Raw genomic sequence first — 93,532 nt, forward strand, 5'->3', positions numbered from 1 at the left:
TTTTTTCATCAGCCAGTTGTCGCTCAAGTCTTTTTATGATTTGGGCTGGGGTTTCTTTGTGTGGCATTCTTAGGCTCTTTGGCGGTGTATTCCAGTCTAATGTACCATGTTTCCTAAGCCAAGTTAGGACGGTACTACGTCCTTGTATGCCATAGTGCTTTTGGGCTTGTTTGTAGGTCATGTCGCCTTTTTCTACTTGCTCTACAATAGCTAATTTAAAGCCGAGTGTGTAATCTTTCTGTGTTCGTTTAATCCTTGATCTTTCTGCTTTGTCCATTTATAAGCTTCCTTTTCGTAAACTTATTTTAGGACGGGACAACATCATTAAAAAAGCCCTTAGAGTCAATCTAAGGGCTTTTTATTCAAATCTATATCAGCGGTTTATAGTCCGAGAATTCTAAAATGGTGACAAGGCAACCAAGCGCAATTACCACAAGTGTAGGCTTAGCAAGGTTAACACCGTAACTGTTTAGTAGCTGCTCATTAGTAGCTCACTGACTATACTTACTACTTAGCAAGGCTAAGGTCTCACTCACCATCGTCATGCCCACGACCGAGGTCACCGCTACTGCAGAGCCATAGCCGCCGCAGTGTAGCCCGCCGACCTGACAGCTGCCATCAGCCGATTTATTAACAATCGGCGGCTGAGTAGAATAGACGCATTTAATGCCAAATTTCTCTTTCATCTCTTTATTTATATTGTGTTCATGACGCAGCTTACTACGCAGGCGTGCCAACAATGGATCTTGATAGGTATCTTTTAAATCACTGACCGTAATCTGTAGCGGATCAGTTTTACCGCCGGCGCCGCCCGCACAAATCAGCTTTAATTTATTAAAACGGCAATGCAGTGCAATCGCTAATTTTGCCGACATATCATCGGTACAATCAAGTATTACCATTTGCTCGCCTGCGGCTGCCGCCTGCTTTGCTGCAGCTCTATTTGGCAAAAGCTGTGCCACATTATCTGCAGTCAAAAAGTCGTCCACTAAATTGAGTGTAATCTTAGGGTTAATCTGCGTAGCACGCTCTGCCATTGATGCAATTTTACTGCGTCCAAAAGTACTGTCCATCGCCGGCAGCTGACGATTGACGTTTGATGCTACCAATACATCCATATCAATCAAGGTTAATTTTCCGACACCGGTACGTGCCAATCCCTCAACTACCCAAGTTCCAACGCCGCCAACGCCTATCACTACCACATGCGCCTTCTCAAAATTTAAAAAGCTATTTTGACCATAAAGAGTACGTGTCCCTTGGAAACGGCGGTCATATTGTGTGGTGTCTTGTGGCTGATCAGAATTTGAGTTCGTCATAAGGCGTTCAATCCTAATAGATGGTTAAATTAATCGATATAAATTAAATCAGGCAGCTATTTTAGCCAATAGCCACTGTACAACATATGCGAATTTATCTTGTGTTAGTGAGGTTGATGGCACTTATTCAGGATATGCCCAGTCGACTCTTAACGCATCACAACTGTTTTGCCAAAGCTGTTTGGCCAACTTGGGTTTTTCAATATTAAGCAGCTCACTTAATGCGTCGAGCACAAAGTTTAAATTACCCGGTACATTACGCGTGGGCGTAACGCCATGTTGGCAGCAAACCGGCGTCATATCAGGGCAGTCTGTTTCTAATACTAGATATTCAATGCCGTACTCATTCACCGCTTCAGTAATGGCACGGCGCAGCTTTTTGGCATTGGTATTGGTCACTTGGCCAGTCACGCCCAGTCTAAATCCAAGTTTCACAAAGGCTTTTGCTTCTTGCTCACCGCCGCTGAAGCTGTGTGCAATACCGCCTAATTTGTGTGCATCGTAGTCATGCTCTTTGAGCAGCGCTAAACATTCAGCATGTGCCTTGCGAATGTGTAACAGCACTGGCAATTGATGTTCTACCGCTAAATCAAGCTGTGCTCTAAAAAACTGCTTTTGCTTTTTAACAGACTTCTCTGTCTTTAGCTCATCGGTAAAAGTATCCAAACCAATCTCGCCAATCGCAATGTGATGATGCGCCCTTACAAAATCTGCTAAATCCTCTAAGTCTTGCTCAGTATGATCAGCAATATAAGCAGGGTGCAATCCTGATGTTAGATGCGCTTGGGGCACTTGATAGGTTTGACTCAATTCATCTAATTGGTCTTGGGTGTCTTTTAGGCGCTGAAAGTATTTTGCTAGATAACCGATAAGCAGTAGATGCTGCACGCCTGATTGATAAGCAGACTGAGCAAGCGCTACCCTGTCGTCATCGAACACAAAATCATCAAAGTGAGTGTGCGTATCGATGAGCGGATAGATTACGGATGGTTGGTCATCTAAATTATGAGACATAATAAATTTCACCGTTAAGTATGAGCAGTGAGTTAAATATTGGATAAAAGTGATATATATAGCAAATAATCTAGATAATCATATAGAAAGCAACAGACGTTAACCCTATTGCCCTTGCCCCTCTGTTTGAATTTACAAACTTTCTTCTGGGGCTTTAGCGATTACCGTCTGTATTTCATTCAGAATTAGGATGAATAGAGGTACTATCGGCTAACTTTTTATTTTGATTATTGATGAAATATGACTCACCATCAACCGTATTGTCAGCGCTATCAGTAGGTCTAGGATATCCACTAGCTAATCGGCTACTGCGGCGTGGAATCAATAATAACGCCAACCCAACAGCGCCAAGCTTCATTAATTTTGTATAACGCATGTGCAAGTCCTCTTTTGTATCTAATTGCCTTTAGGATGCTACCTAGTCGGCGATTCTTCAAGAGGGTACGTTTAGCCAATATGTAAGCGTATTTAATTGCTCCTGTGTATCAGCAAGGATGAATTAACGATTTTTAGAGCCAGAGCTTAAATCAATATAGGCATCTTGCTGACCATTATCAGGCTGACTATAGACAGGGAACGTATCCGATTTTGGCAAGCTGATACTGCGGTTCGAGGCAGGTGATACCGGGCTTAATGGCGCTAATTCATAATTGGTACTGCTCTCATCGCCCCAATTGGCTGCCCCTGACATAGGTATCTTTTTGATAGTACCGTTTTGATCGATAACCAGCTGCATGACGCGCATTTGGTCATAACGCTTCTCGGTAACACTGGCGACCGCCCCACCATCTCTTAAGATAGTCGGCTGCAAAAAGATAATCAGGTTGCTTTTTTCAGTATTGCTGCTGTCTGAGCGGAACAAGCGACCCAAAAGTGGAATATCACCCAATACCGGTACCTTTTGAGCGCCATTAGTAGTGTTGTCACGCATTAAGCCACCAAGTGCGATGGTTTGCTGATCGTCTGCCAAAATGGTGGTATTGATTAGGCTTTTGTTGGTAGTCAATCCGCTGGCATTACTGGTACTACCATTCACCACCGAAGACACCTCCTGCGACACTTCCAAACGCACAGTGCCATTATCACCAATATGCGGTATCACATTTAAATTAATACCCACATCTTGACGCTCAATGGTCTGGAATGGGTTAGTCGAGGAGTTACCACTGGTGGTGTAAGAGCCGGTCACAAATGGCACGTTTTGGCCGACCAAGATACTGGCTTTCTCATTATCGAGTGTCAAAATAGACGGCATAGATAACAAGTTAGCACTGGTGGTTGAATCCAGCGCTTGCAAAATAGCACCATAGAATTCACGGTTACCACGGCTATCGGTTTTGCTATCTCCAATACCTAAAAAGGCACCGGCAATGGCACTGGCCGCTTCACTAACGCCTGCTCCAGTTAATGCCGCTGATGCCAATGAGGTTGCTGTAGCGCCCACATTATTAAAGTTCACCACGCCATAACCACTATTAGCATTCCCCAGCGCCCACTGTACGCCCAATTGCTTGGCATCGTTACCCGATACCTCGATAATTGCCGCCTGAATAAGCACCTGCGCACGGCGGGTATCTAATTGATTCACCGCTTCTTCTACTTCAGCAATCAGCTCAGGTTTACCATTAACAATCACTGCATTTTGAGTTTCATCAGCAATAATACTAAAGGCTTCACCACTTGAGCGACTAAGTCCGGCACGAGGCGTGCTACTTGCTGAGGACGTCGACGAACTACTATTATTAGCACTGCTATTTATCGTGCTACTGCTATTAAGGCTTGAGCCTTGCGCCGCACTATCAGTCAATGAGGCCGACTCTAAGGTAGATACCGCACCCGAGCTATTAATCGATTGATTGGACAGTAAACCGCGCAGCATATCAGCCACATGCGGGGCACTGGCGTATTTTAGACGAAAGACTCGCAGGCCACTTAAGCGTTTGGATGAGCTGACATCGAGTTGATTAACCATGGTACGCACTTTGGCAATCATCTCCGGACTGCCCTGCACCAGTAAACGATCGCTGGCAGCATCGGCAATGACTTTAAGCTGTCCACCGGTACCGGCGCCATTAGCCGCAGTACCTGTTAATCCACTGATTAAATCCATCATACGCTCAGGGTCGACGTGTTGTAGTGGAATAACACTTAAGGCATTATGGTTGCTGTCATCTAGATCACGAATCAAGGTAGTAATTTGATTTAGGCTATCGGCACGGTCTGATAATACTAAAGCGTTAATACCAGGAACGGCAGCGGCATGGGCTGACTGCGGCATTAGCGGACGGATAACCGTAAGTATCTCAGCGGCCTGAGTATTCTCTAAATAAACCACCCGCGTTTTAAGCGCCTCGCCTTGTGAGTTGCCCTCTAAATCAACCGCAATACCCGATTGTTTGGCAACGTTATCTGGTACCAGTTTAATCGTGGTGCCGGTATCAATGGCAGCAATACCGTTGACTTGCATGACACTTAAAAACAGCTCGTAAATCTCATCACTCGATAGCGCTCGGTTAGATATGACCGTCACATTACCGTTAATACGAGGATCTAACACAAAGTTTTGATTGGTAATGGTCGCCACTTCATTAATAAATGCCTTGATATTGGCATCTTGCAGATTCACTTTCCAGCTTTCGGCATAAGCCGCTTGAGTAGATAAGCCGATTGCTACAGGCAGCACCAGCCAGCTGATCGACTTAGCAGATAAGCTACCCGAGAGGGCACTCGGTGATATTGGAGAGTGATTCAATCTGACTGATAATATAGCCTGAGATAGCTTTTTGACTAACGGTTTAACGGCTTGAGAGGGTCGCAAATTCAACATGCTATATCGTACCTAAATAATGACGTTCTGTTAATGAATCAAATAACAAGCACCAAAGGGTGACGCTTATTTTAAAGAGTTTAAAACTGCTGACGGACGGTAAATATCTGATCGCCGCGCTGGACTTCTATAGTGGCTTGACCCGACTGCTTGACCTGACTAAGTATATCAGCATCACTGGCAGGGTTATTGCCCACGCTTTGACCATTGACTGACAGCACTCGGTCACCTGCCTCTAATCCAAGCTTACTACGCAGCCCAGATGGCATGGCGTCTGTCACCTGATAACCTTGACCGGTTGCCATAACGCCCATGCTGCTTAGATAATTAGCGGGATTTTGCTTCAGCTCACTGACCGCATTATCAATGGCAGCCATCGGACTTGTACCACTGGGTGCAGGGCTTGCTGGCTGCTGCATATTGTCTTCATCTTGCTGATTGTCAGCATAACCAGAAGGCGTCTGCTGCGCCGGCATGGTAGGTATACTACTACCATTAGCCATACCAGAGTTTAGTGGCAGATTTGGGTTACCCGCCTCATCATACAGCCCGCTTTGATCAAGCGGCATCCGCTCGGGCATATCCACCACTACCTCATTATTGTTACTGTCGGCAATGACGGCCTGGTTCCAGTCTACTTTAACCAACTTATAGTTGGTACCTGCTAGTGTCTCGCCAACGCGATAATTCTCCATCACCCCATTGACACTCAACATAGCCGACGACAAGCTACTAGGAGACGCCAACAGTACCCCTGCTAATATCACATCAGGTGGCGGCTGCGTTGGCTGGCTCTGAACTTGTGGCGACTCAAAAATAGACAAAGCGGCACTGGCATTAATACTAGAAGGCGGTTTGACTTGTAATTGTGCAAGCGGCAAATTAGGCACTTGCGGCGGTGCTAAAAGTAACCAAACAATACGTGCTATACCCCAACACAGCCAAACAATAGCCACCAGTAACAGCCAACCTGATAATTTATTGAGCCAATCTGTTAAGGATTTATTGAGAGTAGCCAGTGAGCCAAAGGATTTCGCCATTACTGAGCCCCTCCACTACCAAGACTACTCAGTAGCGGCTGACGCACGCTAACAACAGCCGTATCAGCCGGCGCGCTGCCTTTATAACTTGGCATATGCTCAAGCATACGCTGAGTTAAGCCCACATCGAGCATACCCTCTGCATCTAAGTAGATATCCCCCAAGCGCTTGCTATTTTTGTCGATCAAGTTGGCATGTATCACTTCGCTGTTATTACGGCTCTCTTGACTTAAATCCGCCTGCATTGAGGGTAATAATAACGTATAAGTCTGACCACCACTCGGATAACCCAGCTCACCGCCAGCCCATGTTAATTGGCCATCGACATCACTAAAGCCTTTGTCTTTATTGAGCGTCGCAGAAACAGCATTAACCTGAATAGGTGCATCCGGTAGGCGCCAACTGACTAAAGAGGCCAAGGTTTGTTTATTAATTCGACCTGATAAATCGGTCACTCGCCAACCACTGAACCCTCGACTTACCTCTCCGGTAAGACGCGTCTGCCCTGATGTCATTTCTACATCCGCACCAAGCCGTCCCAAGAATAGTGATAAGGGTTTTAATTGCCAAGTGATTGTGCCTGATAAAGGTGACGCGCCTATATTCGACGACTGCTGCGGAACTTTAGCCACCACTGAACCTTGCCAGATATTACCAGAGACCTGCTGAATATATGGGGAGCTTGGCAAAAACTGATTGACCAACCACACCGCTGGCATTTGAATCATGACGCACAGCATCAGTATCAAAGCACCGAAGAGCCACCAAAGCTTACTTGGTTGAGCCGCTTTGACATTCTTGTTTTGCCCAGAGGAGGAAAGAGTCGATTGCAAGATATATAAAGCCTAAATATGTTAAATGAATGACGTTAGGGTTAGCATAACTAAAAATCGTTAATTATTATACCTAATGATGACAAGAGGATTACATATTCTTTTTAAGTCAGAATCAAACTAGATTTGCCTTGTAGATTAAGCCCAGACTTTTAAGAAATAAGCCTTTTCATTTATTCTATTAACATTTAATACAGACTGACAACATTAAACAATACACTATAATGCATCTTGTCATATTATATAAATGGTTTTGATCATAAATCACATCATTTTAGTTAAGATAATGGTTAGTTTAACAAAATAATCTACCTTTAATATTTCGAACACCCATTAATTATCTATCCTTATGATATTAACTTCATAATATTAACGTTCATAGCTTTAATACTTACTTTTACAACTTAACTATTTAAACTATTAAGTAATAATTTAAAACGAGTGACTGTTATGATACGAATAGGCAGACCACTCTACTAAATCCTAAAATAAGTATAAATAAAAGGAGAGAATGATGACCCAAGATCAGTCAATTTTATTTCAATGGGAAGAAGCTGAAAAAACTCTGAAAAAATTCATGCCCATCATGGTTGAAGAACAGGCAAATGTTGCCAAAACTGATATCCTCAACCCTTTGCCTAAGGAAAAACAAGAGGCTATCAAAAACATCCCCTTTCTTGAAGAGTCGCGTTCTGCAGAGGATGTTTTACAGGATATGCATGATCTGATTTATAAATATCGCACCAAGCAAAACAACCCAAGATTTTTCTCTTTTATCCCTTTAGCCTTATCTCCCATATCTGTGGTTGGCGATGCGATTAATGCTTTTTATTCGCCTTATGGTGGTAGCCATACGCTGAGTCAGGGCATGGCAATCGCTGAAAAAAGACTGCTTAACTGGATGGGTGAGCAAATTGGTTATCCCGTCAAAGAGCTTGGTGGATTGTTTGTCTCCGGGGGCTCAATGGCAAACTTAACCGCGTCCATTGTGGCTCGAGATGAGAAGCTGAAAGATGAGGAATTCGGTAAAGGCACCGTTTACGTCTCAGACCAAACCCACTCGTCCGTGGCAAAAGGCATCCGTGTCATGGGTATCCCTAAAGCCAATATCCGCAAAGTCAAAACCAATGAGCGCTTTCAAATCATCCCAGATGACTTAAGAGCGCAAATCGAACAAGACAAAAAAGATGGCTTTATTCCCTTCTTAATCGTAGGTACTTGCGGTACCACCAATACGGGCTCTATTGACCCGCTACATGAGTTGGCAGATATCAGTGAAGCATACAATACTTGGCTACACATTGATGGTGCCTATGGTGCGAGCGCACTATTGTCCTCTCATCGTGAGTTATTAGAGGGTATTGAGCGTAGTGACTCAGTGAGCTGGGACGGTCATAAATGGCTGTTTCAATCGTATGGCTGCGCCACTGTCATTTGTAAAGACCGCCAAGCTATGTCACGTACGTTTATGGAGAATCCTGAATATTTAACCGACATTAAATCAGATGATTCTAATATTAACTTCTGGGATATGGGGATTGAGTTAACGGCGCCCGCCCGTGGTATGCGCTTATGGTACACCCTACAAAGAGTGGGCCTTAAAGAGATGAGACGAGCCATTGATAAAGGCTTTGATAATGCTGAATATTTTGAGCAATTGTTCCGCGCTGAAGACTACTTCGACATTGTCTCGCCTGCTCAGTTAGGTATTGTGAATATAAGATATTATGACGACCGCCACACTGAAGATGAGATCAATGAGATTAACCATAAATTGTCGGAAATGGCAGAACAAAGAAATCAATCCATCTATTTCACCACCATGTTAAATAACAAAATTGTTTTAAGATTCTGTGCTATCAACCCATTATTAACCAAACAAGATATTGAAGACGTGGTGAATAATATAAAAAGCGATATTGCTTCGCTTGGTTTAATTGAACAATAAAATCTGTGCACTAGATATTTTTCTATTCGGTATCTATAAAAAAAGAGCCTATCTACATAGGCTCTCTTTGGCTTAATCAACATTATTATACTATGTATTCCTTAGAAGACTTAAGTACACCTGATATTTAATATTTTAATAAATATCCTTTATATTAAAGCTTATCCTAGTAAATTCATAAAATAAGTAAAGAATAATGTCAATTTAAATAAATATATAATCTAAAAATTTACAATTTCTAATAAAGGCCAGTTGAATATTAACTTATATTCAAACTAATGTATTTTATAAATACTAGTTTGCTAATCCTGAATAATCAACGACGTTTGAAAACCCCTTCGTCCAATAGCCATTCAATATCACTCGAGAAAACAGGAGCAAAAATTTCAGTCTGTTTACAAATAGTACAGACTAAATTAGTTAGCTCAGATTCTAAAATACCCCAATTAGCACCGTAACCTGGAACTAATAAATATTTAAAGCTATTTTTTTGTTCTCTTGATATATGGCTAGCATTATTGGCCGCAATATCTAGAATTAGTAATCTTCTTGCTATTTCTATACGATCCGGAGATATGATTAATCTTGAATTATTTTCAGTAATATAACCCTGTTTCTTGCAGACAAATGATATTCGCTCTATTTCTTCAAGTGGATAGCCGTCAATTTCTAAGGCTTCATATACTTCATCTTTAAGACCCTTCTCACTAATTAGAATAGCATGCTCAAATTCAATAGGAGTTAAAAAATTAATGCACTGCAACTCTCTTCTTAGTCGTACTAATATACTTTTGACTTGGAAAAATGAAGCGGTATTTTCATAAGATAGCATATGTTTCAAATCACCTCGTAAAGATGCATAATAACCGGCACCATCGAGGTACTCTACAAAGCGAGCGTTATTGTATTTCTTAAGCGTAAAAGCTCTAGAGCTTTGTGTTTGGTCAACTACTTTATGGGAAACACTTCCAGAATCGCCTGCATAAAATTGTGATTGTATAAATAGTTTTGGCTTTGGGTCCCAACCATCTATATTATATGGGAGTATGAAATCGTAAGCTCTAGTCTTTTTTTTCCTCTTGTTATTTTCAATTATCTCATCTTCACCGATCTTAACGTCAGCAGTATTAAAATCAAAGTCAGGCCTCAAACCCATGTATGATAACTTTTCCCTGAGTAAATCTTCTGGAATATGGCCTCCAGTAGCGGATACACTACCTCGTATTTTAAATATCGTACAAGCATTAATTAAGTATTTACCTAAATTAACCTCTAATTCAATATCATTTAATTGCGTGTAAGCATAACAGACCGCCCAAAGTTGCTTTATCTCTTCTTCATCTTCAAGAATTAGTTTTATATACTCCTTTAAAAGTAAGGTAAGATATACTTTTAAATCGAATATTGGTTCAGTTTTTACTTTAGAATTATAATATCTGTGAGATCCCACAAAGCAAGAGGCTAGCGATTTAGCAATAAATCCAGATTTAGTGGTAGACGGAAGTTCCTTTAGACTAAATTTTATAGTATTTTTGATTCCACTTCTTTTAGGTATAAAAGGTTTAATTTCATCCTCTTTTAACTGTATTAAGAAGTGATTTTTTAAATTATTATCAGTAGCCCCGGAAGCTAAGAATAATAAATTGAAAAATGTATCATAGAACTCTGTTACATTTATCTCATCCTTTACAAAGCTCTTCCCAGTTACAAATAGTTCGCTAGCACTTACTATGGCATTGCATATACTGTCTATATCAAATACTTCATAGCTCGAAAAATCATCAAGATAAGGAGAAATAACTTCAATACATTGAGAAAGAGATTCTATTTCAGAAGTAAATTTTTCATTATCCTTAACACGTTCAAGCCTCGCAGTAAGCCATTGATCAAATTCACCTAGTTGTTCAGTTAAAGTTAAATTCTCAGGGTAAAACTTCATATTAATCCTTCTGTTAAAATTAGATTTAGTCGCTATAATACATTTTTAAAAAGGGGTAAATCATGATCTCTAATATAGATCTAATAATTAAAAAATTGACTTTAAAGTTGGGACTTGATAATGACCTGCAACCCGAAGAGGTTAACTATTCAATTGAAGATAAGGTTCAAACTTGGTCTGAATTTGTTACTACTCTATACGTAGGAGATAATTTATCATACTTAAAAGGACTTTCACATTATTCTAAAGAATCAATAGATCTATGCTATATAGATCCTCCCTACAACACTGGTTCAAATTTTATCTACAATGATACCCGTAAATCTAAGTCAAATGGAATATTTGGTACACATTCTTCTTGGATGAGTTTTATGTTGCCACGTTTAATTTACGCTAAGGAACTATTAAAACAATCAGGGATTATAGCTGTTAGTGTTGATGACTACGAACAAGCGTACTTAAAATTTTTAATGGATAAAATTTTTGGAGAAGACAACTTTATTGGAAGCATAATCGTTTGTCGATCTAAAAATGGAAAAGGAAGTAGAAATAATCTTGCTACTAATCATGAATATCTTCTTATATATGGTAAGTCAAAACAGTCTAAACTTCGTGGTCAAATAGATGAAACAACATATGATAAGCTTGATGAGTTTGGTCAATATCGAGTCGATGGGCTGTTTCGTAAAAAAGGAGCAGCTAGTTCAAGAGTTGATAGACCCAATATGTTCTATCCTCTATTTTATAATCCTAAGAATGGTAAAGTATCCGTAGATCCTATTCCTGGATGGCTTAGCACTACCCCTGTTGATTCTAAAGGTATTGAAAGGCGATGGCTTTGGGGGGTTGACACTGCCAAAGAAAGAGAATGGAGATTATATGCTAGTAAGAATGGCGTAATTTATGTTAAAAACTACGCTGGAGACTCGATAAATATCAAACGCACTAAAGTGAGAACAATTTGGGAAGACACTAGTTTTTATACAGAACAAGCTACTAAAGAAATTAAAGAGTTATTCGGTTCTAAAATATTTGACACACCTAAGCCTATGTCTTATATAAAAAAAATTATTGATATTTGCTCTAACGATGAGGCCGTGATTCTCGACTTCTTTGCTGGATCAGGAACTACAGCACATGCAGTAGCTGAACTCAATCAAATTGATAATGGTAATAGAAGATGTATTTTGATGGAAACGGATTGCGATATACCGCTAAAGCATTCAGCCAGGAAATATGGTTATAAAAAAATATCTGATATTACACTTGAAAGATTGAAAATAATTCAAAATGAACATAAATCTTTCGAATTTCAAGTTATTAACTCAGGTATTTAAAATATTAAAACAATATATAATGATGCATTTAATACCCTTGAACTCATAGTCTTCAAAAATTTAATCATCGAGAATTTAGTATTATTTACAGATTAATAAGTCAAATAATTATGGTGCTTAGTAGTGTGCATAATGCGAGTTTTATAAAGAATAAATCAAAAGCTTAAAATGCTAAATATACTTACTTATTCTTGATAAAACTCTTAATTGACTATTGAACTGTAATATAAATCAACGCAAAGATTCGTCAGATCTTTCTCGATCAATCTTAGGCATATCTGCATTTAAACTCTCTTCGGTCATACCACGCCGATATGCATTATACTGCCATACAACAAACATCTGCTTATACTTCCTGTTTTGTTCTTTTAATTCTGCTACCTCTGCTTCTAAATTGGCTATTCTAGAAGCAGCTGCGTTTAAACTGGCTGGCCTAGGTTTAGCTGGGGCCTTACCCTTAATCGAATCTTTTTTGGATTGATATGCGTCTTTAATAGCCTCCTGTGCGCTTAAAGATTGTCGGGTAGGCCTCTTCCCTACTAAGGACTCTACTTCGTCGCAAATCGCAGCCCACGTAATTTTAGGTTCATCCCAACCACGAATTAAATTTACAATAGCCTCAATATCTTGCCTGTTAAGATGTTTAGCCAAAACCGCCTCCTAGCAAACCAGTTAGGTCCTCTAAAATAAATTTTTCATCTCTCTGACTTTCATTACCTATCACAGCTGAAATTGATTTCTTTTGTGCTACTCGTCGTAATTGTGAGAAATCACTCCCGCGAAGCTTAACCTGCGCACCATCTTCAATGGATGGATTCTCTAATATATCAATAAGCTCTCTAAGTCTTTTTGATGTTTTAAGTTGGTATTCAAGCCACCTATCTGATCCGTAATCCTCTTCTTCATACGATTTCTGCGCTTTTGAGATGAGAGCTTCAATGTGAGCCAGCCTCTCCTTCATTCTTACTAGCTTAATGTCATCTCCTTTGATACAAACCTGTTCAGTGCAATTAATACAGTCTCTAAACTTTTCGCAAGGACTCATAGTATAGTCATGCACACAATAGCCATACTCTGTCACATGTACAGCAGCCTGTTCTAATGTATTAAATTCCTGAGATGTAACAGGTAGGTGCTTTTCAACCTCTCCTAATGGCCCATATAATGACTTTGATGGATCAATGCGTTCAGCCATAGATACTAACTCATACTCTGTCATATGATTATAGGTGCGATTTTGATTAATATTAGCCCTTCCAGACCACTTGGCTATCTCTAGGTTAGATAATCCACCACGTTGAGCAATCGTATTTAATAAATGCCTTGCCTGATGCGATGTAACCTTTAATCTTTCTCCATTTTCACCATAGTATCCATATCTATCAAAAATATTTTTATGTGCTTTTACTGCTGGCCGTGTTCCAATATCATTATTAAAAAAGTTCACATCTGGTGCCATAAGCTCAGTTAACAGTCTGGGGCGATTACCATGGAACTGATTCTTATTTAATACGAAAAGTGCATTCGAGAGCTTAATTCCTTTTTCTTTATCCAACCATGGAAAGCTTTTAGGAAGCCTGTCATTAACATGTACCCATAAGCTCTCTAGAGTATTAGCACCATCATGATGATCCAAGCCTCTAGAGTTTAGACTAGAATAAACTGTATCCTTGTTCTTAAATGACAACCCCAGTGCTTGACAGGCTTGTTCACCAGTCAATGGTTGATTATCCGGAACATTTGGACAGTTTTCATGACGATAAAATTTATTTGGATTCTCTTCTATCCACTTGGCGAGTTTTCGAGCCTCTAATGAAAGCCCTTTTGCTCTTTCCACAGCAGTTTTCGCTGTTTCCACCATAACAGTAGGTATCCACTTAATATCTCCCCCATAGCCTTTACCAGCATAAAAACGCCAACCATATCGCTCTACACCTTTACTGTCTACTTCAGTAACTTCACAATCAACTGGTAGTGCGAGAACTTCAGAAATACGAGAAGGGGCAGACATAAGCATTGCAAACACAGAAGTTGTAAAGATATCACGGCCCTCTGTAGGATTGCTCGCAAATATCTCCGCTAAAGCATCTAGCGCCTTAGAATCAGGTAGTTTTTTCTCCCTATTTTCTTTAGCTTTTTTGCCAGTTTTAACAAAGCTCGAAGGACATGGAATAGGATTTACCCATTCATTAAGGTTTGCATTGATTAGACTGTTTTGAGACACAAATTTAGCCAATCTTTCAATCTCTCGACCACAGTCATAAGCAGATCCCGCACTATAATAATTCCGTGCTAAAAGAGCTGCTTCATCTAAACAAGTTATAGATAGTCCTGAAATCGATGTATTATCATTTACTTGTTCTAGCGCAGACTCTATAGCTCGCAATGCTTTTAACTCATTCTTTGCACCAGTTGGATTATGGCCTTGTTGATAACGAAAATATGCTTTGGCGAAGTCTAAAAAGCTGAGACTCATTACCTGATGAGTTTTTGGCTTTCGAGTCTTTACGCCTAATTTAGAAAACACACCGACGTTAGGCCATACATTAGCATCCCAGTCTAAATTAGAACCAAAAACGATTAATTCATCTCGACACATGTCAATAAATGATTCTAAATTAGCTTCTGCAGATAAGTCTGCTCTAGATTTGAATTGTATGATATTACTCATAGCCAACTCCACGCTCTAATTGAAGCTCAGAACGACGCTTCTCACAACGTGAGATTACCTCAGCTACCGCCAAGATACTTCTATCTAATATTGCAGCTACCTCAATATCACCAGTAATACTTTTTACCCGTTCTCTTTCACTTAAAAGATTTTCATATACCTCTTGATGAGGACCATCTAGCCACGGCTGAAAGTGCATACAGGTATAACAGGGAATGGGAACGTTTGCCCCACAAAAGCCATGTTCACCACATGTCCCTATACCAGATCCTTCTTGCGTACGAATCCTACTGCTCGGATCATTGCCGCGTTCAGCTTCTTTTTCAGAATCCACTAAAAAACCAGCGAATGCTTGAGCATAAGGAGCTAATTGAAACCCAACTGCAGCATCTAGCCTTTCAACATGTTCGGGGATGTTTTTAATATATACACTAGCGTTTTGAGTATCACTATGATCAAGAAGCTCTGCTATCACAAGTTCACCAAAACCCTCTCGAGCAGCCCTAGTACCTGTTGTATATCTAAACCTACGTGCATTAATAGATAGAATCTCACCTGTTCTTTCAGATTTTACTTCAGATGCTTCTACTATAAAATGAAGCGTATCAGTTACTTTACCCGAAGCTATGTGTAACTTATCTGTTCCAGACATGACCCTAAACTCAAACAAAGAATCTACAACTTTTATCCTTGAATAGTCTGGAAATAATGGTATAAGCTGCCTATCAGCTTCATTTAGTTCAAATTTTAGCTGTGATTCAACTTTTTCTATTGCATTTTTCGTCTGAGCTGAAAGTATTGACCACAGCTCTTCAGTGATTGCAAAATGCTTAAATTGAGTTCTAAAGCCTTCTCCATGCTTAGCTCTAGGGGTATTAAGAATAAAATAGGGCTCACCTCTTTTGTTCTTACCGCATAAAACGTCTGCTACCTTTAAATGAGATATTTGAATAGGACGACGCCCTGTATGACTAATAATTAATGACAAGGCAAGCTCATCTAAGGTTATAATACTTCGCTCAAAAGCATGTATTGCACCTTCATTGAAAGCTTGTAGCTCGTTATTTGTCAATGGGCCTTCTATAGGATCTAGACGCCTTACAGCATCACCTTTTCTGTTCCCTTTGATTCGCCAGCTATCTAAAAGATTTATAACCTCTTCATTGATACCTTCATATCCCATCTCGTACCATTTACGTAGAAAACCTATAACTACCCCTAAATAGTATTCCTTATCTTTAGATAACGAACTCCTATAATTTATTAAAACAGTTTCTGATATTTCTTTAGCATCTGTAGTTTTGATCATATGTAAAAAAGTTGCAGCAATGTTAGCTGTATGTGCTGCTGATAAATTACTTGCATAAAAACTCAATACTTTTAAAAAACTATTTAAAACAACTCCAGATAGTAAGCTCTTTATTTTGATTAAGTTTATTGACTTATCTTTATCCAATACCCAAATATCATCATCTAGATGAAAGGAATAGCCTTTACTTTTAGATCTACAGTAAAATTTACTATCTTCATCAGTATTCACAATTGGTGGAATTTCAACAACTTTTATAGCAGTATTACTCGCCATTAAGATTTTCCTCTGGTAGTCTCATTCCAGTATTTGACTGCAGCTGAATAGCTGCTATTTTAGCCTGTTCTTCAATATACCTTCTATTGTAGTGTGCAGCAGTTTTAGAACCAGGCTTCCAGCCCATAAGGAATGATCTCATTTGCTCCTGCCTCTCTTCACTAGGCACTTTGTCTAGAGAATCCATTTTTTCCGAGAACTTTCTATTCCATGTATGTCGCAACTTATGACCAGTCAACCTATACAGTTCCGGTGAAACCGACCTAACGACATTGATCACTTTATAGTAGCCAGATTTCGTGATTGGTAGTCCAACTGTAGGACCTGATTTATGAGTTACGAATAAAAAATCATTCTTTTTAGCATTCTTTATTTTGCGTCTATCAAGGGTTATGTAGTCATGTAGCTCTTTAACTAAGATATCGCCAAGGGGAATTAAACGTTCTAGAGTTTTAGCATTGGGCTCAAATACTCTAGGATCATTTTTTTCATCAGCTCGTCTAATTACCCGTAAGACTTTTTTAGAAAAATCTATATCTTGAATTCTTAAATTAAGAAGCTCACCACCCCTTAGACCGAGATGATATAGCAGCAAAATAATTAGTCTATTTCTACGCTGAACATCTTTACTAAATGGATTAAATTCTGAGTTAATTCTTATTACTTCAAACAATACTTCGAGCTGTGAGTCATCAAGAGACTTGTCCTGTCTATTATTCCTTCCTTTCTTTGTAGGTCGTCTAGATTTAATTTGAGATTGAAGTCTCTTGATTTGCCTTGATTCATTAAGGTCCGGCTGCTGAATTAGATGATTAGCATACCATGCACAATAATCAGAAATAGTGGTCAGCCTCATATAATGAGTTATTGGACTAACAACAGTATCTATATCCTTTTTATTATTAATTTTCTTGCTTGGCAAGCTTGAAACTTTTATTTGTGTATAGTCACGCAGATCATCTATTTCATTTACAGTTAGAAAAATACGACTCATGATCCTGTGTTCAAGATTAATACCACGGTCATTCAAGAACCTCAAAAAAACAACTAAGTTATTTGCGGCAGATATCATCGTGGAGAAAGAGTCAGATTTGTTTCGCAATTGAGTAGTAATAAATAAATTAGGGTGATGTACAGGCAAGCCAGTTAGTTGATTTATAACTAAGCAGTATCGTTCTCCACTATCCAATATGAATGATGTCGTTGAAGGATGAATATTCATTTATTTACCTAAATATTTTACATATTATAAAGGTACACTATATCAACTATAGCATCAATATTTTTTTACATTATTTTTGTTATTTTAATAACAAGAAACCCCGCTAGTGGCGGGGTTTCAGAGTTAGACTTTACAATATTGTCTGAGGTAAACGTCAGAATGGGATGTCGTCATCTTTTGGCGTGTCTGTCATGCCGCCAGCAGGTATCGTGGTTTGGTTGTTAAAACCAGGCGCTTGTGCAGGTGCGCTTGGTGCTTGCGGTGCCGTATTTTGCGGGCTGCTTGGCGCTTGATTAAAGGTATTACCACCTTGAGCGCCGCCTTGCTGACCTTGGAAACCGCCTTGTGGGTCTTGATTACCACCAAAGCCACCTTGGTTATTACCGCCTTGATTGCCATAGCTACCACCTTGCTGAGGTTGTTGCTGGCCACCAAAGTTGCCACCGCCGCCAGAACCGCCGCCTAACATTTGCATTTGGTCAGCACGGATTTCGGTTGTATAACGGTCTTGGCCGTTTTGATCCTGCCATTTACGCGTACGTAGGCTGCCCTCAATATAGACTTGGCTGCCTTTACGTAGATACTGAGCGGCAATTTCACCCAAACGGTTAAATAGAGCAATGCGGTGCCATTCGGTCGCTTCACGCTTCTCGCCGGTTTGTTTGTCTGTCCACTGCTCAGAGGTCGCAACAGAAATGTTGGTTACACTGCCGCCATTACTGAATTGACGGGTCTCAGGGTCATTGCCTAAATGGCCTACGATAATTACTTTGTTAATACCACGCATAATACTTCCTTTAGGGTTTCGTATTGATTTTATTTATCATTCGATAGTCACGTTTATTGAGCATCACTCTACCGAAATTTTGGTTAAATATCTAGCTTAGTTTCGGTTAGTTGCGACAGTAATTGTCGTGAATTATCGGTAAGTTTTTGTTTATCCAGTTTTAAATAAGCCACACCATCTTTTGGCATCACTACCACTTCATCGACTCCGCCAATATTCATCACTTGTTGCGACCATGCACTGATATTGGTCTGCTTAGGAATCGCCAAAGTGGTACTGGTCAGATACGGCGGCTGCGAAATCGGAATAATCAATAATAGCGCTACCGCCATCACCACACCCAATATGCCCCATGAGAGCAGTGGGCTGTGTGTTAATAGTAGCCCGCCCAACGCACCACCAAAGAAGGCGCCCAAAAACTGACTGGATGAATTAATGCCCATCGCCGTCGCTTTATTCGCCACTGGTGCTTTTTTGGAAATCCAGGAGGGAATGGTCGCTTCTAATAAATTAAAGCCAATAAAATACAGACCCAGACCGACAATCAGACCAACGCTTAAACCACTGCCCAATGCCAAACAAACAAACGCCAATACAATCGTGGTTAATGCAGTCAAAAATACCTGACGCATTTTATGCTTCTTTTCGGCGATGATAATAAACGGAATGGCAATCGCAAAACCAATAAATAGTAGCGGTAAATAGACCAAACCTTGCTGACGCACGCTTAGTCCAAGCACATCTGACAACTGCTGCGGAACAATCACAAAAATAGCGGTCATGGTCAAATGCAGTGCAAAGATACCGATATGTAAGCGATTTAAATCGCCAATCTTTAGCACGTCTTTTAATTGCTCGCCAATCGATTTGTTGGCCAAGTTGTGCCTGAGCACCCGCAGCGGTGTCGGCACTACCAGCAGCAAAATCATCGCCAATACCGCAAAGACGGTGGTTAACCAAAACAACCCTGAGATCCCCACACTTGCTACCATCATCGGCCCAATGGCGAAGGACAACATAATAGAGGTCGCAATCGTCAGGCCCATGGTCGCCATGGCTTTGGTACGCACCTGCTCACGGGTCACATCGGCCAATAGCGCCATCAATATCGCAGATACTGCCCCACTACCTGCCAGCGCACGGCCAATAATCACTTGATAGATATCGGTGGCCGTCGCTGCAACAATACCGCCAATGGCAAATAAAGCCAGACCCAACAGAATCATCGGCTTACGCGGAAACTTATCGGCAGCAAGGCTCATTGGTATCTGAAATATCGCCTGCCCAAGACCGTAAATACCCACTGCCAAGCCGATTAATAGCGGTGTGGCATGCGCATAATCATGACCATAGACTGAAAACACTGGCACGATCATAAATAGCCCGATCATTCGCAAAGCAAATATACCACCTATCCCTGCAATGGCTCGTTTCTCAATGCTATTCATGCTATTGCCTCGCTTTGTCGCTGCCACAATGTCATCTATGACCCTCTATTTTAGGACGAATCATAGACAATGGATTTGTTAGGGGTACATTATGATTTGTTAGGGGTACATTATAAAGTATCTATGCAAAATATGGTGTGAACCTACGATTATGCGCTCAATGTTGTGCAAAAGGGCTGGTATTTAAAGCGTCTTTTATTGAACTGACCAGTAACGGTATTTGGCAACGATTCGTTAATCGCCCTTGAATTTCGGCTAAATTATAACCATTAAAGACATATCTTATTACATTATACAGTCACATTTATTGTCATAACTTTATTATAAAATAACAGACAATTTATGCGTTTGTTTCTACCCTTTTACTATTTGATTAACCTTAACAACCTCATGTTGACCTTATTTAAATTAGTCAGCATGTCTCTCATATTATTCATTACTTTATTATTTATCTAGTTATCTATTTAACACATTCAATAACAAAGGCTTTATATGGCACACGAACACATTAAAATTCGCGGCGCACGTACGCATAACTTAAAAAATATCAATATCGACATTCCCCGTGATAAATTTGTGGTTATCACTGGGCTTTCTGGTTCCGGTAAGTCATCTCTGGCCTTTGACACCTTGTATGCTGAAGGTCAGCGCCGTTACGTCGAGAGCTTGTCAGCGTATGCGCGCCAGTTTTTATCGCAAATGGATAAGCCGGAAGTCGATAGTATCGAAGGCTTATCGCCGGCCATTGCTATTGAACAGAAATCTACCAACCATAACCCGCGCTCTACGGTCGGTACCATTACCGAGATTTACGATTATCTTCGTTTATTATACGCCCGTGTTGGCACGCCTTATTGCCCAGTGCATGACCTACCGATGGTGGCACAAACCATCACCGAAATGGTCGATGACATTATGGCATTGCCTGAAAATACTAAGCTGATGATATTAGCGCCTGTGGTGCGTGACCGTAAGGGTGAGCATGTGGTGCTACTCGAGCAGCTTGTGGGACAAGGTTTTGTGCGCGTGCGGGTCGATGGTAACGTCTATGATATGGATGAGTTGCCTGCCCTTGAAAAGAATAAAAAACACACGATTGAGGTGGTGGTTGACCGCTTCAAAGTACGGGATGACTTAGGCAACCGTGTTGCCGAGAGCTTAGAGACCGCACTGCGCTTAGGTGGTGATTTAGCTATTTTGCATTATATGGATGGCAACCCAAACCCAGACGCGTCCAATCAAGATAGCGACGACCAAGTATTATCTGCCAAGCACTCTTGCCCAATTTGTGACCGTGCGGTATCAGAGCTTGAGCCTCGCCTATTTAGTTTTAACAATCCTTACGGCGCTTGCCCTGCCTGTGACGGCCTTGGCAAACGTCAATATTTTTCTGCTGAAAAGCTGGTGACCAATCCTGAGAAAACCTTAAACCAAGGCGCGATTAACGGTTGGGACAGACGTCATGCCTATTACTTTGGCCTATTGACCACAGTCGCTAAGCACTTTGACATTGATATGGATACACCGTGGCAGGAGCTGGATAAAGAGCACCGCGATATTATCCTAAATGGCTCAGGTAAAGAGAAGATCCAATTTAACTTTACCGATGAGCGTGGTCGTAAAACCAAAAAAACCACCCCTTTTGAAGGGGTATTGCCCTACCTTGAGCGCCGCTATGCCAAGACGCAAAGTAACTTTGTGCGTGATGAATTGGCAAAATATTTAGCCGATACCACCTGTAACGTCTGTGATGGCGCCCGTCTCAATGAGATAGCCCGTAACGTGCGTGTGGACGGTCGAGGCATTGCTGACATTGTGCAGCTGTCTATTGGCGATGCGGCAAACTATTATAGCGATTTGCACATGGGCGGTGCCAAAGGGGAGGTCAGCGACAAGATTTTCAAAGAGATTAACGAGCGTCTGAATTTCTTAGTCAGTGTCGGGCTTGATTACCTAAACCTTGCGCGCTCAGCTGAAACCTTGTCAGGCGGTGAAGCTCAGCGTATCCGTCTTGCTAGCCAAATCGGGGCAGGTTTGATGGGCGTGATGTATGTACTTGATGAGCCCTCTATCGGTCTGCATCAACGGGATAACGACCGTCTGCTACAGACCCTTGTGCGTCTACGTGATCTTGGCAATACCGTGTTGGTCGTTGAGCACGATGAAGATGCCATTCGCCAAGCCGATCATGTGATTGATATCGGTGTCGGTGCTGGCGTGCATGGTGGTCATGTCATTGCTGAGGGTACGATGCAAGACATTATGGATGTCGAAGAGTCATTAACCGGTCAATACTTGTCAGGTAAAAAGAAAATCGAAATCCCTAAAACCCGTCATAAAGCCAAAACCATTGATCTCAATAATCCGCCTGAAAAAGCACGTATTATGCCAATGGGTAAAGCCAAAGCGGCGGCGGCTAAAAAAGCAGCTAAAAATGCAAAACCCAAGCCCAAAAAGATAGTGCCAATGCAGATTGAGCTAAAAGGCGCCTCAGGTAACAACTTACAGGATGTCGATCTCACCATTCCTATCGGCACCTTTACCTGTATTACTGGAGTCTCAGGCTCAGGTAAATCGACCTTGATTAACCGTACCTTGATGCCGTTGGCCGCCACCCAATTAAACAACGCATCGACTTTAGTGCCTGATAAATACAACAGTATCACTGGGCTTGAATATCTCGATAAAATGGTCGATATTGACCAAAGCCCAATTGGGCGTACCCCTCGCTCTAACCCAGCGACCTATACTGGCGTGTTCACCCCTATTCGTGACTTGTTCTCGCAAACTCAAGAGGCCAAAGCTCGAGGCTATAAAGCTGGTCGCTTTAGCTTCAACGTCAAAGGCGGTCGCTGTGAGACCTGTCAGGGTGATGGCCTTATTAAAGTTGAAATGCACTTCTTACCCGATATGTACGTGCCCTGTGACAGCTGTCATGGCAAGCGTTATAACCGTGAGACGCTTGAGATTCATTACAAAGGTAAGAGCATCGCCGAAGTATTGGACATGACAGTAGAAGATGCGACTGAATTCTTCTCAGCCATTCCGCCGATTCATCGCCGGCTACAAGCGCTTATGGATGTGGGCTTGAGCTATATTCGATTGGGTCAGTCTGCCCCGACATTATCGGGTGGTGAGGCGCAACGTGTTAAGCTGGCGCGTGAGCTTGCCAAACGCGATACCGGTCAGACGCTCTATATATTGGATGAGCCAACCACTGGCTTGCATTTCCACGATATTTATAAGCTACTTAATATTCTGCATGCACTGCGCGACAAGGGTAATACCATTATTGTCATTGAGCATAACCTAGACGTCATTAAGACTGCCGACTGGATTGTCGACTTAGGTCCTGAAGGCGGCAAGAATGGTGGCATGATTATCGCGGAAGGCACGCCTGAGGAAGTTGCTGAAAATAAAGCCTCATTTACGGGCGCGTTTTTGAAGCCGATGCTGGCGGGTTGATAAATTTTTATTGATAATTGATTTAAGAAAAGCTACTCTATATAGAGTAGCTTTTTTGTTTAAGTGGGATTTAAAGTATTAGTGTTTTTTTATAATTTAAAAGAGTATACAAATCTTAATAAGTTAAAAAGCTACCCTTGTTTACAATAATTTATAGGATAATCAAATGTCATTTTCTTCAAACTTTTTTTAAGAATTGATAGTGGTGTAGACTCTATACTTTTTTTTATTATTTGATCATGCTGTTCAATGTTGCGGTGATATTTGTGAACGATAAACAAAGGAAAACACTAGAAGAATGGAAGGTTCGACTAAAGAAAGCTCAAGTTGGTCACTTTAATCAGTCTGAACGATATTCACAAATTGATAAGTTTATCGGAATACCTTTAGTTATTTTATCTTCATTTAATAGTGGTCTTTTATTCTTGAAGTCTACTGACGAAAAGACACAGTTTATTATTGTGCTTATGAGTATTGTCATATCATTATTAGCTGGCCTTCAAGTTTTACTAAGACCGTCTGAGAAGTCTCTAATTCATAATCAGTGTGGCTCAAGTTATGGCATATTGAGACGAGATGTAGAACAATATCTAGTTAGAGAAAATAATGATTCAAAAAATGTAGAAGAGTTCTGTAAAGATCTTCAGGTACGATGGGCAGTTGTTGCAGCATATGCACCCTTAACACCCAAGAGCTCGAGACTACGTGCTCGTATTATTTTGAATGAAGATAATGAAGACACAGAGATTTTTAAATAAATTTAAAATACTATTCTCCAATTGCACTCGTAATATATTAAAATTTTTAAGGCTTACTTGGAATAATTTAAATGGTAATCTCTGAATCCGGAATACTTAATCTGATTGTAAAGTCTTTTAAAAATAATGCAGGGATTTTTTTAGGAGCTGGTTTTGATTTTAATTCAGGCATACCTTTAGTTAAAGGTGAGTTTGGCATTATGAATTTAATTCTAGACTGCTTACCAATGACGGCGTCAGAGAAAGAGTTAATTATTAAGTCTTCAAAAATGCCATTTGAGGCGTTTTTTAGTATTTTAAACAAACATAGCGACACAAGCTTACTGTTAAATATTTTTGAATTAGGAGAACCATGTGAGAATCATGACCTAATAGCAAAAGCTATAAAAAAAGGCTTAATTACTCATATTGTAACTACAAACTTTACAAATCTATTAGAGGTAGCTCTTAATAATAATGGGCTTATTGAATCTGAAGATTATCATGTACTCAGAAATGAAGTTGAGTTTTTAAGTTTCGACTTTGCCTCAAGCAAGCCAGTAATTACTAAAATTCATGGATGTATTACAGACAAAGAGAATCTGGTTATAACTATTGAGAAAGTTGCTAAATCTATATCATTTGAAGCTAGAAAAAGGGTTATAAATAATCTAACATCTTCTACAGCCTTTTCAGATTTTATAGTTATGGGATATAGCTGCTCTGATATATTTGATTTAACTCCCATTTTTAAAAATAATGTAATTAGAAATAATATTATTCATATTGATCATATCAAACTTCCTTTTAATAGAATAGTTTTCAAGTGCACAGATATAAATACAGCAGATAGTATTTATCATAAAGATAGTAAGGGGCATTGGATAAAGGGAGATACAAATAATTTAATTAATTATTTATCAAGTGAATTAGGTTTTAGTCTATCAGTATATGAATCAAATTTGAAACAACATCAATCTATGACGATGTCCATCATAAGAAAATGGGCTCAACAAGATAATTTCTTTGTATTAAAATATTTTATTGCTGGTGAGTTGTTAAATAATTCACATGGAAAAAAGCATGTTTTCAAATTTTATAATACTATACTTCCTACATTAGTTGAAAAAAAATTGCTTAAGGAAGAGTGTCAAGTTAGAGGTCACTTAGCTTATCTATACTCTTCTAACCATCCCGAGGAAGCTTACTCGCACGCTATAAAAGGGCTGAAAATTGCTAAAAGTTTAAATGATCGCGAACTAATTGGCATTCATTATAGACATATTGGGGTTATTCAACGCCAGAGAGAAGACTTTGAGACATCTATTAAAACTTTTACAGAAGCTCTATATTGGTATCCTAATAATGATACCTTCGAAGGAAAAATTCATATGGAGTTAGGAAAAACTCTTTACAAACTTAAAGATTTTAATGGAGCAATGTTACATTTTTATAAAGCCCTTAAAATATTTGACTATTTAGGAAGCATAATTGACAAAGGATGGAGTTTGGGTAATTTAGGCAATATTTATTTGTATTATTATAAGGATTTTGATAAAGCTGAAATTTTTTATAGAGAGGCTTTAAGTATCGCAATAGATGTTGGACATAAGTTCAATATCGCAGTTTGGACTGGAAATTTGGGAGTTATGTATTTGGAAAAAAATGATTTAAACTCTGCTATTGATTACTTAAATACTGGACTTAATCTGTCTATTGAAACATGTAATTTAATTCAACAGATTAAGATTTTAGATAATTTATCTATATATTATTCTAAATTGGGCGAAAATGAAATTTCAAGTAATTATTTAATGGAATGTAACAACCTAAAAGAAAGACTACTATAGAAAGTAGCACTTAGCTGAATGCAACAACAACCAAAATATGCAAATTAATCTGAATCAATATTAGTTTGATCTAATACTACAAAGCCGGTGTTTGTCAACATAGTTGTCACCTTTTTACGAACTAGGCGACTCTCATTTCATCAATCGATTTAGGCGCTTTTAACGGATTTAAAGTCGTTGGCTTAACTAGCGTACAATTTCTTACGGCTCGGCTCCCCCAACGAGTAGGGTTAAGACTTTTAGCGTGTTCTATCGTCTGTTTCCGTTTAGCAAGTATCTCTTTATCTTTACCTGTATGACGCTCATTAGGGGTTACAAAGCGAAGCCAAGCTTGCCACCATCATTGAGACCAGCGGTCTCCCAGAGCGCATCCAGCTTTTTTCTGAGCACCAGTAAAGCCGCTGTTTCTGCTAAAGCTTTCTCTTTGCGATTAAGCTCACGCTCTAGTTTTTTAATCTTTTTGCGGTCAGCTTGTTGTTGTCGTCTGCTTGCTAAGCTTTGTTTCTGTGTTTGGTTAAAGCCTGATAAGGCACCTGCTCGCCATGCTTTGATTTGTTCGACGTATAGGCCTTTACTGCGGCAGTATTCGCTAAGTTCGGTCTCTGTCAGTCTGCTGGTTTCTATTATGGTGGCAAGCTTGGCTTCGCTTGACCAGTTGTCGGGGGTGTTTTTATTGCCGGGCATGGGCTGTCCTTGCTTTTGGGCTTGATTGCGCCAATTATACAGGGTCTGTAATCCTATGCCTTCACTCCTTGCAGCTTGGGCTACACTTAAGTTATGTGGTGGCGATAGTTTGCTTAGTATCGCTTGCTTTCTCTCTTCACTATATCTTGGCATCATTATTCCTTGTTGCCCCCATTTAGTTTATTCTTAGGGGGTGACAACTATCCTGACATAGGGGGTTGGCGTGGTGCTTTTCATACTCAGGAAACCGTCCTAGCTAGCTAACCAAAACACTACCGGCCTATTCTTAATGTATGAAACCACCCTTTAAGTTTTATTAATCTATATTTAAAAAGATATTCAAAGTGTCACGAAAAATGTGTACACTACTATTATTTAGTATAAGAGAATATCTCATGAAAAACTTACATGCACTAACATCAGGTTTATTGATTGCAACCCTTAGCTTAGCCGGCTGCGGTGGTGATGATTCATCAGGCACTCAAAAAATAACCAGTAGCAAAGACACCTCAAACCTTACCGTTAGTGGCATGGTTAGTGATAAATCAGGCAACCCTATCCAAGGCGTGACCATTCAAGCCGCTGACAAGACAGTGACTACTGACGCCACTGGAAAATATACGCTAGAGTTAGCAGATATCGATGCAGACGACTCAAGCATAATCATCTTAATTAAAAAAGATGGCTATATGACTACTGCTAAAGAAATTAATGCAGTGACAAGTGGTATCTATACTGTCGATGTCATCTTGTCTGCTGACCAAGTTACTACTGAGTTTTTCAGCAGTAATGGTATCAATCAGCTTCAAGTATCAGGCGCCACTGTTACTATTCCAAGTAATAGTATTGTGACCGCTGATGGTAAAGACTACATCGGCAAAGTTAATATTGCCAGCAACTACTACAATCCTGACTCAGTTGAAGGTGCTCAATCTTTTGCACAGCCCTTTGCTGGTCAAGACAAAGACGGCCGAAATGAGACAGGTCTGGTCACCGTTGGTGTGATTGATGTGAAATTGACTGACCCTAATACAGGTGCCAAGCTCAATTTAAAAGAAGATACTAGAGCAACACTAACCTTTCCAGAAGCCACCACCGATCAAGATTTAGCACAAATACCATTATGGTATTACGATGAAGAGCAGATGATTTGGATCAAAGATGGTGTCGCAATACGTCAGTCTGACGGCACCTATCAAGGACAGGTCACTCACTTTACTTTATGGAACCTCGACATTGCTGTGCTTGAATATTCAGCACTGGTGCAAGGCTGTTTTGTTGAAGAAAATACTCAAAAGCCAATCGCTGGTGGCATCGATGCCATGATAAAAGGGCGCGGCTTTGTTAATTACGGCAGTATTGATGATGAAGGCAAATTTAGCGCACGTGTGCCTATCAATACACCGTTGACGTTAGCACCTCATTACAATAAAAACAGCTTCAACGCCGTTGATATTCCTGCGTTAAAACAAAACACCATTTACAAGATCAATAACGGTGATTGTATTACTGCCAAAGACCCTAGCTCAGATGATGTCTTTACCTATGTCGATGTGTTCCAGACGCTACCACTGGTACCTGTACCAGTAACGCCAAACCCGCAACCTAAGCCGCCTTTAACGACTATCGATCCGAAGCCTGTTGATACTCAAGCCGGTATCATTGGTCATTTTTTCTACTTTGATGAGCGCTATAATGGGACTAACACTGAGCAATTAAATGACGTCCATTTAGAAAGCTTCCGTGCGACAAACAGCAATACCATGGAATTCATTGAGCAATCCCTGTACAACAAAAGCGACTATATCAATGATAATGTAGAGGACACGATTGAATACGCCCTAACAGTAAATGGGCTTGAAGCGAGATCAAAATCTACACTTATCGCTGATAATAACTTCCGAAAAGTTGAGTGGTATAAGACCACATATAACAATAATATTCTCACTCAGCGATTAAGTAACGGTGCAACTTATACTTTCAAAATGAAAGACGTATCAATTGCTAATCAGAAAATTGGAGATGTGTTTGCACTTGAGAATATCGACGACGAGTATATTTCAGCTGAAACTCTTGAACGTCTAAATAACTTACCGAATCAGCTAAGTGTGTTTAATAACAACGCCACTTGTAAAAAGCTCGTTTCAATATCGCATGGTGATATACCTTATATCGATTTTGAAACTGACAGTATTAGCGATAATGGCTTTGATGGTAGTTATAATACTGACCTACTTGAAGGGACATGGGCAGGTATTCCATGGAAGGCATCATCTAATAAAGATGAGTATGAAGATAATACATCTAGCGCCTATGTAAAATATGACAATAAAACTTATTACGGCATCTATTACTGGCCAGGCAGTGAAACACTGACAGAAGCTGATAAAAATGAGTGCGCTCTTTATAATGATGCAGCAAAAGAACAAATTATTGCGGCATTAAAAGAAGCCTACCCTGCGCTATAAGTTGCACTAAAGTCAAACTCAAAGATAGATTATTATAAAACCGCTCATAGCCAACGCTATAGGCGGTTTTTATTTTAAGGAGATAGTTATATCTTTGATATCAGTCATATATTAGACGTATCTTTTAATGGTAAAGAGATTTGTAATATAACCTATGATGGATAATTACTTTTATATATTCAGCCAAGGTTGGGTGGAGGTAAGCACGATAAAAATTAATGCGTGAACTCTATGCAAACCAGACTTAAATTTAGACGTCGATAACTGTTTAATATAGTAATTATCTGATCGTTGTTTAAGTCTGATAGATAGATAGCTAACTGTCTGTATTAATATAGCGGAATCATTGTTAAAATAGCCTTGACTATTTATTAAAGCCTATTTCAAAAGGATGTGTCAGATGTCATCATTGCCTCGGATAAAACTGCTGACCTCTTTTATGGCAAGCTTGCTAAATATGGTAAGCTTGCCTGTATTAGCGCATCCCTCTTATAATTCACCTGTTATGAATGATCGTACAATCTCTATCACCAACCTTGATATAAACCCGTTTGCAAATTTCAATCCTAAGCAAAAGCGTAGTTATGACCTGCTCATGCGCCACTTTACACAGTGCTATCAATACACTATTGGGCCTTACGACAATGAGATATTAAATAGCAATGTCGAGGTGACTATATACGAAAAGCACAATAGCGCCTGTGGCGGTGACCCCCACACCTCTCCTCGTTTTGCCTCTTACGTCATCGACAAGTATGGTCGTATCTTTGAATATAGAACCACGGATGACACCTATAACCTAAGGTATCAGTATATTGAAAAACCAGTTTGGATTAATGATGTCACTCGTTTTAATCATCCCACTAAAACGGTGCTGGATAAATATGGTATTGACTTACAACGGCTTGAAAAGCGTGCGGACAATACCTTTGTCATCTTTTATGTGTCCGACACCCCGCTATTATTAAAGTCTGGCAAAGATACTTTAGATGCCTATGCAGGCCTACGCCAGCAACTATTTAACGAGCTATTAGCCGCCAATGGAGATTGGGACTTTATGATACGCCTAGAACACGGAGGTGAGTATTATATTGAGGGTAGAAAACGCAAGATTATTGATGAGGACAGTTATCTATACCCGTTCCCTGCTAATTAAACCGAGAACCCTTCGTAAAAGCATCATAAGCTCAGTGCTATGGATTTTATCAGGATTTGTTTAGAAGTCGATATGAGCTATTAACAAGTCGCTATACCTATCTTGCAAAACAATCGTAAAAAAGTAAGTCGCACCTTGTTGATAGTGTCGACGATAATGCATAACGTCATTAGAGTGTAGAATGTGTGCTAACCATAGCAAATATTACGTTATAGATATTAAATGTTGAGTCTCGTACCTCGGTAATCACCCAAAAAAAGAATAACATGTAGAAATAGAAACTAGCTGCTAAAATACCAATTACACCTAAAGTTACATAACGTTTTTCATGAGCTATTTCACCAGTTTCTCTAACTCATCAACCGCCTCCGCAAAGTCTGAATATTCCGACTCAATAAGACTATAAAGGTTTGCGGTTTTTCCCTCTGTCGTATTATTGACATATCATCCCGCCCTTTTGGATAAATAACGATTGAAAAACCTCCATTGCTATGTTGAGCAATAGGGGTTTCATTGTTAACTAATGGCTTAATGAATATCAAACTTAAAATTAAGTCTAACCTGCTGCTGCACAAGAGTGCCAAAAGAGGTTTAGCCCTGATTGCAGCGGATATACTGCTAGAGTTGGCATACTGCGTTGCTTAGCTTTGTCGTGGCGACGTGAAGCAAGCGACACGACAAACTATAGCAAACGCATTGCCAACACTGGCAGATAGTAGCGTAAAGCAGGAGTAGCTGCCATTGCTTTAACTACTTTAACTACCGCTCTTCCTTTAATTGTTTGTCTTAAAAGCCCTTTTTTTGATCTCATAACCCTCTGTTTTGGCCTCATCGTATATCACGAGGAGTTTGTTCTTAGAACTGATAGGTTAATGCGGCTTTAAAGTTACGACCTGGTTCATAGTCAGTTTGATAGCGCACGCCATTAGCTGACATATTCGTACCTAAGTTACGTGAGGCATGATCTGCATAGGTTTCATCAAATAGATTATAAACCCCGAAAGTTGCTTTTAAGCCTTTGACCTGTTTTGGTGTGTAGCTCATAAATACATCATGAACATCATAGCTTGGTTTTTTCGGATCATTGCCGGCTGTTTTTGGTGTGAGAGAGCTAACAAAAGTACTGCGCCATCCAATTTCCATTTCATCACTTGGTTGAGTCGCCAAGTTTAGCATGACTTTATCACCCGTATCTCGGTATAAGTTATAGCCGGTTTCTTTACCGTTACTGCGGGCACGAGCATAGCTTAGACCAATATTATAATTGTCAGCGCTATAGGTGGCAGAAACTTCTCCCCCTTTGATTCTGACTTCTTCATCTTTATTTAAGGCGCCATTACAACGACCTCCAGGTAGCCCTGTTTCACAGTCTATACCCCCTCTGCCACCCGGTAGCACTCGTACAAAGTCAATATAGTTCTCTAAATCTGTCACAAAGTATTTTGCACTGAGCTGCAAAGTATCATTTGCTGTATTGAGACCGCGCAATGTTGTTGTAAAACCATCTTCTGAGTTATCCCCTTCTTCTGGCTTTAAATTACGACTTACAAAAGTATCTTCCCCATTACGGTTATATAATACTTGACCTAAGTTAGGACCATTAAATAACTCGGTATAACTTACAAACACAGTTGTATGCGGCGCAATATCATAGCTGGCAGCTAAAGCACCGACAACATTATTATATTTTTTACCATCAGCAATATATTTTGGTGACTCATAGCGGTCGTAACGTACCCCTGGAGTCAGCGTTAACTTATTCAAACGCCATTGATCCTCTAAAAATACTGATGTGCTTTTCGCTTCATCTGTACCGTGAGTTGGACGACGTGTGCCAAAATCTTGTCCATCAAATTTAGATTCTTTTTTATAATGTTCAACGCCTGTGATAACCCTGTGTGAACCAAAACTTGAATCAACTAAACTAGTGTTTTGAATTTTACCCCCTGTTGTTTTAAGACTTGAATCAAAATTACGGTGCATTTCGGTTTTAGTTTGATACAGATTAGCATCTATATCGATCAGGTCATTCGATGGGTCGAAGTTGTATTCAAGCGTATAGGTATCACGCTTAACTTCTTGTGGGATAATAGGGTTAAAACTCTGATCGCCCTGTGTCATTGGAAAATCTGGACGTAGGGGATAGTCGCCCGTATTTTTAGTACGGCTAAAGCTTGCTTTGATATGTTGATCTGGTGTGATATAAGTGCCTGCTTTTAACAATATATTTTCGCTTTTACTGTCTTTGGTTTGAATTTCATCCCCTTTCCCATCTTCCCCTGCTTTGGCATCTCGTCTGCCATAATAAGCCAATAAATCAACATCTTCAGTTGGTGCGGCAAATAGTGTCGCAGCGGTTAACCACTCATCATTGTTATCCGCATACCCCACATGGACTTTGCCGCCCATTTGCTGATCAGGCGCCAATAAATCAGCAGCATCAACCGTACTAAATTGCACAGCACCACCTAATGCGTGGTTGCCTAGTGTGACTGAGTTATTACCCACGGCAACTTCAGCCTGCTTTAGCAAGTCAGGGTCTAGTGTAATATCACCCATATGATAGAACATATACCCTTCTTGACGGGCACCATCAACAGTTACTTTTAAATCCGTATCACTCATTCCACGGATTTGCATACGTTGAGTAATGGCTGACGTACCACCCACATCAACACTAGGTACAGCACCCAAAAAGTCACTAAGCATACTGGCTTGCTGTGCAGGTAAGTATTGATCAATATAAACAGCATCATTTTGTACCCTATCATGCACGGAGCGATTGGCTGTCACCGTTATGGTTTGTGCGGTCATAATAGGTATATCGCTATTTGTCGTCGGTGCTGCATTTGAAGCTTGGCTAACGAGTACCGTTGTCACTCACAATGCTAAAGGAGATAAACGATAAGAAATTGATATAGACATATGACTTACTCTCAATAAAATTCATAGACTGCACTAAAGTACTTACCGGATAGGCCAGATACAGATAGTAAATAATAGACAAGTACGATAGTTTAGCGCTGTCTATGACAAGGGTTGACTGTGTTTGAGGAGAAATTTTTAATAAGAAAACGTAAGCTTAAAACAACAGTTTATAATAAGAAATACTTAAACGTTAATGCGAATCATTATCATTTGTATTAATAATTGCAGATTGTAATCAATTGTTTTATTAATTTCAATACATAAATTTATGTAATCAATCATTTAACAAAAATATCTTTTTAACAGGCTATTTATATAAATTAACTTAAGTGTTGACTTGCGCAACATTGACTTAACATATATATTATTCATACTGCTCTTAATTTTTAATTTAAAGCGCAGATTTATTTAGGCAAATGACAAGGACGTTTCTGATTATCCCCCTCAACTATTGGCATACGTTTTGCATCTTTATCATTCAAAGTTCAACGAATTCATAACGCCATTTACTGAACTTCTTGTCACACTTAAATCGTTTATTTTTCTCTTTATTTCAAATAGCCAATTAGGAAGCCAACATGAAATACCCTCTTTTTAAACTCAGTTTATTAGCGGCAGCAACTCTAGCCGTCACAGCTTGTGGTGGTGGTAATAAAGAAACTGCTGCTAGTAATGGTTCAGAGGCCGCAAAAACGCTTATTTACTGTTCAGAAGGGAGTCCCGCTGGTTTTGATCCTGCCCAATACACCGCCGGTACAGATTTTGATGCAAGCTCCTACCCTATCTATAACGGATTGGTTGAGTTTAAACGTGGTGAAACTGAGATTCAGCCGGGTTTAGCAGAAAGTTGGGAAATTAGTGATGATGGAAAAACCTATACGCTACACTTGCGAAAAGGCGTGAAGTTTGGAAAAACCGATTATTTTACGCCAACACGTGACTTTAACGCGGATGATGTGGTCTTTACATTAAAACGTCTGACCGATCCAGAGTTTGAGTTTAACAAAGCCTATCAAGCTGAATTCCCCTACTCTGTCGATATGGGGCTACCCGAGAACATTGCTAATATCGAGAAAGTTAACGACTATACCGTTAAAATCACGCTCAATGAAGTAAATGCACCGTTCCTGCAGAATCTAGCCATGCCATTTGCTTACATAGACTCTGCCGAATATGCACAATCCTTATTAGATGCCGGTCATGCTGCTGACATAAATACCAAGCCGGTGGGTACAGGACCATTTGTATTTACCTCTTATCAAAAAGACTCACAAATTCGTTATACCAAAAATCCAGACTACTGGAATAAAGACGATATCCATATCGACAATCTTGTCTTTGTCATTACCAAAGATTCTGCGGTAAGGGCTCAAAAAGTGCAGGCTGGCGAATGTAACGTATCGGCCTATGCCAACCCTTCTGAAGTCGAATCTGCTAAAGCGTCAGGCAAAGCCAATGTCCTTGAACAGCCCGGATTTAACGTTGGATATATTGCGTATAACACGGACAGACCAGAGCTTAGTGATCTTCGTGTGCGTCAAGCGCTTGATATGGCGATCAACAAAGACGCCTTAATTGATGCGGTTTATCAAGGTGCGGGTGTCAAATCAACTAATCCTATGCCACCATCGCAGTGGGGCTACAATGAGACCTTAAAAGATGCGCCTTATGACACAGCTAAGGCCAAAGCTATCTTAGATGAGGCAGGTGTTAGTGGCTTTGAAACTGACTTATGGTATATGCCCGTTCAACGCCCTTACAATCCTAACGCCAAGCTAATGGCTGAAATGATACAAGCTGACTGGGCTAAGATTGGGGTTAAAGCCAACCTTAAAACCTTTGAGTGGGGTGAGTATCTAAAACGCGCCAACAAAGGTGAGCATGATGTGATCCTAGCAGGCTGGACGGGCGATAATGGTGATCCTGATAACTGGTTAGGTGTCTTATTATCGTGCGATGCGGTAAATGGCAATAACTATGCACGCTGGTGTAATGAGGACTTCGATAAGTTGGTGATGGACGCCAGAGCCATTACTGATCAAGACGAGCGTATTGAGAACTACAAACAAGCGCAAGTTATCTTCAAAGAACAATTGCCTTGGACCACGGTAGCCAACTCAGTTGTAACCGTACTAACAACGCCGAATGTTAAAGACTATAAAATTAGTCCATTGGGTTCGATTCGTTTTGATGGTGTCGATATTGAGTAGCTACTTATTAACTACTTAATAGTTGCTGACTATTTACTGAGCAATTAGTTAATGATTACTAAGCAATATTTTCAGTAATTAAGACACCAATAATGTTAAGAACCTTACCCAGTAAACCTATCAATCGATAGCTAGGTAAATTGGCTGGTTCAGACAAACTCTGTTCCAGCCTTTTTTATATTTAGGACTGACACATCATTGACTTGTAGCGACTGCTAATCATTTATTGACGCTGATTGTATGGAATCTCCATCAGGCGCAGTATATAACGTCCAGTCGCATGTCACTTGTCAAATATTGTTTTGCGTCAATACTAATTATGTCAGTCCTAATATTATTGGTGTCCATATCTCTAAAACTTCTGATACGTTACCTTGTTGACGTGACGTTTATAGCAAACTCATTCTTCTAAAATTCGAGCTTACTCATGCTATTGTATATTCTTCGCCGAATAATGATTCTTATCCCCGTTTATATTGGTCTCACTCTGTCCACCTTTACCCTGATACGCCTTGTACCGGGTGACGCGGTAGAAATTATGATGGGTGAACGCATGGTTGATCCTGAAATGCATGCACAGGCCTTAGCCCGACTAGGACTAGACAAACCTTTGCCTATCCAGTATTGGGATTATATTACCGGTATCTTGCAAGGGGATTTCGGTGCCTCTTTTAGGACCCGAACCCCTGTTTTACAAGACTTCTTTGCCCACTTTGTGCCAACGTTAGAATTAGCGCTATGTGCCATTGTCATCGCCAGTATCGTTGGTGTCAGCCTTGGAATTTTGGCAGCATTGAGACGGGGGTCTTGGCTTGATTACACCCTTATGTCAGGGGCATTGGCTGGTTACTCAATGCCTATTTATCTATTAGGCCCTATCTTGACGGGTATATTTGCACACTATTTAGGATTGCTTCCTGTATCAGGGGTCATCTCTGTCGCTCAGTTTTTGGATGTTAAGCCTCTATATGGCTCTTGGCTATTGGGCTCACTGTCCTCAGGCATTCCTGGAGCTTTTTGGAATGTGGTAAAACACTTTATTCTACCTTCTATCGCGTTATCAACAATTCCTTTGGCTATGATTGCCCGTATGACACGCTCTGCCATGCTTGAGGTGTTGGATGAAGACTACGTGCGCACTGCAAAAGCCAAGGGCTTATCTCCGAAGCGTGTCATATTAATTCATGTGATGCGAAATGCTCTTATAACTGTCGTGACCGTTATTGGCTTACAGATGGCGACCTTATTGGCAGGGGCAATTATCACGGAGACAATCTTTAGTTGGCCAGGTGTTGGCAACTGGCTCCTCGATGGGTTCTTCACCCGAGACTATCCCATCGTTCAAAACGGTATTTTGCTGGTGGCAACGGCGCTAATCTTAGTGAGTTTGATGGTGGATATTTTATACGGGCTCATCAATCCTCGTGTACGTCATACCTCCTAACTCAATAGGTCGAGCAAACAACCCTAGCAATCTTAAATAAAAGCATTTGAAAATAGGAAATCTTGATGAAGCCTACCGTACTTATTGAAGATGAAGATCTTCTCTCTGCCAACCCACCCTCATCGATGCGACTGTTTGTGTCAACATTTTGTCGTAACCGAGGAGCGGTCCTAGGTCTATTGGTATTAATCATTATGGTGATAGTGGCACTATTAGCGCCTGCCATTGCTCCTCATGATCCCTATGAGCTATATACAGGCCAAGAGCAACTGCCACCATCTTTTTTTAGTGGCGGCGATGCTCAGTTTTTTTTAGGCACTGATGACGCCGGCCGTGACACCCTTTCTCGGGTCATGTATGGCGCCCGCTACTCCTTATTTATTGGGCTAAGCGCCACAACATTAGCTATGATTTCGGGGGTCAGTCTTGGTCTTAGTGCTGCCTTTTGGCCTAAGATCTGGGGTAAGGCGGTCATGTTGGTCAATGATATTTTGATGTCTTATCCAAGTCTATTATTAGCGATTATCATCGCTGCGATATTAGGGCCGTCAATGACCAATACCATTATCACTATTGCCTTGGTATGTACGCCACCTTTTATTCGCTTAACCCGTGCAACAGCTATGGTTGAACTTCAACGTGAGTATTTTGTTGCCTCAAAAGTCATGGGTGCTAGTGTCATACGCTTGCTATTTATCACTATATTACCGAACTGTATGGCACCTTTGATCGTACAAGCAACGATGATATTCTCTTCTGCTATTTTGGAAGCAGGTGCTATTGGTTTCTTAGGTTTCGGCGTTCAGCCTCCTGATGCTGAATGGGGAGCAATGCTAGGTACTGCCCGCCAATATATTCAAAGTAATGTGTGGTTGGCAATCTGGCCTGGTTTAGCGATTTTCTTAGCGGCTTTGTCCATTAACCTAACCGGTGATGGCTTACGTGATGCGCTTGACCCTAAATTAAAGCAGGTATCCTAATGAGCCGACTTACGACACATACTACGACACATACGACGAAAAATGATAAGACCACTGCAAATAATGCTGATGAGTTTAATAATTATCCAATGAATGACGCTGCTATGACTAAAGATACCAAACCTCTTTTGCTTGATATTGACAATCTATCAGTGACCTTTGGTAAAGGCGCACGTGCCTTTCGGGCTGTCGATGATGTGTCACTGCAACTTCATCAAGGCGAAGTTCTAGCTGTAGTGGGTGAATCAGGCTCTGGGAAATCAGTCACTATGATGGCATTAATGGGTCTACTACCATCAAGTGCGACTGTCGCTGCTAATAAGATGCAGTTTGATGGTAAGGATATGCTTACCCTTAACGACCGTGACAGACGTCAGGTCATCGGTAAAGATATCTCTATGATTTTTCAAAACGCCATGTCTTGCCTTAACCCAAGCTTTACCATTGAATTTCAGATAGCGGAAGTGTTAAAGACACATTTAGGACTTAAAGGTGACGCGGTTCGTCAGCGTATATTAGAACTGCTAGAGTTGGTTGAGATTCCTGATGCTAAGAACCGACTAAAAGTATATCCACATCAACTGTCAGGGGGAATGAGTCAACGGGTTATGATCGCCATGGCGCTGGCTTGTGAGCCCAAACTCCTGATTGCCGACGAACCAACTACCGCCCTCGATGTCACCGTTCAAGCCCAGATTATGGATTTATTAAGTCGTCTGCAACGTGAAAAACAAATGGCGATGGTACTCATCACTCATGATCTTGGTTTGGTCTCACAAAATGCGCGCGATGTCGCCGTCATGTATGCTGGTCAAATGGTTGAAACCAATACCGTTCCCCATATTTTTGAACAACCTGTGCATCCCTACACCGAAGCACTACTGCAAGCCATACCTGAGCTTGCCATCGGACAAGCTCGGCTTAACAGTCTACCTGGTGTGGTGCCCAGTCAGTATGATCGACCTAAAGGCTGTTTGCTATCACCTCGGTGTCCTTATAAAGAAGAGGCCTGCGAGGTACCGCCGCCGATACTAAAGACTGAACACGGAAAGGTACGTTGTATCCACACCACTCTCCCAACCAAGCCTACTACAACACCTTCACAGAATGACCCTGCGTCAATGGGGAGCTTAATATGAACTCGGACAAAGTCGTTTTAAAAGCAGAAAACCTACATAAGCACTACCCAGTGTCTCAAGGTATCGGAAAACCCAAAGGGCAAGTTAAGGCGTTAAATGGGATATCCTTCGAGCTTAAAGCGGGGAAAACCTTAGCAGTCGTCGGTGAGTCAGGATGTGGAAAATCAACCCTTGCTAGACAGTTGACCTTAATTGAGCAGCCCACCCAAGGTCAGCTTTTTATTAATGACGTCAATACCACCAGCTTTGGTCGCCGCGCGCTTAAAAAAATCCGTACTGAAATTCAGATGGTATTCCAAAATCCTTATGGCAGTCTCAATCCTCGCCATACGATTGGGTATCAACTGACAGAACCTTTAGATATTCATACCAATCTTTCCGCGAATGAGAAAAAAGAAAAAATACATAAGATGATGCGCCTTGTGGGTCTACGTCCTGAACACTCAGGTCGATACCCGCATATGTTTTCAGGGGGTCAAAGACAACGTATCGCCCTTGCCCGCGCTATGATGCTTAATCCAAAGATTGTGGTGGCTGATGAGCCGACTTCGGCACTTGATGTGTCCATCCAAGCTCAGGTACTTAATCTATTTATGGATTTGCAAGACGAATACCATACCGCTTACGTCTTTATTTCGCATGATTTGTCCGTCGTTAGGCATGTGGCAGACGACCTTATGGTCATGTATCTCGGTAAAGTTGTCGAGCATGGCCCAAAAGAAGCTATCTATAACAATCCAAAACATCCCTATACCATCGCCTTGTTAAGTGCCGCTCCCAGTATTCATGGGCATAAAAAAGCATTAACATTAAAGGGGGAGCTTCCAAGTCCATTAAATCCACCTTCTGGGTGTGCACTACATAAGCGCTGCCCTTATGCAACAGCAGAGTGTGCGCAAGTTGAGCCTGAATTGCGGGAGTGGGAGGAACGGTTGGTGTCGTGTATTAGACTGGAAGAGATATATGCGTAACTACAGATAAAAGTTAAATTAGGGTCTGTTGCACAAAGAGGTGGTTCATTTAGCATCCTTTGATTAGCGCTTAAAACGTTAATGATACCTTTTCTATAAAACAACCTATCTTTTTCAGTCTCGCTGAACCTACTATTTTTAGCGTATGCACGCGTCTTCCTCGATAGGTTAATTTCTAGATTTGATATAACTTTATTTTAACCGATATGTTTTTGCGCCATATAAAAAAAGCAGCCACCTAATTAGGTAGCTGCTTTTTAATTTAAGACTCTAAAGTCTAATGATATCAAAGCAAGCTAAATAGATTAACCAGCTTGGTTAACATCATAACGATCGGCCATCATAACTTTGTTCCAAGCGTTCACGAAGTCTTTGACAAATTTCTCTAAGTTATCGTCTTGTGCATAAAGCTCTGCATAAGAGCGTAAGATAGAGTTTGAACCAAAGACTAGGTCAACACGCGTCGCTTCCCATTTCATATTACCCGTACGACGTTCACGAATAATATAAGATTGAGCAGCAGTATTATCGGTCTTAACAGGTTCCCAAGTGTAATTCATATCCGTTAAGTTAACGAAGAAATCATTGGTTAACACACCTGGGCGATCGGTAAATACACCTTTATTACTGTGACCATAATTAGTATCAAGTACACGCATACCACCGATTAATACGACCATTTCAGGAGCAGTTAGACCCATTAACTGAGTGCGATCCAATAGCATCTCTTCTGGAGACACCGCATAGTCTCTCTTCACCCAGTTACGATAGCCATCGTGTAAAGGCTCAAGGTCAGAGAAAGAATCAACGTCTGTCATCTCATCTGTCGCATCACCACGGCCAGCTACAAAAGGTACTTTGACATCAACGCCAGCCTCTTTAGCCGCTTCCTCAATCGCAGCATTACCACCTAATACAATTAAATCAGCTAGGCTAACTGGTTTATCAAATTCAGACTGAATGCGAGTTAAAGTATCTAATACACGTTTTAACTGTTCAGGCTCATTACCAATCCAGTCCTTTTGTGGAGCAAGACGAATACGAGCGCCATTAGCGCCACCACGATAATCTGACTGACGATAAGTACGTGCGCTATCCCAAGCCGTAATGATCAGCTCGCGTCTTTCTAAACCGCTGTCTAGAATTTGAGCGCTTAGTTTAGCGATATCATCATCGGTTAAATTAGCATTGCCCTCTGGGATAGGATCTTGCCAAATGAAGTCTTCAGCAGGAACATCTGCACCTAAATAGCGAGACTTTGGACCCAAATCACGGTGCGTCAATTTAAACCAAGCTTTGGCGAATACTTGATCAAAATACTCTGGATCGTTATGGAACTTCTCAGAGATTTTACGATACTCAGGATCTTTAATCATGGCCATATCAGCATCTGTCATGATTGGGTTACGGCGTACACTTGGATCATGAGCATCGACTGGACGGTCTTCTTCAGCGATGTTAACAGGTTCCCACTGCCAAGCACCGGCAGGGCTCTTAGTAAGCTCCCAGTCATACTTGAATAATAAGTCAAAGTAGCCATAGTCCCACTGCGTCGGATGAGTGGTCCACGCACCTTCAATACCACTGGTTACCGTGTCGCCCGCATTACCTTTACCTTTAGGATTGCGCCAACCTAGACCTTGCTCTTTCACATCCGCAGCTTCTGGCTCATCTTCTAATAATGAAGCATCGCCATTACCGTGAGTTTTACCTACTGTGTGACCACCTGCTGTCAAAGCAACTGTCTCTTCGTCATTCATAGACATACGGCCAAAGGTCGTACGAATATCAGCAGCGGTTTTCAATGGATCAGGATTACCATCCACACCTTCTGGGTTCACATAGATTAGACCCATCTGCACGGCAGCAAGAGGATTTTCAAGACTTTCACGTTTGGCATCATCTTCATAACGGTTTTTAGTTTCTGCCAACCATTCACGCTCTGAACCCCAATAAATATCTTTTTCTGGGTGCCAGATATCTTCACGGCCACCAGCGAATCCTAATGTTTTAAAGCCCATTGACTCATAAGCCATATTACCCGCTAGAATCATAAGGTCTGCCCAAGATAGCTTGTTGCCATATTTGCGCTTAATAGGCCATAACAATCGACGGGCCTTATCTAAGTTTGCGTTGTCTGGCCAGCTGTTTAAAGGCGCAAAACGTTGATTGCCCGTACCTGAACCGCCACGACCATCCGCACGGCGATAAGTACCTGCCGAGTGCCACGCCATACGAATCATTAAGCCGCCGTAATGACCCCAATCCGCTGGCCACCATTCTTGCGAATCTGTCATGAATTGTTTTAAATCTTGTTTTACCGCTTCCAAATCTAACTCAGAGAATGCTTTGGCATAATCAAAGTCTGGATCCATTGGGTTGGTCTTTTGATCATGTTGATGCAAGATATCTAGGTTAAGCGTGTTTGGCCACCAATCAGTGACTGAAGACGCCTTAGTGGTGTGCGCTTGATGCATTACAGGACACACGCCAGCACTTGGACGTTCAGGAGTATGGGTTTGATCCGCATTTTCGCTGTGAATTGTAGGACCTTCACCATTCCCTTGATCGTAAGTGGTGTTGGTGTTTGGGTTGTTTTGGGTATTATCAGTATTAGACACTTTTAATTTCCTATGATGGTTTGGAGCAATTTAATGCTCTGTTTTCAGTTTAGTAGAGATAGTCCACTCCTCAGTGAGCCTTTTCACCAAACTGTTGGTTAAAGCGTTGATTTTATGATCGTTACTATAAGTTCAGATTATGTATGTGGTATTACAAGAATCGACAAGCTTTCTCCCTTGCCTATCCCTTAACAAACAAGATATACCAGACGTCACCCATAGTGAACTTTATATTAGGAAAAACTATGATTGATTTATTAAATCATCATTCTAATTTTGATATTTTATATCATATAATCGACAAATGTTCTATAATTTATTTTTAATTACCAGTCAACTTAGGTGAATGCTTGGATGCCTGTTTTGTACGCCTCAAAATAAGAGCATGAATATCATGAGTGCCTTCATAGGTATTAACGGCCCCTAGATTCATGGCATCACAACAACAATATTTGAGGTTAAGAAATGTGCCCCTAGGGTGTGTTTACCAGATGGCAGTGAGCACTTTGAGATAGCATTAGTTGGAGACGTCTATACAGCGACTGACGTTGCCGCTAATGCTATTCAGACTTATCATAGTTATCCAATTACTATCACAGAATATTCAGTCCCAGAACATATCCAAGAGTCTCCTATACGTATGCTCAGTGGAGGTTTAGGGCTTAGACTTTACTTGTTAATTATTTTGCCTATTATGTTTGTCGCTTGTATTAAGGAGACAAACTGTGCGGCGTAATATTCTTCTCATATTCTTGCATATTCCGTAGGTTTGCGTGGCGCTTCCAAAACTCATACTTTCATAATTGAACATAGAGGTTAACGTGGGCCCTGACAGAAGTGATAGAGGGGTTCAGTATTTATCCATTCGCTATACTGATAAGATGGCTGATTCTGGCGTCATTGCATCTGTTGGCACGACAGGTGATCTACTCGAGCACAGCTCTCGCCTTGCAAAGCTAAATCGATACTTAAACGATTCTTAACCCGTCTCAGGTTTAACAAAACACGTTTGCATAGTACGATTGGTTATGTGTGGCCTTTTGAGTTTGATAGACGATGCTATGATAGTCTTAGTGAGTCAGACAAAGCTGCCTGACTCAAGTAATCCACTCTCCGATATAGTCAGGGCGGTTCACTTGAAAAAATATTTAAATAAACTCCCGTCTCACATCCATAATCCGTGCCTCAACCACACGCTGAATCTTGTCTTCAATCTGACTAAATTCGGATTCAATCTCACGCTTGTTTAGCCCTACCACCACAAACGTCCATTCACTGGCATCATGACGGTTACGCTCACCGCTTTCACACACCGCTACCGCAGGATTGCGCCCAAAACGCTCATGCAATCCGCCCATACGCATCCTCTTTTCTTTTAATGAACCACAACCAGGAAGTGAGAAAGTCAGGGTTAAAATTCCGATTGGCATAGTTGTCTCCCAAAATATTAAATTTACTACTGTATCCTAGCTTATTTCATACTCAGCCACACAATCCAATATGATTTGTAGATAAAATTTCTGTGAACTGTAATCATTAGTTACTAACCAAATCTAACCAGTTGTAAAAAAATTTGGCTAATTGCTTATCAATAGCACGCTTAAGTATTTATAGAAAGGCTATTGTTGATAGAATGGCCTTTTTTGTTATCCAGATGGGTTAAAATAGCCGTTTAGTAAAGTGTCTTTCGCTTTGCTCTCAAAATTTATATACTCTTTTTTTATCTCTTATCTTGCAAGGAATGTCTATGACGACATCACACTCACCCAGACCGCCTCATCAAGAATCGTCGTCACAACCGCATAACCCCGATGTTCAGACTAGCCCAGACAACAGCCCCAAAAATCTAGCTGCCACCTATGTCAAGGGTATGGCGATGGGCGCTGCAGACATCGTACCCGGTGTGTCCGGTGGTACCATTGCACTGATTGCCGGTATTTATGAGCGCCTTATTAATGCGCTGGGCAGTATTGGTCCAAGCTTATGGCATGTGTTTCGTGAGCATGGCGGATTAAAAGGCTTAATGGCGATTTGGCGTGAAGTCGATGCGACGTTCTTATTGGTGTTGATGTTAGGTATCGTCACCAGCTTTGCCACATTAGCGGGCATGATTAAATACCTGTTGGACAATCAGCCCCTATTTATCTGGTCGTTCTTCTTTGGCCTAGTAATGACCACCGTAGTCATTTTGCTGGCCGAGATTAAGCAGTGGAATATAACCCGCGGCGCCTTATTTATCTTCGGTATCGTCGCTGCTGTCGGTGTTAGTAATATGCCGATACTAAGCACGGAGCCTAGCCTTCCTTATATCTTCTTTGCTGGCGCGATTGCTATTTGTGCAATGATTTTACCTGGAATATCAGGCTCCTTTATATTACTGCTGCTTGGTGTTTACGATGCGGTATTAGAGGCAGTGCATAACTTTAATCAACCTGTCATTGTCACCCTGATGGCCGGCATGGTCACGGGACTATTGCTATTTACCCGCGCATTAAAATGGTTATTAGCACGTTATTATCAAGGCACATTGGCCTTGTTAACTGGCTTTATCGCAGGCTCTTTGGTCAAGGTCTGGCCTTGGAAAGTCGATGCGTTAGGCGCGTTAAATACTGAGGCTGTACACAATGTGGCACCATGGAACTATCCTGCCGGCGCGCAGTGGTTCACCACTATTGGTTTAATGATTTTAGGTGCGGTATTGGTATCAGCATTGTCGTGGTGGGGACAGCGTACCAACGCGAAAAGGTCATAATCCACCTCTAAATTGCCCTATAACACCTGCTCTTAAATACAGAGATTTATAGCTAGCAAACAAAAAGCCATTTCTAAATAATAGGAATGGCTTTTTTGATGTAAACAGTGCTATTTTACTTTGCTTTTAGACCCCAATTTGCATGACAATACATATAACAATCGCTCGCAAACCTATAGAATCAAAGACCATCATGACTCAAATCACCTACACTCAGCAGCAACTTACTACCCGACTATGCGTGCGCTGCGGATTATTACTCATGCAATATGGCGCTGAGTCAGCCGTCGTGGTGGATTTATCAAAGCGTCTGGGACTGGCTCTTGGCATGGACAGCGTCGAGTGTGCGCTGAACTTTAATGCCATCACCTTGACCACTATCTACAATGAGCGCTGCATTACCACCACTCGCGATACGATTAACCAAAGTATTAACGTTAATTTATTGGTGCAGATTCAGCAAATCGTCAATAAGACCGAAGAGACGCCCTGTAGTGGCGAGTTGGTGGTAACGACCTCACGTGCGCTTGATGAGCTTGATAAGACGGTCTACCCGACGTGGCTCGTAGCCATATTCGTTGGCTTATCTTGTGCTACTTTTGCCTATCTAAATGGCGGCGGATGGATGATTTCGGTAGTGACCTTTATGGCTGGCATGGTGGCGATGTTCACCCGTATCTTCCTGTCAAATCATCATTTTAATCCGTTTATTACGGTCATCGTAACTGCCTTTATCGCCTCATTAATCGGTGCGACTACTTATTATCTAGATATTGGTCATAATGCCGATATTGCTGTGGCCTCAAGCGTGCTACTACTGGTGCCTAGCTTCCCTTTGATTAACTCGTTATCTGATATTTTAAAGGGCTATGTCAATATCGGTATTGGACGTGCAGTCTTTACCTATATGTTGACATTGTCATCGTGCGTGGGTATTGTCATCGCGCTGATTCTACTTCAAATTCAGCATTGGGGGTTTTGATATGTGGCTTATTGAAAGTGCAATACTCGCCTGTATTATCACCCTAGGTTGGACGCTAATGTTTACTGTGCCCAAACGCTATATTTTGCCTTGTTTGTTAATGACGGCGTTTGGGTTTGGCTTAAAGACTGCACTGGTTCATGAAAATGTTCATTTGGTCGTTGCAAGCTTCTGCGGTGCGATGTTATCGAGCTTCTTGGGCGTTTATTTTTCCAAAAAATACACCTTGCCACCCAAGGCGCTTATCTCGCCTAGCGTTATCTGTATGATGCCAGGTATCGCCGCTTATAAAGCCATGGTCAGCATGGTGCAAATTGGCTATTTTGGTTTCTCAGACGCGTTATTTAGCCAGATGATGATTTATCTGTTTGAAGCGCTGTTTGTCACTTCAGGCTTGGTATTAGGTATCTCTATTCCAGGACTGCTATTCTATCGCCGCCGGCCTATTGTGTAATAACCGAACCTGTTCTAGTGACATGTCAAAGCTGAAGCAGATAATATATCAAAGGTATTGTTTTGGTTAAGGATAAGCAATTCAAGTAAACACTAGGCTCAATAACCTTTACAATTAATCCATCTGACAAGCGGCGTTGGATCTACTCTACTTCTAGACGCTTGCAAACATTGTTAATCTAATATCATTCGCTAAACTACGGCATTATTTGCTATCGAGATAAGCGACATCATATTTTTGATCACAAATAAAAAAGGACTCATTATGAGCAGACACTATGACTATATCGCCATTGGCGGCGGTAGCGGCGGCATCGCTTCTATCAACCGAGCAGCCATGTATGGCAAAAAATGCGCCATCATCGAAGCCAATCATTTAGGTGGCACTTGCGTTAACCTCGGCTGCGTACCCAAAAAAGTCATGTGGTATGGCGCTCAAGTAGCCGAAGCCATGCACAAATACGCCCCAGATTATGGCTTTGATGTTGATGTTAAAAGCTTTGATTTTAGTAAACTGGTAGAAACACGCGAGAAGTATATTGGTAATATCCACCGCTCTTATGAGACCAACCTGGCCAAAAATAACGTCGAAGTTATCAATGGCTTTGCTAAATTTGTCGATGCCAAGACTGTTGAAGTCAATGGCGAGCACATTACAGCAGACCATATATTGATTGCAACCGGTGGTCGTCCTATTATGCCTGATGTTAAAGGTGCAGAATACGGTATTGATTCAGACGGCTTCTTTGCATTGACCGAGCAACCAAAGCGGGTGGCTATTGCTGGCGCAGGCTATATCGCCGTAGAGGTTGCCGGTGTATTACGCAGTCTAGGCTCTGAAGTTGATTTGTATGTGCGTCAACATAAGCCACTTCGCTCATTTGACCACAGCATCACTAACCTATTACTCGAAGTCTTTGAGCAAGACGGCATTCGTCTACACACTCATAGCCAAATTGAAGAAGTCACCAAAAATGATGATGGCAGCTTAACTATCCGCCTAGCAGACGGCAACGAGAAAACGGTTGATTGTTTAATTTGGGCAGTAGGTCGTGAGCCTTCAACCGATACCATTAACCTAGAAGTTACTGGCGTGAAGACTAACTCAGCGGGTAAAATCAAAGTCGATAAGTTCCAAAATACCAACGTAGATGGCATCTATGCCGTTGGTGACATTATTGAAAATAGCATCGATTTAACGCCTGTGGCCATTGCTGCCGGTCGTCGTCTGTCAGAGCGCCTATTTAATAACAAGCCAAACGAGCATTTAGATTATAGCCTAGTACCAACGGTTATTTTTACACACCCGCCTATCGGAACCATTGGTCTGTCTGAAATACAGGCGATTGAGCAGTATGGCAAAGATGATATTAAATGCTACACCTCAACCTTTACCCCAATGTACAGCGCCGTTACTCAGCACCGCCAAAGATGTACCATGAAATTGGTATGTTTGGGTGAAGAAGAGAAAGTCATCGGCCTACACGGTATTGGCTTCGGTGTGGATGAGATGATTCAAGGCTTTGCAGTCGCTATTAAAATGGGCGCTACCAAAGCCGACTTCGATAACACAGTCGCTATTCACCCGACCGGTTCTGAAGAGTTTGTGACCATGCGTTAATGGTATGTAGATTTATATAATTTATTAGTCAAAAGTCACTCAAATCTGAGTGGCTTTTTGCTATCTGTCTCTCTCTATGCAACTGCTTTTGATAAAGAATAGTTAATCACTCTTTGTGATTTTAATAACATTAGCTGGTCTTATTTGATATAGTTAAAAACCTGATAATACGTTATGTATTTTTAAAAAGCCCTACCTCCATCAATAACAAAGCCACCTAGCACAAGGCCGTTTATGAACAATCAATCACCAGAATACCGCCGCGATAATCATAACCAAACCCCAAACGATGAGCAGTCAAAAGGAAATATGATTGGCAGCTTTTTATTAGGTATGGTGGCTACCTTATTAATTGGCGGTGGTATGTGTGTGGCTATGCTATCTGATATAGGTGGTGGTAGTGGTAGTGGTAGTTATGAAGAGGAGGATATCGATGCTCAATCGCTTAGTGTGCTGCAGCAAAATCAGCAACAAGCACTCAAAGCAGACAGTCCTGCCACAGATAAATGGCTCTATGCACACGTTCTAAAAAATGCTGAATTGCGGGAAGCACTAGAGCTTGATCTCAGCAAAGAGCAGGCCCTCGCTCAAGCAAAAGCACTCACTGAACAAGCCATTGCAGCAAATGAAGTCAACGCGATTTATGAGAGAGGCTTTGAGCTGATTACTCAGGCATTTATGCTGCCAGACTCTGATACTGATACTGATACTGATACTGTGGATAATAGTTATAGCTATCGTACTGATACTATTAATGATATCCATAAAATGGATGCTGGCATTCAGCTTATCGCGCAAGCTGTTGAGCAGCAATGCGACTTTCTAGTGATTGATACGACGGATAAATATGACATTATCAATGCCATAGAGTCTGGTAATGGGCTTCAATCTGAAGTGTCTTATTACCTATCAAGTATCATGGCCAATCCGGCGCTACAAGATGCCCAAATGCGTTATAAAATTATGGCGTTGTATATATATGATGAGGCTAAATGCGATGGTAGTGTTTATCAAGACCAGCTTTTTCAGCGTCAAGCATTAGCGCAGACAGAGATTTATAGTCTTGAGCATCGTGCCTTTGACTATGTATTGGCACAAGCGCTACAAATTGAATCATTACAAAAATCCATTCGCATTAATATCAATGAGGCAGATTTGCCACAGTTTGAGCAAATAACCCAAGCAATAACTGAACAATATAAAGCGCTCTTCGATACCACGCCTCAACAAACACCTCTTCGTGAAATTGATTCAAATGACAGTCATTGGGCAAGTAGCAGTCTGCTCTTTTAACTTGATATTTTTAGAATATAAGAAAGGCAGAATCTATTTATATAGATTCTGCCTTTTTGTCTTTAGTGAAAGTCGAGCTTCGTTAAAGCTTATTTAATCAGACGAATATTGAAAGGCACTTCAAAGTGGTCACCGCTTGAGCATTTAACAGCACCCATAACGCAGAATGCTAAGAAACCAAGTCCCAAGATACCCATGGAAAATAACTCATATTTCTTGAGTCTTGATAGACTACAGCAGGACCAGTAACTTTAGTAACTGTACTATTTGTTTTGTTCTTAGAGCCATCTACTGAGTTTGTTGTAAATTTATCTTCGCTTAATGCCTACCTTTTTTAATGATATTAAGCGCTATATAGAAAAGCATCTAATCCAAATGCTGTTTGAAACCGCGCTGCTGATCGCGTTCCCAATCTCTATCTTTCAGTGTCTTACGCTTATCGTGCAGCTTTTTACCTTTGGCTAAGCCGATTTTACATTTCACTAGCGAGTTTTTCCAATAGACCTCTAACGGCACACAAGCATAGCCTTTTTGATTTACCGCACCGAATAAAGTATCAATCTCTTTACGGTTTAATAGCAGCTTACGGGTACGAATGCTGTCAGGATCAACATGGGTTGAGCTCGATAACAGCGGCTGAATGTGTGCACCGAATAAGAAGGCTTCATTACCACGGAACACTACATAAGCCTCTGTGATACTCATCTTGCCAGCGCGAATTGCTTTCACTTCCCAGCCTTGCAATACCAGACCAGCTTCAAAGGTCTCTTCAATAAAATACTCATGCCGCGCTTTTTTGTTAGCGGCAATCTGATTGGACGGTTTTCTTGATTTCTTCGCCATAAATAATGTCTCATTAAAATTTAAACCGACTGGCTACGTAATATCTATATTGCCAATGGTTTGTCGTGCATGTCCCTAATCTTAAAATAGCCACAGAATAATAAAGTAGCCTTTAAGTTAGGTCGAGCCGACAGTATACCAAATTTGACCGGCTCACTTTTTCGTCGCTTTGTAAGCAAGTATAGGTCGTAAGCTTGCAACAAACAGGTTGAGATTTAGACAATATTCTCCCTGTGACTGCTAAAAAACTACCCAAACTCACCAAACACCTTGCTAATTAGCTTACCTCAATGCCTAAAATTTGTTACGATAAGCGCTTATTTTAAAGCCTATTTAATCATCATGAATAAATCGTCATCGCTGTACACAAAAGTCGTCTACCCTGGCACCTTCGACCCCATTACCAATGGTCATATTGATTTGGTTAACCGCGCCGTCAAGCTCTTTGATGAAGTGGTTATCTCTGTGGCACTTGGACATCACAAAAAACCCATGTTTAGCTTCGAAGAGCGTGTCACCTTGGTAGAAGAGGTGTTTGCCGACCTACCCCAAGTATCGGTCGTCGGCTTTGAAGGTCTCCTAGTTGACTTTATGCGTGAGCAAAAAGCGACTGCCGTATTGCGTGGACTTCGCGCCATGTCCGACTTTGAATATGAATTTCAGTTGGCCAATATGAACCGTGAACTTGATGATAACTTTGAAGCCGTATTCTTAACGCCTGCGCCTGAGTATTCGTTTATCTCATCGACCATGATTCGCGAAATAGCTAAGCTAAACGGTGATGTCAAAAAGTTTGTACCGAACAATGTGCAGCAAGCGTTTCATGACAAACGTGCGAATGACTGGAAATAGGCAAATATTTTAGAGGTTTAGCGATAATGTATTGCTGATTTAATAGATGGGCGTTATATAACGGCCTATTAAATCACTTTTGAGCCGTTTATTCTAAATTGACTAGGAGCATAAAATGGCCTTAATGATTACTGATGAATGCATCAACTGTGATGTGTGTGAGCCTGTTTGCCCTAACGATGCTATTTATGAAGGCGAGGATATCTACGAGATTAATCCTGACCTTTGCACTGAATGTGTTGGCCATTTTGATGAGCCACAATGTGTTGAGATTTGCCCGATTGACTGTATTCCTAATGACCCAAACCATGTCGAATCTGATAATGATTTGATGGCAAAATATAAGCGGATTACGGGGCAGAAGTAATTTACCTCTGCGTTCATTCTCTTTTTTTATTTATTCTCTTTTTTACCCACTGTGCAATTAACTACACCCTCTTCTAAGCAAAAGCCTAAACTTTCTAATGGATCGAGCCTATCTTTATGTCAAATCATGACATCGAAAAATCAAACGCTAATCAACCAAACTTCCATCGCAGTACTCTCGGCTTACTCGTCGCTTGTACGCTTGGCATAGGCTTAACAGGGTGTAGCGATAAACTACCTCAAAACTCTGAGTCTAATCCGATTCTCGCCAGCAAAGCAGATAACACCAATCAATCAGCGGCCTCTCATTCAAATAAGTCATCCACAAATACCACTCAAGACCAAACCCCAGAATTATCCGCTACGCCAGAGGGTGTCGAGCAGGTCGTGAATGCAAACAACCAATTTGCGTTATCTCTGTATCGCTATATTAATAATCATCCTACAAAATCTGCGAGCAACGTGTTCTTCTCTCCCTATAGCTTATCAACGGCAATGGCGATGCTATATGTCAGCGCTGAGGGTGAGACAAAACAGCAGATTCAAGATACATTCCACTACCCTGCTCTAAATATCCTTAATCCTAACAGTGGCGAGCTTTATCATCGTTTTAATGCGCAACATGACGATTATAAACTGGCAACTACCAATAACTTATGGATGCAGCAAGGTCTTATAGCCAACAAGCACTATATCGATACGGTCAAGAAATACTATGGTGGCGAGGTCAAAAATCTTAATTTCAGTGGCAATCCTGAGGGGTCACGTAAAACCATTAATGACACCATCGAGCAGCAAACCAATAATATGATTGTTGATTTATTGCCCTCCGGTAGTATTGCCAATAATACCGTCACTGTATTGACCAATTCAGTGTATTTTAAGGGTGATTGGCAGATGCCATTTCAGCCTAGAAACACGAGTACTCAGCCGTTTTATACCTTCGACGGTGGTCAAGTTGATAGTCATCTGATGTATCAAGAAAAGTCCGTGGATTATCTTGAAAATAACCAAGCCCAAATTATCCGCCTGCCTTATAAGGGTGACGATTTATCAATGCTGGTGGTATTACCCAAAGAAATATCCAAACAAGCGATGGATAATCTGGTTAATGGTTTAACCGTTGATACGCTTAAACAGTGGAATCAAGGTTTAAACCGGCAACTGCTTGATTTGTATCTGCCTAAGTTTAAGCTGCAAGAGAGCTATAAATTAAAGCCTGTATTAGGTAATATGGGTATGCCCAAAGCGTTCACCAGTAATGCTGAGTTCGATATTTTTGATAAAGCCAATGATATTAATGAACTGCTGTATGTGGATGATGTGATTCATAAAGCGGTAGTCGAAGTGGATGAAACCGGTACTGAAGCTGCTGCGGCAACTGCCGTTACTATTAATGCGGAAAGTGCGAAGATGACAACTGAATTTAAAGCAGACCACCCCTTTATGTTTGTAATTCAGGACGATAAAACCAATACGATTTTGTTTATGGGTCAGGTGAATAAGCCGAGTGCTTAGGTTAATACTTACCATTAATAGAATTTAAAAAGGTTGTGATGCTTACCGTGATTTAAATGTACGATGGTTTTAGTAGTTTAATTTTGCACAGAAAAAGCCCCTAGCATGGGGCTTTTTCATGGAATATATCTTAAAAAACTATGAGCAAAAGCCATTTAATGCAGTAACTGTAATGCGAATATTGAGTTTTAGCCTCTTGTGAAATCAATTTCGAAATTATCCTTTTTCAATCCACTACTCTTCAAATTAAAAACTGGTATTCTTATCACTTGGTCTATGATGTTCAAAATACCATTATTTAAACCCTTATATGAAAACCACTCAAATCAACTAAGATAATTTAATTAAATCATGAAAAAGATGAAATTATTACTACACAAACTTATATTGTTTTTATTTATCTTCAATATATACACTTTCACCGCTTCTGCTTCAAACTTAATAGAGATTAATAGACTAGCTCAGCAAGGGGATGTAAATGCTCAGTTTAATCTCGCTAAGAGTTATATGGAGCATAAAGATACTAATAACGATGTGACACAAGCATTAATCTGGGCTGAAAAAGCTGCAAAACAAGGCCATATTAAAGCAATGGTACTGGCTGGGCATATCTATTACGATGAAACTCATAATGAACATAGTTACTCGAAAGCATATAAATGGTTTAAAGAGGCTGCCGAGAAAGGAGATGCTGATGGTTACTATGGGCTTAGTATTATGTATCACAATGGTCATGGAGTTCAGAAAGACACTAAAAAGGCTAATGACTTGCGCTTAAAAGCTGCCCAAAACGGTAGTTCAGGTGCGCAATATGTCTTAGCTGTAATGCTAGCAAAGTCCGATCCTATTGAGTCTACGAAGTGGTTTGAAAGCGCTGCTAAGATTGAAGCTGAGAAAGGTGATTTAGATGCTCTATTTGGTACAGCCACAATGCTAAATTTCTACGCTAGTGAGACACCACAGAATCATGCCCTAGCCTTCAAATGGTTTAAGGTAGCTGCTGAGAAGGGGCATCCACCATCACAGTGGCAGCTTGGAACAATGTATTATGAAGGTGAAGGTGTCAAACAGGATTATAATAAAGCTATGGAGTGGTATAAGAAGTCTGCCGATCAGGATTTTACTATGGCCCTATTATATCTTGGACATATGTATCAAAGCGGTACAGGCACTAAACAAGATTATAATGAAGCTATTTTATTTTACACCAAGGCTGTCGAGTTAGGTAATTCTAAGGCATACACTATGTTAGGGTTTCTTTATAGCGAAAAAAACGATTACTTTGAGTCTTTGAAATGGTTTAAAAAAGCTGCAGAACACGATGATGGAATGGCGCAACTTATGATTGGTTATATGTACCTCGATGGAGAGGGGGTTAGACAAAGCTATAGTATTGCCAAAGAGTGGTTTGGAAAGTCTTGTGACAATGGAGAGCAAGACGGTTGCGATCAGTACAAATCATTGAAGATGAAAGGCCACTAGTCTAATCTTCAAACGATTATATGTTGTACAAAAAATTGGGCAATAGATAATAATATTGCCCAAACTACTAGAGAAGTAATACTCAAACAAGATCTTTAACAAGTCAGATATTAATAAACCTACTTAGTCTGGTATTTCAAATAGTCCTTGATAATAATCACCTTTCTTATCACAAGATACTAATAAGTCTGTTTGAATACCGTCCTTAACGATATATCCAGAAAAGTAGTCAGGTTCATCGAAATTAACTTGGTAGGTTACATTGTATTTTTTAGCAGTTTCATCAATTCGGTTTTTGCATTGCTCCATAGTATACGACTCTCCACCGACAGCCTGAGAACTTGTGACTCCTGATGAATGTGAATCACTACTATTCCCACATCCTAATAGCATCATGGAAGGAAGAAGAATTAAAAGGCTTTTAAATATGTACATACTATCAGCCTATTTTTGTGTACAGACGAATTTTACAATGTCTTCATCTGTCCAATCAGGTGGGGTCACAATCCAATCACCAAGATCAGCTTGGTGAACACTTTCAAGATTCTCCGATGAGTATTTCCTCATCTCATTACTAGAACAGTTAATCTGCATCCTTGCATAGGTATCACTCGTATTTCCTTTACGAGTATATTCAATTGTTTCAATACCATCTTCGGTGGTTTGCGAGGTTAAGAAATATCGACCGTTTTCATGCGAATCTGACATTGGTATTGAGATACCCTCAGATGCATCACTTACCGAATCTTCGGCCGACAATTTAGATGTATCATCTGATGATGAGCATGCAACCATAAACAACCCTAAAAAAAGTGCTAATGCCGTTCTTTTCATATAATAATTCTCACCTAATTAATAGTCACTATATTTAGCTTTTATTACATCCGCTTAATCTAATAATTCTAGCTTGGCTACACCTACTTAGCAATAAATCTCACTTATCTACAAGATGATCCAGACCATCACAAACAATTAATTGAAAGCTATCAAAGATATATTTAACAACTAAGTAAGAGTTTGAATAAAGCGAATACCAGTATTCAGCATTTTTCATAAGCCAAGCTATTAGAAATAGATATAGTCATTTATAACGCTCAACTTGAACCAAATTCATGGTAAAATGAGCGTTATTCTTTTTTGCCTACCCTCTGCACTACCTCTTTTATATTCTATTGTTTATTTAAATCATTACCTAGGTCATCCCCATGTCTGCTGAAACCATCGCTCGCACTGCCTTTAAACAAGGCGTGACTCCTTTATACGACTACGATAAGCACTGGGCAAGCTGCTACGAGCCTGCCCCCTTCTTGCCGATGAGCCGCGCCGAAATGGACGAGCTAGGCTGGGATGCGTGTGATGTCATCATCATCTCAGGCGATGCCTATGTCGATCACCCAAGCTTTGGCATGGCGATTATTGGTCGTTTGCTAGAAGCACAAGGCTTCCGAGTCGGTATCATTGCGCAGCCTGATTGGACCAGCAAAGATGCGTTTATGGAGCTAGGTAAGCCAGTTTATGCTTATGGCGTAACCGCCGGTAATATGGACAGTATGATTAACCGCTATACGGCCGATCGCCGTATTCGCAGTGATGATGCGTATTCACCTAATAATGCACCAGACAAACGTCCTGATCGTGCGGCAATTGTGTACAGTCAGCGCTGCCGCGAGGCTTATCCTGATGTGCCAATTCTTTTAGGTGGTATTGAAGGCAGCTTACGCCGTATCGCACATTACGATTATTGGTCAGATAAAGTACGCCGTAGTATCTTGCTCGACAGCCGTGCAGATGTACTGTTATATGGTAATGCCGAGCGTGCGATTGTCGATATTGTACATGGATTATCAAAGGGCTATACCTTTGAGCAAATGAGCGATTTGCGCGGTACCGCTTATCTATTGACGCCATCACGTCGGCACTGGAAAGCGGGCATGATTGAGATAGAAAGTAATGATGTGGACACGGTCGGCCGTGTTGATCCTATTATCAATCCGTATGTGATGACCGAAGATTTAGACAGCTGCTCTATCGAAAAAGAAAAAGGCCATTCTGAAAGTAAAGTCAGCCAAAGCTTATCAGCGATGGAGCGTCAATATAAAGGCTTTAAAGCCGAGCCTGTCGATAATAAGATTATCAATGCCGATCAAGTTAACGATGACGTGCAAGTGGTCAAAATGGTGGGGCTTGAAATCCCTGAGCCTGAGCACAGACCTAAGAACAATGCACCTAAAACAGCACGTAAGCACAAGCTAAAGCTGCCGCCTCGCGAAAAGACGGTAATTCGCTTGCCAGATTATGAGCAAGTAAAATCAGATTCCGTACTTTATGCACATGCCAACCGTATTTTGCATTTAGAGACCAACCCTGGTAACGCGCGTGCGCTGGTTCAGCGTCATGGTACCGGCGGTGGTAACTCAAGAACTGACATTGATGTATGGTTAAATCCGCCAGCAATTCCATTATCAACCGAAGAGATGGATTTTGTTTTTGATTTACCGTATGCCCGTGTACCACACCCAAGTTATGGCGATGCGCGTATTCCGGCGTTTGATATGATTAAATTTTCGGTCAATATCATGCGTGGCTGTTTTGGCGGCTGTACCTTCTGTTCAATCACTGAACACGAAGGCCGTATTATTCAAAACCGCTCTGAAGACTCTATCTTACGTGAAGTGGAAGCCATTCGGGATACCGCACCGAACTTTACGGGTGTGATTTCAGATTTGGGTGGCCCGACTGCCAATATGTATCGTCTCAGCTGTAAAGATGAGAATATTGAGAAGAATTGCCGTAAGCCATCTTGTGTCTATCCAGACATCTGTGAAAACCTATTAACCGATCACAGCAATCTGACCAAGCTGTATCGTAAGGCCCGTGATATTAAGGGTGTGAAGAAAATTCTAATTGCCTCTGGTCTACGCTATGACTTAGCGGTAAAAGACCCAGAATATGTGAAAGAGCTGGTGACCCATCACGTCGGTGGTTATCTAAAAATTGCGCCTGAGCATTCAGAAGAAGGCGTGTTATCGAAGATGATGAAACCGGGTATGGGCTCATATGATTTGTTCAAACAGATGTTTGAGCAATACAGTCAAGAAGCTGGTAAAGAGCAGTATTTGATTCCCTATTTCATCGCAGCGCATCCAGGTACTACGGATGAAGATATGATGAATTTAGCATTGTGGCTCAAGCGGAATGACTTTAGAACCGATCAGGTTCAAGCCTTCTACCCAAGCCCAATGGCGACAGCGACCACTATGTACCACACCCACAAAGATCCGCTGCACAAAGTGACACGCAGCGAAGGCGATGTGGACATTGTGAAATCAGGCAAACAGCGTAAATTGCACAAAGCATTCCTTCGTTATCATGACCCGAAAAACTGGGGTATGTTACGTGCTGCGCTTAAAAGCTTGGGCCGTGAAGATTTGATTGGTACTGCACGTCACTGTTTAATTCCGCCATTTAACTCACGTTTAGAAGGTCGTGACAGTCAAGATACCTATCAATCGGCTCGTAAGAAAAACAGCCGTGTGGGTTCAGACTCAGTGAAGCGTCAGAATAACTCAGCGGGTAAGCCTGCAACCAATAAGCGCTCAAGTGGTAAGCAAATTAAAAAGGGTAATTTCCAAACTCAGCATACTGGTTTACCGCCACGCGCTACAAAATAGCAGATTAGCTATTTAGACTAAATTCGCCATAAACTTGACATAATAATTGCCTCACTGTTAACCGCAGTGGGGCTTTTGTTTATCTCAATTATATCGTCAATATAATATGCTAAACTGACGCTGACTTTGATTAACACTACATATTACCCCTCATATTTTTAAGAATTACCCTTTAAGAGACATCCGTTATGACCCTTACATTCCAAAAACAATTATTAAAAAAATCTCCAGCTTTAACCAAAGCCTCATTGATAGCACTCGCCATTGCGGTCGCCGGCTGTAATAGCAACAGCACCGAAGCCAAACAAAATGATGCGAATGCTTCTAACTCTGTGAACGCAGCCACTCAGGCCGATCCTGAATCTGACCCACAAGTGGTCGCCGCCTTAGAGAAAAACTTCAAAGCTTCAGGTTTCGAGCAAAAGATTATCTCCGCTGTGCCTACTCAAATGGAGAACATCTACTGGGTGACCAGCGAGGGCATGCCCGCATTCTTTAGCGACAAAGAAGGCAAACACATTATCCAAGGTCAAATCGTTGAAATTGGTCAGCCGCAACCGGTCGATATCAGCTCCGCACTTATCGCAAAATCGGCTAAAAAGAAACTGGCTGAAGTCGATAAAGACGAGATGATTATTTATCCCGCTAAGGGCGAAACCAAAGCGGCCGTTTATGTCTTTACCGATGCCGACTGTCCTTATTGCACCAAGCTGCATTCAGAGATGGATGAGATTAATAAGCTCGGCATTGAGGTGCGTTATTTAGCTTGGCCACGCAGTGAGCAAAGCGTACCTAAGATGCAAGCCATCTGGTGTAGTGATGATCGCGTTAAAGCGATGACTCAAGCAAAATCAGGTCTGCCACTATCGACTAAATCTTGCGATGACCCAGTTCGCAAACATATGCAGCTTGGCTTAAGCTTGGGCGTGAGCGGCACCCCTGCTATCTTTACCGAGTCAGGCAATCAAATCGGTGGCTATCTACCTGCACAGCAATTAGCAGAAGCAGCCATTGCTAACTAATTTGCCTAACGTAACCGCGGTATGGAATATGCTAATCGCTTTATTCACAGCAGATTGGCTGCTAATATAGAGTACGTTTTGGACTCAGCCGTCAGTTAAACTCAGCACAGTTAAGTGACTTTTAAAGCGCTGCCGTGTTACCGTTTATTAACCGCTATATTTTAACCTTCTAAATCCGTATTATTTAGTTTTTTAATATCAGGGTGGTACTATTTGCTAGATAGGCTGACCATACTCTCAAATGGACTAACCCTAAAACAATCCTGACAGCTTGCCTTGATTGCTGACGTATTGTTAGGCAAATCCAAATGGCCACTGTCACCGCTTAACCCTATATACACTTATAATAATGCTTGATAACACTACTGAGGATACCGTGAGTAAATCAATTAAACTTGCCATATTAGGGCTAGGTACTGTCGGCACGGGCGTGCTTGACCTACTTAAAGATAACTTGTCAGAACTACAAAGACGTAGTGGTCATGACATTGTTATTACCCAAGTCGGTACCCGCCGCCAACGTGATGATATTGACCAAAGCATCAAACAACAAAGCAATTTAATGGCGATCGCTGAAAGCGATGATGTCGATATTATTGTTGAGGTCATTGGCGGTATGACTGTCGCCAAAGACGTGATTATCCATGCGATCAAAAATGGCAAGCATGTGGTTACTGCTAACAAAGCGCTACTGGCCGAACATGGTAATGAGATTTTTGCCTTAGCCGATAAGCACAATGTACATGTGGCCTATGAAGCAGCAGTGGCTGGCGGTATTCCTATTATCAAAGTAATGCGTGAAGCGCTTGCTGCCAATAACGTGAACTGGCTAACTGGTATTATTAATGGTACGGGTAACTTTATTATGTCTGAGATGCGTGACAAAGGTCGCGACTTTGATGACGTTTTAGCCGAAGCGCAAGCACTCGGTTATGCCGAAGCTGATCCGACCTTTGATGTCGAAGGTATCGATGCGGCGCATAAGCTGACCCTCCTTGCTTCTATCGCTTTTGGTATCCCATTACAATTTGACAAGGTGTACTGCGAAGGTATCACCAATATTACTTTGCAAGATGTGACCTATGCCGAAGAGCTTGGTTATCGCATTAAGCATCTAGGCTTTGCAGTGCGTCGTTATAACGATGAGAACAGCCGTAGTATTAACAAAAAAGCCGACGGTATTGAGCTACGCGTTCATCCAACCCTAATTCCAGAAGATAAGTTACTGGCCAACGTCAATGGCGTTAAAAACGCAGTATTGGTCAATTCTCACCCACTGGGCCAGACTTTATATTACGGTGATGGCGCGGGTGCCGGTGCGACTGCTTCTGCGGTTATGGCCGATGTAATGGATTTAATCCGAGTGCTAACTGTTGATGATTATGGTCACCATGTCCCACATTTGGCCTTTATGCCAAATCAGCTGTCTGATACGCCTATTTTACCGGCAGAAGATATGATTACAGGTTATTATCTTCGCCTGCAAGCCAAAGACACCCCAGGTGTGCTTGCTGATGTGACTCGTATCCTAAGTGATGCAGGCATTAACATTGATGCTATTTTGCAAAAGCCTGCGCATCAAAAAGGTCAGGTGCCTATTATTATCCTGACCCTACCGGTTGTTGAAAGTCAGATGAATGTCGCCATTAATAAGATTGAGAAGCTCGACGCCATCACCTCAGATGTGGTGCGTATTCGCTTACATGAGCTTGATTAGTTTTTCGTAATTTGTATATTATAAAAATAACTGTTTAACAAAATATCGTTAAACCCTATAAACGTAGCAGTTTTCGGCCTATTCAGCGCTTACGTATAGGCCATTTAATAAGGATAATATTATGTCATCAGATTCAATTGTTATTGTAAATGGCGCACGTACTCCTATGGGCGGCTTCCAAGGCGCCCTTACTGGTGCTAATGCCCCTCAGCTTGGTGCCACAGCTATCAAGGCTGCTGTAGAGCGTGCCGGTGTTAAGCCCGAAGAGATTGATGAAGTTATCATGGGCTGTATCTTGACCGCAGGTGTCGGTCAAGGTCCTGCTCGTCAGGCCATGCGTCAAGCAGGCATTCCAGACAGCACTGGTGCAGTGACGATTAATAAACTATGTGGCTCAGGCCTTAAAGCCGTGATGCAAGCACACGACGCTATTAAAGCTGGTAGTGCTGAAATCATTGTTGCAGGTGGTATGGAATCGATGACTAACGCTCCATATGTTCTGCCGCAAGCACGTGCAGGCCTACGTATGGGTCACAAAGAAATCAAAGACCATATGTTCCTTGATGGCTTAGAAGATGCTGATACCGGTAAGCTAATGGGTCAGTTTGCTCAAGAAATGGCAGACAAAATAGGGTATACCCGTGAGCAGATGGATGACTTTGCTATTGAGTCATTAAATCGTGCGTTAACAGCAATCTCTGAACGCCACTTTGATAATGAAGTTACGCCAGTGACCGTTAAAAACCGTAAAGGTGAAATGGTTGTTGATACTGATGAAGAGCCAGGTCTGGCTAATGCAGAGCGTATCCCTACCCTGCGTCCAGCTTTCGCAAAAGACGGTACAATCACTGCAGCAAACGCCAGCTCAATCTCTGACGGTGCAGCCGCGGTTGTTGTCACCTCAGAGCAAGTAGCAAATGATAAAGGCCTTGATATTCAAGCGCGTATCGTTGCGACTGCCACACATTCTCGTCACCCTTCAGAGTTCACCATTGCACCTATCGGCTCTATAGAAAAAGTACTAGAAAAAGCAGGCTGGTCAGTTGATGATGTGGATCTTTGGGAAATCAACGAAGCTTTTGCTATGGTAACGATGGTAGCAATGGATGAATTAAACATTCCACATGCCAAAGTAAACATCGAAGGCGGTGCTTGTGCTCTAGGTCACCCAGTAGGCTGTTCAGGCGCACGTATCCTAATAACGCTTATCAACTCATTGAAGCGTACTGGTGGCAAAAAAGGTGTTGCCTCATTATGTATCGGCGGCGGTGAAGCAGTAGCCGTTGCTATTGAACTCCCATAAGCGTATTTAAGCATTAATTATAGGTTTGAAATAAAAGCCCAAACCTAAGTTAATTACTAAATATAAATTCGATGGCTCTATAAACAAGGCCTTATAAGAGAGTCTCCTTCGGGAGGCTCTTTTTTTGTTACCTAAAGAACAGAAAAATGCACATCATAGTGAGCGAATGTAAAGCAAGGAATAAGATGTGTTATTTCAATTACAGCTGATTACATGATTTTACGAGCCTTAATACAGTGATACCTGTTTACTATATAAACCTCGAAACCCAGTTGTTAAAGTATCTACCAAGTCATCGAGATTAGCTTTGAGGAACAACAGCACTTCTCGCTAAGCCATCTAAATTATTGATTATTAGATTGGACTGGTTAATAAGAGTAAGGACTGTTTTTAAACCAATGGCTATTTAAGTTAAATAACCTTGTTTTTAAAAATCAAATCCGATGATGGTTATGACAAATTTAATTACTTAGAAAAATAGTAACCTGTAAAATCCATCTACGGATTTAACATTCACAATAAATAAAAGGAAAATTATAATGAGTCAACTAATTCGATTAAAAGATATTCAAGCAACTCACCGCGACCTAATTGGTGATGATTATTATGATCCAACTGGCAAAAGCGCTTATGGTGCTGGTGAAGAAAAAATCGGTAAAATTGAAGGTGCTCTAGTTGAAGACAGCACAGGCCGTATCCGTTACTTAATCGTTGATGCTGGTGGTTGGTTTTCATCTAAAGAAGTATTAGTACCAGCAGGTCTAGCTCGTATCGTTGGTGATGATGTATTCTTTGACAGCTTAACCAAAGCACAAGTTGAAGCGATGGAAGAGTATGACCACGACTATCAGTACAGCTATGAAGAACAAACTCATAAAGATCGTGCTGCATTCGTTGCTGACACTGTACCAGAGCAAGAGCGTGTAGATGTTAAAGAAGATTTCTACAATGCACCAAACACGTTAGAGCTTTTAGAAGAACGCTTAACAGTGAATAAAGATCGCATCGTTGCCGGCCTAGTTAAAGTTGGTAAGCACGTAGTAACTGAAGATCGTCAAGTAGATGTAGAGCTTGAAGAAGAGCATGCACATATTGAGCGTACTGATGTTGATCGCCGTACTGACCGTAAAATCGGTGATGACGCTGGTCACAATACAGTAGAAGTTGAGCTTGAAGCTGAACGTGCTCGTGTTGGTAAAGAAACTTACGTAACAGAAGAAGTAAACGTTGGTAAAACAACTGAGCGTCATACTGAAACTATTCGCGAAACTATCCAACGTGAAGAACTTGACATCGACCGTGATGGCAACGTTGTAGACCGTGAAGGTAACATTGTGAACCGTGATGACATCACTGCTGATGACGTTCGTGCCGCTCGCGGTAAGTAATTGACAGCATTGTATTCGGCCAGCTTTAGGTAATCATTATTAATTATCTAACTGGTTAATGAGTACAATAGTTGAGTGTATTCTTAACAAGAAGCCAGGGTTTTTACTCTGGCTTTTTTAATGTCTGCACCTTTCTTGATAACTGAATTTAATACTGGTTATATTGGACCACTAAACCCAAGTATAAAACCAAAGTTTGTCTATTTATGCATATTATTAACCTGATTAATAAGTAAAATATACAGTGCACACGCTGGCAATGCGCTACGATAGACAAATCATAATACATAATATTAGTTTAACCTGTCTTAAAAAACTAAGACTGATAAAGATTCATACCTATCTTAAACATTAATTTTGGAGAACTACCTTATGGATAATAATATCAATGATAAAAATCAAAATACCACCACTGAATTATCAGAAGAACGCCGCAGTGCGCTGAGACGTGAAGCGTATGAAGCGCCTATTAATGAGCAGCGTACAACAGTTGGTAAAATTGAGCTGCTAGAAGAACGTGCTGTGGTAGATAAAGAGCGTTTGGATGTGGGTAAAATTACCGCTACTAAGCACGTGCGTACCAGAACCGTCAACGTACCTATTGAGCTAAGTGAAGAAGTATTGGTTATTGATACTGAGTATTACGATGCCGACTCACAAAGATTTTTAGCCAATGATGTAGGCGATCAAGATATTATCCGCCATATCGAACCTACTTTAAATCACACAGCGACTATCAAAGTTAACGGTTCAGATATATCGTTAGAAGATGGTCCGGTTGAGATTGTTATCTCTCGCCAAGTTGCTGTTATCAAAAAAGAGACGTATGCAGTGCAAGATATTGCTATTGAGAAATCAACACATGTCCATAAAGACAGCTTCGAGGTTGAGCTGCGTCATGAAGAGCTTGAGGTTATTGAAGAAGGCGACTTTACTCATAAAAATGCAGCTACTCAGCCTAAATAAAACGGGCTATTTGATTGTATGTAAATCAAAAGTATTTAAACCAAAAAGAGACCGCTCATAATGGGCGGTCTCTTTTTTTATGGTTATCATTGTAAGCAGTTAATCTACAAATAACCTATTCAATAACAGCTAAAGCTAATCAACAAATATTATTGTGCGGTGGTTGTCCCTTCTTGAACTGTACCTTCGGCAGGTCCAATCGCTGAGTCAGTTACTGGTGCATTATCAATAGCATCTACTTCACTGCTGTCATCAATAGCAGAAGCTGACGGAGTACTGCTTTCTGCACCTACTTCAGGTGTTTCTACTGACTGCTCATGTGCGTCTGCACTGTCTAAATCATCGAGATCATCTGCCACAATCGCAGGCTGATTACCCTCAGCTGGATCAGCTGACATTGTCGCTACTTCAGCATCCGTCTCTTGCTCTGGTGCGTCTGCAGCATCTTTTTGACATGCACTTAGCCCAATAGTAGCGGCAAACATGGCGGTCCATAAACTTAATTTTAATGACTTGTTGTTTATCATACTACTTATCCTTATGTGCAAAGTGGCCTTAAAACAAGCCTAATTTGGCGAAACCATTTACTACTGACTACTATCAAGGCTACGCCATTTACCAAATTATATATGCAATAGCATGACTTATGCTAGAACCCAATTCATCTAATTTAACCCATATTTTAAAATTAAACCAGACAACATTAGAACTAGATTTTGCCATGACACTGCTTGTAGCGTAGACCAGAACCACATGGGCATGGTGCATTACGGCTGATACCCATATTGGCATAAGGATTTTCACCTTGATTTCCCGCTGCGCCTGCCGCTTGTGCCGCTGCTAAGTTATTCAGTTGTGTATTGTTGTTTACTGGACTATTATTCGCCTGAGATTGGTTAAGCGCATCAACCTCTGGTGAATTATGACGCTCACCGGTCAAACTATCGACTTCGTCGTGCTCAAACATCATTCTCTGACGTTCGGCTTGAGCCAGACGCTCCGCTTCCATCGCCTCTAATTCTTCTTTAGTCGGGATATGGACACGCGATAAATCTTGTACCGTATCTGATTTAATAGCACCCAGCATCATCTGGAATAAATCAAACGACTCACGCTTATACTCTTGCTCTGGATTTTTTTGAGCATAACCACGCAAGTGAATCCCTTTACGCAGCTGATCCATTTGGGTTAAATGCTCTTTCCAGTGACGGTCTAAGCTTTGTAGCATAAAGTGACGCTCAAGCTGTGCAGCATTCTCTGGTGCCATTTGCTCGCGGCGATGACGATAACGCATAATTGCAGTGTCGATGATTTTCTCACGCAGACCATCTTCATCTAAGCGGCGATCTTCATCAAGCCAATCATTAATCGGCATATAGTATTTGAACTCGCTTTCAAGCTCATCTTCTAGGCCGTCAATATCCCACTGATCATCGATAGAGCCTGGTGGCACAAACTGGCTGATTAACGCATCATAAACATCACGATGCATCTCTTCAATCGCCTCTTTAAGGTCCGCTTCTGCAAGCAAATCATCACGCTGTGAGTAGATAACCTTACGCTGCTCGTTTGCCACATCATCGTATTTTAGAAGGTTTTTACGCGCGTCAAAGTCGCGGCTTTCTACTTTACCTTGCGCGTTCTCGATAGAGCGAGACACCATTTTATGTTCAATCGCTTCATCTTCTTTTAGACCCATGGCGCGCATCATATTCACCACGCGGTCACCGGCGAAGATACGCATTAAGTCATCTTCAAGCGATAGGAAGAATCGAGATTGACCTGGGTCACCTTGACGACCGGCACGACCACGCAGCTGATTATCAATACGGCGTGACTCATGACGCTCAGAACCGATAATGTGCAGGCCGCCAGCAGCGATGACTTCGTCATGCTTTTTCTGCCAAGCCGCTTTTAATCGCGCCATCTCCTCTGGGCTAACATTGTCAGGGTCAGTAATATACGCCTGCCAGTTACCACCCAAGATAATATCGGTACCACGGCCGGCCATGTTAGTCGCGATGGTCACCGCACGTGGACTACCCGCCTGCGCAATAATCTCAGCTTCACGTTCGTGCTGTTTGGCGTTTAGAACGTTGTGCTTAATACCTTCTTGATCCATCAAATAAGACAGCTCTTCACTGGCCTCAATGGTTGCGGTACCAACCAGTACTGGTGCGCCTTTTTTCTGAATCTCTTTAATCTCGCGGATAATACCTTTGTATTTACCAAGCTTGGTTAAGAAAATCTGGTCATCTAAATCAATACGTGCAATCGGCTTATGGGTTGGGATAACCACGACGTCGATGTCATACGTTGATTTAAATTCAGCCGCTTCGGTATCGGCTGTACCAGTCATACCTGATAGCTTCTCATAGAGACGGAAATAGTTTTGGAAAGTGGTTGTTGCAAGCGTTTGGTTTTCTGCTTGAATCTCAACGCCCTCTTTAGCTTCAACTGCCTGATGCAGACCATCTGACCAGCGGCGACCCGGCATGGTACGGCCCGTATTTTCATCAACAATAATTACTTCGCCATCATCAACGATGTAGTGCACGTTTTTCACAAAGATATGATGCGCACGAATTGCTGCTTGTACATGAGCTAATAATGGCAGACGGGTTGGGCTATATAAACTTTCATTCTCGTCAAGCTCGCCCACTTCGATTAAGAAAGACTCAATCTTCTCGTAACCTTTTTCGCTAATCTCAATTGAGCGGTTTTTCTCATCAATCCAGAAGTCGCCATCTTCATTATTCTTATTAGCTTCTTCATCTTGCGAACGGTTCAATCGAGGAATAATGGTATTAATCAGCGCATAAGTTGCAGATGAATCATCGGCTTGACCTGAGATAATCAGCGGCGTTCGCGCCTCATCAATTAAGATAGAATCAATTTCATCAATAATACAGTAGTTAAGCGGGCGCTGTTTTTTCTCAGCCAGGCTAAACACCATGTTATCGCGCAGATAATCAAAGCCGTATTCGTTGTTAGTACCATAAGTAATATCAGATTGATAGGCTTCAATCTTCTCTTGAGGTGGCTGCTGCGAGTAGATAACGCCAACCGTTAAACCTAAGAAGTCAAATAATGGACGGTTTAACTCTGCATCGCGCGCCGCTAAGTAATCGTTGACAGTAACTACGTGCACGCCTTTACCGCTGATGGCATTTAGGTAAATGGCAAGAGTCGCCATTAAGGTTTTACCCTCACCAGTACGCATCTCGGCAATTTTGCCTTCATGCAAGGTGATACCACCGATAATCTGCACATCATAATGGCGCATACCCAGTACACGCTTCGAGGCTTCACGACACACCGCAAAGGCTTCGGGCAACAAAGAGTCTAAACTGGCGCCTTCATCGAAACGACGCTTAAACTCTGCCGTCTTTTCGCGAAGCTGCTCATCTGTGAGCGCAGCAACTGCCTCTTCTTGAGCATTCACTTTTGCGACAATCTGACGCATACGTTTCAGCTCACGATCGTTCTTTGTTCCAATAACGCTTCCGACTATTTTTGACAACATAACTTTGTGGACCTATCTATCGACTGAGTCTGGCATCTTTAGGTGCCGACCGAAAAAAATTTTATTTATTATATATGGTAACAGTATTGATAGATACAAGGGCAAGTGATTCTACACTCACAATATATTTATTCTTTTTCCTAAAATCAGCATGAATGTTTACTATCTCTGGTTGTTCAATAAGGTATGCGCCCCCATTATTTATTAGGCAATAGATGTTAAAATGGTGGTTTTTGATAACCTCTTTTATAACATCGAATTCGGCTGTCTCCTCTCTTTTTAATTTTTATTTGCGACTTTGCTTAAGCGTCTACTATGTCTAATACCCCAAGTAATCGAAGTAATACTAATATCTTAAACATCGCTGGCACCCAGTATAATCTGGATGACCACACGCCAATGATGGTGCAATATCTCACTTTAAAAGCTCAATATCCGCATGCATTACTGCTATACCGTATGGGCGACTTTTATGAGCTGTTTTTTGAAGATGCACAGCGCGCCGCTGATATCTTAGACATCACCCTAACCCGCCGCGGTAATGACAAAGCCGGAAATAATATTGCCATGGCAGGGGTTCCCTTTCACGCCGCAGAAAGCTATATGGCACGTCTCATTGCGGCAGGCGAAACTGTAGTGATTTGTGAGCAAGTCGAAGAAGAGCCTACTGCCGATGATGAAGCAGACAAACCGGCCAATAAAGGCATTATGCGCCGTGAAGTAGTTAAAAAGCTAACTGCGGGAACATTGACCGATGATGCTCTCATTGCGCCCAATCAAACACCGAGCGTGGTCGCCATTGACCTAAAGCTTGGTAAAGGGGCTAACAAGCTTAAATACATGCAAATTGGTGTCAGTCAACTGGACATCAATGCCGGTACTTTACGCACTCAAACACTGCTCAACACTGATAATCAGCTAGCGTCGCAGAGTCAGAGTACTGATTATGAAAATATCCTAAAACAGCGCTTACTTACGGTGTTAACCCGCTTTGCGCCAAGTGAAGTCATCATTTCTGAGACCCTTAGTGATGATTGGCGACACTGGCTACAAGACAAGCTGTATTGTCCGGTGATTAGTGTCGCCGCCAGTGACTTTCATCCACAGCATGCCGGCGAAACCGTATGCCGACAATTTAATGTACAAACATTAGAGGGTCTTGGCATTGCTGATAGCATAGTCGCTCAGACCAGTAGCGCAGCACTGATTCATTATGCACAGCAAACGCAGCAGCGCCATACGCCGCAAGTGACCGAGCTTATCGTTGAACGAGATGAAGACTATCTGATTATTGATGATATCAGCAGTCGTAACCTAGAGCTATTTGCGCCAGTTAGTCCGACCGGCACCAGTCTATTGACCGTGGTTAATCAGTGTCAAACGCCTATGGGTAAACGCCTGCTCGCTAATCAATTAAAGCGTCCCCTACGTTTGGCTCAATCACAAGGCACCTTAATACAACGCCTTGATGCAGTTGAGTGGTTGGTAAATCAGCCTACGCTATCTAACCTTATAACACTACAAGAAACGCTACATAATATCTTTGATATTGAACGTATTAGCAGTCGTATTGGTCTGCACAGTGCTAAGCCTCGTGACCTACGCCGCTTAGCAGACAGTATCCATCACAGTCAGCAATTGGCAAACTCCCTACAAAATATGGGGCTAAATTCTGATGATTCAGGCTTGCTACCGATGCTAAGCGGTCAACTGCCCGAACAGCATGTAGAGCTGTTGGATATCAAAGCACTTTTAGAGTCTGCAATCGTAGAAGAGCCACCAGCGCACATTCGTGATGGCGGTATGATTGCGACAGGCTTTGATGAGGATTTTGATCGTCTGGTGCATTTGCATGACAATATTCAAGAAACCTTGGATGACATGGCAAATGACGCACGCCATGAACATCAATTGCCGAGCTTAAAAGTTGGCTTTAATAAAGTGAGCGGTTTTTATTTTGAACTGCCAAAAGGACAAGCGGCTCAAGCACCTGATCATTTTATCCGCCGTCAAACCTTAAAGAACAGCGAGCGCTTTATTACCGAGCCGCTAAAAGATTTAGAGATTAACTATCTTGATGCGCAGACTAATGCACTGGCCCTTGAAAAGGCGCTCTATCAAAAGCTATTGCTCGATTTAAGCGAGCAGCTAAGCCATCTTCAGCGTCTCAGTGCGGCAGTGGCTCAAATTGATGTGTTGCTTAATTGGGCAATACTGGCCAAAGAGAATAACTGGGTGCGTCCTGCTCTCGATAGCAGCAGCAGTTATATTAATATCGAAGCCGGGCGTCACTTGGTGGTTGAAGCCATGAGTCAGCCCAAAATCGCCAATCATCAAGCCGGCAGCACCTCCAGTCCTCAACACTTCGTGGCAAATGACTGCCAGTTAGGTACGGTAGAAAATCCCGAGCGACTTTTACTTATTACTGGCCCGAATATGGGTGGTAAATCCACTTATATGCGTCAAACAGCTTTGATTGTATTGCTTGCCTGCTGTGGTAGCTTTGTGCCTGCCTCAAAAGCCATTATCGGTGATATCGACCGTATTTTTACCCGTATTGGCTCTGCCGATGACTTGGCAGGCGGTAAATCCACCTTTATGGTTGAGATGATTGAGACCGCTCAAATTCTAAATTTAGCCACTGATCGCTCCTTGGTGCTGATGGATGAAGTTGGACGCGGTACCTCGACCACAGATGGTCTGGCCATCGCTCATGCTTGTGCAGTACAGCTTTGTGTTATGCGTAGCCTGACTTTATTTGCTACCCATTATTTTGAGTTGACCGAGCTTGCCCATCAAGACGCGCTTAGACATCAACTGCGCAACGTGCATGTGGCAGCCAGTCATATTGATGGACAGCTATTACTGCTGCACAAAATTCAACAAGGCGCTGCCAGCTCAAGCTTTGGTCTGCACGTGGCAAAAATGGCCGGTATCCCCGACAGCGTTTTAGAAGCCGCTCAGCATTATCTTAACGAGCAAAACACTTTATTGACCAAGCCACTAAACCAATCAATAGATAGCATTGAGAATGGATTCGATTTTGAATCGCTAGATACTGATGATAATCATGCTAAATTCGATAAAGCTTATGCAAATGCTGACGATAGCGGTGTAAATAAGCGACAAACCGAGGCTGGTTCTGCGACGGAACACTATAATTCTCACTTAGAAAAAGAGGATTTAGTTGCCCAGCAGTCAGCTATAAATATAGCGCCTAGCCCTATAGACGCTAAGGCTAACGCTCTTTTAGAGAGGCTACAGCAGCTGCAACCTGATGAGCTTACGCCGAAGCAAGCACTGGATTTAATTTATGAATTAAAACAGGCAACAAAACTTGACTGATGCGAATTTGTGAAATAGACCTTAACAGGGTAAAATAGCACCCTAAATTAATCTTATTACTCACTCCTAATTTATCTTGGTTGCACATTTCACTTAGCTTGAGATGGACTCTTGGTCACTGATAATAGATTTTTATCCAGTGATTATCATAAGAGCACCATACGCCATAGTGACTGACATAGACTGCTAAGATAACTTTTATAAAGGTAGCTCGCTATGACATTTGTTGTCACTGATAATTGCATCCGCTGCAAATACACCGATTGTGTTGAAGTCTGCCCTGTGGACTGCTTTTATGAAGGGCCTAACTTCTTGGTCATTCACCCTGATGAATGTATTGACTGTGCGTTGTGTGAACCTGAATGTCCAGCAAATGCGATTTTCTCTGAAGACGAAGTGCCTAAAGGCCAAGAAGAGTTTATTGAGCTAAACGCTGAGCTTGCAGAAGAATGGCCAAACATCATTGAAATGCAAGGTCCACTACCTGACGCTGAAAAGTGGGACGGTGTGGAAGGCAAGATTCAGTATCTAGAGCGTTAAGCCACTTTCTTCAAGCATAGATAACTTAAAGCACAAATGAGATAGTTCATCTTATTAGCTAAAAAAGCGACCCGAATTGGGTCGCTTTTTTATGGTTTCTTTATTAGGGCGTGTGGAACATTCGCAAATTAGCACTGCTGATAGCTAAAATTGTTTCAGACTAGGCGTAAACCGTCGTTAATGTCTAGACCTTGACTAGGTTTGCAACAACGTCTGGGGCGATTTTAGCATCAGCCTCACTCGAGCACAGCTCTCGCCTTGCGAACGGGCAAAGCAGTGCTTTGCTTAATCCGCTCTCAGGGGCGGGACTCTTTTTTGCCAATATATTGCGAAATTGTCTAACTTAGAATGACTAAGCGTCAAAAATTTCACTGCATATTGACTAAAAAATAGTCGCCGCCAGTGCCATGGTCGAATGTTCCACACGCCCTAATTTAAAGAAGCCAAGTAGTCTAAGCTGGTCTAAGTATTAAGTGGTAATCTCACATTTAATCACCTCACCAATACGGCACAATGCGTTCTTTTTATCTTCTAAAGGCTTCACAATAGTACCGTTAATCGTCGACTCAGTTGCTGGAGTTTCAGCAATAGCAGGTGTCACTGTCGTATCGGCCACAACCGCAGCTTGGCCTGCAGTGTATTCTATCTTGGCACAGGCTGAGGTACCTTCATCTAATAATGCTTGTATCTGATCGTCTTCTAAATCAGTGGTGGCCGTATGCATTTGTACGAACACCTTATTGCTCATTAGCTTGGTTTCAGCAAGGCAGGCAGTACTTGATGTCTGGCGCGTATAGTCTTTATAGGCTGGAATGGCAATTAATCCCAAGATACCGATGATGGAAACCACCACCATTAACTCGATTAAGGTAAACCCTTTTTGAGTATTCATTTAATGTCCTTATTGTTAGAAACATCATTGTTTCAAACTATTTTGTATTTATACTTCCGCTCATATCTACGCTTATGCTCCAGCCCCAATCTTAAGCAGCTATTTAGTTTAGCGCTTCACTATCTAAGTTAATTCAACGCTTGAAGTATTTCTGCGCTCTATCGTATCACACCTACATCATTTAAAATTACCAATGCCTTGCACCTAACAACTGACACTGTGCACCTATGTAATATAACTGCTGACCTGTTACGGTGTTCGAGGGATAAGTAAAGCTACAGCGCTGGCCTAAGCTATTCATATAATAGATAGGCGAATTATCAAACGCGCGCAAATTGATATTCGGCTGAGCAATGATTTGCCATGTATTGCCATCACTCACATCGATGGTTGTCTTATAGCGATAGCTTCGCTCATCACTGTCTGACGGAATATAAATAACTGCCCCTCTCTCTAGCTGCTGCTGAGCAACAAAGTTATGATAAGTTAAGGTCTTGGCACGCCAGCGAGTTAGCTGATTGGCGATATTTAGGTTTAGCTGCTGCGCCTGCGCATGGATATTTTGCTGCTGGTAGCGCTGATAATTGGGCATAGCAATACTGGCTAAAACAGCAATGATAACCAAGGTAATAACCATTTCAATAAGTGCAAACCCTTGGGCTAATCTCAATCTTTATTCTCCATCTGATATAAGCCCCATATAATCAGTCCACTGCCCTTTTAATATTTAACAAAAACCAACCTTTATTTCTTAGAATGAAAATCAAACCACATCAGTGGTGTTAAAGTTCCCTTGACCTTAAAACTGGTTTTTATATCAGCCTCATCTGTGTGTAGATCAATAAACTCTTTTTGTATACTACCCTGATTAATCAGTCGCCGCGACTTGGCGTTAAGCTTGCCGTCAATAAAATCCGTCCCGAATGTTGGCGGCAATATGCCTTTACCGGCTCTATAACGCTGATATTGATGATGACTGCTACTGTTATTCACATTATCCGTAGAGCCACTTGCCGTTTGGCTAGTATTTGAACTAGGGTCACGCTGACAAATGCCATACGGCAGACAATATTGATAAATCTCTGTCGTGCCAAGCACTTCTTCTAAGCAGCCATTTTGTGCATCATGCTCGCCATCTCTTGGATTATAAGCAGCGGCATAAAGCTTATTGGCGATTGCTGCCATCTGGCCCAATCCTTTAAGATAATGACTGCCTGCTGCATCAAATGCTGACTGCGTATCTGAACCATAATACTCAAAGGGTGCCATCCAACCGTCATAATCTTGATAAACCTGACTCATATTATTGTTAGAAGTACCATTATAATTAAGCGGCTCACCCTGTAATGATTGCACTCCTAGCCCTAGCTCCGGCAGCTGTGCGGTTATCGTTGCTGCTAATTTAAAATCTGAACTAAACAAACCCTGCTTTGCAATGTTTTTATCATAAAACGTATAAACCGCTTGTGGCTGACGACTGGCTGACAGTGGATTGCTGCGATCACCAGATACCACACTAATGGTCGCAAACTTATTACCTTGAGCATTGCTTTGAATAGTTACCGTGGGCGTCTCATAAAAACGAGGAGTTGGTAAAGACGCACCGGTATTTAAGTAGCTATTTGAGTAGCTATTTAAATTGGCAATACGCTGTACTCTAGCGCGTGAATTACTGAGTGATTTATTATCAATATCAAGTCTAAATACCTGTCCATTTAAATCAGCGAAATAAACGTGGTCAGCCAATTCGTCGGCATCTCTATCCAATACTTTGACACCGCCGGTAATGCTGTAGCGCATATGGCTATTTAAAACTGCTAGAGGAGAGGTTGTATGATTACTACTGACATATGCACCATCTGCATTATTAGCTTGTGGCTGATTGACGTCATCACCTAAATGACTGACGACAATTAACGGCTTACCGCTAATAGCATCGACAATATAAATGGTATTACCTTCAGTTTTTGAGTTACTAGAATTATCAGCGTTGCCATTCGCTGACATCTGTATTATTTGGCTATTGGTCTTATCATATTTAGAATCATAACCACCAGAAAATATCACCACTAACTTTGGCTGACCCAGCCAACGTATCTTGGTAACGGCAGGCTTGCCCCACCCATATCCCAATCGTTTGAACACTCCAGACTTCCCAGAATTTGTGATACTAAATAACTGTTTGGGTGCTCCGCCTTTATCAATATCAGTCAAATCCAAACCATAATAAGCTTGTGCACCCAACCTAGCACCGCCATACGCATAAATGGCTTCTGCAACTATCGTCGTATCTGTGAGTGCTTTATATTTTGTATACACCTGCCAAGGGCCGTCTACCCCAAAGCTTGGCGTATTATCGCCCTTATGTTTGTCTGCTGTTAGCTCAGCTGTGATGCCTTTATATTGACCTTTATGAGCCAATACCTCACGCGGAAAATAAGCGAATACTTCTTTACCGCTGTGGCTATTGATTACATGTAATGCATTATCCATTGCCCCAAATAATAGATATTGGTTGTCAGCAACATAGTCTCCACCTTCTTCATCTAGTGTGGCTTTTGCAGCAAAAGAGACTGGTGTTGAATGAATTACTGCGCCTCTATTTAGTGCTATGTCATTAGATGGATTGGGTATTTTGCTTAACCGTATTTGACTATCCGTTGTGCTCTCAGGATGATAATTATCGACGGAATAACCCATATAATTTAATAGCAGCCGCTGTAATAAAATATCTTTAGAGGTAACCGTATCAGTAATGTCAGAAAACAATCGAACACGGCTAATCGAGGACATAGCTGGATCTATTTTTGTTAACCTGCCTGTCTGTGATCGGCTGAGATAAACTGCATTGGTGTCTTGTGCATGACTATCTGTTTCTAAACCAGTGATAGATGATTCGGATAAACCATAACCAGCGTTCACACCTTGCATCAGTCGAGACGTTGCTTGAGAAGGCCTTTCACCTTGCTCAGTCATGTAGCCCTGATAACTATCGATGTATCGCTGTAGTCCACCTTGCCACTGAGATTTTCCGGCTCCCAAATTAGGCACTACCATTGGCATAAATCCTTGCGTCATGAGTTCGCCAGATCCTAACGGGCTAGCTGGTACACTCATGGAGCCACTGGCTAACATACCTGCCGGCTTCATGGACAAGCTACTTAAGCTTTCTGAACGCTGCTTGATGGCATCCGCAAAAGTTTGAATACTGCGATTACTGATGTCTAGGTCAGTAATATAAAAGCCGCCACCCCCTACCTGACGACTGCCCAATTGACAGGCATTTTGATAGTTTGTTATCTGCAGCTGTCTACTAGTATTTGATAACGGGCTGTTGATACTCGTCACTTTACAGCTGTTGTTATTCATCACTATCTTATCGGGCGCAATAACAAAAACACCGGTATTAATAGCACGACTACTTGGATTGCTCGTGGAATTTAGACGTTTGGCATACTCACTCATACACTGCCAATGTTGTTGCGGTGAACTTATCAATGAACTAAAGCTGCAGAGGTTCTGATTACTAATACTACTAGCCGACGTCATAAGCTCAACCTGAGCCATTAATGGATTACTATTAATATCACTTTCAGCCGCTCCCGTTTGCAAAAGCGGACTCAAAGACTGACGAATAGCAGCAAGCGGTAAAGGTAGACTTGTTGACGGCATACCAGAGGTCATAAAAAATATCGCGGCATGTTGCACAACAGCAGATTCTGCTAACGAGCTATTTTGATTATCAAATGTACTATAAGAGAGATAAGGATTTGCCGATGTTGCTAACTCTGCATTGGGGCGACAGACCCGATAATTAGGTGCAGTATTATTATCTTGCTTTGTTCCCATCATATACATGCCCGCTTCGGAATAAGCGGCTGACATAGAGCCAATAGCATCTGTATTTTGTAGTTGATTAACAGAGATCAGCAACCTTTGTCGATGTGCTGAGCCTATAGGGCCCAAACGTCCGACAGAAACATGGATACTCGCCGTGCTTGGCCTACTATTGGGATAACTGCCGAGACCTACTAGGGTATCTTCACTAAGTCGATTCTCGCCTGTGTCTTCAATTAAGAGCTTAACCGTACTTATCATTTTGGCTTTTCGTGCATGAAACTCAGTACTTAAAGCTTCTCCCTCAATAGGGCTCATATCCAGCATCAATAAAATGGCATTGCCAGAGGGTGGTTGCGGCCTAAGTAACTGCTCACCGATTGGGCCAACAGGTAGACCGCCTTTATAAATCACCAAATCGCCTTGATGGTTCGCGGCAAAGCTAGCAGAGATGAATACACAGGTTGCCAATACGGGCACACTTATCCCAAACATCACTCTTAATGTTTTGAAAACACTACAAATTTTGCTGATAATGCGACTGTCTCCCTGTCTGCTATTCAAAATTGCTGTGATATATATAGTCTTGTACTTGGATAATATTCGGCGCATCGGTGTTGTTTAAGCAGTGGATTTGATTGTTATTAATCTCATTACCGGCCAGACTGCCTGCTGCTAATTTAAAACAATCGTCAATCTGTTTAAGACTGCTACGATTGGCCATAATGGGTAGTACAGAGCTGACAACCGCTCTTATGCGTAGGCTACTTGCGCCATTAACTGTTTCTTCATCAACACCTTCGGCAGTACTTTGAAATGGCAGCGACTCAATATTCTCGCTGCTTACTTCATTCGGTAAAACCTGACTAAGCGACACTTGGGTAGCCACTGTTTTACGGGCACTGGTGTAATAGGTGCTATTGCCACTGGCAATATGACAATAGCCATCATGTTTACCGAGCGTGCGACTGCCATCAGCACTCAATAAAATACGATGCTGATTGGTTTGATATAAATTATTCCGCTGCACCGGCTGATAACACAGGGCGTATTCTGCATGTTTATACAGCCCCTGACGCTGCCACACCTGAATCGGACCAAGTGCATCAGTACTCATCTGCTCTAATAGCGTCAGGTTTGACGCTTGGGATGCTATCGTGATACCTGCCATATGCAGCTGAGCCAGAGGCAAATCTGAGGATTGCATGAGTAGCTGCTGCACCTGCGCGGCAGTGGTTACCTTTAACGCTGTCTGGCTATTACGTATGCTAATACTGGCGATAATGGCCAAAAACAACAGCATAATTAATACGATTATTAAGGTCGCACCCAATTGACGGTTAGGCAATGTGAATAGGCCATTATTCATATTGACTGCCCTGCCTGTAGGAAGCAGCGAACGCATGGGTAGGCTGCACGCTGTTTTTTAATCGGATGGTTTTTTCTAATACTCGGCGGGTATATTTATTCTCTGTTTTGCTCGTGTCTAAAACCACATCCTCACCCAATACTCGATATTTATTGTCACCTTGAGCGCCCACTGGGTATCTACTTCGAACAATCATGCCCAGTTTAATCGCCACTATGGCACCTTGCGCCACAGGCCTTTTTATTTCATCGAGCGTATCGCAGCCGCCACCGCAATACTCATTAATAGTCATATATTGCAGACCTTGCTTACTCATAACACCCAGCTTTACCGTAAAATAATCCACTCGATTGATTAGTACGCTGCCTTTCCTGCGTGAATTTAATTTACGTAATAGCTGCGTTGCAGTGACGGAATATTGATCTGTTTTGGTCACAAGACTATCTATAGCAACCGGTCTATCATAAGTACCTGCGTTACATGCCAGTACCAGTTCATTGGTCGAGTCATCAGTCGCTTCACGCGTGAAAATGCGCTCTACCACAACCTGCCCTTTACGCACGATAGCGCCTTCACAATTTGCCATCTCAAAAGGTGCTGTATATTGAATGGTTAGCTGATCACTATTTTGCAGTTTTGTATTTGAAGGATGGCTATTACTGCTTGAGACCAATGCAGCAAATTTCTGCTGATGCCCAAAGCCTGCTAGATTGCCGATAAACTGTGAACCGGATGCTATGGAAGTCGATAGCAGCAGCCCAGTTGCCGGCGAGTTGGCGCTCATCGGGCGATAAGCACCTAGATTCGCCATGGCAATCTCTTTTTCTAGATAATGCAAACCAAATACTGCCGCATCTTGAATATCATCCACGCTTTCTTGAGCTCGTTTATTGTTTGCACTTTCTAAAAACAAAGCCAAAGCCGCACCGCTTATCAGTAATCCTAATGCCAGTGAAATCAGCAGCTCAACTAAAGTAAATCCATGTGCAGACTTTACAAGGTCGGCCGGTTTTAAGTGACTAGCCACCTTTAGTATGACTCCATAAACACGCAGTCTGCCTCTTTACTATAACCACCCAATTGGGCTTCAAAGCAGTCTTGGCTTGTATCGCCTCGGGTCGCTGTGGTTGCATTCCATGCGGCAACCAAACAGTAGCTAGAGATAGCCGTATTATTAGCTGTAACCTGACCATTAGGGCAAGCCACCAGTCCTAACGTCACACCAATATTCGCTGCGCGGGCTTTTAATTCGAGTACATCATAAGTTGCCCTATCTTTAGGTAGACACGGCTGATTTTGGCAATCTATGGAAGTTAACGCAGTATCAGTGGATACAGAGGGTTCAATCGCAAACTGCTTAGCATAGTGAGCAAGAACGTCAGAGGCGGTTTCATTAGCAGATGTATTATTAAAGGATTGCTGACTGATTAGCGTTTGATTAATGACATTATCGACGGCATTGATGCGAATCTGTTCTGCTGCAGAGTGTAATAAGGTTATAGACTGAGTACGGATTAACGCATCATCTGTTGCGCCCAACGTTTGAATTTGCAGCGCTGCATATCCTAGTGCTGCAACCGCAAGTAACAGCAAAGACACCAATACTTCCACTAGTCCCAAGCCCGACTGCTTGTCTGATTGCTGATTTGGTTGCTTATGCTTTGTCGTCGAAATACAAATAGATTATTCATCCTAATATAGAAGATTATCAATCAGCGCCATTCATTACCATTACCACACTGAGTTCGGTGACATCTTTGACCAAAGGCATCTATGCTTAGGATACCATCACCACTCATATTACTGCCCTCAATGGGTATGGCTATCAGTATCCAATGAGTGTCACTTAAGTGAGTAAGAGACACGCTATACAAGCTTGCATCATCTGTTGCTTGCAACGTTAACTGAACATCACTCGCTCGTATCAACTTCTGTCTATGAATATGACTGGCCTGATTTTGTAACTGCGTCATCATTACAGTACGAGCATTTAGCTTAGAATAATCTTGATAATTGGGATAAGCGATAAGACACAATATCGAAATAACAGTCACCACCAACATCATTTCAATCAGCGTAAATCCTTTAACCCTACTGCTGTCCCTAATATCATCACCTCTCATTGCCAACTAATACCTACCTATCCTATCGTCTTTGGTACCAAGCACCTGTCCATTTATCGGAATGAAAAAGCACAGTGCTGTAGCATAACTGCTTTGACTGTTAAATGTCGGCTTATTTACCACTGGTTAAGGTATATGCCGATAAGACAATGGATGGGCTGCTTTTCGTTAAGCTCAATGCCAATGCTGATAACGTGGTGCCGGTGGTCATGACATCATCGAATAAAAGCAGTTTTTTATTGGTAGGTAAACGTGAGGTCAGATGAAATGCGTTATCCATATTCTGCTGTCGTTCTCGCCGATCAAGGCCTTGTTGATTCACCGCATCATCACTGCGGCCCACACCAAGCCATAGTGGAATCTGCCAATGCCTCGATAGATAATGCGCTAAGATAATGGTCGGATTAAAGCCTCGTTTGGCCAAGCGATTACCTGTCGTCGGCACTGGTAAAATCACACTATTATTAGCATCACAGCCAATAGGCTTGGGTAATTGACGCAGCGCGTGAACCAAAATAGGCAGGGCACTTAGCTGCTCTTGATATTTAAAGGCAATAAGCGCAGCACGCATATATCCGCTGTGAATCGTTGCTGCTTGAACGCTTAGCTCTGAGAGATGATTTGAGGTATGAGAGGTCGAATTTTGGGCAAAAGAAGAGCCTAATGGAGAGGCTCTATTAGGCTCTTTTAAATATAAAAAATTTGCAGATGGTCGCCATACTGTCTCGTTGTGACAGGCGTGGCAAACCAACGCCGCAATCAACCTAAAAGAGGACTTATCACGGCTTAAAGACTCATTATTGTGCTCAGCAGTGGCTTTGTTATTAATACCGCATAAACAACACTGGCGCTGTAAATACTGTATCCGCCACATGCCAAAGGCATAGAAGGCGGGTACACCGCTGCTAAAATCGATTATAAGCCTTTCCAGTCGTTTAGTGAAATACCAACACCAACGGCTGTTGTTTTATCGTTATAATCGATAATAGATTCGCCATAACCATGGAATATCTGGAAGAAGCCATGTAGGTCGCGCGTGATAGGATAAGTATAGTTCAGCTCAATGGCACCATTACCCTCTTCGATATTATAACGACCTGTTGCCGCTAAAGACTCGCCTCTACCAAAGTCATAAAGTGCTTTTAGCTCACCATGGGCATAGTAATCAGTAATATCTGGGTTGTCGCCTTTGTCAGAATCTTTGATATGAGTCCAGACTTTTGGAATTAAGGTCAACTTGCCCCACTCCGCACCGCCCATCAAATACAGTCTATTCCACGAACGTGATAGAGGATCTGATTGGCCATTTGAATGGTGAATCGCACCGGCACCTAACATACGTAGACGACCATTAAAAGGCAGGTCCATTCGTACAGGCTGAGTTATGAATATCTCAGGCATGTAGTCTGTGGCACGGAACGGGCGTGAGTATTTTTCGTTATAAACCTGCCAATGCATTTGCTGAGTGTAACCAAACCAAAGGTCAGCATTGGTATCAAACAAATCTTCCGCCACTTTGGTTTTCAATGATATCTGAGCTTTCAACTCCAATGAATCATCATATTGTTCACCATAGTCTTGAAGCTCATCTGGGGTTGGGTCCTGCGTTGGTGAATGTGGTGTACGGTTTGGATCAAAGTGTGCAAACGCTGGCATGAAATAAATAGAATCATGTGGTCTGACACGCCACGTACCAAGCTCACTGTTTTGGTCTAAGTCGTAGGCCAAGCTTAAAGGCGTATAAGCGGCAAAATCATCAACGGTAACGCCCGCTTTTGCTAAACGCGCATTGCCTTCTTCCGTTGGCGCGCCTGGATTAATCTCACCATCTGCACTTAAGTTATCTGCATCATCAGCAATAACAGGGGTTGGACGTAAATCGCTAAACGATGCTTTTACGGTGCGAGATAAGTCTAACGGGTACTTTTTGCGGCCTACTGTGCTCTCTTGACCATTTACTGTTTTGTCATAACAGGCCAATCGTGCTGCTCCCAATTTTAATTCGGCACATTGCATAAAGCTATCTACAGTCAACTGAGGTTTCTCAGCCTCCGCAGCATTTGCTACTGTCATAGCTAATGCAGGTGCAAGACATACAGCAGCTATTGATAGAGTTAAATGGTTGATACGTGGAAGTTTGTTCTTGAAACTTGGTGCTAAAGGCTGCAGATTTGTCATGCCTATTCCTGATAAATATTGTAAAGTCATCGTTTTGCTATTGAAAATAAGGTAAACCAAAGAGGTATGAGTAAACCAAGTAGCTAGGCGCTAACTTGTTAAATCATTATGCCGCTGACAGACCTTTAAATAGCGAGAAAAAAGAGGGGTTATTTTGATAGGATAATGAATATCGCACTAGCATAAAGCCTAACCCTTTACACTAGAATTAACACCTGTTTTACTACTGAAAGCGCTTACCTTCTCGCTCAATCCAGCCATGTTGATGTCTTGCTGCAGGGTCATGATGGGTCCAGTGAACAACGCCGCCTTGCTCATTGTATTCATACTCACCATAAAACACAATATCATCACCTTGCGTAAGTCCTGCAACTCGCGGCGCCAAATCAATATTATGGGCAATCAGCACAGTGTGCTTTGGTTTTGTATTATCCAGCTCTACTATGAAGCGTTGATGACGGCTTCCCTCGGTATCATCACTGAGTACCGCTTTTACATTGCCGCAGCCTTTAACTTGAATAGAGGACTGTTTATTGTTGTAGGCAGCAATAATATTGTCATTGCGGCAAGAGATAGGCAAAGTAATCGAGCTCTCATTATATTCTGAATTAGGTTTTAAATTTCCTATCGAATCAAACTCTAACTCGATAGGATTGATAGCAGGTGTCTCTAATTCTGCCGAATTTAACCCAAGTACCTCTGTCGTATTTTGCTCACACCCTGATAATAGTAGTGCTGACATCAAAAAGAGGCTTGTTGATACCTTTGTCATTAGAGATAAGCAGCCGCTCAATGAGAAAATAATATTGTTATTATTAGCGTTATTTGTATAACTATGACTACTTTTTAAAACCATTATATCACCCTCATCTGAACACGTAATATAATGTAAGATTATGTAAATATCAAGCCATGTTAATTAGACGTTCGTGAATGATAAGCATTACTACAGACTACGCAATGTTTTCTCAAAGTCACTTCGCTCTACGGTACCGACCTGCTGTTCTTTTAATTGACCGTCCACAAAATACAATAATGCAGGCGGTCCAAATAAATTCAGTTCAGATAAAATACGCGCAGATTCTGCGTTGGTCTCCGTCACATCCAAACGTACCAATTGCCAAGACCGCATCTCAGCAGGGCGATTGGTAAATAACGTTTTATCCATAATACGGCACTCAACGCACCATTCTGCTGTCAGATCAATCAGCACTTTATCGTTTTGCTCGATAACAGGGATTAAATCATCCAGTCGGGTCAAGTGTAAGTCAGAAGGCTGTGCAGCAGACGCCACCCCTGTCGTCAATGTCGACGTGGTTTGGTTAGGTAGAGTTTGAAGAACCTGACTGTTGTTGGGTTGATTAAAAATACGCAGCGGTTGCCATGCATCATGACTACCGGCTGCAGCACCAATTAAAATAATAGTCGCCCACAATCCTAAGATAACAGCCACTGGCTTGCTAAAGAGCTGACCTTGGCCTTTCCATGTCCACACCCAGCCGGCAACAACCATAAACCAAGCAGCCCAAAGCATTAGCATCATTGGATTGATGAAAACGCGCTCTATTAATAGTAGCGCAACAGCAAATAGTAATAACGCAAAGCCCTGCTTGACCCAGTTCATCCACTCGCCTGCCTTCGGCATTAAATTACCTTGGCTAATACCCAGTAGCATTAGAGGGGCAGATAACCCAAAGCCCAACATAAATAACGCAGCGAAACCTAGCAGCGGATTACCGATTGTTGATACGGCAAGTAATGCGCCAAATAAAGGCGCTGAAACACAAGGTGATACTACCAATGCCGATAAGAATCCAGCAATAAAACTACCAAAACTATTACCTAAATATTTATCGCCTGCTTGGCTCACCGCATGTGACTTTTGTTTGATCACATTGGGCACAGGTATGCGAATCACATCGAGCATATATAAAGCAAGCAGCACAAATACTGCAGCAAAGGCCAGTAAAATAACCGGATTTTGAAGCCAGCCAATAATACCAAGCGACTGCCCAAAAACAGCAATCACCGCACCAAGCACACCATAAGCAATGGCCACACCTAAGGCATAACTGCCGCTGAGCATCAATCCTTTTCTGGCCGTTGGATTGTGCTGACGCGCCACAATATTACTGACAATCGGTAGCATCGGTAACACACATGGCGTGAATGCTAAACCGAGACCTGCCAAAAATAGCAGCAATAATGCCAACCAAGGATGCTCTGCTAGGCCAAAGGGGTCTTGATCGACTACGCCTTCCACATTTAGCGACGATTTATCTGTAGTAGATAAGCCATCACCTGACAAATCTGCATTTTGAACCAAAGTATTTGCGTCAGTGGTATCCCCTGTCGCTACTGCTTCATTCTCAATTATTGTCTCTTCAACCAGCGTCTCGTCTAACCCCTCGGTTTGATTTTGATTGTCATCGGTTAAAGCTGCTGTATTGGTGTCTGTGTTTTCATTTAACTGTTGTTGAGCGCTCTGAGCGTCCGCTTGCGTAGATACTTCATCGTTACTTTGATTACCCTTGGTATCGGCTGCCGTTTTTGCCGCTACCGCTGTGGCCGTTTTAGTCGCCGCTGACGTATTGCTTTTGTTTGACTGCGCATTATCTACCGGCTTTTGCGCTATACTTGGCTTGGCGACCGATTTGGCAGCAGGTTTTGGCTTTTCTTCGGTTTTAGTACCCGGTGCTGCAGCAGCTAATTTTAGAGCCACTGTCTCACGCTGCGGCGGATAACACAGCCCAGCATCCGCACAGCCCTGCCACGTCAAAGTAACGTCTTGATTGATAGGCTGACCGGTCTGATTAATTAAAGTGGTCTTAGCGGTAACTTGTGGCTGCTTAAATACGGCCACCTTACCAAAGGTAGGGTCATCAATAGACTGTGACGGATGGGAGAACTCAAAAGGTGACGCTGTCACACCCTCAGGCAGCTTTAGCGTCACCTTGTCTTTATAAATATAGTGCTTGGGTGTGATATCAAGCGAAACAGTCAGCTGATTGCCTTGCTGAACTGCGCTAACGGAGAAAGCATCTTCCACTTTTAAGAACTTAGGTTGGCTCGATGTCGCGCTACTAGAAAACAAATCGCCCAGACTTGCTGCTTGCGAATGCCCCGACTCAATAAAACTTGACCCTACCGTACAGGCGATAGCTAAAGATGCTATCCATCCTAAACGACTGAATGTTCTGACTGATTTAGCTACTTGCTTCTGGCCTGTATAGCGTATTGTTTTATCGTTCACTTTTTTCATCGTATTCGCTTCATAAAAGACGGGGGGCTAGCGCTCAGTCGCCTCTATTAAAAAGAGATGCCTTAACCAAGCGGCTAACGTAAAGGGTATAAAAAATGGTCGCTACCCGCAAGATGCGGATAGCGACGATGTCTGCTCTCAATTTCTATTATAGGGAGGGAGAAAGGAGGGGTAAAGTCACAAAAGAGTATTCTTATCCTTGCTGGCTAGTTTACTATCTATTGGTTATAGGACAATTGACTTTGGTTACATAACCTTGCTAAAGGCTAATATTAATCCAATTTAGTCATCCTAGTTAAATAACCAAGCTTTAACTAAGCTCAACTCTAAGGAGTGGCATAAATATCTGCGTCTAATCCTTCACCGCCTTGTTGACCATCGGCGCCTAAAGAGAATAAATCATATGGGCGGCCCTCTGAACCAGGTGACACATATTGTAATTCGTTATCCCAGCCATCAGTTGGATAGCCGCCTTTGATATAACCACCTTCTGGATAGTTTTTTGCATCCGCAGGTGGGGTAATTAGTGCATCAAGGCCTTGGGCAGTCGTCGGGTAATGTGCGTTATCAATACGGTATGAATCGAGTGAATTAGATACTGTCGATAAGATAGTTTCTGTGGTGCCCACACGTGCTTTATCGCTTTGACCAACAACACGCGGCACAACCAATCCGGCAAGTATCGCCAAAATAACGATAACCACCATAATTTCAATTAAGGTAAAACCGGCTTGACGCTGCGCAGTAACAGGAAGCATTGTTTTTATTTTCATAGTTCTCTACTTTATTGGCTGATATAAGGGTTAAATAATGGTCTACTTGATAAAAATATTACCACAGTAATGACGGTGCAAACAGGGGTATGGGTCATTATTACCATCTAAAGCTTTCTAAATTAGTAGCTAACCTGCCAAGTCATTCATATTAACAATCGGCAGCATAACCGCCATCACGATAATCATTACCACCACGCCCATTAGCACCAACATCAGCGGCTCAAGCAATGCCAATAAGGTACTAATAAAGTTTGTGGCCTCAGCTTCTTGCATATCTGCTGCTCGGCCAAGCATACCCTCAAGTTCACCTGAATTCTCACCACTTTTTATCATCTGTACCATCATTGGCGGAAAATAAGGAGAGTGTTCGAGTTGGCTCGATAGGCTAGCACCTTCCGTCACTTTTTCAGCGGCGGCTTTAATGGTCTGGGTAATATGAGTATTGGTTGTGACTGACGCACTAATTTGCAGTGCATCGATTAAGGGTACACCTGAGCGTACCAAAATAGAGAGCGTACTGGCAAAACGTGCTGCATTTAAACTTTTTGATAAGCGGGCAAACACAGGCATTTTTAAAATAAGCCCATCTAAGCTGTGTTGACCGACCTCTGTTTTGGCAAAACGGTATAGTAGCGTGGCCACAATGGCTATCACCAGTAATATCAACCACCACCACTGCGTAATAATATTAGACAGCCCCAATACAATTTGGGTAATCAGTGGTAGTGCTTGCTCTGATTGCTCAAACACCTTGACGATTTTTGGTACCACAAAGCTCATTAGGCCAATCACAACTGCTAAGGCCATCACCATTAATACGATGGGGTAAATCATCGCACCTTGGATTTTCTTTTGGAGTGCAAATTTATTCTCAGTGTAATCCGCAAGCTGCTTTAAGATTAAATCCAAGTGACCCGAGCGCTCACCGGCGGCAATGGTTGCCACATATAATTTAGGAAAATTAGTCGCTCGCTCTAATGCTTCAGCCAATCCGTGGCCTTCTAACACCAAAGAGCGAATAGACAACATCACTGATTTTACATGCGGTTTTTGCGACTGTTTTGCTACCGAAGCCAGCGCTTCTTCTAAGGGAATAGCCGCAGCTAATAACACCGATAATTGACGGGTAACAAGCGCCAAGTCATAGGCAGATAACCGCTTTTGTGAGGAGGTATTACCTTGACTACTATTGGCCTGCTCGACCACATCGACGCTGACCGGCATTAACGACTGGGCGCGTAGCTCTTGTCTGACTTGACGTGAAGAATCACCTTGCATCACGCCTTTTTTGATTTTTCCAGCCGTATCTAACGCTTTGTAATGGTATGCAGGCATGAGTATGTTATAACCCGTAAAAGAACAAATTAAATAGCTGCTTGAATGATATTTTGATGAGGTTAGTCATTGCCAAACGCACCAGGAAAATCTTTTAGACCCATCATATCTGGCATCTCAGGCATCAACCCTTTTACTAACAACATATCTAAATGAGCAATCTGCTGCTTTTTATCAAACTCGTTAACCTCAGCAATAAGCAGCTTCTCCACATATTTATCAAGCTGATAACCACTTAATCGCGCGCATAATACCGCTAGCTGATAAATACGGCGCTTACAATGCACATCGACATTATGTAGCAGGCGCACCATTTTGGCAGTTTCTAACGATGTATAATAATAATTGACCACGGTTTTCTCAGGCAACGGTGTTACGCCATAAGCGATAGACAGATGCGCTAAATAATAGCAGCAAAATAAGTAACCCATCACGTGACCGATAAAATAAGCACGATCATAGGTATAGCTAGTTACCCCAAAATGCCCCAACACATAACTGGTTAGACTGCCTTGGTCGGCAATACTATTAGTATCGCGTAAGCGGCCCACGGTAGGAACTTTCAGATGGTTTTTATTGACGGAAGTTAGCTGCCAACCTACTGGCTTTTGCGCCGGCATATGACGTACGATATCTGCGATCAAATCATCTACGACGTGTATTTGCTTCCACGCCATTGCCACTTTATCAAGATCTAAAATACCGCGCTGATCAAGCTTCTGTACCATCTCATACTGCTGATATTCGGCAAACTGTGATTTAAGCGAATGCACCATATAGGTAGGACGAATGGTATTATCTGCGGTATAAAATAGCTCGGTACGGCGATGCTGTCTGTTATATAAAGCGACTCTTTGTTGAGCTACTTTTTCAAGCTCTTTGCTATTTACCGCATTATTAATTGGCAATGGATCGGTCTGATACAGCGCAATCAACTCATCTTTGGTGGTTGGCGCAGCGGCAGGCTCGACTTTCGCTGCAATAGCCTCAGCATTTGGCTGATTCTCAGTGGCATTGTCAGTCGTATTTGTGGCTGGATTTGGGTTTTTCTTAACAGAAACAGTCACTGAAGGGGTTGCCATAAAATTACTCACACTATTTTGCATATATGCTTATCATAGCATTATTGCTACCACACAACACAGCCGTTTAAGAGCAAGTGGTAACCGCTTATCTTAAAATATGTTTATGAGAGTATGATGACTATAATATTATTTTTAAACCACTTCTAACGATAGATGGGTGTTGATAGGTGTTATTAAAGCTATCGATCTATGAAGTAGGCCGAGATGATAATAGATAAGTTAAAGAGATATTTATAGAAAGGCTATTGCAGAAATAACAGACACAAAAAAACCAATCGTGGCATAGCCAGATTAGCAAATAAATAACTGATAATTTATAGAGAGAATACTGCAGAGAAATAAATTGGGGCGACTGATGGGACTCGAACCCACGACAACCGAGATCACAACCCGGGGCTCTACCAACTGAGCTACAACCGCCATAATCAATAAATTGATTGGTGTAAGGTATAGTATACCTTATTTTGTTACTACAGGCGAAAGTGGTGCGCCTGGCAGGATTCGAACCTGCGACCACCTGCTTAGAAGGCAGATGCTCTATCCAACTGAGCTACAGGCGCTCATAGTGCTGACACAATCTCATTATAGCAATAAATATACTGAAATAATGACTCAATGTCGTATTTAAAGCATAAAAAAAAGCCTGTAAGGCTCTAATTAAAAAAGTGGTCGGAGTGATAGGATTCGAACCTACGACCCTCTGGTCCCAAACCAGATGCGCTACCAAACTGCGCCACACTCCGATATCTTACTTATTACAATTTCAATAACGTTATGATTAACTTAACCATTTGCGTCATTGCTATCGAGGTGCATATAATAGGATTAAAACCTCTTCCTGTCAACACCTTTTTCAATTAATTTGCAAAGTTTTTGAAATAATTGAAAATCGATCATATTAACAAGGCTCCCCGCTTCATATCGAAGGGTATGACACTCATGAAAGTGCTGCCGTCCTGTTGATGGCGCCTATTTTCGTCGAAATGACTGCTCACGTCAAGCCTTTGATTAAAATTTTTATTTTTAGGATAAATTAGCCAAGCATGCGCGCATCCCAACCGCTGTTGGTAAACAGATAATTGCTGCCAATCAGAGCCACTGACATCCTGTATTTTATCCACGGCTTTATACTTAACATCGATCACGTGCGTCTCCCGCCCATCCGCAGACCGTATACACGCATCCGGTATCAACTGCTGCACTACATTACACGCCTCATGACTACCTGTCTGCCCCTGCTCTACGCTCATTAGCCAATCTAATGTGGGCTGTATAACCAAATGGCTATCCGGCAGCTGCTGCTCAACATAGCGGGTCAACTTACCCAGTACCCAGCGCTCAAACGCAGTATTCATATTAATCATTAACGCTGGGGTTGGCGCATGCGATGAGAGAGAGATATCCTGTTGATTACTCTGTTTATCACTATAAATATGATTAAGCAGCCACCAGCACCATTGCAGCCCTTGATTAAGCGTCTGCTGCTGATAAGACGATAATTGCGCCGACCATATTACCGATTGTTGTCTGATCTGCTGATAGCTAGATAGCCAATCTCGAGCTGCCAAACGCTGAATACCTTGATAAGGATTATGGCTAATTAATGCAGCTTTAGAGCTTTGAAAATTAATATCTATTTGCAGACGTTGCAGCTGCGACCAACCTGTCGCCAAAAACTGCGATAGTAATTTATCATTATCAAAGACTGATTGCTCACTGTATAGATAATGCGGACGATGCCAGTTATTTTTGAGCTGTGCTTTTAGGTTAATCCTACCTTGCGCTTTGGGACTGTTATTGACCTGAGTCTGATAGCGATTGGGTAATATTTTCGCCGATGCTGCTATCTGCGCTTCAGCAATATTCAACAGTCCTTGGTACCAAGGCTGCTGTGAGTCGCTAAATATGGTATGAGGTAAATTTGGCAGCTCTAATTTGTTATAGGCTAAGTTATCGGTAGCACTTTTGCCCCACTCAATAGCCGCTATCGACTTGTATAACGAGTCATTCGCTATATCACTAAGCATCTGTGCTACCCAGCCTCTCGACTTTACTATATGGTGTTGGCGAGCGTGGCGGCCTCTTAGTGATGTTATGCCTACTTTGGGTAAAATCTCAAGACTCGCACCACTTGGCAGAATAACTTTGGCCAGATAATGACGTACTCTTAATACTATCTCTCCCTGCTTTACTTCAATGTTAAAACAAGGCAATTCTTTTTGAATCAGATAGTCAAAGTCGTCTTTGTGGCTAAAATCTTTGATGGTTAGCCACTCGTTCTCCAAACAGCTCATCACAGATTCAGCAGGCGTATTAAAAGATGCTTTTGATCGAGTTATTAACATGAGCCTGTCTTGTTTAAATAGCTATAATTCAAATGGCTATAATTTAAGTAACTATAATTTAAGCGGCTATCATCAATTTGTAATTTAACGATACATCTGCTGATAAGGCGCTGCCGTTAGATAGATATTTATTTTTTCAGCTGATTCTTCTGCATTAGTAGAAATATTCTGCTCTCTATTCTCCTTATTAATCTGACTGTCTATGCCGCTCGCTATCTCAATAAAATCATCAGCCAATGTGACAGACTCACTAACTAAAGGCTGTTGATAGCCATATTGCAGTCTATTAGCGTGCTCTGAGGAATTGGTATCAGTATCTGTCTTATCCACCTCAGTATTAGCAAAGAGACTGGCTGTACCGACTTCCAGTAGCGTCTTAGTTGAGATGCCATATAATACTTGTACTAAAATCTCAGTCGTCTGATTTGGTGAGACGCTGTGTTTAGCATACTCCATAATTTGTGGAATAATTTGTTGATATAAGCGTTTGGCTAATTCAGCGGCCGTAGTAATATTCATAAAATAAGACTGCCCAAGCTGCGCCTCATTGCCCAACAAGCCAGATAACCGCTGATTAATCACACGCATCATTTGAGCCAAATCAATCTCATTACCCTCGTTATCTTTTATCCTATCAACCACGCTGCTATCAGGATAACAGGGGATAAAATCAAAACGACGTCTAAAAGCGGTATCGAGTACTGTCAATGACTGATCTTGGGTATTCATGGTAGCGTAAATATCTACGTTACTAGGCACGCTAAACATCTGCCCTGAATACGTCAGACGTACCGTCATCGGCGTGCTACTACCTGCCCGTTTGCTCGGCTCAATCACACTCATAAGCTCACCGAAAACTTGAGCAGTATTGGCACGATTAATCTCATCGATGAGCATCGCATAACGATGCTCAGGGTCGGCACTGGCTTTGGCACACAGGCTCAAAAAAGCACCAGGCTGAATCTCATACTGCATCTGACCCGTTTGCGGATTAATACGCGGGCGAATTCCCTCCACAAACTCATCATAACCATAGGATTGATGAAAGCTAACCATGCTACTACGACTCACTACATGCTGCTCGGCATACTGCTGTTGACTGCTTTCATCGTAAAGCGACATCAAATCCGCAAGCCGATCCTTAAGTGTTGGTATCACCTCATCGAGTAAAAACCACTGGCTAGACTCGGTTTTATCAAAGTAGTAGTTTGCTGAGCGCTGAGTGGTATTAACCGTTACTGAATCGGGGTGAGCATGTTTGTTAAGCTGCACCCAAACCGTCTGATTAAGATTATCATTACGTTTGTTTGCTGCGGCCTTATCTTGGATTAATGGATGGCGCATCATCTCCGGCACGGTCATCATCCGATTTTCTAACAATAGAACCGTACACACCACATCGCACCAACCATAATGACTTATTTGCTGCAACCGCCACTGGGCCCATGGCGCATCAATAGACTCGTCATAAAGCTTTTGAATAGCAAGCAAACGGTGCGTTTTTCCGGTACCCGCAACACCGGTAAAGATAACATTGGTAGGCAGATTTGGTAATTTGGTCAATAACTTATTCAAGATAACTCTTCTTACTCTGATAGGATAGTTTGGTTTTGGGCAATAATTATTTGTGAACGCAGACGGCCTCTAGTTTAACCCAAGCTTTGCTATAATAAAAAAGATAGTCTCATTCTGTCTTGCTTAATATTTTAACAGTGCTCTACATCTCACTATTTATTGCGCAGTTATCTGTATTAATAATGGTAAGCTTAGGGCGTGTGGAACATTCGCAAATTAGCACTGCTGATAGCTAAAATTGTTTCAGACTAGGCGTAAACCGTAGTTAATGTCTAGACCTTGACTAGGTTTGCAACAATGTCTGGGGCGATTTTAGCATCAGCCTCACTCGAGCACAGATCTCGCCTTGCGAACGGGCAAAGCAGTTGTAACTATCCCCTAAAATAACACAGCTCAAACGTAGAATTTCTTATAAAATACCCATAAGGAGTTTTGATATGAGCAAACGAATGACTGAGACCCAAATCGTATCGATATTAAAAGAAGCAGAAG

The 93,532-nt window shown here is 41.7% G+C and carries 68 protein-coding genes, 3 tRNA genes and 1 pseudogene; 29 read left to right on the top strand and 43 right to left on the bottom strand.

The window, feature by feature from the left end; translation table 11 throughout:
- From AC2SLM_RS05610 to gspN, 7 genes are all read right to left on the bottom strand, one after another.
- The coding region (locus AC2SLM_RS05610; protein WP_486551566.1) for a helix-turn-helix domain-containing protein at positions 1-277 on the bottom strand (277 nt) is incomplete at its 3' end.
- A gap of 214 nt (positions 278-491) precedes the next feature.
- The gene (locus tag AC2SLM_RS05615) at positions 492-1,319 is read right to left on the bottom strand and encodes a tRNA threonylcarbamoyladenosine dehydratase (protein ID WP_486551567.1); all 828 of its coding nucleotides are present in this window, start codon (positions 1,317-1,319) and stop codon (positions 492-494) included.
- Positions 1,320-1,442: 123 nt separating this feature from the next.
- Positions 1,443-2,333, bottom strand: coding sequence for a TatD family hydrolase (locus AC2SLM_RS05620; RefSeq protein WP_486543377.1), 891 nt, complete (start codon positions 2,331-2,333; stop codon positions 1,443-1,445).
- A 175-nt stretch (positions 2,334-2,508) separates the two neighbouring features.
- Positions 2,509-2,709 carry a hypothetical protein gene (locus AC2SLM_RS05625; protein WP_486551569.1) on the bottom strand — a complete coding sequence of 67 codons (201 nt, stop codon included), beginning with the start codon at positions 2,707-2,709 and terminating at the stop codon, positions 2,509-2,511.
- Positions 2,710-2,832: 123 nt separating this feature from the next.
- Complete coding sequence (gspD, locus tag AC2SLM_RS05630; RefSeq protein ID WP_486551720.1) at positions 2,833-5,016, bottom strand: type II secretion system secretin GspD; 2,184 nt, start codon at positions 5,014-5,016, stop codon at positions 2,833-2,835.
- A 224-nt stretch (positions 5,017-5,240) separates the two neighbouring features.
- Positions 5,241-6,200: a type II secretion system protein N gene (locus tag AC2SLM_RS05635; protein WP_486551570.1), complete on the bottom strand. Its 960-nt coding sequence runs from the start codon at positions 6,198-6,200 to the stop codon at positions 5,241-5,243.
- Complete coding sequence (gene gspN, locus AC2SLM_RS05640) at positions 6,200-7,033, bottom strand: type II secretion system protein N (RefSeq protein ID WP_486551572.1); 834 nt, start codon at positions 7,031-7,033, stop codon at positions 6,200-6,202. The genes AC2SLM_RS05635 and gspN overlap by 1 nt, the downstream gene beginning before the upstream one ends.
- 514 nt (positions 7,034-7,547) lie before the next feature.
- Here gspN and AC2SLM_RS05645 point away from each other — a divergent pair.
- The gene (locus tag AC2SLM_RS05645) at positions 7,548-8,981 is read left to right on the top strand and encodes a pyridoxal phosphate-dependent decarboxylase family protein (protein ID WP_486551574.1); all 1,434 of its coding nucleotides are present in this window, start codon (positions 7,548-7,550) and stop codon (positions 8,979-8,981) included.
- A gap of 316 nt (positions 8,982-9,297) precedes the next feature.
- Here the strand turns inward: AC2SLM_RS05645 and AC2SLM_RS05650 are convergent, their stop codons facing one another.
- Positions 9,298-10,920 carry a hypothetical protein gene (locus tag AC2SLM_RS05650; protein WP_486551575.1) on the bottom strand — a complete coding sequence of 541 codons (1,623 nt, stop codon included), beginning with the start codon at positions 10,918-10,920 and terminating at the stop codon, positions 9,298-9,300.
- A gap of 62 nt (positions 10,921-10,982) precedes the next feature.
- Between AC2SLM_RS05650 and AC2SLM_RS05655 the strand changes: the two genes are divergently transcribed.
- Positions 10,983-12,257, top strand: a complete 1,275-nt coding sequence (locus AC2SLM_RS05655) for a site-specific DNA-methyltransferase (protein ID WP_486551576.1) — start codon at positions 10,983-10,985, stop codon at positions 12,255-12,257.
- A 231-nt stretch (positions 12,258-12,488) separates the two neighbouring features.
- Here AC2SLM_RS05655 and AC2SLM_RS05660 read toward each other — a convergent pair whose 3' ends face one another.
- From AC2SLM_RS05660 to AC2SLM_RS05685, 6 genes are all read right to left on the bottom strand, one after another.
- Positions 12,489-12,908 carry a hypothetical protein gene (locus tag AC2SLM_RS05660; protein ID WP_486551578.1) on the bottom strand — a complete coding sequence of 140 codons (420 nt, stop codon included), beginning with the start codon at positions 12,906-12,908 and terminating at the stop codon, positions 12,489-12,491.
- A complete protein-coding gene (locus tag AC2SLM_RS05665) occupies positions 12,901-14,928 on the bottom strand; it encodes a hypothetical protein (RefSeq protein ID WP_486551580.1) in 2,028 nt (675 codons plus the stop codon). The genes AC2SLM_RS05660 and AC2SLM_RS05665 overlap by 8 nt, the downstream gene beginning before the upstream one ends.
- A complete protein-coding gene (locus AC2SLM_RS05670; RefSeq protein WP_486551581.1) occupies positions 14,921-16,513 on the bottom strand; it encodes a site-specific integrase in 1,593 nt (530 codons plus the stop codon). Before AC2SLM_RS05670 ends, AC2SLM_RS05665 begins: the two co-directional genes overlap by 8 nt.
- The gene (locus tag AC2SLM_RS05675) at positions 16,503-17,735 is read right to left on the bottom strand and encodes a tyrosine-type recombinase/integrase (RefSeq protein WP_486551582.1); all 1,233 of its coding nucleotides are present in this window, start codon (positions 17,733-17,735) and stop codon (positions 16,503-16,505) included. The genes AC2SLM_RS05670 and AC2SLM_RS05675 overlap by 11 nt, the downstream gene beginning before the upstream one ends.
- A gap of 154 nt (positions 17,736-17,889) precedes the next feature.
- On the bottom strand, positions 17,890-18,522 hold the full coding sequence (gene ssb / locus AC2SLM_RS05680; protein WP_486543365.1) for a single-stranded DNA-binding protein: 633 nt from the start codon (positions 18,520-18,522) through the stop codon (positions 17,890-17,892).
- A gap of 83 nt (positions 18,523-18,605) precedes the next feature.
- Positions 18,606-19,970, bottom strand: coding sequence for an MFS transporter (locus AC2SLM_RS05685; protein WP_486551584.1), 1,365 nt, complete (start codon positions 19,968-19,970; stop codon positions 18,606-18,608).
- Between the two features lie 492 nt (positions 19,971-20,462).
- Between AC2SLM_RS05685 and uvrA the strand changes: the two genes are divergently transcribed.
- The 3 genes from uvrA (at position 20,463) to AC2SLM_RS05700 (ending at position 26,022) form a co-directional block, all read left to right on the top strand.
- Complete coding sequence (gene uvrA / locus AC2SLM_RS05690) at positions 20,463-23,435, top strand: excinuclease ABC subunit UvrA (RefSeq protein ID WP_486551585.1); 2,973 nt, start codon at positions 20,463-20,465, stop codon at positions 23,433-23,435.
- Positions 23,436-23,701: 266 nt separating this feature from the next.
- A complete protein-coding gene (locus AC2SLM_RS05695) occupies positions 23,702-24,193 on the top strand; it encodes an SLATT domain-containing protein (RefSeq protein WP_486551586.1) in 492 nt (163 codons plus the stop codon).
- A gap of 71 nt (positions 24,194-24,264) precedes the next feature.
- Positions 24,265-26,022, top strand: a complete 1,758-nt coding sequence (locus tag AC2SLM_RS05700) for a tetratricopeptide repeat protein (RefSeq protein WP_486551587.1) — start codon at positions 24,265-24,267, stop codon at positions 26,020-26,022.
- A gap of 312 nt (positions 26,023-26,334) precedes the next feature.
- Here AC2SLM_RS05700 and AC2SLM_RS05705 read toward each other — a convergent pair whose 3' ends face one another.
- The gene (locus AC2SLM_RS05705; protein WP_486551589.1) at positions 26,335-26,859 is read right to left on the bottom strand and encodes a transposase; all 525 of its coding nucleotides are present in this window, start codon (positions 26,857-26,859) and stop codon (positions 26,335-26,337) included.
- 242 nt (positions 26,860-27,101) lie between these two features.
- Between AC2SLM_RS05705 and AC2SLM_RS05710 the strand changes: the two genes are divergently transcribed.
- Positions 27,102-29,174 carry a carboxypeptidase regulatory-like domain-containing protein gene (locus AC2SLM_RS05710; RefSeq protein ID WP_486551590.1) on the top strand — a complete coding sequence of 691 codons (2,073 nt, stop codon included), beginning with the start codon at positions 27,102-27,104 and terminating at the stop codon, positions 29,172-29,174.
- Between the two features lie 400 nt (positions 29,175-29,574).
- Positions 29,575-30,330 carry a hypothetical protein gene (locus AC2SLM_RS05715; RefSeq protein WP_486551592.1) on the top strand — a complete coding sequence of 252 codons (756 nt, stop codon included), beginning with the start codon at positions 29,575-29,577 and terminating at the stop codon, positions 30,328-30,330.
- A gap of 855 nt (positions 30,331-31,185) precedes the next feature.
- Here the strand turns inward: AC2SLM_RS05715 and AC2SLM_RS05720 are convergent.
- Entirely contained in the window at positions 31,186-33,210 is a 2,025-nt protein-coding gene (locus AC2SLM_RS05720) for a TonB-dependent receptor domain-containing protein (protein ID WP_486551594.1), read from the bottom strand.
- Between the two features lie 626 nt (positions 33,211-33,836).
- On the opposite strand from AC2SLM_RS05720, the gene AC2SLM_RS05725 reads away from it, so the two are divergent.
- The 5 genes from AC2SLM_RS05725 (at position 33,837) to AC2SLM_RS05745 (ending at position 40,002) form a co-directional block, all read left to right on the top strand.
- Positions 33,837-35,468: an ABC transporter substrate-binding protein gene (locus AC2SLM_RS05725; RefSeq protein ID WP_486551596.1), complete on the top strand. Its 1,632-nt coding sequence runs from the start codon at positions 33,837-33,839 to the stop codon at positions 35,466-35,468.
- 427 nt (positions 35,469-35,895) lie between these two features.
- The gene (locus AC2SLM_RS05730) at positions 35,896-36,912 is read left to right on the top strand and encodes an ABC transporter permease (RefSeq protein WP_486551597.1); all 1,017 of its coding nucleotides are present in this window, start codon (positions 35,896-35,898) and stop codon (positions 36,910-36,912) included.
- A gap of 65 nt (positions 36,913-36,977) precedes the next feature.
- Positions 36,978-37,892, top strand: a complete 915-nt coding sequence (locus tag AC2SLM_RS05735; RefSeq protein ID WP_486546538.1) for an ABC transporter permease — start codon at positions 36,978-36,980, stop codon at positions 37,890-37,892.
- Positions 37,892-39,031 carry an ABC transporter ATP-binding protein gene (locus AC2SLM_RS05740; protein WP_486551599.1) on the top strand — a complete coding sequence of 380 codons (1,140 nt, stop codon included), beginning with the start codon at positions 37,892-37,894 and terminating at the stop codon, positions 39,029-39,031. The genes AC2SLM_RS05735 and AC2SLM_RS05740 overlap by 1 nt, the downstream gene beginning before the upstream one ends.
- Positions 39,028-40,002 carry a peptide ABC transporter ATP-binding protein gene (locus AC2SLM_RS05745; RefSeq protein ID WP_486551600.1) on the top strand — a complete coding sequence of 325 codons (975 nt, stop codon included), beginning with the start codon at positions 39,028-39,030 and terminating at the stop codon, positions 40,000-40,002. The genes AC2SLM_RS05740 and AC2SLM_RS05745 overlap by 4 nt, the downstream gene beginning before the upstream one ends.
- A 305-nt stretch (positions 40,003-40,307) precedes the next feature.
- Here the strand turns inward: AC2SLM_RS05745 and katG are convergent, their stop codons facing one another.
- From katG to AC2SLM_RS05760, 3 genes and pseudogenes are all read right to left on the bottom strand, one after another.
- A complete protein-coding gene (katG, locus tag AC2SLM_RS05750) occupies positions 40,308-42,479 on the bottom strand; it encodes a catalase/peroxidase HPI (RefSeq protein WP_486551722.1) in 2,172 nt (723 codons plus the stop codon).
- A 482-nt stretch (positions 42,480-42,961) separates the two neighbouring features.
- Positions 42,962-43,056 (bottom strand): annotated as a pseudogene (locus AC2SLM_RS05755) (hypothetical protein); the annotation flags it as partial.
- A 715-nt stretch (positions 43,057-43,771) separates the two neighbouring features.
- Positions 43,772-44,053: a DUF503 domain-containing protein gene (locus tag AC2SLM_RS05760; RefSeq protein WP_486543334.1), complete on the bottom strand. Its 282-nt coding sequence runs from the start codon at positions 44,051-44,053 to the stop codon at positions 43,772-43,774.
- Between the two features lie 317 nt (positions 44,054-44,370).
- Here AC2SLM_RS05760 and AC2SLM_RS05765 point away from each other — a divergent pair, with 317 nt between their 5' ends.
- From AC2SLM_RS05765 to AC2SLM_RS05785, 5 genes are all read left to right on the top strand, one after another.
- A complete protein-coding gene (locus AC2SLM_RS05765; protein WP_486551601.1) occupies positions 44,371-45,375 on the top strand; it encodes a DUF368 domain-containing protein in 1,005 nt (334 codons plus the stop codon).
- Between the two features lie 193 nt (positions 45,376-45,568).
- Positions 45,569-46,357, top strand: a complete 789-nt coding sequence (locus AC2SLM_RS05770) for a threonine/serine exporter family protein (protein WP_486543330.1) — start codon at positions 45,569-45,571, stop codon at positions 46,355-46,357.
- 1 nt (position 46,358) lies between these two features.
- Positions 46,359-46,811: a threonine/serine exporter family protein gene (locus AC2SLM_RS05775; protein ID WP_486543328.1), complete on the top strand. Its 453-nt coding sequence runs from the start codon at positions 46,359-46,361 to the stop codon at positions 46,809-46,811.
- Between the two features lie 264 nt (positions 46,812-47,075).
- Entirely contained in the window at positions 47,076-48,431 is a 1,356-nt protein-coding gene (gene gorA, locus AC2SLM_RS05780) for a glutathione-disulfide reductase (protein ID WP_486551602.1), read from the top strand.
- A 234-nt stretch (positions 48,432-48,665) separates the two neighbouring features.
- Positions 48,666-49,724 carry a hypothetical protein gene (locus AC2SLM_RS05785; RefSeq protein WP_486551604.1) on the top strand — a complete coding sequence of 353 codons (1,059 nt, stop codon included), beginning with the start codon at positions 48,666-48,668 and terminating at the stop codon, positions 49,722-49,724.
- 366 nt (positions 49,725-50,090) lie between these two features.
- On the opposite strand, the gene smpB is transcribed toward AC2SLM_RS05785, so the two are convergent.
- A complete protein-coding gene (gene smpB / locus AC2SLM_RS05790; RefSeq protein WP_486543322.1) occupies positions 50,091-50,567 on the bottom strand; it encodes an SsrA-binding protein SmpB in 477 nt (158 codons plus the stop codon).
- Positions 50,568-50,909: 342 nt separating this feature from the next.
- Here smpB and coaD point away from each other — a divergent pair, with 342 nt between their 5' ends.
- The 4 genes from coaD to AC2SLM_RS05810 all read left to right on the top strand — a co-directional run bounded on the left by coaD (position 50,910) and on the right by AC2SLM_RS05810 (position 54,785).
- Complete coding sequence (gene coaD, locus AC2SLM_RS05795) at positions 50,910-51,419, top strand: pantetheine-phosphate adenylyltransferase (protein WP_486543320.1); 510 nt, start codon at positions 50,910-50,912, stop codon at positions 51,417-51,419.
- A gap of 115 nt (positions 51,420-51,534) precedes the next feature.
- A complete protein-coding gene (locus AC2SLM_RS05800; RefSeq protein WP_486551605.1) occupies positions 51,535-51,786 on the top strand; it encodes a YfhL family 4Fe-4S dicluster ferredoxin in 252 nt (83 codons plus the stop codon).
- Between the two features lie 116 nt (positions 51,787-51,902).
- Positions 51,903-53,303: a serpin family protein gene (locus AC2SLM_RS05805; protein WP_486551607.1), complete on the top strand. Its 1,401-nt coding sequence runs from the start codon at positions 51,903-51,905 to the stop codon at positions 53,301-53,303.
- 351 nt (positions 53,304-53,654) lie between these two features.
- Positions 53,655-54,785, top strand: a complete 1,131-nt coding sequence (locus tag AC2SLM_RS05810) for an SEL1-like repeat protein (RefSeq protein ID WP_486551609.1) — start codon at positions 53,655-53,657, stop codon at positions 54,783-54,785.
- 123 nt (positions 54,786-54,908) lie between these two features.
- On the opposite strand, the gene AC2SLM_RS05815 is transcribed toward AC2SLM_RS05810, so the two are convergent.
- Both AC2SLM_RS05815 and AC2SLM_RS05820 read right to left on the bottom strand, forming a co-directional pair.
- Positions 54,909-55,220: a hypothetical protein gene (locus AC2SLM_RS05815; RefSeq protein ID WP_486551611.1), complete on the bottom strand. Its 312-nt coding sequence runs from the start codon at positions 55,218-55,220 to the stop codon at positions 54,909-54,911.
- Between the two features lie 9 nt (positions 55,221-55,229).
- Positions 55,230-55,580 (bottom strand): hypothetical protein, encoded by a 351-nt coding sequence (locus AC2SLM_RS05820; RefSeq protein ID WP_486551612.1) that lies wholly within the window; start codon positions 55,578-55,580, stop codon positions 55,230-55,232.
- Between the two features lie 410 nt (positions 55,581-55,990).
- On the opposite strand from AC2SLM_RS05820, the gene AC2SLM_RS05825 reads away from it, so the two are divergent.
- The 6 genes from AC2SLM_RS05825 to AC2SLM_RS05850 all read left to right on the top strand — a co-directional run bounded on the left by AC2SLM_RS05825 (position 55,991) and on the right by AC2SLM_RS05850 (position 64,852).
- A complete protein-coding gene (locus AC2SLM_RS05825) occupies positions 55,991-58,456 on the top strand; it encodes a YgiQ family radical SAM protein (RefSeq protein WP_486551614.1) in 2,466 nt (821 codons plus the stop codon).
- 188 nt (positions 58,457-58,644) lie between these two features.
- On the top strand, positions 58,645-59,478 hold the full coding sequence (locus AC2SLM_RS05830) for a DsbC family protein (RefSeq protein WP_486551616.1): 834 nt from the start codon (positions 58,645-58,647) through the stop codon (positions 59,476-59,478).
- Between the two features lie 376 nt (positions 59,479-59,854).
- Entirely contained in the window at positions 59,855-61,195 is a 1,341-nt protein-coding gene (locus AC2SLM_RS05835) for a homoserine dehydrogenase (RefSeq protein WP_486543310.1), read from the top strand.
- A gap of 121 nt (positions 61,196-61,316) precedes the next feature.
- The gene (locus AC2SLM_RS05840; RefSeq protein ID WP_486551618.1) at positions 61,317-62,498 is read left to right on the top strand and encodes a thiolase family protein; all 1,182 of its coding nucleotides are present in this window, start codon (positions 61,317-61,319) and stop codon (positions 62,496-62,498) included.
- 539 nt (positions 62,499-63,037) lie between these two features.
- A complete protein-coding gene (locus tag AC2SLM_RS05845; protein ID WP_486543306.1) occupies positions 63,038-63,886 on the top strand; it encodes a DUF2382 domain-containing protein in 849 nt (282 codons plus the stop codon).
- A 372-nt stretch (positions 63,887-64,258) separates the two neighbouring features.
- On the top strand, positions 64,259-64,852 hold the full coding sequence (locus AC2SLM_RS05850; RefSeq protein ID WP_486551619.1) for a YsnF/AvaK domain-containing protein: 594 nt from the start codon (positions 64,259-64,261) through the stop codon (positions 64,850-64,852).
- 149 nt (positions 64,853-65,001) lie between these two features.
- Here the strand turns inward: AC2SLM_RS05850 and AC2SLM_RS05855 are convergent, their stop codons facing one another.
- Both AC2SLM_RS05855 and secA read right to left on the bottom strand, forming a co-directional pair.
- Positions 65,002-65,379 carry a hypothetical protein gene (locus tag AC2SLM_RS05855; RefSeq protein WP_486543302.1) on the bottom strand — a complete coding sequence of 126 codons (378 nt, stop codon included), beginning with the start codon at positions 65,377-65,379 and terminating at the stop codon, positions 65,002-65,004.
- 182 nt (positions 65,380-65,561) lie between these two features.
- Positions 65,562-68,378 (bottom strand): preprotein translocase subunit SecA, encoded by a 2,817-nt coding sequence (gene secA, locus AC2SLM_RS05860; protein WP_486551621.1) that lies wholly within the window; start codon positions 68,376-68,378, stop codon positions 65,562-65,564.
- Between the two features lie 315 nt (positions 68,379-68,693).
- On the opposite strand from secA, the gene mutS reads away from it, so the two are divergent.
- Together mutS and fdxA are read left to right on the top strand one after the other, a co-directional pair.
- Entirely contained in the window at positions 68,694-71,723 is a 3,030-nt protein-coding gene (mutS, locus tag AC2SLM_RS05865) for a DNA mismatch repair protein MutS (RefSeq protein ID WP_486551622.1), read from the top strand.
- A 216-nt stretch (positions 71,724-71,939) separates the two neighbouring features.
- Positions 71,940-72,263, top strand: a complete 324-nt coding sequence (gene fdxA / locus AC2SLM_RS05870; protein ID WP_486551623.1) for a ferredoxin FdxA — start codon at positions 71,940-71,942, stop codon at positions 72,261-72,263.
- A gap of 469 nt (positions 72,264-72,732) precedes the next feature.
- Here fdxA and AC2SLM_RS05875 read toward each other — a convergent pair whose 3' ends face one another.
- The 19 genes from AC2SLM_RS05875 to AC2SLM_RS05965 form a co-directional block, all read right to left on the bottom strand.
- Entirely contained in the window at positions 72,733-73,155 is a 423-nt protein-coding gene (locus AC2SLM_RS05875) for a prepilin-type N-terminal cleavage/methylation domain-containing protein (RefSeq protein ID WP_486552571.1), read from the bottom strand.
- Between the two features lie 187 nt (positions 73,156-73,342).
- Positions 73,343-73,825, bottom strand: coding sequence for a type IV pilin protein (locus tag AC2SLM_RS05880; RefSeq protein ID WP_486552572.1), 483 nt, complete (start codon positions 73,823-73,825; stop codon positions 73,343-73,345).
- A 74-nt stretch (positions 73,826-73,899) separates the two neighbouring features.
- On the bottom strand, positions 73,900-77,487 hold the full coding sequence (locus tag AC2SLM_RS05885; protein ID WP_486552574.1) for a PilC/PilY family type IV pilus protein: 3,588 nt from the start codon (positions 77,485-77,487) through the stop codon (positions 73,900-73,902).
- Between the two features lie 61 nt (positions 77,488-77,548).
- Complete coding sequence (locus tag AC2SLM_RS05890) at positions 77,549-78,361, bottom strand: pilus assembly PilX family protein (RefSeq protein ID WP_486552576.1); 813 nt, start codon at positions 78,359-78,361, stop codon at positions 77,549-77,551.
- Positions 78,354-79,388, bottom strand: coding sequence for a prepilin-type N-terminal cleavage/methylation domain-containing protein (locus tag AC2SLM_RS05895; protein WP_486552578.1), 1,035 nt, complete (start codon positions 79,386-79,388; stop codon positions 78,354-78,356). The genes AC2SLM_RS05890 and AC2SLM_RS05895 overlap by 8 nt, the downstream gene beginning before the upstream one ends.
- Before the next feature lie 2 nt (positions 79,389-79,390).
- Entirely contained in the window at positions 79,391-80,041 is a 651-nt protein-coding gene (locus tag AC2SLM_RS05900) for a prepilin-type N-terminal cleavage/methylation domain-containing protein (RefSeq protein ID WP_486552588.1), read from the bottom strand.
- Between the two features lie 32 nt (positions 80,042-80,073).
- Positions 80,074-80,484: a type IV pilin protein gene (locus AC2SLM_RS05905; RefSeq protein ID WP_486543284.1), complete on the bottom strand. Its 411-nt coding sequence runs from the start codon at positions 80,482-80,484 to the stop codon at positions 80,074-80,076.
- A gap of 112 nt (positions 80,485-80,596) precedes the next feature.
- Positions 80,597-81,358: a ComF family protein gene (locus tag AC2SLM_RS05910; protein WP_486552579.1), complete on the bottom strand. Its 762-nt coding sequence runs from the start codon at positions 81,356-81,358 to the stop codon at positions 80,597-80,599.
- A gap of 41 nt (positions 81,359-81,399) precedes the next feature.
- On the bottom strand, positions 81,400-82,662 hold the full coding sequence (locus AC2SLM_RS05915) for a phospholipase A (protein WP_486552581.1): 1,263 nt from the start codon (positions 82,660-82,662) through the stop codon (positions 81,400-81,402).
- A gap of 223 nt (positions 82,663-82,885) precedes the next feature.
- Positions 82,886-83,404: a DUF3465 domain-containing protein gene (locus AC2SLM_RS05920; RefSeq protein WP_486543278.1), complete on the bottom strand. Its 519-nt coding sequence runs from the start codon at positions 83,402-83,404 to the stop codon at positions 82,886-82,888.
- Between the two features lie 204 nt (positions 83,405-83,608).
- Positions 83,609-85,924: a cytochrome c biogenesis protein CcdA gene (locus AC2SLM_RS05925; RefSeq protein WP_486552583.1), complete on the bottom strand. Its 2,316-nt coding sequence runs from the start codon at positions 85,922-85,924 to the stop codon at positions 83,609-83,611.
- Positions 85,925-86,250: 326 nt separating this feature from the next.
- A complete protein-coding gene (gspG, locus tag AC2SLM_RS05930; RefSeq protein ID WP_486543274.1) occupies positions 86,251-86,697 on the bottom strand; it encodes a type II secretion system major pseudopilin GspG in 447 nt (148 codons plus the stop codon).
- Between the two features lie 129 nt (positions 86,698-86,826).
- Complete coding sequence (gene gspF, locus AC2SLM_RS05935; protein WP_486552584.1) at positions 86,827-88,035, bottom strand: type II secretion system inner membrane protein GspF; 1,209 nt, start codon at positions 88,033-88,035, stop codon at positions 86,827-86,829.
- Positions 88,036-88,097: 62 nt separating this feature from the next.
- Positions 88,098-89,117 carry a hypothetical protein gene (locus AC2SLM_RS05940; RefSeq protein ID WP_486552585.1) on the bottom strand — a complete coding sequence of 340 codons (1,020 nt, stop codon included), beginning with the start codon at positions 89,115-89,117 and terminating at the stop codon, positions 88,098-88,100.
- A 347-nt stretch (positions 89,118-89,464) separates the two neighbouring features.
- Positions 89,465-89,540: transfer RNA gene (locus AC2SLM_RS05945), tRNA-His, on the bottom strand.
- A 63-nt stretch (positions 89,541-89,603) separates the two neighbouring features.
- Positions 89,604-89,680, bottom strand: a tRNA-Arg gene (locus tag AC2SLM_RS05950).
- A gap of 106 nt (positions 89,681-89,786) precedes the next feature.
- Positions 89,787-89,863: transfer RNA gene (locus tag AC2SLM_RS05955), tRNA-Pro, on the bottom strand.
- Between the two features lie 150 nt (positions 89,864-90,013).
- A complete protein-coding gene (locus tag AC2SLM_RS05960; RefSeq protein ID WP_486552586.1) occupies positions 90,014-91,465 on the bottom strand; it encodes a 5-methylcytosine restriction system specificity protein McrC in 1,452 nt (483 codons plus the stop codon).
- Between the two features lie 84 nt (positions 91,466-91,549).
- Positions 91,550-93,040 (bottom strand): McrB family protein, encoded by a 1,491-nt coding sequence (locus tag AC2SLM_RS05965; protein WP_486552587.1) that lies wholly within the window; start codon positions 93,038-93,040, stop codon positions 91,550-91,552.
- Between the last annotated feature and the right edge of the window lie 492 nt (positions 93,041-93,532).

It is taken from the genome of Psychrobacter sp. CX16 (genome assembly GCF_057396245.1).

What these genes read in the sequence shown, in the direction of transcription:
- AC2SLM_RS05615 (WP_486551567.1), bottom strand. Translation starts at nt 1,319, where the DNA reads ATGACGAACTCAAATTCTGATCAGCCACAAGACACCACACAATATGAC.
- AC2SLM_RS05620 (WP_486543377.1), bottom strand. Translation starts at nt 2,333, where the DNA reads ATGTCTCATAATTTAGATGACCAACCATCCGTAATCTATCCGCTCATC.
- AC2SLM_RS05625 (WP_486551569.1), bottom strand. Translation starts at nt 2,709, where the DNA reads ATGCGTTATACAAAATTAATGAAGCTTGGCGCTGTTGGGTTGGCGTTA.
- AC2SLM_RS05635 (WP_486551570.1), bottom strand. Translation starts at nt 6,200, where the DNA reads ATGGCGAAATCCTTTGGCTCACTGGCTACTCTCAATAAATCCTTAACA.
- AC2SLM_RS05645 (WP_486551574.1), top strand. Translation starts at nt 7,548, where the DNA reads ATGACCCAAGATCAGTCAATTTTATTTCAATGGGAAGAAGCTGAAAAA.
- AC2SLM_RS05650 (WP_486551575.1), bottom strand. Translation starts at nt 10,920, where the DNA reads ATGAAGTTTTACCCTGAGAATTTAACTTTAACTGAACAACTAGGTGAA.
- AC2SLM_RS05655 (WP_486551576.1), top strand. Translation starts at nt 10,983, where the DNA reads ATGATCTCTAATATAGATCTAATAATTAAAAAATTGACTTTAAAGTTG.
- AC2SLM_RS05665 (WP_486551580.1), bottom strand. Translation starts at nt 14,928, where the DNA reads ATGAGTAATATCATACAATTCAAATCTAGAGCAGACTTATCTGCAGAA.
- AC2SLM_RS05670 (WP_486551581.1), bottom strand. Translation starts at nt 16,513, where the DNA reads ATGGCGAGTAATACTGCTATAAAAGTTGTTGAAATTCCACCAATTGTG.
- AC2SLM_RS05675 (WP_486551582.1), bottom strand. Translation starts at nt 17,735, where the DNA reads ATGAATATTCATCCTTCAACGACATCATTCATATTGGATAGTGGAGAA.
- ssb (WP_486543365.1), bottom strand. Translation starts at nt 18,522, where the DNA reads ATGCGTGGTATTAACAAAGTAATTATCGTAGGCCATTTAGGCAATGAC.
- AC2SLM_RS05685 (WP_486551584.1), bottom strand. Translation starts at nt 19,970, where the DNA reads ATGAATAGCATTGAGAAACGAGCCATTGCAGGGATAGGTGGTATATTT.
- uvrA (WP_486551585.1), top strand. Translation starts at nt 20,463, where the DNA reads ATGGCACACGAACACATTAAAATTCGCGGCGCACGTACGCATAACTTA.
- AC2SLM_RS05700 (WP_486551587.1), top strand. Translation starts at nt 24,265, where the DNA reads ATGGTAATCTCTGAATCCGGAATACTTAATCTGATTGTAAAGTCTTTT.
- AC2SLM_RS05705 (WP_486551589.1), bottom strand. Translation starts at nt 26,859, where the DNA reads ATGCCAAGATATAGTGAAGAGAGAAAGCAAGCGATACTAAGCAAACTA.
- AC2SLM_RS05710 (WP_486551590.1), top strand. Translation starts at nt 27,102, where the DNA reads ATGAAAAACTTACATGCACTAACATCAGGTTTATTGATTGCAACCCTT.
- AC2SLM_RS05715 (WP_486551592.1), top strand. Translation starts at nt 29,575, where the DNA reads ATGTCATCATTGCCTCGGATAAAACTGCTGACCTCTTTTATGGCAAGC.
- AC2SLM_RS05725 (WP_486551596.1), top strand. Translation starts at nt 33,837, where the DNA reads ATGAAATACCCTCTTTTTAAACTCAGTTTATTAGCGGCAGCAACTCTA.
- AC2SLM_RS05730 (WP_486551597.1), top strand. Translation starts at nt 35,896, where the DNA reads ATGCTATTGTATATTCTTCGCCGAATAATGATTCTTATCCCCGTTTAT.
- AC2SLM_RS05735 (WP_486546538.1), top strand. Translation starts at nt 36,978, where the DNA reads ATGAAGCCTACCGTACTTATTGAAGATGAAGATCTTCTCTCTGCCAAC.
- AC2SLM_RS05740 (WP_486551599.1), top strand. Translation starts at nt 37,892, where the DNA reads ATGAGCCGACTTACGACACATACTACGACACATACGACGAAAAATGAT.
- AC2SLM_RS05745 (WP_486551600.1), top strand. Translation starts at nt 39,028, where the DNA reads ATGAACTCGGACAAAGTCGTTTTAAAAGCAGAAAACCTACATAAGCAC.
- katG (WP_486551722.1), bottom strand. Translation starts at nt 42,479, where the DNA reads ATGCATCAAGCGCACACCACTAAGGCGTCTTCAGTCACTGATTGGTGG.
- AC2SLM_RS05760 (WP_486543334.1), bottom strand. Translation starts at nt 44,053, where the DNA reads ATGCCAATCGGAATTTTAACCCTGACTTTCTCACTTCCTGGTTGTGGT.
- AC2SLM_RS05765 (WP_486551601.1), top strand. Translation starts at nt 44,371, where the DNA reads ATGACGACATCACACTCACCCAGACCGCCTCATCAAGAATCGTCGTCA.
- AC2SLM_RS05770 (WP_486543330.1), top strand. Translation starts at nt 45,569, where the DNA reads ATGACTCAAATCACCTACACTCAGCAGCAACTTACTACCCGACTATGC.
- AC2SLM_RS05775 (WP_486543328.1), top strand. Translation starts at nt 46,359, where the DNA reads ATGTGGCTTATTGAAAGTGCAATACTCGCCTGTATTATCACCCTAGGT.
- gorA (WP_486551602.1), top strand. Translation starts at nt 47,076, where the DNA reads ATGAGCAGACACTATGACTATATCGCCATTGGCGGCGGTAGCGGCGGC.
- AC2SLM_RS05785 (WP_486551604.1), top strand. Translation starts at nt 48,666, where the DNA reads ATGAACAATCAATCACCAGAATACCGCCGCGATAATCATAACCAAACC.
- smpB (WP_486543322.1), bottom strand. Translation starts at nt 50,567, where the DNA reads ATGGCGAAGAAATCAAGAAAACCGTCCAATCAGATTGCCGCTAACAAA.
- coaD (WP_486543320.1), top strand. Translation starts at nt 50,910, where the DNA reads ATGAATAAATCGTCATCGCTGTACACAAAAGTCGTCTACCCTGGCACC.
- AC2SLM_RS05800 (WP_486551605.1), top strand. Translation starts at nt 51,535, where the DNA reads ATGGCCTTAATGATTACTGATGAATGCATCAACTGTGATGTGTGTGAG.
- AC2SLM_RS05805 (WP_486551607.1), top strand. Translation starts at nt 51,903, where the DNA reads ATGTCAAATCATGACATCGAAAAATCAAACGCTAATCAACCAAACTTC.
- AC2SLM_RS05810 (WP_486551609.1), top strand. Translation starts at nt 53,655, where the DNA reads ATGAAAAAGATGAAATTATTACTACACAAACTTATATTGTTTTTATTT.
- AC2SLM_RS05815 (WP_486551611.1), bottom strand. Translation starts at nt 55,220, where the DNA reads ATGTACATATTTAAAAGCCTTTTAATTCTTCTTCCTTCCATGATGCTA.
- AC2SLM_RS05820 (WP_486551612.1), bottom strand. Translation starts at nt 55,580, where the DNA reads ATGGTTGCATGCTCATCATCAGATGATACATCTAAATTGTCGGCCGAA.
- AC2SLM_RS05825 (WP_486551614.1), top strand. Translation starts at nt 55,991, where the DNA reads ATGTCTGCTGAAACCATCGCTCGCACTGCCTTTAAACAAGGCGTGACT.
- AC2SLM_RS05830 (WP_486551616.1), top strand. Translation starts at nt 58,645, where the DNA reads ATGACCCTTACATTCCAAAAACAATTATTAAAAAAATCTCCAGCTTTA.
- AC2SLM_RS05840 (WP_486551618.1), top strand. Translation starts at nt 61,317, where the DNA reads ATGTCATCAGATTCAATTGTTATTGTAAATGGCGCACGTACTCCTATG.
- AC2SLM_RS05845 (WP_486543306.1), top strand. Translation starts at nt 63,038, where the DNA reads ATGAGTCAACTAATTCGATTAAAAGATATTCAAGCAACTCACCGCGAC.
- AC2SLM_RS05850 (WP_486551619.1), top strand. Translation starts at nt 64,259, where the DNA reads ATGGATAATAATATCAATGATAAAAATCAAAATACCACCACTGAATTA.
- AC2SLM_RS05855 (WP_486543302.1), bottom strand. Translation starts at nt 65,379, where the DNA reads ATGATAAACAACAAGTCATTAAAATTAAGTTTATGGACCGCCATGTTT.
- secA (WP_486551621.1), bottom strand. Translation starts at nt 68,378, where the DNA reads ATGTTGTCAAAAATAGTCGGAAGCGTTATTGGAACAAAGAACGATCGT.
- mutS (WP_486551622.1), top strand. Translation starts at nt 68,694, where the DNA reads ATGTCTAATACCCCAAGTAATCGAAGTAATACTAATATCTTAAACATC.
- fdxA (WP_486551623.1), top strand. Translation starts at nt 71,940, where the DNA reads ATGACATTTGTTGTCACTGATAATTGCATCCGCTGCAAATACACCGAT.
- AC2SLM_RS05875 (WP_486552571.1), bottom strand. Translation starts at nt 73,155, where the DNA reads ATGAATACTCAAAAAGGGTTTACCTTAATCGAGTTAATGGTGGTGGTT.
- AC2SLM_RS05885 (WP_486552574.1), bottom strand. Translation starts at nt 77,487, where the DNA reads ATGTTTGGGATAAGTGTGCCCGTATTGGCAACCTGTGTATTCATCTCT.
- AC2SLM_RS05890 (WP_486552576.1), bottom strand. Translation starts at nt 78,361, where the DNA reads ATGAATAATGGCCTATTCACATTGCCTAACCGTCAATTGGGTGCGACC.
- AC2SLM_RS05905 (WP_486543284.1), bottom strand. Translation starts at nt 80,484, where the DNA reads ATGAGAGGTGATGATATTAGGGACAGCAGTAGGGTTAAAGGATTTACG.
- AC2SLM_RS05910 (WP_486552579.1), bottom strand. Translation starts at nt 81,358, where the DNA reads ATGTGGCGGATACAGTATTTACAGCGCCAGTGTTGTTTATGCGGTATT.
- AC2SLM_RS05915 (WP_486552581.1), bottom strand. Translation starts at nt 82,662, where the DNA reads ATGACAAATCTGCAGCCTTTAGCACCAAGTTTCAAGAACAAACTTCCA.
- AC2SLM_RS05920 (WP_486543278.1), bottom strand. Translation starts at nt 83,404, where the DNA reads ATGTCAGCACTACTATTATCAGGGTGTGAGCAAAATACGACAGAGGTA.
- AC2SLM_RS05925 (WP_486552583.1), bottom strand. Translation starts at nt 85,924, where the DNA reads ATGAAAAAAGTGAACGATAAAACAATACGCTATACAGGCCAGAAGCAA.
- gspG (WP_486543274.1), bottom strand. Translation starts at nt 86,697, where the DNA reads ATGAAAATAAAAACAATGCTTCCTGTTACTGCGCAGCGTCAAGCCGGT.
- gspF (WP_486552584.1), bottom strand. Translation starts at nt 88,035, where the DNA reads ATGCCTGCATACCATTACAAAGCGTTAGATACGGCTGGAAAAATCAAA.
- AC2SLM_RS05940 (WP_486552585.1), bottom strand. Translation starts at nt 89,117, where the DNA reads ATGGCAACCCCTTCAGTGACTGTTTCTGTTAAGAAAAACCCAAATCCA.
- AC2SLM_RS05960 (WP_486552586.1), bottom strand. Translation starts at nt 91,465, where the DNA reads ATGTTAATAACTCGATCAAAAGCATCTTTTAATACGCCTGCTGAATCT.